The following is a 115343-nucleotide window of genomic DNA, read 5'->3' on the forward strand; positions in this document are numbered from 1 at the left end:
GCCGGGTCGATGTGTTACCCGATCGCAAGGCGTTTACGTGGATCGCGTGGCTGCGCGAGCATCCCGGTGTCCAGGTCGTGAGACGTGACCGGATCAGCCGCCTACGCCGAAGCCGTCCGCCAGGGCGCCGGATGCGGTGCAGGTCGCCGACCGGTGGCGTCTGTCGCACGGTCTGGCCGTTGCGGTGGAGAAGACCGTAGCCGCCCACAGCCGCTGATGGCACACCGGATCACCCCGCCGCAAGGTGCTCGCGGAACGGACCCGCCGCAAGCATGCGCAGGTCCACACCCTCCGCGACCAGGGGCTCGGGTTGTGAGTGCGCCCAGCGCCTGGGCTGGGTTCACTCACGGTCAAACGTTATGTCCGCGCCGCCTCGGCAGACGATCTTCTGCGTCCGCCCAAGTACGATGCCACCCTGGTCGATCCTTACCGTGAGCATCTGCGCCGCCGCCTCACCGAGGAGCCCAGTGTGCCGGTCACTCATCTGCTGGCCGAGATCCGCGAGTGTGATTACCCGGGCAGCAGCGAGTGGTGGGCCTTCTGCGGCATGGTTTGTATGGTGCCAGTCTGGTCCGAGAACCGAAGACAAGACGCAGGAGCCATGAGTGAGCCGGAGGGAATCGAACCGATCAGGTGTGCTGGAGTAGTTCACAGCGCAGCAATGAGTGGGCGTCGCTGAAGCCTGGGCCCCGAGCGCTAGCTTGAGACCCAGGCAGGTGACCTATTGGGCAGGTTCTTCACGGAGACAATCGATGAGATTAAGCTGCAGCAATCGAAATCAGGTCACTTATGCTTTTGAGGTTTCGGCGAGCGGCCAGGTGTCCAATCCCACGATGCAAGTGAATCGTGAGGGTTCGAGCGATAGCCTCGTCTGTGGGCTCTTCTCCGTCGGCCAGGCATCGCTGCTTTAGAAGAGCTAGATAGATAGGGCCATAGGTGCCTGCGAAAACTTTCCAGCTCATCTCGACGTTGGAATCCGTAACGATGTCTTTTACCAGAGGAGTGGATGCATCCTGCAGAGAAAGGGCGAGAGCCCAGCGGCAAAGAATGTTCCAGTTTTTGATGCCGGTGACTCGCTTCAGCTTGACCAGCTGGTCCTTGGCTGGCTGGGAGAGGCGGACGCTGTCAAGCGACATGGGGTGCTCCTGCAGTCCACCAGTAACCGGGCTCCACAGTGGTGGTGAACGTCGTGTCGTCGTGGACCAGGGTGTAGGTGTGAGCTATGGATGGGCGTAGCTTGCTGAAGAGGTATTCGTCGATCTCTTCGTCGGTGGACAGCAGCAGCACCTGGTGGCTTGCGTGGGGGAAGTAGCGCTGTACAAGGTGCTCGCGGTGTCGGCTGTCGAGCCGTCCCAGCGGTGTGTCGATGACGCTGGGCAGGTGGTTTCCCGCTACGCGCGCGAGACCCCATAGGAGGGACACGGCGAGAAGCTGGCGTTCACCCGCACTTAGCCGGGCTGGGTCAAGCTCGTTGTCGTCAGGACCTACCAGGGTGATCATGAACTTCTCGATGTCGATACGCAGATCACTTACCAGGCCGTTTTTGCGCATAAGGCGATTGAAGCTGTCGAGGACTGCGACTTCGAGGCGACTGATGTGCCTTTGCAGGAGCGCTTCGCCGAACTTTTCCAGAGTGCTGCGCATCCGATCTGCGTACGTAATGATCCGGGCTGCGTGCTCCGTCTCAGCGACTTTTTGAGCCCGCCCTTTGTAGGCGCGCTCGCGATCAGCGTTCAGCAGATCGATCCGACGCAGAACCGTGTCCCGCTCTTCGTCAAGGCGCTGAAGCGCTCCTACAAGGAGCGTGACATGGTCACGAGCGTTATCTCGAGCGACGATACGCTCAGCGATAGTCTGTTTATCAGGTACCCCGGCCAGTTTCCGTTCGACTAGGTTTAGACGCTCCCGGAGTCTCATTGCTTCAGCGACAAGCTCTCGGGCGCGCGCGGCTTCTCCCTGAAGGACTTCCTTGATCGAAGCTAGCTGGGTGAGGGCATCGGAGGGGAAGTTCAGGACACGAGGAATCTCCGCGTCTACAGCGCGCTCCCGCCGGTCCTCATTGAGAAAGCGTTCGATCGCAGCAAGCCCGTCGGCAGGGATAACGTTGGAGATACTGCTGAGAAGCTGGTGATCTCGCTGGCTCAACGTATCAAGCACCTGGGCGGCCTGCATGGCGGCATGCTCTTTGTCCACCTGCTGCTTTACAGACGTTATCTGCTCAGATAGCAGTAGTAGTGGCAGCGGGCCTGCAGCCGTGTTAGATGCAAGGCTGTCACTGACATTTTTGAGCTGTTCTCTAAGCTGGTTTTCTTCGGCTTCTAGCTCTGCTCGCTGTTCGTACAGGCTGCCGCCTGCACTGGCGAAGGACTCGTCAGCCTTGTCGAAAATATCTTGTGCCTGAAGAATCTGTTCGCTGAGCCCAGCCTGCTTTTGCTTGATGTCGGCGGAAACCTGGCGTGCTTCCTCAATCTGCTTCTCAAGGTCGTGGATCTTTTTGAGGATTTGCTTGTCCTCTTCTGAGATCTTTTGGCGACGCTGAAGGGCAAGCAGATCGGTCCGTAGTTGCTCAACCGTATTCACACCGAGCAGAGCATAAACAGCTGATTCGATGACTGGAGCTGCTCGATCTGGATCGGCGAGCGACTCGATCTTCTCGCCATCGAAGAAGAACAGGGAGGGCCGCCTCAAGGGGAAGCAGGTCTTCGATGTGATCGGCCCAGTTATCGCTGATGACGAGGTCGAGTTCCCCGTTGATCAAGACAGTGAGGAACTCCCGGACGGTCTTGCCGTTCACTTCCCAACTGCGACGTACCTTGTAGAGGCGCTCTTCGCCCTCAACGATTGTAGAAAACTCAAGAACGATATGGGCATGCTTAGGATCAGCTTGGCGATTGATGCTTTCACGCAGATAATTTTCGTAGGAGCGATTGCCCCTTCCGCTGGTCCGTGCCCGGGCTCCATAGAGCACTAGCTGGATGGCATCAAGCAGCGTAGTTTTCCCGCAGCCATTGAGTCCGCCAATCAAAATGATCGGACGGCCTGGTCTTGTCTTGAGATTTAGAAACTGCTCACCCTGGTAAGCGCCGAAGTCTGTGAGCGTGATTTTATGCAGGAGCATCAGTGGTGTCTTCGCTAAAGATGGGAAGCTGAGGAACTTCCTTGGCCTTACGCATCCGATGGGCGTACTCGGTTGCGTCATCGATGTCATCGTAGTAGCCGCGTCGGATGGTCTTCTCCAGCTCTTCGAACAAACCGGAGCGGCGAGTCATAGTGCGGAACTTGCGCTCCACAGCCAAGAGCTCACGCAGAGTGGAGAAGTGAAGCTCGTCATCTCCGCAAACCTCACGAAGCAGTGCAATCTCATCACCTGCGAGTGCTAGGTGCTCATCGAGTGGCTTGCCAGGGAACGGCTCGCCAGTTACCTCTTCATAGATGCGCGGCAGCGAGTCTTCAACCTCATGCTTCTCGAACACCCAAAGCCGCCGGATCTCGTGGAGCTCATCCATCGTGATCAGCTCGATGCCGCGGACGCTCTCGGGAGTGTTTTCGTTCTTGCGGATCCAGGTCTGTGCATCGAGAAGCCTACGCAGCCAGTGTTCCCGTGAAGCCTGGGTGTAGGGGCCGTGCACGATGCGGTCGTTGAACAGTTGGATGGCGCCGTTCATCTTGCGCCAGTCACGCAGGTGACGGTCATCAGCGACATCGAGCTCGTTGCGTAGTTCGAGGAGCGGGAGCATCCACTCCTTCTCCTCATCGTTTTGGATCATCGCGGACATGGACTTGTCTTGATCGACAAGTGTGCAGGTCCAACATCCAAAGCGGCTGTCACCACAGGATGGCGTGGTGTCGTCTACTACGAGCGGACACTCCCCATCGCTGGAAGCCCCTTGGTACATGGTGAGCAGGTCTTTGTTCTCGTGACCCCAGGCATTGGGGTACTGCATGAGGAACGTCCAGACCTCATCGTTAGACCAGTCCTCGATCGGGCTGTACACCAGCGAGTTTGGCAGGTTCCCGTTGGGGGACAGGCGGTCACGAACGCGTCGCTTCTCATGCTTGGCCATCACCTTGGCGCGTACCTGGCTTTCCGCCTTGCGGATCCCGAGCACCAAAATCGTCTCACCGTGCTCCCGCACAACGTTGCGGATGAAGGAGTTCGACGGCCGGATCTTCAAGCGTTCGGTACACCACCGAAACTTCGGGCGCGGAGCGGGGTAGCCCTTACCGATCAAGCCTACCCAGAAGGAGTCCTTGGTCGCTGGGGTGAGCCGGTGCGGCGTGATCGGCAATCCTTTGGCCTCCGCCGCCTTACGCATCGCCTCCAGCGACTGGGTCACCCAGCTGGCCACGATCGGATTTTCCACCAGAGTGTCAGTGGAGATCACGTGGACGGGCTTGGTGCGCTTGTCCTCCGGGAGGCCCTCAAGGGCGAACCACACCAGCTGAAGGATCGCGGTGGAGTCCTTGCCGCCGCTGTAGCCCACCACCCATGGAACTTCGTCCGCCTGGTAGAGCTCGCGGATCTCTTCGGTCAGTTCAGTAATCGTAGCTGCGAGGCCGCCGCGTTCCTTGAACGGGATGTTGCGACGCTGTGGGATGCCCAGTGGGATGCTCATCGCTCTCCTCGCAGGTAGTTCGCTTCCACGTTGTGTTCTTCCGGCCCCAACGCAAGACCGAGTTTCTGTCGTAGATAATTCACTGTCAGTACGACATTTTGGTGGTTCTTGGAGACGCGGCCTCCGACGATGGCGCGTCCCTCCCAGTCAGGGTTGGAGCGCGACCAGTCGACCTTGGCCAAGGGGTCCAACCTGGGCTGCCACGCTGTTTGTTCCATGGACTGGCGCAGGAGTGTGTTGCCGAGCCGTCCGAGTGCGTGCAAGGCGATGCCGTGACTGTGGAGGTACTGCCGACGTACGTCGGCCGCAGTCATCTTCCGTTGCCGGACAAGCTGCCACTCTGGGATCAACTCATCGATGGCTTCCCAGTAGGCACCTGCCAGGTCGGCGGCATGAGCGTCACTGTGGATCTCGATGCCTTGAAGGAGAGCCGTGGTCGCGTAGTACAGCGCACTGAGTGTGAAGAGCTTGCTGGATCGAGCTGAGAGCGTGCTGCGTTCCATCTCCACGAAGCCGCGGAGCGCTGGCGACTTCAGCGCCAGCAAGCGTGTGATCTTGGCTAGCTCATCACGGTGGTCGTAGAGCACACCGATGGATCGGGCGGGCCGTATTGCGTGCCGGTTGAGGTCAGCGAACATCTGCTGGCTGCGTGCGAGTCCGGCGTCGTGGAAGAAGACGACCGCGATGGTCTCATCGCCCAGGTCAGGGTTTTGCTCCAGCGCAGTTTCGATCGCTGCGCGGCGATGTTGTCCGTCGTTGATTAGAAAACGGGCTGACATCGGGATGTGTACCTGGCCGATCCTCAAGCCGGGGCCTTGCTCAGCGATAGGCGCAAAGCGCATGTGCCCATCGACTGAGGCGGTCAGAGCGCTGAAGACATAGTCATCGGGGTTGTCGACGATGTAGGAGGAGAGCGCTGGAATCCGTCCCTTATTGAGGACACGTTGAGCCCGCAGCTCCGGATCAAGATCATCCTCGTCAAACAAGAAGATCTTCGGGATGAGGCGGAGGGGACACATCGACACGTAGAACTCACGTCGCGCTTGGACGCCGCGGATCGCTGGGAAGACGTACTCAAAGCCCGACGCTGGGGTGGGTGAGGACAGCGATGAGGGATGTGACTCCACTAGCCTCACGGTAGCGTATGTGTACGTTAACTCTCTCACGTACGTACGTGAGAGGCATCGCTGGTAGAGGAGCGCGTGGGTAGATGGCGGTATACCTGGACTCAGCAGCGACCGCACGCGTCGATCCCCGCGTGGCTGAGGTTGTGCTGCACTGGATGACCGAAGATTTCGGTAACGCTGGCAGCCGCACCCACGACTGGGGTACCCGTGCCAAGCGAGCCGTGCAGCAGGCACGAGAGCAGCTTGCTAGCCAGCTGAACGCGAGCTCTTCGGAGCTGATCTTCACGTCAGGCGCTACGGAGAGCAACAACATTGCTCTCCTGGGACTAGCCCCCCAGGGTGAGCGTCAGAATCGCCGTCACATCATCACCTCCGCGATCGAGCACAAGGCGGTTCTTGAGCCTCTGGAGCATCTAGCATCGCGCGGGTTCGATGTTGACGTCATCGCCCCGGGTCCTTCCGGGCGCGTCAGCGTCGATGCTGTTCGAGAGCGCTTGCGTGACGACACCCTCCTGGTGTCCCTCATGCACGTCAATAATGAGACAGGTGTCATCCAGCCGGTCGCCGAACTGGCTAACTTCCTGCGTTCGACCGCAACGTACCTGCATGTCGATGCGGCGCAGGGCTTTGGCAAGCTCACTGAGGATCTCACCGCACCGATCGACATGATTAGCATTAGCGGCCACAAGATCGGTGCCCCTAAGGGGGTAGGAGGCTTGCTGATCCGTCGGCGTGGACGCGACACCGTTCCCTTGACTCCATTGATGTTTGGAGGCGGACAGGAGCGCAAGCTTCGCCCTGGCACGCTGCCGGTGCCGCTCATTGTCGGCCTCGCCAAAGCAGCTGAGATCTTCGACAAGGAGCACAAAAGCTGGTGGAGCGAGGCGGAGGCTGTCCGTTCACGCCTTGTCCAGGCACTTCGCAAGACAAACGTCCACTTCAATGGAGACCAGGAACATGTGATGCCCCACATCCTCAACGTCTCCTTCGAAGGTGTAGACGCAGAGGCCTTGATCGTCCAGTTGAAGGACCTCGCGGCAGTCTCCACTGGTTCTGCCTGCACCAGCGCTTCGTACACGCCCAGCCATGTCCTGCGTGGTATGGGGCTGCCCGACAGCATCGCCGCCAACGGCTTGCGACTGTCCTGGTTCCCCGACCAAGCTAAGGATCTCGACGTTGACGAGCTGGTTAACGAGATTGTGGAGTTTCAAGCCGGCGTTGCCCACACCCACTGATCAGGAGGTGCGTGCTGAGCTTGTTCCGCTTTGACGGACACCATCGTTGTGGTGCTCAGGCTGCTGCGGCGGCCTCGTAGTCCGCGGGGCTACGGTAGCCCAGACTGCTGTGCAGTCGGTGCAGGTTGTACCAGCTCTCGATGAACTCGAAGATCGCGCTGCAGGCGGCAGAGCGGGTAGGCGAGGGCTGCTCGTCAAGGAGTTCGCCCTTGAGCGTGGCGAAGAACGACTCGGCCAGCGCGTTGTCCCAGCACTGGCCGGTACGCCCAACCGACAGCCGCACCCCGAGCCGTCCGGCCAGGGTGCTGTAGGCGGCGCTGGTGTATTGACAGCCACGGTCCGAGTGAAAGATCACCGACCCGGTAGGGCGACGGCGTGCACACGCCTGGCGCAGGGCCTCAGCGACCAGGTCGGTGCGCAAGTGATCGGCGGTCGCCCAGCCGACGACCCGGCGAGAGGCGATATCGATGACGGTGGCCAGATATAGCCAGCCCTCCCCAGTGGCGATGTACGTAATGTCGCCGCACCAGCGTGTATCGAGCCCGGCCGCATCAGGGGCGAAGTCACGGACGATCAAGTCCGGCCGGGCGCCGGCGCTCGGATCGGGGATGGTGGTCTGCTGCCGACGGCCCTGGTACCGTCCTGCCAGGCCGAGCACGCGCATCAGCCGGGCCACCCGCCGCCGTCCGCACCGCTGGCCGTCTCGCTGCAGTTGCGCGTGCACCCGCGGCGCACCGTAGCTGCCCCGCGAGCGCGCGGGTACCTCGGTGATGCGTGCGGCCAGCTCCGCGTCGCGCACGGCACGCAGCCCAGGCACGCCGCTGCGGCGCGCGTAGAAGGCGGTACGGGAGACTCCCAGCAGCTCACACGCCCGCTTGACGTTGTGGCCGCTCTGCTTCTCCGCCTCGATGAACGGATCCACGCTCACCGGGTTTCCCTCACGAAGAAAGCCGTCGCCCGCTTGAGAACGTCGACGTCCTCACGCAGCCGCCGGTTCTCCCTCCGCAACGCTTCCAGCTCTTGGCGCTCACTGCTGGTCAGCCCCTCGCGCTGGCCGGCGTCCACTTCGGCCTGGCGAATCCATTGGCGCACCGCGGTCTCGGTCAGATCAAAGTCCTTGGCCACCTGACCGACCGAACGGTCACCGCGCCCGCACAGCTCGACGATCTCGGCCTTGAACTCCGGCGTGAACGAGCGGCGAGGACGCGGCTTCTTCTTCCCCATGCTCTCCATCATGGACATCCTTCCGGGGACAAACCCCTGATCTCGGATGTCCGTCAAAGCGGATCAAGCCCAGTGCGTCGTCGCACTAGACGATGTCCTTGTAGTTCACGATCACAGCGTTGTAGCTCCGATGTCCAGCCCTCCTCGTTTCCAATGACGTGGGGGTTCGCATACAAGCCCGCCCGTACCTCCGCTTGTGTTAGCCGACGGTACTTCGGAGCGTCGGGATCATCTGCGGCTAAGAACTCATGCTTGCGGTGGAGCAACGGCCGGTTCAGCGCGTCCTCATACGAGGTGAACGACTCCTTCAACGTTGTCAGATCTACTCCGTATGACGAGCGCAGCCGGGGATGGGGATCGGTATCGAAATGGGGGTAATCGAGCCAGCTTGCTGCTCGTCCCTCATGTCGCAGCTTGAGGATCGTCCACGATGTCGGTCGTCCAGCAGCGATCGATGCGCAGTGCTCGTACAGTCGAAGGATGATGGGCATCCGTTCGACTGCTCGTCTGTGCACGTACAGGGCGGTTGGAGTCAGCTTTCCCACTGAAGAGGCGCGCATCGCACCGTGTACGTAGGAGTCATCCCGTAGCTTCAATAGCAAGCGATCGGCGCGACGGCAGGCTTCCTTATAGGTGCTAAAGAACGCTCGTATGTTGAGCTGGATTGGTAGAGGCAAGCTGCTATACGGCCCGCGACCGTCGAACAGTTCAACTGCGAGGAACAGAAGTGTTGACAAGGTCGACCGCTTGGCTCCCTCGTGCACCTTTTCGGGATCAGCTGACATCTTCACAATGCGCTGTAGCTCTGTGGTTCGCAGATGCGCCAGCAGCCCCACAAATTCAGAAGGTATCTCTTCAAGTTTAGGCAGCCGGCCAGACCGCTCCGCGTAATCCACAACAGCGGCAACTGCCGTCCCGGGATCCTCTGGTGTCAGCCAGTTGGCGTGGGGAATGATTTTGCGCGCGAGGTAGGTAAGACGGGTTTCGTTGCTTCTAAATGCGTAAATGATGCCTGGCGCGGCAGAGACGCAACGTACTCCCGTCGCATCCTCAACGTATGAGCGCAGCTCAGCTGGGCTGAATAGCCGCTGAAACGTTCGACGGCGAGTCAGAACGCCGTCACTGAACTGCTCGCCCTGAACCTTAGCTCTTTCCCATGTGAGACGGCTAGATACCACAAGCACCGTACGAGTGAGAGCCCAGGCATCTTGAAGCGATTTTCGACGCTCTTCAGGATTCTCGATGACGTTTAAGACATATGTCAGAAGAACGACGTCAGCAGTACCCGGCGGATCTTCTGGATGGTAGAACGGGTCCCACGCTGCAACACTGTAATTCATTGAGCGTAGGTTCCGGGCGTCATCACCTCTGCCGCTTCCATAGTCTAGCACCGCTGTATCGCGAGTAATCTGCGCATCTAGCAGAGCCTGACGTGCGCCTATGGAAAGAGATGTGCGGCTTATGGCTGTCAACCTGCGGTCACTATTCCACTTTGACACTGTTCGCTACTTAGCTTCTGTCGCCTCTTAGTCGTTGGATTGGAAGAATTGTGACACTTAACCTTTTATTGGCCTCTGGTGGCCTGTTCCAGCAGTAGCGGAGCACTCTTCTAGCCCTGCATAAGTATAGCAAAGAGGGAGCTCATCAAATAACTAAGCTATGTATAAGCCAATAGAACTCAACTAGCGCCATTCGCGCAACTTGCGTTAAGCACATTTTCCAGCAATCCACAGGCAGACATCCTGCTGGATTTGCCCTTTCCGTTTAGCGAGGGGTGCAACCTTAGGACTAGTTAGGCTCTGGCGGTTACCGCCACCGACCCGGCCTGGGGCAGCCATATTGACCCCACCACATAGCGCCCTACACCCGATCTGCCTTGATCGCTCCGTGCTTGAGGACATATGGAGAAGGTCCATCGTCTTTTGCTGCCTCTGACAGAAGCATGAGAACCCCGGCCATCACGTTCTTATCGAGACCGAATCGGCGATGCTCCTCGATCAGGCCCTGATCGAGGTACCGCTCATAGAGACGTTCGGCACCATGCTGCCGATCCAGAGCGCTCCTTGCCTGCCGGAGCTAGGAAGAGCACCAAGGATGAAGACTGCTCCTCAGGGAGCAAGCTCACTCCTGAGTAGTGATAGTCCGACGATCAGGCTCCCTCTGTATCAACTACTCTGGACGTCCGGATAACTGTCCTAGTCATCCTCATCATAGTAGTTACTTCCAATTACCTCTGCCCAGTCTTCCACTGCCGCGAGCTCCTCCGCTTGCATTAGCTGCACAAGGAGACCGCGCATCGCCGTTACGGCGAGGGGACGATTACGGGCATTACCTGGAGCGGGAACCCAAATATGAGTTTGCCCTCGAAACTCTCTTAACTCAGGATTACCGTCTATGGGCGCCGAGGTCCAAGCTTCGCCGAGGACGGACTCGTCAAAGTCCCAACACACTAGCCAGTCGATTGAGTTCGGGTTCTTTCGCCAATCGGTGGCGGAAGCATCAAGTTCGCCAAGTATCGAATCGCCTTGGCTTTTGAACTCACCTATCGCTAGGCGGCGGTAGCCTCCGTCGACACGGGCGGCGAATCCCTGATTTATAAGTGTTTCACTGAAGGGGCCACTAGGCGCCAGATCCTCATTGATGCCCCATCGATAGCTGAACTGGAAATCGTACCTATCGCGAAGAGAACACCTCAGTACCCTCATTTCGCCGAAGTGGCGAGCCCCGAGTAGCTCGCCGAACGTAAGCATGACCCGGGCTTCGCCAGAGCCAGAGGCTGCCCAAACAAGCATATTCGTGAAAGGAGGATCCTGGCTCAGCTCCGCTATCACATTTCGCCATAGTTTGCGTTGCCACTTGTGGAGGGCGGGGCCGGTGAGGATTGGCTGACCGGCGGGAATGGTCTTTTTTCGGACCGCGTCGTATGTGCGCGCGAAATCCTTAGCTGCTTTGGGAATCGAAGTGCGTTGGTCCATGGTATGCCGACGCCCTAAAGTAGCGCGTGCTGTCTCGGCCAGCACAATGCCTCGGTATGCTGCATTAGTGCTCAAAGGCGGAAGGGCTACCGACTCGCTTTTCATGCCGCCAGACAGTGCGAGGTAGATTCCTCTCGGAATGAGAGGAGCTTCCTCTCCGCTTTCCGTTAGATGGTTGACCAGTCTGTTAGCACTCCTGTCTTCGATAGTGGCCATGGTTGGTTTGCTAGCCTGTATTTCGGCTGCTATAAGGTAGATATTGTTACCCGACTTCTCCCTTCCCACGCAGTAGACACTCTTGCCCGGCTGCATACCAGAGTCCACAAATTGCTTTAGATCTTGGCACAGCTCTGATCGCAGGTAACTAAGCCGCAGATAGTCGTACGGAACGCTTACGGTCGTTAGATCTGGGCCACGCTTCAACCTCAGAGTGATCTTGATATCAGTGCGCCGCAGACAATGATACGCGGGATGAAGTACGTAGTCATTGACCTGGCCGATAGGAGTGTAAAGGCGAAGAGAGTTTGACCACTGCTCAGCACTCCCCTCGCTTATTAGCTTCTGTAGGAGACCATCGGGCTGTACCGCCGGCAGCGCAACTCTTATCGCGGTTCCACTCTCTCCAGATAGTTCGGGAAGTCCAAGGCTACCGACGTCCGAAGCCTCGAATGACCTGATCACGGGAGTGACTGACGGATCAGCTCTGAACGATGCGAAATTTTCAAATTTGAGGCCCTTAGGCTCCGTCCCCGATACTTTCGTGACGACCTCAACTCGGTCGCACAGGCCTAGAATTGCAGAGAGCCCCCAGCCGTGAGATCCGCGAATCCCGCGGCGACGCCTTTCGTCCTGCCGCCGCTTCGTTGATCCCTTATGACGGAAAGCCATCAATGGATCGGATATACCAGTTCCGCTGTCAACGACTGTCAGCTGATAAGGATTACTCAGATCAAGATCTATGCTTAGCTGCGCCCAGCTTGTCGGCAGATTGACCACTTGCTCAATTGCATTAGGCTCCAATCCCAAGTTGGCGATTAGGACCTCAGCCCACCTCCGACGGCGAGGCTCGATCGAGGCCGCACTGGCCTGCCAGACAGCTTGAGGACTAACTCCAGAAGATCGATCGGGAAAGGCCTCATAGTCTGACTGGATCAGATCATCAACTGTCTTGTTCCAGCCAGCAATAGACGATGGATGGGACGAATCTATTGCCAATTTTGCACAAATCGAGCGGTATCGTCGTTCGTCCATCGCATCAAGAGCATTCTGGAGAAGCTCTACCAATAGGTCGATCTCTGAGTATTCCTTCAGGCTGTCTTCTAGGTCGCTTCTTATGTCTTCACGAAGGGCGCTATCATTGTCTTCATGTGGAATCTTTAGCTGTGTAAGCTCAATCTCGGCCAATTGACTCTCCTCTGGAAGCTGGCACCGATCACTTTATTTGCTCTGGAGGCCTTCACTATCGGTATGTCACCATAGTCCGCATTTTGTGCGGCAAGTCCCTGTGAAGGAGGCCGCCGCCCCCCGTGTCTGTCCTACAGACACGTACACCCTCTGATGACGTGAAGGCAAGATCTGCGGGCCTCGTTGGCATGCTGAGTCCCTTTTATCCTGGTAACGGCCTTCTTCGAAGAGCTGCAGTACGAGGATCGCCTGTGCGAGGGCGGTCGTGCGGTTCGGGTGCAGGGCTTGACTACTTCTGCTGGATCGAAGACGGAAAGATCCAGTTCGGGTTCATGCACGAGGAAGACTGCTCAGAGGAGGTGCTGGACGAACTCGTAGAGTCCATGGAGCGGATCGACTCCGTCTACCCACCGCCCGTCGACCTCCACGAAGGGCCGGCGTTCCTCTTGACCGAGCACCTCACCGGGACCACGCTGATGCCGCAGCGGCTGCAGGAGTCCACCTACCTGTGCGGAGTCGTTCCCGAACGGAGGTGAGCAGAACCCGCCGTGCGAGCCCCCGCGGGTTGGCATCGGCCAGTGGATCACTGAGCCTTTTTCATCCTGACGCCGCAGCTCATCGGGGGGTCTGGCGAGGAGCACTGCTAGGCAGGCCACCGGCGACCCGCTCAGTCTGAGCTGTCCCCATGTGACTGTGCTCGGGACGCCCGGCACGTGGGACGAAGTGGCTCAGTGAACGTCGCTGGTCCCGGTGTCAGGCCGCGCCCTCGATGCAATCTCCGTCACGTTCGCAGGAGAGGAGGCGGCGGCCAACACGGTACGGCGCAAGCGGGCGATCTTTCATCACTTGCTGGAACGAGCCGTGGAACAGAAGGTCTTCGCGTTCAACCCTCTGGGCACGATCAAGTGGAAGCCGCCGAAGGCGGTTACTGCTGTCGACCCTCGGACCGTCGTCAATCCCACGCAAGCGAAGGAGCTGTTGAACGCTGTTCCTCGGGTCGGTCGCACTCGTGGTGTCCGGCTCAAGGCAATGTTCGCCTGCATCTATTACGCGGGTCTTCGGCCTGAGGAGGCAGCGGATCTGCGGGTGAAGAACTGCACCCTGCCGGAGTCGGGGTGGGGGCTGATCGTGCTCGAGAAGGCGCGACCGCAGGGCACCAAGCGATGGACCAACTCGGGCGAGACGCACGAGTCCCGCAGCCTCAAGCACCGGGCGAAGAAGGAAACGCGGGAGATTCCGATCCCGCCGGCGTTGGTCGCCATCCTCCGCGACCACATCAAGGCGTACGGCACAGCGGAGGACGGCCGGCTGTTCCGCACATCCAGGGGAGGCTCCTACTCCAGTTCGGCGTACTCCTACGTCTGGCAGGAAGCTCGGGCCCTTGCGTTCACCGAAGCGCAGGTGAACTCTCCGTTGGCCGCTCGGCCGTACGACCTTCGGCACGCTGCCCTGTCCCTGTGGCTGAATGCAGGCGTGCCGGCCGCGGAGGTCGCCCTTCGGGCGGGCAACAGTGTTGAGATCCTCAACAGGGTCTACGCCAAGTGCCTGGACGGCCAGCGAGAGACCATCAACGGAAAGATCAACAACGCTCTCGAAGAGTGACTCACAGCAGTGTGCACAGGGCCTCGGTGTCTCACCGGGGCCCTTCCTGCGTGCGGAGAATGCCCATGGCCTCGACGACGTCGGAGACCACGTGATCCGCTCCGTGGTCTGGTTCCGACTGTTCGCCGCGGTTGACCCAGATGGTTCGCAAGCCTGCTGCACGTCCGCCCGCGATGTCCGCCCCAAGGCGGTCGCCGATCATCCATCCGCCGGCGGCGAGTGTCAGCCCGCAACGCCGCGCCGCGACATCGAACAGTGCCGACTCTGGCTTACGAACACCCTCGGCGCCGGACAGCGCATAGCCGTCCACCACGTCGGCCAAGCCGGTGTGCTCGATCTTCCCGAGCTGGTTGTCGGCCGTTCCGTTGGTGATGATGGCCACCCGCCAACCCGCCTCCCGTAGCTCCGACAGCCCGGTCAGTACTTCAGGGCGGCAGTGGACGAGGAGTGGCATGCGGGCGCGGTAGGCGGCCCATAGCTCCTCGACGGGATCGGGCAGCCCAAAGCGTTCCCGTGTCCGCGCGAAGAAGGCCTCTCGATGCGGCAAGCCATCCTGGTCCAGAGCCATCAGCCAGTCGACAGCTTCCGCGTCGAGGCCGCGTTCTGCGACGAACTCCGTAGCCCACCGCGCGAACGCCGCGTCGAGATCAATGAGCGTGTTGTCAAGATCGAAGAGGGCTAGGCGCTGCACAGGCGCCTCGTAATCAGGGGCGCGAGCTGCTGAAACACGTTCAAGATCATCCCGCATATATCCCGCGATCACTGTCCTACGGCTGCCTACGGTGGCATACGGCTGCCTAGCAAGCAAAAGACCTGCGACTGAGAAGTCGCAGGTCAGGTGCCGAAATGACTGATCAACTGTGTGCCCCCGGCATGATTCGAACATGCGACACCCGCTTTAGGAGAGCGGTGCTCTATCCCCTGAGCTACGGAGGCGGACACGCATAAGCCTAGCGAAGTTCTGGCAGTGCGTGTGCCGCTGGGCGGGTCTGAGTTTTGTGGTGTCGGTCATGGGTGCTCTGAGCTGCGGTAAAGGCATGACAAGCGATCGCCTCCTCACTCCAGCCCCCTGGCTAACGTCGCCCCCGTGAAGAGAAGTCCACGTAAACAGTTGCGTAGGCGAGGGGCAGGACGTCCGGTGGTGCTGTGCGGGGCGTTGCTGGCGCCCGCGATTCTGGCCGGGGGACTCCTGGCCGCGCAGCTCACCGGGTACGACGCCGCCACGCTGGCTGCTGGCGCCCCGGACGGGGCGGTCGACGGTGACTCCGTCCGCCGGGCGCGGGCTGGCCAATACGCGGGGGCGGGCCAGAACGCGCCGGTGGGCGAGAGTGCGAACCAGGGCCAGGGCGAAACTGCGAGCTGGGGTGAGAGTGCTAGCTCGGGTGGGAGCGCTGGCCAGGGCCTGGGTGCGCATCTGGGGGAAGGCGTGCACCAGGGTGGAAGCGCGGATCCGGGCCACGGTGCGTACCTGAGCCACGGCGCGACCCTGAGGCATCGCCTGTCCGAAGGGGACGGCGCGCGGGTGGGTCACCTGGCCGGGGCTGAGCGTGGGAGGTCGTTCGCGCCGGTGTTGGCGCCGGCGCCGCCTCATCCGGACGCCAGGTACGGAGGGTCGATTCCGGGCCCGCCTCAGGCGAAGGTGCCCGCGCGGGTGGCGGTGGCCGTGCCGCGGGAGGTGGAGCGGGTGAGCACGCCCGAGCCGGACGTCGAGGTGCGGCGGCCCGGGTCGGAGGCGCGGAAGCCCAGGCAGCCGGGGGAGTCGAGGTGGGAGCGGCCGCCGGAGCCGGAGGGATGTCCGGGGGAGTGGGAGGAGACCTGGCTCTGGGAGGTGTGTCAGGAGCATCAGCGGAGGCTCGCGTAGAAACCGGTCCCGCAAATCCCGCAAACGGCGCGTTGGGAACATAACGGCTCTCGGGAGTTCGGTCCGGGCACCGAGAGGGCTGTAGTAACGTGCGTGCCTGACCCAGGTAACGAGTTCGCAAACGGAGGAATCGAACGTGTCAGCCCCTCGATCAGCGGGTCTGATCGCGGTCGTCACGACGATCTCTTCGATGCTCGTGGGCCTGCCCGCATCGACCGTCCACGACCGTTCGTCAACGGCCGACGTCGCCGCGACGGTCCATGATCGCTCGCCGATGGCCGACACCGCGACGGCTCACGACCGTTTGTCAGCGGCTGAAGCCGTCGCGCCGGTCCGCGCGAGATCGTCCGCGCGTGCGGCTGCCGCAGCCTCTGCCGGGACGACTGAGTCCGGTTCCGCTGTGACGGCTCGCGATCGCTTTTCAACGGCTCAGGCCTCCGCGACTGCGCGAGTCCGGTCCTCCGTGCCCCAGATGGCCGCCGTTGATGCCGGTTCGAAGTCCGCTGCTACGGCCCGCGACCGCTCCTCCACGGCTCAGGTCACTGCGACGGCTCGCACAAGATCGTCCGTGTCCGAGGCTGCGGCCGGCGCTCCCGCCGGGTCGTCCCTGCCCAAGCACGCCATGCTGGCCGTGGACGCAGGCGGCCCTGCAAGCGGGTCTACGGTCAAGGTCGCCGCCGCCGTTCACGCTCGCCAGTTCGTGGCCCAAGTCGCCCGAACAGGGTCGCCTGTGGACGAGCTCACCGGTGCCGTCGACCCCGATGCCACCGTCGACGGGCTCGTCTCGACCGTGGAGCCTCCCGCCGAGGCCAACGGCGCCGCAGCGGCGGTCGTGCCTGATCCCGCTGGGCTCACGGCGTTGCGCAAGGAGGCCGAGAAGTCGGCCAGCGAGCTGGCCACCGCGCAGAAGGTGCTCGACAAGCGCACCAGCGACCTCAAGGCCTCCAACGACGCGCTCACCAGGAAGCTCAGGGACCTGGCCGCGGCCGAGACGGAGCTCACGCGTATGCGGCGGCCCATCTCGGACCTGGTCGAGCTGGTGTACCAGCAGCCCGTGGGCGACGGCGTGATCTCGTATCTGACGGGGGATGTGACCGCGGAGATGCTGCGCGCGCAGAGCGACGCGAGCGTGCTGGCCCAGGCCAATCAGATCCAGATGGACGCCGTCGCCAAGGTCTACGCCGACAAGCAGCGCCTGGCCGCCGAGGCGCAGGAGCTGAGAGCCACGAACCTGCTGGCGGCGGCCCAGGTCGAGGCCGAGGTCAGTACGCTGACCAAGCGCTCGGAGAAGGTCGTGCAGTCGCTGACCAAGGCGCTGGTGAAGCTCGGCATCAAGATCGACAAGGTGGGACGGGCCGCCTTCGCGTGCAACCCGCTGCGGATCGACGCGACCAAGGACTATCCCAACGGCCTCATCCCCAAGAACATCCTCTGCCCGATCCAGCAGCGCGGCCACCTGCTGAGGGCCGACGCGGCCATCGCGTTCGTCTCGCTCAACGAGGCGTACACGCGGCATTTCGGCAAGCCGATCTGCGTCACGGACGCCTACAGGACGCTGGGGGAGCAGCAGTCGGTCTACTACCGCAGGCCCGGCTTCGCGGCGGTGCCAGGACGCAGCAACCACGGGCTCGGGATGGCCGTGGACCTGTGTGGAGGGGTGCAGTCGGGAGGGACGCCGCAGTTCCGGTGGATGGAGGCCAACTCCAAGAGGTACGGCTGGTTCCATCCCGACTGGGCCTACAGCAACCCCTACGAGCCGTGGCACTGGGAGTACGACCCGGAGATCGACTCCCTGCGCTGAGCTAGACCGGCACGACCTCGACGCAGCAGTGGCTGCAGCGGGAGGCGGCCCTGGGGATCTCCGACAGGCACGCAGGGCACTCGCGGTGGGTGACCTCCTCCCTGCCCTCACGCGCCTCCTTGTAGCGGGTGTAGGGCCTGATGACCAGGAAGTACATCACCGCGGCGATCATCAGGAACGACACCAGTGTGTTGAGGAAGTTGCCGTACTTGAACCGCGCCTCGCCCACCGTGAGTGTCAGCGAGCTGAAGTCGGGCAGCCCGCCGAACGCGGAGATCAGCGGCGTCAGCAGGTCGGCGACGAAGGACGTGACGATGGCGCCGAACGCCGCGCCGATGACGACCGCGACGGCCAGGTCGATGACGTTTCCCTGGACGAGAAACTTCTTGAATCCGCTCATGACCACAAAGCGTAGCGAAGCGCATACGGTCAGTGCGGATGAAGGGTCACCGACAGGCGTCCGCCTGCCTGGGCGGCCGCGAGCATCCTGGCCTGGTCGAGGCTGGTGGCGAGCACGACGAGGGCGCCCGCCTCGCTGTGGCTCGAGGGGATGGCGATGACGGGCACGCGCTCGGCGACCGTCAGCGCGGGCTGGCCGCCGTCCCATGCGGCGAGCACGCCGATGGCGTCGCCGGGAGCGAGCAGGCGGGCGGCGTCGGGATCGGCGATGCGTACCGGGGTCGCGACCGTGCCCGGTGGAAGGGTGGCCAGCAGGCCGGGGCCGAGCAGCCGTACGTCGGTGACGGGCTCGCCTCTGCGCAGTGGAGAGGCGAGGACCTTTCCCGCCGCACCGGTGCGCAGCGCCCCGTCGGGTACGGCCTGCGAAGGAAGCCGGACGGCCCGCAGGTCACCGGGCCGGAGCGGCCCGGGCTTGAGATCCTTGGCGGCGACCAGAACGGTGGTCGTCGGGCCGGGACCCGGGCGCAGGACGGTGAGCCCGCACGCCAACGCCAGGGCGGCCAGCGCCGCGGCGAGGAGACGGCGTCGCCGCCTGAAGGCTCGGATCCAGGCACGCATTGAGAACTCCAGGGGGTGCGTGGTCGGCCGGGCCGTACGTCAGGGGAGGTCGAAGGGGAGCTTGATGCCGTCGAGCGCCGAGCCGCAGGCGCAGGTGCGCTCCTGGGGCAGGGCCTCGACCGCGTCGGCCACCAGGGAGCGCATCTTGGTCACGTTGGTCGCGAAGAAGCGCAGGACCTCTTCGTGGGTGACGCCCTCGCCCGCCTCGACCCCGGCGTCATGGTCGGTGACCAGGGAGAGCGAGGTGTAGCAGAGGGCCAGCTCCCTGGCCAGCACGGCCTCGGGGAAGCCGGTCATGCCGACGATCGTCCAGCCGTTGCGGGCGAACCACTGCGACTCGGCGCGGGTGGAGAAGCGCGGGCCTTCGATGACGACGAGGGTGCCGCCGTCGACGATGTCCCAGCCGCCCGAGCGGGCCGCGGAGACGGCCACCGCGCGCCCTGTGGGGCAGTAGGGGTCGGCGAAGGAGACGTGGACGGCGCCGCCCGCGTCGTAGTAGGTCTGCACGCGGCCGGAGGTGCGGTCGACGAGCTGGTCGGGGACGACGATGGCGCCGGGCCCGTGCTCGGCCTTCAGGGAGCCGACCGCGCTGGGTGCCAGGACCTGGCGCACCCCGAGCGAACGCAGCGCCCACAGGTTGGCGCGGTAGGGGATGCGGTGAGGGGGGTGGCGGTGGTCACGGCCGTGCCGGGGGAGGAAGGCCACGGATCGCGCGCCGATGCGCCCGACCGTGACCACGTCGCTGGGCGGCCCGTAGGGCGTCGTGAGCTCGACTTCCTGGGCGTCGTCGAGCAGGGAGTAGAGCCCTGACCCGCCGATGACGCCGATATCTGCGCGATTGACCATGGGCGAGAGATTAGCGCCAAGGGCCGGAGCGCAGCAGGAGTAGAACGCGGTTCTGTGGACGAAGGCGGCGGGGGCGTAGGTGCTTGTGGACCACGGTGGCGAGGGAGGGGCGCCAGTGGACAACGGTCGCGGGGAGGAAGCTTATGGGCGTTACTCCGAAGAGTAGTCAAATGATCGCGAAGGGTATGCTCAGAGCGGTGCGTCCGAGAAGGACCAGCGCCTCCGAGAAAGAACAGTGCATCCGAGAAAGACCGGCGCATCCGAGAAGGACCAGTACGTCTGAGAAGGAGCTGACCCGATGCAAGAGCGGCAGAAGGGCCTCGGCCTGATCCTCGTCGCGCTCATGCTCGGCATGCTCCTGGCCGCCCTCGACCAGACCATCGTCTCCACCGCCCTGCCCACCATCGTCAGCGACCTCGGCGGCCTCGAGCAGCTCTCCTGGGTCGTCACCGGCTACCTGCTGGCCTCCACGGTCTCCACCCCGCTGTGGGGCAAACTGGGCGACCAGTACGGCCGCAAGAGCCTCTTCATCGCCGCGATCGTCGTCTTCCTCATCGGCTCGGCCCTCTGCGGCCTCAGCCAGTCGATGGGCCAGCTCATCGCCTTCCGCTCCCTGCAGGGGCTCGGCGGCGGCGGCCTGATGGTCCTCGCGCAGGCCATCGTCGGCGACGTGGTCCCGCCCCGCGAACGCGGCAAGTACCAGGGCTTCTTCGGCGCCGTCTTCGCCGTCTCCAGCATCGTCGGCCCGCTCCTCGGCGGCTTCTTCGTCGACAACCTCTCCTGGCACTGGGTCTTCTACATCAACCTGCCCATCGCCGCCGTCGCGCTGATCGTGATCGTCGCGGTGCTGCCCGGCAGGTCCACCCGCACCCACCACACGATCGACTACGCGGGAATGGCGCTGCTCGGCAGCGCGACCTCCTGCCTGGTCCTGCTGGCGACCTGGGGCGGCACCGTCTACCCGTGGTCCGACCCGATGATCTGGGGGCTGGGCCTGGCGGCGCTGGCCATGCTGGTGGGCTGGTGGTTCGTGGCGAGGGCCGCGGACGAGCCCGTCATGCCGCTGCGGCTGTTCGCGCTGCGCAGCTTCACCATGTCGTCCCTGGTGGGCTTCGTCGTCGGCTTCGGCATGCTCGGCGCGCTGACGTATCTGCCGCTGTTCATCCAGGTCGTGTACGGCGTGAGCGCCACCCTGTCAGGGGTCCACCTGCTGCCCATGATGGCGGGAATGCTCACCATGTCCATCGTGAGCGGCCAGGTCGTCTCGCGCACGGGTCGCTACAGGTTCTTCCCGATCCTCGGCACGGCCGTGGCGACGCTGGGGATGTTCCTGCTGTCCCGCCTGACCGAACACAGCTCCACCCTCACGATGAGCATCGACCTGCTCGTGCTGGGGGCCGGGCTCGGGATGGTGATGCAGGTGCTCGTCATCGTCGTGCAGAACGCCGTGGGCTACGAGGACCTCGGCGTCGCCACCTCAGGCGCGATCTTCTTCCGCTCGATCGGCGGCTCGTTCGGCGTCGCCGTCCTCGGGGCGGTCTTCACCGGCCGGCTCAACGACGACCTGCGGGCGGTGGTCGCCACCGTACGGCTGCCCGCCGGGTTCGACCCCGCGCGGGTGCAGGAGGACCCGACCGTCATCAGGAAGCTTCCCCCCGCGCTCGGCGCCGAGTTCCTGCACGTCTACGCCGACGCGATCTCCAGGGTGTTCGCCGTGGCGGCCCCGATCATGTTCGTGGCGTTCGTGCTGTCATGGTTCATCCCCGAACAGCCGCTCAGGAAGACCGTGAAGGCCGTCGACCTTGGCGAGGGCCTGGGCGCCACGTCCGCCGAGCGCTCGTCGCTGGCCGAGGTCGAGCGAGGTCTGGTACGGCTGGCCGACAGCGACCTGCGTAAGGACTACTACGCCAGGCTCGGCGCGCTCGCGGGGCTCGACAACGTGCCCCCCGCCGGGGTCTGGATCATCGCCAGGCTCGGGGGTGAAGGCTGGGTCGGCGCCCAGGAGCTTGCCGACAGGGGCAGGGTCACCAGGGCGGAGGGCAGGCCGTACGCCGAGCAGCTGATCGAGGCCGGACTGCTCACGCGGTCGACGGACGGAGAGTCGCTGCGGCTGACGGCCTACGGCGAGCACATGGCTGAGACCCTGCTCGCGCACGCAAGGCAGGGACTCAAGGAACTCATCGACGACTGGGGCCCGCACCCCGAGCTCCAGCACCTGCTGGACCGCCTGTGCCCAGAACTGCTGGGCGCCGAGGTGGACAGGCCTAGCTAGAGGCGGCGCTGGAGGCGGCGGGAGCGGGGGTCGCGGCCGCGGCGGGGGTGGAGGTGCTCTCAGCGGGCTTGGCGGGGGTCGTCGTCGGCGTGCTGGTCGCGGACGAGGACCGGTTGTCGGTGCGGTAGAAGCCCGAGCCCTTGAAAACGATGCCGACGGCCGAGAAAACCTTGCGCAGCTGTCCCTCGCAGTTGGGGCAGATGGTCAAAGCGTCGTCCGAGAACTTCTGGACGACCTCGAGCGGTTGACCGCAGTCGTTGCAGACGTACTGGTACGTGGGCACGCGCTCCTCCTCAGGTTGGCACTCGACGCACGCGACTGCTAATCATAAACGCTCCTTGGGTGCGACTCATTCCATACCGCGCTCGCCGTACCATCCGGCCAGCTTGCCCCTGCGGCTGACCGCCCGCAGCCGCCGTTCGACCTGCTCCCGGCAGGAGGCGGTGGTGACGACCAGCAGCTGGTCCTCGGACCTCAGCCTGGTGGTGCCCGTCGGCACGAACGTACGGCCCTCGCGGACGATCAGCGTGACGGCCGCGTCGACGGGCAGCCGCAGCTCGAAGACCTCCACGCCGTGCAGGAGCGAGCCCTGAGGCACCTTGACCTGGAGCAGGTCGGCGTTCAGCTGCTCCAGGGGCGCGGACTCCACGTCGAGGTCGCGCGCCTCGCCTTCGGCGGCCACGCCGAGCACTCTGGCGACGTAGGGCAGCGTGGGGCCCTGCAGCAGCGTGAACACGATCACGATGACGAAGACCTGGTTGAACAGGTGCTCGGCATGGCCCACGCCCGCGGCCCACGGAATCGTGGCCAGCACGATCGGCACCGCGCCGCGCAGCCCCGCCCACGACAGGAACGCCTGTTCTCGCCAGTCGATGCCGTCGAGGCGGGCCAGCCTGACCAGGAAGGCGCAGGCGATCACCGACAGCGGTCTGGCCAGCAGGACCAGGACCGTTCCCGCGATGAGCCCCGGCACGACGTCCACCGGCATCTCGAGTGGACTGGCCAGCAGGCCCAGCATCACGAACAGGCCGATCTGCGCGAGCCACGCCGCGCCCTCGGCGAAACCGCGGGTGGCCGCCCTGTGCGGGAGCCTGGCGTTGCCGAGGATCAGCGCCGTCAGGTAGACGGCCAGGAAGCCCGAACCGTGCAGGAGCACGGCGCCGCCGTACGCCACGAAGGTGAGCGCCAGCACCGCGATCGGGTACAGGCCCGAGGCCGGCAGGGCCACGCGGCGCAGGGCGTAGGCGCCCGCCGGGCCCAGCAGCCCCGCCACCGCCGCGCCGATGGCCAGCTCCATCGCCGCGTGCATGACGAACTCGCCCACGCTCGGCACGGGCTTGCCCACCTGGCTGAGCAGCACCACCACGATGACCGTGGGCGCGTCGTTGAACCCGGACTCCGCCTCGAGGATCCCCGACAGCCTGGTGGGCAACGGGAGGCGACGCAGCACGGAGAAGACCGCGGCGGCGTCGGTGGAGGCGAGGACCGCGCCGAGTATCAGCGCGGTGCGCCAGTCGGCTCCGAGCAGCCCCTGGACGGCAAGCGCCACCACCACGATGCTGACGGCCACCCCGAGCGTGGCCAGAGCCATCGCGGTGGGCACGGATTTTCGGACGTGGCTCCATGTCGTGGTCAGGCCGCCTTCGGCCAGGATCAGCGCCAGCGCGCCGAGGCCGACCTGCTGAGCGATCATCGGATCGTCGAAGGGGATGCCGAAGCCGCTCTCGCCGAGCAGGAAACCGAAGCCGAGGAAGAGCAGGAGGCTGGGCAGGCCGCTGCGGTGCGCGACCCTGACCGAGGCGATGGCCGCGATGACGACGACCGCTCCGAGAAGAAGCCAGACGTCGAGCTTCATCCGGCCCCCTCTCTGTTTCCTGAGGGCTATTGTCGCGTACATAAGCCGCTAGTCCGGACTGCCGGCCAGCGCTATGCTCGCGCGATGTTACGCCGTTTTATGATCATCGGCGGTTTGCTGGTCGCGATGGTGCTCGCGGGTGGATTCGCCCTGCTGATGCAGCGACAGTACGTCTATGACGGGAACATCCGGCGGATCGCCGAGCCCTTTCCCGTCGAGTCCGAGCGCCCCGGCAAGACGGTGGGCGAGGCGCAGAACTGGCTGCTCATCGGCTCGGACCGGCGTCCGGGCGAGCAGGGCGCGCAACGCGCCGACACGATCATGATTCTTCATCTTCCCGCCGATCGACGGCGGATCTACGTCGTCGGCATCCCACGTGACGCCTACGTCCCCATCAAGGGCCACGGGAACGACAAGATCAACGCCAGTTACGCCTATGGCGGTCCCCGACTGCTGATCTCGACGGTGGAACGTTTCACGGGCGTGCGGATCGACCACTTCGCCGCCGTCGACTTCGCCGGGTTCGTCGCCATGACCAGAGCGCTCGGCGGCGTGGACGTGTACGTGGCCCGCACGACCTACGATCCGATGAACAAGGTGACCTGGAAGCAGGGCAAGGTCCACCTGGACGGCGAGCAGAGCCTCCTGTTCGTACGGCAGCGCTACAACCTGCCGGGCGGCGACTTCGACAGGATCAGGCGGCAGCAGGCCGTGATCAAGGCCATGGGGCGGAAGCTGCGTGACAGCAGCCTGTTCGCCATCGACGCGTTCCTGCAGGAGTCGACCAAGTCGCTCAGCGTGGACCCGGGCGTGACCATGAGCCTCCTTCGCGGCCTGGCGTTCGACCTTCGAGGGGTCGAGGACCTGACCGCCCTCACCACGCCGCACCTCGGCTCGGCGACCATCAGGGGCGCCAGCGTGGTGAAGATCGACGAGAAGAAGGCGGAGAAGCTGTTCGCGGCCGTCAGGCAGGACGCCCTCGCCGACTACGTGGAGGCGAACGGCGGGATCAACGATACGGAGTTGCTGTACTGAGGTTGACCAGGCCCCCGGGGTGGACCGCCCAGCGGACGGGCTGGTCGTGGGGCTCGGAGGGGACGCCGTCGATCAGTTCGTCGTCGTGCAGGAGGGCGACGGTCGGCACGTTGGGGCCCACTCTTGCCAGCGCGCGGTCGTAGGAGCCGCCGCCGCGGCCCAGCCGTACGCCCGAGGTTCTGTCGACGGCCAGGGCAGGGACGATCACCAGCGCGGCGGTGCGGATCGTCTCGACGCCCCTGCGCGTGTCGACCGGCTCCATGATCCCGAACCGCCCGGGCGCGAGCGTGTCCGGGCCGTCGTAGACCGCCCAGTCGAGATCGTCGTCGTCGCGCAGCACCGGCAGCATCACGGTCGCGCCGTGCTTCCACAGGGCGAACACCAGTCCGTGTGTCTCGGGTTCGTCGCCGATCGACCAGTAGCAGGCCACCAGCCCGGCCATCTGGACCCATGGCTGGTCGAGCAGCGTTTCGCGGATCCGCCGCGCGTTCTCCCGCCTCTTCTGCTCGGGAATGGCGGCGCGCTGCCTCGTCAGCTTGAGGCGCAGGTTCAGCTTGTCCACAGATACCTCCAGTAGGGTCGCCTGTATGGCTGACTTCGACCCTGTGACGAAAGCCGTCGTGCCCGCCGCGGGTCTGGGCACCCGGTTCCTCCCGGCGACCAAGGCAACTCCCAAGGAGATGCTGCCGATCGTCGACAAGCCCGCGATCCAGTATGTCGTCGAAGAGGCCGCCTCTGCCGGGCTCCTCGACCTGCTGATGGTGACCGGCAAGAACAAGCGCTCCATCGAAGACCACTTCGACCGCGCGTTCGAGCTCGAAGGCGCCCTTGAGGCCAAGGGCGACGAGGAACGGCTCTCCCAGGTCCTCGAGCCTGCCTCGCTGGCCACCCTGCACTACGTGCGGCAGGGCGAGCCCAAGGGCCTCGGGCACGCCGTGCTCTGCGCCAAGCAGCACGTCGGTGACCACCCCTTCGCCTGCCTGCTCGGCGACGACCTGATCGACTATCGCGACCACCTGCTCAAGCGCATGATCAAGGTGCGCGACACCTACGGCGGCAGCGTCGTGGCGCTGATGGAGGTGCCCAAGGAGCAGGTCTCCCTGTACGGCGTGGCCACCATCTCGCCGACCTCCGAGGACGACGTCGTGCGCGTCACCGACCTGGTGGAGAAGCCGGCTGTCGACGAGGCGCCGTCCAACTGGGCGGTCATCGGGCGCTACGTGATCGACCCGGCCGTCTTCGAGGTGCTGGAGAACACCCCGCCGGGCAGAGGCGGCGAGATCCAGCTCACCGACGCGCTGCGCACGCTGGCGACGCGCGGGAGCGACGAGGGCGGCCCGGTGCACGGCGTGCTGTTCCGCGGCCGCCGCTACGACACGGGCGACAAGCTCGACTACCTGCGCACGGTGGTGAAGTTCGCCGCCGATCGTGAGGATCTCGCCCCGGACTTTGTACCGTGGCTGCGTGAGTTCCTCGATGAAATCAGTTGACGCGCACCTGGCCGACATCCTCGCCACGGTTCGCACGCTGGCCCCGCTCGAGCTCGAGCTCGAGCGGGCGCTCGGCACGACGCTGGCCGAGGAGGTCTCCTCGCCGGTGCCGCTGCCGCCCTTCGACAATTCCGCGATGGACGGCTATGCCGTCAGGGCGGCCGACGTCGCCGCCGCGCCGGTGTCGCTTCCCGTCATCGACGACATCGCGGCGGGGTCGGGCGAGCTCAGGGCGATCGGCCAGGGGCATGCCGTACGCATCATGACCGGCGCGCCGCTGCCCGCGGGCGCCGACGCGGTCGTGCCGGTGGAGTGGACCGACGGCGGCACCGTCACCGTGCGCATCGACCGTCCCGTGCGGGAGGGCAACGCCGTACGGCGGGCGGGGGAGGACGTGCAGGCCGGTGAGGTCGTGCTCAAGCCCGGCACCACGATCGGCGCCGCCCAGCTCGGCATCATCGCGGGCACCGGACGCCGTCGCGTCTGGGTGCGCCCGCGTCCGCGCGTCGTCGTGCTCTCGACGGGCGCCGAGCTCGTCGAGCCCGGCACGCAGCTGGGCCCGGGCCAGATCTGGGACTCCAACAGCTTCACTCTCACCGCCGCCGTCCGCGAGGCCGGTGGCGACGGCTTCCGCGCGGGCACGGTGACCGACGACCCCGCCGCCTTCCTCGACCAGCTCGACGCCCAGCTCGTGCGCGCCGACGCCGTCATCACCAGCGGCGGGGTCTCCATGGGTGCCTACGAGCCGGTCAAGGAGGCGCTCGGCCCGCTCGGCACCGTCAGGTTCGAGAAGGTCGCCATGCAGCCGGGCATGCCGCAGGGCTTCGGCGTGGTCGGCGACGACCAGGTCCCGATCTTCACCCTGCCCGGCAACCCGGTCTCGTCCTACGTCTCCTTCCAGCTGTTCGTACGGCCGGCGCTGCGCAAGATGCGCGGCCTGCCCGCAGGACCTCCCGCCACACGCCCGGCGCACCTCCTCGCGCCCCTGCACTCGCCCGAGGGTAAGCGGTCGTTCCTGCGCGGGGTGCTGGCCGACGACGGCACGGTCACGCCGGTCCACGGGCAGGGCTCGCACCAGCTGGCCGCGCTCGCCCTGGCCAACTGCCTCATCATGGTGCCCGAGCAGGTCACCGAGGTGCCTTCAGGAGCTTCTGTACAGGTGATTCGGATATGAGTGGTTTCACGCATCTCGACGAGACAGGCGCGGCGCGCATGGTCGACGTCGCAGGAAAGGACGTCTCCGTCCGTACGGCCACCGCCACGGGGCGGGTCGTGCTCTCGCAGGAGGTCGTCGCGCTGCTGCGCTCGGGCGAGGTCCCCAAGGGCGACGCCCTAGGCGTAGCCCGCATCGCGGGCATCATGGGGGCCAAGCGCACGCCCGACCTCATCCCGCTGTGCCACCCGATCGCGCTGCACGGCGTGTCGGTGACGCTCGCCGTGGGCGACTCGGGGGTGGAGATCACCTGCGTGGTGAAGACCGCCGACAGGACCGGCGTCGAGATGGAGGCGCTGACCGCGGTCACCGTGGCGGGCCTCGCGCTCATCGACATGGTGAAGGCGGTGGACCCCGCGGCAGTGATCACCGACGTGCGCGTGGAGGAGAAGACCGGCGGCAAGACCGGACTCTGGAGACGTCCTTGATCCGCGCGCTGGTCATCACCGTCTCGAACCGCGCCTCGGCGGGCGTCTACGCCGACAAGTCGGGGCCGCTCCTCGCCTCGCTCCTGTCCGAAGCGGGCTGCGCGGTGACCGGGCCCGTCGTGGTGCCCGACGGGCCGCCGGTGGAGGAGGAGCTGCGGGCAGGGGTCGCCAGGGGCTACGAGGTGATCGTCACGACCGGCGGCACCGGGCTGACGCCCCAGGACCTCACCCCGGAGATGACGGCCAAGGTCATTTCCCGGGAAATTCCTGGCATCGCCGAGGCCATCAGACAGGCGAACAGGGCCCAAGTGCCGACCTCGGTCCTGTCTCGCGGACTGGCGGGACAGGCGGGCGGCACGCTCATCGTCAATCTGCCCGGCTCCTCGGGAGGCGTCAGGGACGGCGTCGCCGTCCTCGCGCCCATCCTGGCGCACGCCGTCGACCAGATCCGCGGCGGCGACCACCCACGCTGACCTCCTGCCGATCCATGGCGGCTTCCTGCGTCTTGGGGGGATGATGAGGATGTGGATCGACTTCGTGGCTGGCCGGTGACCCTGACAGAGGGGCCGGTGGGGTTGCGCCCGCTACGCCTTGGCGACGTGCGCGTCTGGCGCGACACCCGCCTGCGCAACGCCGACTGGCTACGTCCATGGGAGCCGAGCAACCCCGAGACGCCGCTGTTCAGGACCGGGCTCGGGCCGTACCTGTCGATGGTGACCACCCTGCGCAGAGAGGCCCGTCAGGGGCTGTCCATGCCGTGGGTCGTCACCCATGAAGGCCGCTTCGCCGGCCAGCTCACCGTCGGCGCCATCGTCTGGGGCTCGGCGCGCTCCGCGCAGGTCGGCTACTGGATCGACGGCGCGCTGGCCGGACGCGGCATCACACCCACCGCCCTGGCCATGGCGGTGGACCACTGTTTCTTCACCACGGGCCTGCACAGACTCGAGGCCAACATCCGTCCCGAGAACCACGCCAGCCGCAGAGTGGTTGAGAAGCTGGGGTTCAGGGAAGAAGGCATTCGTCGGCGTCAACTCCACATCGACGGGGCCTGGCGGGACCACATCTGCTACGCGTTGACCGTGGAGGACGTCCCTCGCGGGCTGCTCGTCCAGTGGCGTCGCGCCGGTTCATCACATGAAGAGGTTTGACGATCTCGCGACACACCGCACCGAATGCTCGTCAATTAGTGACACGCGGTCTTACGGTGCGTGACGTGAGCACATCGAAGACGCCAAGAGCACCTATGCGTCTTCGTGCTGCCCTCAGGGCGGCTCCCTCGATCTCCGGGGCGCTTGGTGCGGCTCTGCTCGGCGCTCGGAGGTGGCCGTGAGCAGCGTGTTGCTTTACCTCGCCATCGTGGTCATGTGGTTGTGCGTCCTGGTGCCGATGTGGTTGCGCAGGGACCGCAGCAACCTGGCCGAGCTAGAGGAGTTCTACGCCGCCGAGGTGACGGGGCCCGTCCCCGTGCTGTCGGTCGCCACTCCCGCCGAGCCGCACGAGGTCGCCGAGCCCGTCGAGACGGACTACGCGCCGCTCTCCGACGACACGATCAGCGAGCTCAACCGGCAGTCGATGGACCTGCGCAGGCTCAAGGGCCGGCGCCGGGCGATCATCGTAGCGCGCCGCAGGCGGATGTTGTTCTTCTCCATCCTGCTGGTGCTCGCCTCCGTGGTGACCGCCGCCGTCCAGGTCATCCCCTGGTGGGGCGTGGCCCCCGCGGGGGTGCTCATGACGGGCTACCTCACCGTGCTGCGCATGGCCGTACGGGTGGACAGGGAGCGCAGGCAGCGCGCCGTGGAGGCTCGCGCGGCCCGTCTGCGCAGGCTGAGGGAGCGGCAGCGGGCGGAGGCGCTGGCGGCCGAGCAGGCGGAGGCGGAGATCCTGGAGTTCAGGCAGCCGGACGTCCTGTTCGACCAGTACGCCGACCCACCTCGGCGCGCGGTGGGGGACTGAGCGAGACTCTGGCGCAAGGACTCCTGGAAGTTTGCTAATCTAATCGAGGTCGTTGGGGATGTAGCGCAGTCCGGTAGCGCACTTCGTTCGCATCGAAGGGGTCAGGGGTTCGAATCCCCTCATCTCCACCACGAAGTACCAGGTGACAAGGGGTTTCGGAGTTGATCCGAGGCCCCTTTTCGCTGTCTGAGGGCCGCTGGGAGCCAATCGGGGAGCCACCTCACGCGGACTTACGCTTCCTTCTCTTACCGTCGCCGAAGACGGCGTTCATGGTTTCGGCACCCTTGGTGATCACGGGCTTGAGCTGCTTGCGGTACACGGCTTCCGTGACCCGGGTACCTGTGTGCCCGACGAGCTCTGCACCAAGTTCGGCGGCCGGTCTGGCAGGAGGAGCCGCAGTGGCCGCTCTGCGTTCGGCACGAGCGTCCGATGGGGCTCGTCGGGCAGTTCAGGCTCCCCGGCAGGCCGATCCGGATGGCCTATCTCGCCGACCTACTTCGTCGATCCTCGCCACCCGATGAGCAGGCTGGTCGAGTGCGTCCCCAGGGGGATCGTCAGAACCCGGAAAACCAAGCGGAGGCGTCGGACGTTGGCTGATCATAGGACGGAGGAGGCCTCATGCGAAGAATGATCGCCTGCCTGTCTTTGGTGCTTCTCCTGTCCTCCTGCGGCGGGGACCATGAGGCCTCGCCCGGCGGGTCCCATGGCGCATCGCGTGACGAGTTCGAGACGCGTGCCCGGGAGGTGGCAGAGCGCTGGCAGGGCTCGGCCGACGACCACGCCTGGCGCAAAGGGTTCGTTGCGCTGGAAGTCCTGAACCCGCAGGGATGGAACCACGTGAGCCAAAGCCCGGCCTGGGTGAACAGAAGCTCGCACAACGGTGCCTGGAGGCTGGCCGCCAAGCTGCCTGCGAACTCCCCGCACCGCGCCGACGTGCGATGGCCGGACGGCGAGGTCTCGCAGGTGCCGCTCATCTCGGCGGCTAGCGCGTACGAGGAGTTCAGCAAACCGGCGGACCTCATCGAAGAGGAGTGCCCGGCCAAGAAATGCCGCCCGCTCCGGGTCACCGGCGCCAGACTGGGCAAGGTCTCGCTGGAGACCAGCCGCGGCGCAATCCAGGTGCCCGCCTGGATGTTCACCGTCGAGGGAGTCGAGCAGAAGAAGGTCCACGTGGCGGTAGACCCCTCGGCCGTCACCGCCCGTCCCGAACGGATACAGGGAGGGTTCGAAGAGGTGATGGCGTTCGACCTCGTCGCCGGCAAGCCTGACGAGCTGCTTATCCGCTACGGGTTCGGCGCCTGCGACACCGTTCACGGGCCGCGCGCTTACGAGACCGACCAACTGGTGGTGATCGACATGGACGAGGAGGACTCCAGCTCTGGCAAGCCTTGCCCGGCGATTCTCAAGACGGCGACGACTACCGTCACGCTGACCCGACCGCTCGGCGACCGCCTCGTACTTGACTCCGGCACTGGGCTGCCGGTGCTGCGGGGACTGAACAGGCGCTGACGGCCCGTGGTACACGTAGTATGCCTATCGTGCTTAGGTGATCATTTGGAAGCCGAGTATCCCCAGGTGGAAGCAGCTCTACGAAATGTCCTCGCGGAGCGCATCAGGACGGGTGAGTACGCCCCAGGTGATCGCATGCCCTCAGTCATGGCTCTCATGGACGAGTTCGGCCTTGCAGTGGCCACGACACAGAAGGCCGTCGCCAAGCTGCGCGATGATGGCTTGATCTACACCGAACCGGGACTGGGCTCGTTCGTGGCCAAGCAAGACGGGGAAGCTCTCGACCAGCAGTAGCTGAAAGGGAGCTCCATGCTTCGCTAGGGCCTGTCCTTTGGATCTTGCCCAACAGGAAACCTGTCGATCTCGGCCCGCGACAGACCTACCCTGATCGCATGGCCCATGCAAAGACATCCTATGTCTGTCTGCCTTGCCGCGCTTCGTACAAGCAGCCTTACCCCGGCCCTGGCCACTACGACCGGTCCTGCCCGCGCTGCGCCGAGCCGCTGATCCACGTCGGTTCAGCCTTTGCGGCCCCGCGTCAGCGGGACAATGCGGCCTGGCGGGTGCTCTCGCTGTTGCTGCACTCGGGTGTCCGCTTCCACAAGAGTTGTTGCGGTGGCCCAGGCTACCGCCCGCGCACGCTCAGCGAAGCACGCGCGCGGATGGCATACGCCCGCACGAACGGGGAGCCGTTCGCTAAGGCTCTGGTGCGCTACGAACTCCCTTGATAGGGCGTTGGCAGCGCGACTGCCGGTCGGAAGGCGAAACGTGCGTCGAATGGAGTCCAGTCATTTCGTAGCGTTCGTCTTCGATTTGCTGCCAGGCGGGGGCAGTCAGAACGAAGCCCAGCCGTCTTCGTGACGTTCGATTTCGATCTGCTCCCAGGCGATGGCGGTCACGGGACGACCATAACGGTGGGAGTGATGTGGGCCTGCTTTCAGCGTGGGACCTGGGGTGGGGATGCCGTGGCGAGGTACTTACGCCTGATCATCGCGATCGGGTGGGATCTCGTGGTGGCTGCGATCTCTGAGCCGTTTCTGGCGGCGGGCTGACCCCGGGACGTGTCCACCTGACGAAAGTCGGGGTGAGCGCCAGACGATCGTGCACTGTGCCGTACCTGGACGAATTCCTACGTTGGTTCTCGGCAGACAGAACCTCGGAAGGAAGCCTCATGAAGATGCGCAAGGTCGCGGCGATGACCGGCCTGGCTGGCGTGCTGCTGGCGATGGGGATGACGGCGGCGCAGGCTTCTGCGGTGACGCCGTCGGCCGGGGACCTGAGCGCGAGCGTGATCGACGACTACATGCGCGACTATGTCGAACGGACCGGGTTGCCTGGTGCCACGGTCGCCGTCACAAAAGGTGACCAGGTCGTCCACGTCGCGGGCTATGGCCACACGGCCGGGGGTGAGGCGATCACGAAGGGCACCCCGATGCCGCTCGCCTCACTCTCCAAGTCGTTCACGGCCTTGGCGGTGCTGCGTCTCGCCGATGAGCGCAAGATCAGCTTGGATGCTGCCGTACAGACGTATCTCCCCGAATTCACCATGGCTGACCCTCGCGCCGCGAAGATCACTGTGCGCCAGTTGCTTCAGCAGACCTCGGGGATGAGTGACCAGAGCTTCCCGGAGCTGACGCTCGCCGCACCGGACACGCTCAAGGACGCCGTCGGGATGCTGCGAACCGCTCCGCTCGCCAGCGAGCCCGGCACCAAGATGGCCTATCACAACCCCAACTACGCCGTCGCGGCGCGGCTGGTCGAGGTGGTGGCCGGGGTGCCGTTCGCCGACCATATGGCCGCGAACGTGTTCGGCCCGCTCGGCATGACATCGACCGCGACCGTGAACACCACCAGCGACCTGCCCGGCCGGGGCGCGGGTTACATCCGAGCCTATGGCCAGGTCGTCGAGCGCTCGCAGCCGAAGTGGTTCATCAATGGCGGCGCCGGCGTCGTCAGCACCGCCGACGATCTGGCGAGATGGCTGATCGCGCAGAACGGCGCCGGCGGTGTCCTGCCCGAAAAGATCCTGAAGACCGCTCAGAGCGCGTCGGGCGTAGCCGGCAGTACCTACGGGATGGGCTGGTCGGAGGGGAAGACCGATGGCGGAGCGCCCCGGCTTCAGCACACCGGCTGGCTGCTCACCCACAACTCCGTCCAGACGCTCCTACCTGAGAGCACGTACGGCATCGCGGTCGTCACCAACACTGGGATGATCTCCGGCGACGACGCGCTTCTCATCACCAACGGCCTGATCGACGTCGTTGAGGGCCGCCCTGTCGCCGGAGCGGTGCCCTTCACCATGTCCGCGGACCTCTGGCTGGCCGGCCTGAGTGTGCTCAACCTCGGACTCGGCATCCTGGGGGTCTACCGTGCCGGCAGTTGGGCCCGCCGCCGCGAGGGCCGGGCCGCCTGGCGTGTGATCGTGAGACTGATTCCGTACGCGGCGCCGATCGTGTTCTTCTTCGGTCTCGCGGACCTGATCGGCTTCGTGATGAACAGGGCGGGCACGCTGGAGCAGATCACATATGTGTGGCTCGCGCTGTATGTCTGGGCTGCCACCGCCGCACTCGCCGCTGCCGCCGTCGTCGTCTCTCGTTTCGTCCACCTCGTTCGTGCCCGGGGCGCTCGTGGACGTGCCGGCGAGACGTCCGGACCGCGGGAAACGATCACATCTCGTGCGTGAAGCAATCAAGGAAGCGCTTTTCCACTGCAGACCACACCTACTCGTGAGCCGTTCTTGAGACGGCTGGACTGAAGTTGACGGGATCCCGTCCGATCGATTGATCGGACGGGATCTCGGTCGTGGTGGTGGGTGGAGCTCAGTACCCGCTGCGGCGAGGGGCGGCGGTCGGGCGGCGGGAGAGATTGGTCCTGCCCGTGGGCTTGAGGTCGCGCGCCGGCTGGTCGTGCCGGTGCGGCGATCGGGCCTGGTGCTCGGTCTTGGCCTGGGTGATGGTGGCGGGGAGTTTGATATGCATGCTTCCTCTTTGGGGTACTAAGCCCTGGTGAGCCAGGTGACCTGGGTGCCGTTGTCGAAGGACTCGCGCCGGGTGGGGGTGAACTGGGTGGGGTTGAACTGTCCGGAGAACATGGGGATGCCCGCGCCCGCCACCACGGGGTAGCTCTTGAGGATGATCTCGTCGATCTCCGGGAGCAGGGAGGCGGCGAGCCTGCCGCCACCGCAGAGGTAGATGTCCATGCCGGTGTCCTCGGCCTTCAGCCGCCGGACGAGCTCGATCGGGTCGCCGGCCTCCACCTGCACCGTGGGGTCGTCGATCGTCAGCGTGCTGGAGACGACGTACTGGCGCAGGTGGGAGTACGGGCTGGTGGTGGGGACGTCCAGGGCCGGCTCGTAGGTGCCGCGGCCCATCACCAGCGTGTCGAAGACCTTGTTGGGCACGCCCTCGAGGCCGACAAGCTTGCGCACGTGGGTGGGGAGCGTCTCGGGGTAACGGGCGTTGATCCAGGCGGCCATCTGGTCCGACACGGGGTAGAAGTCGAACTCGGCGTTGGGGCCCGCGATGTAGCCGTCGAGCGAGCCGGCGATGTAGTAGACAAGCTTTCGCATATCGATCAACTCCCGATGTAGTACTCTGTTTGGAGTGGTCAAAACGTAGTACTACAGACGGAGTGGTGTCAAGTGCGGAGAAATCCCGAACGACGGCAGGCACTGATCGACGCGGCCATCGAGGTGCTGGCCAGGGAAGGAGCGCGGGGGCTGACCTTCAGGGCCGTCGATACGGAGGCGGCTGTGCCCCCGGGCACGGCCTCCAACTACTTCGCCAACCGCGACGACCTGTTCACCCAGGTCGGCGGACGCATCTATGAGCGGTTGCTGCCCGACGAGGCCACGATCGCCCGCAGTCAGGAGGGCGTGCAGGACGAAACCCGCTATGCCGAGCTCATGCACGAACTGGTGGATCGGGTCTCGGCCTTCAACTCCGGATACCTGGCCCTGCTCGAGCTGCGGCTGGAGTCCACCCGGCGCCCTGAGCTGCGCGCCGTGCTGACCAAGCGCATCCGCGAGGACATCGACGCCAACATCGGCTACCACGCCACTTCGGGCCTGCCCGGCGACTCGACCTCGGTGGTGCTCCTTTATCTCACCCTGAACTGGCTGATCGTGGAGCGGCTGACACTGCCCGACATCTTCACCGAGCAGGAGATCCACGAGCTGGTCGACGCCGCCGTGCAAAGATCTCTGAATGCCTGACGTGTAGGGCCACCCGACGGTCCTGGGAAACGAACCGCCAGACGTCACGGGCCGCTTTCGAGAGATCGGGAGCGGCCAGCCGAGTGACTGCGCCCCCATGGCGTGGCTGCGGCTCCGCAGTCGTCGTATGCGGAGTTGTATCGAGCGCTATGCCCTTTCCTGCTTGTAATCATGCGATTGATTGATAATATGCGTCCATGCCCGAAGATCAGCTCCAGGCGACGAGCAAAGCGGCGCGTACCAGGGAGCGCATCCTTGATGCGGCCCTCGACGAGTTCTCCGCCAAGGGGTACAGCGGCGCGCGCACCGCGGCCATCGCCAAGCGCGCCGGCGTCAACGTGCAGCTGATCTCGTACTACTTCGGCGGCAAGGAAGGGCTGCTGGAGGAGCTGCTGTCGAGCTGGCAGGAGCGGCGCTCGAAGTTGGTACCGGCCAGCAAGGCCGAGCTGTTCCTGGAGAGCTTCCGCATGGTGTTGAACGCCACCTTGCGTGATCCCCGGCGAGCCCGTCTCGTGGTGTGGCAGGCGCTGGGTGACTATCCCGGCGACACCGAAGCGCTGGCGCGAGAGTGGCGCACGGTGGCCGCCGCCGCCGTCGAGCAGACGCGCGCCCGGCAGGCGGCGGGAGAGATCAGCGAGGATCACCCGCCCGAGTTCGTGACGCTGCTTTCGTTCCTGCTCGCCTTCGCTCCGGTCGCGCTTCCGCAGGTGATCGAGGAGATCTACGACGTGGATCCGCTGTCTGAGGAGTACCGGCAACGCGTGAGCGAGGCCCTTGCCGCCTTTCTTGATGTACGGCACGCATGAGGCTCGTCCTCATGCGTGAAATCATTCAATCGATTGATTAGGGAGTACCCATGATCCGCGTCCTCGTCACAGGAGCCACCGGCCGGCAGGGTGGAGCCGTGGTCGCACGCCTGCTCAAGCACGGCCATGAGCCAGTCGCCTACGTTCGCGACCCCACGACACCGGCGGCGGACGCGCTCGCCGCACAGGGCGTCCGCCTCGTGACCGGCGATCTCGCCGACCGCGAGGCCCTCACCAAGGCGGCGAAGGGCCTGGATGCGATCTTCGGGCTGACCATCCCCTTCGGCGAGAACGGCGCCGCCGAGGAGATCGCCCAGGGCCGCGCCCTCGCCGACGCGGCGAGCGCGGTGGACGCCCACCTCGTGTACTCCTCGGTCAAGGGGGCGGCGAGCGAGGCCGACTTCACGGTCGAGCACGCCTCCGCCAAGCAGGTCGTGCACCGCTACCTCCTCGAGCAGGGCACCACGTTCACCGCCGTTCAGCCGGTCTACTTCATGGAGAACGCCCTCAACGTGGGCATGACTCGGCTGAACCAGGGCGTCTATGCCTTCCCGCTCTCTCCGGAGCGCAAGCTCGACCAGGTCACTGTGCTCGACATCGCCGGCATGGCCGTCCACGCGATCGAGAACGCCGCCGAGCTGTCCGGTAGAGCGATCGACGTCGTCTCCGACAGCGTGACCACCCTGGAGGCGGCGCGGTTGCTGTCCGAAGCCATCGGCTCGGACCTGCCGTACGAGAACATTCCCCTCCCGATGATTCGCCATTGGGCTGGGGATGAGATCGCCGACATGTTCCAGAGTTTTGAGGACAACCGGGTGCACGCCGACATCGCCGCGCTGCACGCGGAGTTCCCGGAGGTGGGCTGGCACTCCTACCTGGGATGGGCGCGGACGGTCGACTGGGACCAGGTGCTCGCTCAGCAGTCTGGCCGGGGCTGAATCTCCTCGATGAGTCGGCCGCGTACGGCGTCGTCGTCGGCGAGCTCGACTCGGTCACGGTGACACGACGACGCCTTGCCGTCCCGGCTGAGGTCGCTGGCGAGGCGACGGCCGCGTTGCCTTGCGCGCCCTCACCTGGGAAAACACGATGGAGCCGGGCCTTCTCGTTGGTTCAGGACCCGTGGGGGCGGTTCGTCCTCGAGGGAGAGTCGTACCGCCTCCACATGTGGATATCGGTGCTTTTCAGACCAGGTGGTCGGGCAGCCTGAGCCACATGTCGGCCTGGTCAGCGATCGATCGGGTGCCGGTCGGCCGCAGGCCCGCTCCGGCGTAGCAGTAGGCCACGGCGTCACCGTGGTAGAGGTAGGTGGTGAGGATCTCCTCGGCGGGATCCCCGGCGGAGACACTGCCCCCGCCGGGGTGCGTGTCCCACTCTTCGATGACGCCGTGGCGGGCGACGGCTCCCTGGTTGCCGCTCTTGGGATTGGCGAACAGCGCATAGCAGACAGTGCCGGCCGACAAGCGCTCTATGACGCCGGGGTTGGACGCGACGTATCCCCACGGTTGGACGACGACGCATCCGCCGGGCACATCGGTGACACCGACGACGGACAGGCCGTTATCCTCATCTGACCAGGGGTCATCCATGAGTTCTTCGACCTCTACCTCATCGGCCGGTACGGCCTCCAGCCGCCGTGCCGCCTCGGCCGCGGTGATGTCGGCCACGCAGGCGAGGCTGAAGCCGTCGTCGTCGAAGCGCTCCAGCGTGGCGATCAGGCGTCCGGCCTCAGCCACGGCGGCGCTCTCGGCGGCGGACAGGCCGGGCTCGCCGTCGGGAAGAGCGAACAGATCTGGGGTGGGGGTGGCAAGGCTGAGCCGTCCGGGGGACCAGCCGTCCATCATCGGCCGCCACGGGTCCGCTCCGGCGGTGACCAGGGCGCGGGCGTTGTCCGGGCGGTTGTGGAAGACGGCCTCCCAGAGGGCGGTACGACCTTCGTGCTCCGCATCGACGTCATCGACGCGCCGGGCCAGTTCAGCGACCACCTCGGGCGAACCGTACCCGGCCGCCGCATGAAGCGGCCGTTCGTCGAAGAACGCTCCTGCATTCGGGTCGGCGCCCGCGTCGAGCCGGGCGCGGATCAGGCTGAGGTTCGACCAGTCGTCCCAGCCGATGCCGGACCATCCGGATCCGTCGTTGACGGCCATGGCACTCCTTGAGGGGATGTACGGAAGATGTCAATGCCGATCATGGCGGTCGAGGCCGACAGATTCGGGGCCGCGGCCCGTCAGCGAGAGGGTGGCGTCCCCCGCCGTGCGAGAGGCTGGGCGAGTCTTCGCACTGCGGCCCGCGTGATGGGGTCCTGGCCGGATGTGATCTCCGGGTGGGGCGATTCCGGGTACTCTGCCGGACGTGCGGCGATTGATCATGTCCCGCGGGTTATGGCTCGCGTTGTCGGCGGCCATGGTGACAGCGACGATCGTGGTGATCGCGCGTTCTCGCCGACGCCCGCCAGGACCGCGTCCGGTCCGGCAGGACGAGGCGGTTTCCGGCACCTCGCTCCCGGCCCGGACGCAGAGCGAACCCGCGTCGCCATGGCCTCCCGTCCCGGTTCTTGGGACCCCCACCGCGGACGATCTCCAGCGCTACACCGCCAGGCCGTCCGTCCTTGACGGTCCCGTGTTCGCGAGGATGTTCGAGGAAGGAGAGCCGAGGGAGCCGCTGGACGAAGCCGTCCGACGCCGCCTGACCCGGTGGGGCATAGCCGGACTGGCCCTTCTCCTGCTGGCTGGCGGCGCTCACGTCCTGGAGTCTGCGGTCTTCTCCAAGGAATCGGGCGGAGCGGCCAGCGTCGCGTCCCCATGCGCCGAGGTTCCCCCGGAAATCCGTGGCGCTTGCTCGTTCGCCGAGATCGAGACGCTGGAGGGTCCGGACAGCGACAGTGGAGAGGCGTACGGGCAGAGCGCTATCTATCAATCGGGTCCCGACGCGGACTGCCGGCCCAAGAGCGCCACCCCGCGTGTGAGGAAGCTCAACGCGAAGGTGGCCAGGGCGGTGGACCGGCAGTGGCGAAGGATCGAGGCCTGGCTGAAGACCAACGCTCCGAGGAGCCATCGCACGCTCGGCAAGCCGGGAGAGCCTGAGGTCATCGCGGCGGCGGAGGCGGAGATGGGCTCCCTGTTCCCCGATGACCTGCGGGCCTCGCTGCTGCGCCACGATGGGGTCGTCCATCTGGACGACGTCGGGGCTTTCGGCTTCCTGGGCAACTCGAACGCGAGTGTCCGGGAGATCCGGGACACCTGGCGACAGCTGTGCCTGATTGACGATGAGGACGACGGCACCCAGGGGTTCACCGATCCGCGAACGGAATGGTGGGACGGGCGCATGCTGCCCTTCGGCTCCGACGGGCTGGGTAACCACCTCGTGGTCGACTCGGTGAAGCGCGACGTCGGCGACACCGATCACGAGGGCGTCATGAGCTTCACGCCCGGAGGGGTTCGGATCCGCTCGTACTACGCCCTGCTGAAGGCCACCGCCGACGCCATGGAGGACGGCGGCACCATCGGCTACTGGAAGCCCGAGGCAGTCGCCGGCGTGCTCCGCTGGAAGGCCCTCTGAGCTCCTCGACGTCAGGAGCGCACCGAGACCGCTGCGACCCGGCCTCAGATCACAATCAGGGACACATGATCCGTGTCCACGCCTACACCCCATGATCACGGGTAGCGCTGAGCAACCATCCCACACCCCCGATGGAAAGGAAGCTCAGTGATCACCCTCATTCTGCTCATCTTCGCGCTGGTCTGCTTCGTCCTCGCCGCCCTCAACGTCGGCGGAGGCCGCGTCAACCTGATCGCACTGGGGCTGGCCCTATGGGTCCTCACCGAGATCATCCCGAAGATCGGGGAGCTGTAACCGGTAGGAGCACGCGTTGCGGTGTCGAGCTCGACGCCACTGCTGCGCGAGCGCGCGCGGCAGATCTACCACGCCCGCTCCGGCGCGGGAGGCGACCGGCAGGAGCCGCGGGTCGCCGACGACGGGGCGGGCGGTGGGGACGCGCTGCCGCTGCCGCCCGACCTCTCGTGCGGACGGTGGCCGAGCCGACGCCCGAGCCCCACCCGCTCCGGCGTCCCGGCGGCCCGCGGACGGCGCCCGCGCAGCGAGGGCCCGAGCGGAGCGGCCATCCGCCACGGTGTCCGACGCCGGTACCCCGGGTGGTCACGCGCTGGAATCACTGTGCGGGAGGACAGGCCGGGTGTGTGGTGACCCGGAAGAATTCCAGACGGATCGAGGGGTCGTCAGGGAGGGCTATCGCCCTGGCCTGCGGGGTCGTGGCCCAGCAGGCGGGCAGGAGGAAGTAGCGCTGGTTGGAACGGATCAGCAGGCGCAGCCCTGCGTAGCGATAGTGGAACTTCGCGGCCGTGTCGGGGAGTGGGCTCTCCGTGATGCCGAGTCCCTCCAAGTACAGGCGTTGTGGCGCGTAGATGACCACGCCCGGTAGACGTGTCGGATCGCTTCGCAGCTGCTCGGCCGCTGCCGCTCCGCGAAGCTGGGCGTACACGGCGACCGACCACAGCAGCAGGAGGGCGAGAAGAGCCACGAAGACGGCCCGCCGGACGGCTCGGACGGTGGCGGACTCAGCGGTGTGTCCCGCCGGCCGGGGATCGATCATCGCGTGGAGGGAGGCGCTGTAGCCGAGCGCCAGCACACCGAGCGCGACGCAGATCGGAGCGACGGGGGCTCTCACCCTCAGCTCCACCCAGCCCACCGTTCCGAGGACACCGACCAGGACGGCGGCGAACCCGAACAAGCCCAGTTCGATCACGAACCACCGCATGACGGCCTGGTGAGCGGCCATATGGCGAACCAGCAGCGCGTGCGCCGGGAGTGCGATCAAAAGTGCCAGCAGGACCATGGCCAGCGGCTCGATGGTCGATCCCACGCTGCGCAGCGCGTAGTCCTGGATGGACAGGCCGAGCAGGCTCTGATCCACGCCGAGGCTGCTGAAGGTGGTGTTGGTGCGCACCGATCCGAAATAGACCAGGAGCCCGGCGATGATCGTGGTCGGCGTGACGACATGGGCGAGGAGGCTCCACAGGCCGGCCACGTCCTGGCCGACGTCGCCACTGTTGTCGCGAGGGTCAGACTTCTTCATGATCGGCGGCTCCGGGCGAGCGGCGTCTACGATTCGTCCGGCGCGGGCTGGTCAGTATCGTTCTCCTCGGGCTCGGGCTCGGGCTCCGGCTCCGGCTCGGGGTCGCCCGTATCGCCGGGATCCGGCCCCGTCTCGTCGTCAGTGGATGGGGTGTCGCTCGGGGCGGGTTCGAGGTTGGTGCTCGGAGGAGTCGTCGGCGTCTCCTCGTCGGATGGGGACACGGTCGAGCCGGGCGTCGCGCCTACACACTCCGGGATGGATTCGGGCGCCGGTGCCGTCGCGCATACCTCCTTGAGATAGCGATCCGTGTTCTTCCCGAGCTTCGAGAGCAGGGCGAGGGTCTCTCGAGCCTTGTCGTGCTCCCCGGTCGCCGTATAGCTGATCAACTTGGCGTGGTACATGAGCTCGAGCAGCTGGGGGCGCGTCTCCGCGGGCAGGTCTTCGCGGATTCGGTCGGCCGCGGCGAGGCTTTTGAGCGCTTGCTTGTACTGTCCGAGGCTGGCTTTGGCCGCTCCTGCGCACACCAGTGCGACGGCCGTCGCGCTGGAGTCGCCTTCGCCGTCCCCAGGGGTCGGTTGCTGGTGTGCGAACTGGTCCATCCTTTCCGCCGCCACCTGGTACTGACCGCTCGCGAGCAGCTTCTGGCATTCCCTGCACACGGCGAGGGTCGCGTCGGGAACGTCTCCGCCTCCCGTCGGCGGCACGATCTCACCCTCCGGCTTGATGGCCGGCTTGGCCGACGGCCGCGACGCCGGCGACGGGTCCGGACGGCCTGCGCACCCACTCACCAGCGCCATGCCGGCGGTGAGCATCACGACGGCCGCTGACAAGGCCCTCCCCATGAACTCCCCCTGATCCCTGCCCGCATCGCCCGCGCTCCCGGCCGCGGACGGGCCAGTGGTCATCGCCCGCCGGCCTTCGCCGTCGCGCCCACCACGCGCCCACCACGACCCGCCTGGCCGAGGCGGTGTCGTGCCGCCGCCTCGCGGACACATGCCCAGGTCATACCGCGTCGAGACCTGAGCCACTCTCGTGAGGGCCCAAAATCCTCTTGCCCCGTCCGTCCCCTCCTGGAGCCCTCAGCGATCCTGGATGTGGACGGGGCGGCAAGCTCGCGGTCATCCTGTCCAAGTCGTTCCCGCCGGCCGCCGACACCGCCGTCACCGACCCCTCCATAACCCGCCGGCTCCACAACCAGCCGGCCCCGCCGGGGCGGGGGTTAGCCTGGCAGGAGCACCACCTCGGGAGGTGTCATGCGCATGGGCCTGACGCGTGGGGTGCTCGCACCCGTCCTCTTCCGCCTGGTGCAGGTGGTCCTGCTGCCGCCCGCGGTCCTCGGCTACCTGCTCTGGGTGGTCAGGTTGCTGCACCACACCCGCAGGACCGGCGTGTCGGCCACGGTGCTCGCCTCCGTCTACACCCGGTGGATGCAGCACAGGCTGGGCACCAGGCGCGACGAGCCGTGCGACAGGCTGATGGCCGTGCTGCCCAACGTCTCTCCGTGGGGGCTCAAACTGGCGACCAATCCCACGCTGGTCGCGCACCGGCTGACGGGGTACGTCCCGAGGATCTATCGCTATCCCTACCCCGGCGTGCCGCCGATCCATCACCAGCCCGCCGCCAGGACGACCTTCTTCGACCAGGCGCTCGAACCGCGCCTCGGCGATCAGGTGGTCGTTCTCGGTGCGGGGCTCGACACTCGCGGGTACCTGCGGCCGATGCGGTGCTTCGAGATCGACACGCCGAGGTCCCAGTCGTTCAAGCGGGAGGCGCTGAGGAGGGCGGGGGTCGACACCGCGGGCGTCGTGTTCGTGCCCGCGGACTTCGAGAAGGACGACTGGCTCGAGCGGCTGGTCGAGGCGGGCTTCGATCCGGGCAGGCCGAGCTTCTTCCTGTGGGAGTCGGTGACGATGTACCTGGACGGGCAGGCGGTCGAGAAGACGTTGCGGGGGATCGCGGGGCTCGGCGGCACCGTCGCCTTCGACTACTTCTCCTCGGCGGCGCTGGAGGACGGCGCGCTCATCATGCGCTACGCCAGGACCGCGGTCAGGATCGTCGGCGAGCCGTTCACCTTCGGGATCGACACCACTCCGCCGGCGCGGACCAGGGCCGCGGCCTTCCTCGAGTCGTGCGGCCTGACGCTGGTGGAGCACCGCACCTTCGGGCGCGAGTCGGCCCGCAGGGCCGTGGCGGCCGCCTTCGTCATCGCTCGTAGCTCTTCAGGGAGATCGCGGTAGCGGCTCGGTGGATCGGCTCGACGACCTTGGCGGCCAAGCGGTCCTTGCCGGGCAGGCGCGCCATGAGCGACAGCATCGTCATCGCGAACCAGACCTGCGCCCTGCTTCGCATCACCATCTGCCTGATGTTCTTGGGGCCGAGCTTCTGGTTCTCCTCGGCGAAGTGCCGCAGCTCGCTCTCGTATCGGTCGAAGCCCTTCGCGTGGTCGCCGTCCGCGGAGGCGAGCTCGCCCGCCAGGACGTACGCGCCGACCAGCGCCAGGCTGGTGCCCTGACCCGATGCCGGTGAGGCGCAGTAGGCGGCGTCGCCGACCAGGGTGACCCTGCCGGTGGACCAGCGGTCCATGCGCACCTGGCTGAGGGTGTCGAAGTAGAAGTCCTCGGCGTCGGCCATGCCGCGCAGCAGCTCGGGGACCTCCCACCCTTCGTCCTTGTAGGCCTCGGCCAGCCGCCGCTGCTGCTGGGCGCGGTCACGGCGGTCGAAGGCGTCGCCGTCCGCGGCGAACAGGAACATCGCCTTCGCCCCCGTGTCCTTGGCGGTGCTGTAGGTCAGGGCCGTACGGCCGGCGCCGACGTAGGTGAGCTCCCACCGGTCGAGGCCGAGGTGGTTGGGGACGCTGAAGATCGAGACGTGGTACCCCATGTCGTGGACGAACCGCTCCTCGGGCCCGAAGGCCAGCGCGCGGGTGTGGGAGTGCAGCCCGTCCGCGCCGACCACCACGTCGTAGCGGGCCTTCCTGCCGCTGTCGAAGACGACGTCGACCCCGTCGGGGCCGTCGGTGAGCGAGGCGATGGCGTCGTCGAAGAGGTAGTCGACCTCGTCCCTGGTGAGGTCGTAGATGAGGCGGTTGAGGTCGCCCCGCAGGATCTCCGCGTCCTCGCCCGTCCTGCCGCCGAAGGTGTCGCCGTCCATGCTGGCCACCCGCCTGCCCGCCGCGTTGACGATCGAGCCGCCCCGCACGTCGGTGCGCTCGCGGCGGACCGCCTCGAGGAGGCCCATGCGCGTGATCACCTCCAGCGCCGCTCCTCGAATGTCGATCTTGTAGCCGCCTTCGCGGATCGCGGGCGCCCGCTCGACGACGGTCGGGGTGCAGCCGTGACGGCGCAGCCAGTAGGCCAGGGCGGTGCCTGCGATGCCGGCGCCGGAGATCAGGACGTTCATGTGCACTCCTTGGTGAGGTTTCCATGACCATACACGCGTCTCACACAGTTGTGCAATACATTTGTCTGAGACGGTGGTGCGGTGTGTCGGTGCTGGACACTAAGGTGGGCGGCATGGAAACGAAGGCTCTGGCGGCAGCCGGAATCACGGTGGTGCTCTGGGCTTCGGCCTTCGTGGCGATCCGCAGCGCGGGGGCCGAATACAGCCCTGGCGCGCTAGCGCTCGGGCGGCTCCTGGCCGGGTCGGCCGTCCTCGTGGTCATCTGGCTGGCGCGAGGCGGAGGTTTCCCGCCGAGAGCGGCCTGGCCGGGCATCCTCGGCTCCGGCGTGCTGTGGTTCGGGCTCTACATGGTGGCCCTCAACTGGGGCGAGCAGCTCGTCGACGCGGGCACCGCGGCCATGGTGGTCAACATCGGCCCCATCGTCATCGCCCTCCTCGGCGGCTGGCTGCTCAAGGAGGGCTTCCCTCGGGCCCTGTTCGCCGGCCTCGCGGTGTCGTTCGCGGGCGCGGCGGTCGTGGGGCTGTCGATGTCCGAGGGCGGGGGCTCGTCGGTGGCGGGGGTGCTGCTGTGCCTGCTGGCGGCCGTCTCGTACGGCGTCGGCGTCGTCTTCCAGAAGCCCGCTCTGCGCCACGCCAGTGCCTTGCAGGTGACGACGTTCGGCTGCGTGGTCGGCACGGTGGCGTGCCTTCCGTTCGCCGGCCAGCTGGTCGCGGAGGCCTCCACGGCCTCGCTGGGAGCCACGCTGAACGTGGTCTATCTGGGCGTCTTCCCGACCGCCCTGGCCTTCACGACCTGGGCCTATGCCCTGGCCAGGACGACGTCGGGGAAGATGGGCGCCACCACGTACGTGACTCCCGCACTGGTGGTGCTGATGTCATGGGTGGCGCTGGGGGAGGTGCCTGGGTGGCTGACCCTGCTGGGCGGCCTGCTCTGCCTGGTCGGGGTGGGCGTCTCACGGATGAGGCCCAGGCGGCTAAGCGGCCAGAGCGTGGGCTGACCTGCGGCCGGCCTTGCGGGCCAGCGGGTAGAAGGAGATCAGCAGGCAGATGGCGCCGAGCGGGATGAAGTCACGCTCGATGGTCGGCAGGGCGAAGTCGAGCACGACGAGCACGGGAGTCCAGGCCCTGACCTTGCGCTGCGCGGCCAGCTGAACGATCAGGGAGACCTGGGCGAGGTAGAACAGGAACGGCAGGCCGGTGTAGATCGCGATCTCGATGCCAGGGATCGACTGGATCCTGTCGAAGTGCTCGCCCATCGCCGCGTGGTCGGCGGAGATGAAGCCGACGACGATGTCGATGACGAACTGGATGGCCACGGCCGTGACGCCGACGAAGCCGAGCACGACGCCGGTGGTGGCGAGCGCTCCCTTGCCCGCCATGCGGCGCAGCTCCAGGAAGATCGGGACGAACAGCGCAAGGGCGGCGAGGAAGGCCAGGTGACCGGCGGTCCAGGCGAATCCCGGGCCACGCTCGCCGTCCAGGCCATCGAGGAAGCGGAGGATGCCGTAGGCGAGAACGAACAGGGGGGCGGCGATGAACGCGAACTTCTTCATGCCGAGAATCCTCGCGAAACGGCGCCCCTGTGTGATCGCCGGAGCGGGCGATCCTCCGACTCACTCTTGAGAGGGATCCGCCTCCCTCGCGCGGCCCCGGGGCAAGCAAGCATGGGCGAACGTTGGCGCTGCGCTGAAAGATCGCGGGGAACGTACCGGGCGTAATTGATCAAGGAGGCGGAAAGACGTGCGTTCGGTACTCGCGACGGCCGTGTGCGCCGGTGCCCTGCTCCTGGCCGCGCCCGCGACGGCCACACCCATCCTGCCCTTCGGCGGCGACATCACCGTCACGCCGCAGTGGGTGGAGCCGGGCGGCGAGGTCAGCATCACCCTCGACTGCGACGACCACGAGCACGCCTTCGTCGAGTCGGAGGCGTTCGGCGAGGTGGAGCTGGACGGTGAGGAGGGCGTCGACCTGCTGGTCGACGAGGAGCCTGGGAGGTACGCCGTCCACGGGCAGTGCGGCCCCGACGGGCCCCCGCTCAACGACACCTGGCTGGTCGTCGAGGACGACTACCCCTACGGCGGGGTGGAGACGGGAGCGGGAGGCACCGCGATGCGCGTGGTGAGCCCCGCGGTGAGCGCGGGCGTGGGCGTGCTGGCCGCCGCCGCCATCGGCGGGGGCGCGCTGTTCCTTCGTCGCCGCCGTGCCGGCCACTAGCCCGGCGAGGCCGGTCGCCTACGTGTTCCTGGCGGTCGCCGTGGCGCTGGCCTTCGACTCCTGCGCCAACAGGCGCCACGCGCCTCCGCCCATGCCCGACGGGAGCGCGGCCGAAGGCGTGGGGTCGCGGTCGAGGCAGTCGAACGTCATCATGCGGCGCAGCGTCCCCGAGCGCATCCAGATCCCTGCCATCGGCGTCGACGCCGAACTCACCAGGCTCGACCTGCAGAGCGACGGCAAGGTCGAGGTCCCGCCACTCGACCGCCCCGAGCTGGCCGGTTGGTACGCCGGCGGCGTCACCCCCGGCGAGCGCGGCCCTGCGACGATCTACGGCCACGTCGACACGAAGGAGGGCACCGCCGTCTTCTACCGTCTCGGTGAGCTGAAGCCCGGCGACGAGATCCGGTTGCACCGCAGCGACGGCTCGGCTGCCGTCTTCGCCGTCGACAGCGTCGAGGTCTTCGCCAAACGCTCCTTCCCCACCAGAAGGGTGTACGGCCCGACGGAGGCGCCCGAGCTCCGCCTGATCACCTGCGGAGGGGAGTTCGACCCCGACGCGGACGGCTACCTCGCCAACGTGGTGGCCTTCGCCGGCTTCGTCAGGCCAGTTCCTGCCGGGGATGCACCACCTCGCGGATGATGATCAGCAGCGCCGCGGCGAGCGGGATGGCCAGCAGCGCCCCGATCACGCCCAGCAGGGCGCCGCCGATGAGCGCGCCGACGATGGTGACGACAGGCGGCACGTCCACCGACGACAGCATGATGCGCGGCGCGATCACGTAGTTCTCGATCTGCTGGTAGACGATGAAGAAGATCACACACCCGATGCCCACGGGGACGGAGACGAAGAAGCCGACCGCCGAGGCGACCACCGCGCCGATGAACGCCCCGACCAGCGGGATCAGGTCCGTCACCGCCACGATCATGGCCAGCGCGAGCGCGTAGGGAACGCGCAGCATCATCAGGAAGAAGAACGTGGTGAGCCCCGCGATCAGTGAGATGATCAGGTTGCCCGCGACGTAGCCGCCGATCTTCTCGATGATCGCGTCGCCCAGCAGCCTGGTGCGCTCCCTGCGTGACCTGGGGACCAGCCGGTAGCCGGACTCCTTCATCGTCGCCATCGACCCGAGGAAGTACAGGGTCAGGACCAGGACGGTCAGCGCGTTGAAGATCGCCCCGATGACGACCTGACCGAAGCCGAGCAGCCCGCCGAACAGCTGGGAGCCGAACGCGCCGCTGCTCACGTACTCCACCACCCGCTGGAGGAGCTGGAAGCGTTCGTCCAGGTCGCGAATGGTCGGGTTGGACTGTAACTGGCGGACGTAGCCGGGGATGCGCTGCGCGAACTCGCCGCTCTGCTCGGTCAGTGGAGGCACCAGCGCGACCCCCGAGCCGATGAAGACCAGGATCACGCCCAGGAACACGACGGTGATCGCCAGGGGCTTGGAGAAGCTGTGCGCCCTCAGGAACTCCACCGCAGGGTTGAGCCCGATCGCCAGGAACAGCGACACGACGATCAGCAGCAGCATGGAGCCGGCCGTCGCGATCGCCTGGACCAGCAGCCACGCGGTGAGCACGCCCAGGGCTCCGACGAACCCGAAGACGAACGGGTTGGGCCATGGGGTTCGGGGATCCCGTCGCGGAGCACCCGCCGAAGCGGGAAGACGGGGCGCGCCGTCCGCCGGGTGGGGGGCGGCGGTGGTGGGCGGGTCCGGCAGGGACGCGGCGCCAGCGCCTGGGGGAGTGGGATCCGACACGGGACCCCACTGCCCACAGAAAGGACAATTAGACGCTGACGTACTTGCGTGGGCGCAGCGCGTGCGCCCTCAGAGCGGCCAGCGCCGCCGACTGCCCGACCGGCGTCAGCCGGATGGTTCCTTCGAGGTCGACGCCCAGCCCCAACGCGGTGATCTGGCGCAGGAGCGTCGCCAGCGTGCCCGCGACGTCGTCGGGCCGCCATCCTTCGCCGCCGATCACCTCGGAGACCCGCGCGCAGAGCGTGGGCCACGGCATCGGGTCGCCGGAGGCCAGCAGCAGCAGCGCCGCCTCGCCCGCCGACACCGACAGCTCGTGATCTCCCGGCGCCAGCAGCAACCCTGTCGCCGTCTCCCACAGCAGATCGGGCGAGCCGAGCAGCTTCCTGCCCTCCGCGGTGATCACCAGGCGGGTGCCGAACCCGCGGATCGCCCCCAGCGAGTGCTCGGCCAGCTCCCGCAGCGCGACCGCCTCGGGCGAGGGGGGCAGGCGCAGCGGCACGCCCTCCTCGGAGGCCGCCAGCGCGAGCAGGCCCTGCAACGCGGGCAGCGGCTCGGCGGGCACGGGGGCGTGCAGCCGTACCTCGAAGGGCTGGGCCAGCTCGCGCCTGGCCGGCCCTCTGCCCAGCACCCAGCGGTTGAGCCGCTCGCCCTGCACCCTGTGCAGCCAGCTGTCGCCGCCCAGCTCCGGCCTGGCCTCTGTCAGCCAGCGCCTGGTCAGGCCGACCTGGCCGTCGAACTCGGCGCCCGTCAGCATGGCCAGCTCCAGCGCCGCGGAGCAGGCCACGTGCGCGCCCAGCTCCTCCGGGCCCATGATCGTGCTCCACTGCAGCTCGGGCACGTCAGGAGGGAGTACGCCCGTGGCCTCGAGCGCCCGCTGGTAGGCGGCGGTGCCCGCCTCCTCGCCCTCGCGCTCGTAGGTGCGCAGGATCTCGTGCGTCGTCGAGGAGACGCACAAAGCGGCATATCGGTCGAGGCCCCCAAGGCGAAGCAGCCGCCCGAGCGCGTCGGCGATCCGTTCCCACGAACCGTCGACCTTGATCGGCAGGGTGTACCAGAGGAATTCGCACACGTCGAGTTGAGTGACCGTCTCCAGCGGCTCGCCGCCGGTCAGCCACTCCACCGCGGTTCTGGCCTCGTCGGCCACCTCGGGCTCGGAGCGCTCCAATTCCAGGAGGAGTGCGGCCACGTCCGGTGCAGGCATGCCTCGAAGTTTGCCGTATGGACCCCAGCCCTGACGATGACCGAAACCGGTGCGTATTGGGTCTTGCACAGCGCCTACCCTACGAAACCGTGGCTAAGCGGCCGGTAACCCGGCTCATATCCACCGTGACTTGAACAGCATGCGGGCGTTCCAATCGACATAGGGGATCACCTCGCCCGCCAGGACGGGGTACAGCCAGCCGAAGTTGATCAGTGCGAGCAGTGCGAAGGCGCCGGTGATGGCCGCCCCGACCATCCGCCGGGACGGCGAGGCGGTCGAGGGGCCGATGATCAGCCCCGCCGCCAGCGTAAGGGCCAGCACCATGAACGGCACCATCGGGGCGGCGTAGAACAGGAACATCGTCCTGTTGTCGGCGATCGCCCAGTAGAACCAGGGGAGCCAGCCCATCAGGTAGGCCAGCAGGACGGCGCCCGCCCGCCAGTCGCGGGTCGAGACGTACCAGGCCACCATCGCGATCAGGGCGGCCAGCGCGCCGTACCAGATGACGGGGGTGCCGACCCCGAGCACCGCCTCCGAGCAGTCCTTCACGCCGCAGACGTTCTGCCTGCCCTCGTAGAAGAAGGCGACGGGCCGCAGCAGCAGCGGCCAGGACCAGGGCTCGGACAGGTAGGGGTGGGTGGAGTCGAGCTGGTTGTGGAAGCCCAGCACCTGGAGGTGGTAGTCGATCCACGAGCCGATCGACTTGACCACGAAGTAGGCGGGCCCCTGTGAGGTCGCCTCGCTCCAGTTGCGGCCGTAGCCGGTGGCGTTGGCGAACCAGCCCGCCCACGAGGCCACGTAGGTGATCGCGGGCACCAGCGCCATCGCCAGCAGCCCGGTGGGCACGTCCTTCTCGAAGGCCCCCGCGTACGGCTTGCGCAGCCCGACCGCCTTGCGCGCCCCCATGTCCCAGACCATCGACATGATCGCGAAGGCGACGAGGAAGAAGATGCCCGACCACTTGACCGCGCAGGCCGCGCCCAGGCACAGGCCCGCCGCCAGCCGCCACGGCCTGGCGCCGAGATAGGGCCCCCTGGCCGACAGCGTCGAGGTCTCGTACCAGTCGACCAGTCGCGACCTGGCTCTGTCCCTGTCGACGATCAGGCAGGCGAACCCGGCCAGCACCCAGAACATCAGGAAGATGTCGAGCAGCGCCGTACGGGAGAGCACGAACGCCAGCCCGTCGAGCGCGAGCATCAGCCCGGCGAAGCAGCCCAGGAGCGTGGAGCGGGTCATCCTGCGCGCGACCCTGGCGATGATCAGGATGGACAGCGCGCCGACGAAGGCGGCGGCCGCCCGCCAGCCGAACGGGTTGAGCCCGAACATCCACTCGCCCGCCGCGATCATCCACTTGCCCAGCGGCGGATGGACGACGTAGGAGGCGCACTCGCCGATCTTGTCGGCCGCGCACTGCTTCCAGATGGCGCCGCTGTCGCCGGCCAGGATGAGCTTGTCGGCGTCCTTGACCGTGACGCGCTCGACCCCCCAGGTGAGCAGGGAGTAGGCGTCCTTCATGTAGTAGGTCTCGTCGAAGACGACGGCCTTGGGCCTGCCGAGGTCGACGAAGCGCAGCACCGCCCCGAAAAGGGCCACGAGCAGCGGTCCGACCCATCCCCACAAAGCGCTGCCGGGCATGGCGGGGATCAGCCTGTCGCGTAGGGAACGCTCGGGCTCGCCCTCCGGCTCGGAGAAGGCCTTGTGCGAGAAGTCGGTCACGGCCATTCGGACATCGTAGGGGCCCCAACGCGGTAGTTACGTAAGAAACACCGCCCATTTAGGGCCGCCTGACACAATGGTCAGGTGAGAGAACAGGGCAGGCTGGTGCTGGCGGGCGCGCCGATCGGGCAGGTCGGCGACGTGTCACCGAGACTACGCGAGGCGCTCGAGAGCGCCGACGTGGTGGCGGCCGAGGACACCAGGCGGCTGCGGAGGCTGGCCAACGATCTCGGCGCCGAGATCGGCGGCCGCGTCGTTTCCTACTACGACCAGAACGAGGCCGCCCGCGCCGTCGAGCTGCTCGAGTCGCTCAAGGACGGCAGGACGGTCCTGGTGATCACCGACGCGGGCATGCCCGGCGTCTCCGACCCCGGCTACCGGCTGACCAGCCTGGCCGTCGAGGCGGGCATCACGGTCACCGCGCTGCCTGGCCCCTCGGCTGTCACCACCGCGCTGGCCGTCTCGGGCCTGGCCAGTGACCGCTTCTGCTTCGAGGGTTTCCCCCCGCGCAAGGCGGGTGAGCGCTCCCGCAGGCTCGGCGCTCTGGCCGCCGAGGAGCGCACGATGGTCTTCTTCGAGGCCCCGCACCGCCTGGAGGCGGCGCTGCGCGCGATGGCCGAGGCCTTCGGCCCGGACCGGCAGGCCGCCGTCTGCCGCGAGCTGACCAAGACCTACGAGGAGGTGCGGCGCGGCGGGCTCGCCGAGCTGGCCGACTGGGCGGCAGGCGGCGTCAAGGGCGAGATCACCGTGGTCGTCTCCGGTCACGTGCCCGACGAGGGGCCCCCTGACATCGACGAACTCGTCGCCGAGGTCGACAGGAGAGTGGCCGGCGGAGTGCAGCGCAAGCAGGCCGTCGTCGACGTCGCCAAGGAGTCGGGCATGGCCAAACGAGAACTGTATGACGCGGTTCACAGGAGATCGCCAACGCCATAAAGTGCCGAAGGTGCTCAATAGGCGACTAGTTCCCCCCATGCCGGTTGACACGTTATGGGGATGGGTGGGGCCCTTGCTGGTCACCGCTTTCGGGGCGTTCCTTCGTTTCTTCCGGCTGGGCGAACCGCACGCCGTCGTCTTCGACGAGACGTTCTACATCAAGGACGCCTACGCGCTGCTCACGTTCGGCGTGGAGCGGGTGGCGCTCGGCGACGAGAAGAATCCCGTCGCCGACAAGATGATCATCGCGGGCGATCTCGACTTCTGGAAGAAGTGCCCGGCGGTGGAGGACTGCGCGGAGTACGTCGCGCACCCGCCGCTGGGCAAGTGGATGATCGCGGCGGGCGAGTGGCTGTTCGGCATGAACCCCTTCGGCTGGCGCTTCGCCGGCGCGCTGGTGGGCGCCCTGTCGATCCTGATCCTCGCCAGGGTCGCGCGCAGGATGACCCGCTCCACGATGCTGGGTTGCCTGGCGGGCATGCTGCTCGCGATGGACGGGCTGCACTTCGTGCTCTCCCGCAACGTGCTGCTCGACATCTTCCTGATGTTCTGGGTGCTGGCCGCCTTCGCCTGCCTGGTGGTCGACAGGGATCAGGCCAGGCAGCGGCTGTCCGACTGGTACGAGCGCTCCCTGCCCACGCCGGCGGGTCCGGGACTGGGCCTCAGGCCGTGGCGGCTGGCGGCGGGGGCGTGCCTGGGGGCGGCGTGCGCGGTCAAGTGGTCGGGCGTCTTCTTCCTGATCGCCTTCGCCGTCATGTCGCTGCTGTGGGACGCGGGGGCGCGAAGGGCGCTCGGGCTGCGGGAGCCGTACAGGGGGGTGGTCCTGCGGGACCTGACCGGCGCGCTCGGCGCGCTGGCGCTGGCCCCCGCGGTGGTCCACATGGCCAGCTGGACCGGCTGGTTCGTGAAGGCGGAGGGCTGGGGGCGCAACTGGGAGCAGGCCACGAGCGCGGGGCCCGCCTTCTTCGTCTTCGACTCGCTGCGGTCGTGGCTGAGCTACCAGATCCAGGTACTGAGCTTCCACACCGGCATGGAGAAGACACATCCCTACCAGTCGGAGCCGTGGCAGTGGCCGCTCCTGCAGCGGCCCGTGTCCTTCTACTACCCCTCGAACCCGCCGCCGACGGGCTGCGGGGTGGACAAGTGCTCCTCGGCGGTGCTCGGGGTCGGCACGCCCGCCCTGTGGTACCTGGCGGTGCTCGCGCTGCTGGCGATCATCGCGTGGTACGTCGCCGGCCGCGACTGGCGCGCGGGGGCGGTGCTGCTGGCCTACGGCGCGGGCTGGCTGCCGTGGTTCTACTACGCGATCGCCGACAACAGGACGATGTACCTGTTCTACATGGCCCCCATCGTGCCGTTCATGGTGCTGGCGATCGTGCTCACGGCCGGGCTCATCCTCGGCCCCGCCGACGCCCCTCCGGTCAGGCGGGCCGCGGGCGCGGCCGTGGTCGGGGCGTCCGCGCTGGTCGTGCTGATCAACTTCGGCTGGCTCTACCCGGTGCTGAGCGCCGAGACGATCACGTACTCACAGTGGTGGGCTCGGATGCTGATGCGCTCGTGGGTGTGACCGCCGCGCGGCGACGCAGCCTGACGCCGTGCCTGAGCGTGATCGCCGCCGCCATGCACGCCAGAGGTACGGCGGGCAGCAGATAGCGGTAGTCGAACTCGGCCGTGGCGGCCGGCGCCAGTATCAGCCCGAACGCCCCCAGCCACGGCAGCAGCACGGGGCCGCCCAGCCTGCGCCACCTGACGACCACCCCGGCCAGGCCGACGAGCAGGATGCCGCCGAGCATGACGCCCTGGAGGTAGAACACCTTCTGGTAGGCGCTCATGATGTCGGCCCACGGGTGGACGATCCTGGTCTCGGCGGGGCCCTGCTCGTACATGAACGCGTCGGTGTCGGCCCTGCCGCCCACGGTCGCCCACTTCGGCAGCCGCTTGGGCTTCCCCTCGGCGTCGAGGTCGTAATAGGGCTTGAACTGGTACTGCTGGAAGGTGGCCTCGTCGGGGAAACGCGGCCTGCCCCAGGTGAAGGCGCGCATGAAGTCGCGCGCGACGACCTGGAGGTAGTCGCCAGGCTGGGCCAGGATCGCCCGCTTGGCGAACTGGCCGGCCACGTCGTTCTTGAAGTCGTCGAACTTCACCTTGCCGGGCAGGCGGTGCAGCACCTCGCCACCGGCGTTGCCGTTGCCGCTGCCGGTGCCCCACAGGTACCACTGGGCGTAGCTGACCCGCTTGTTGACGGGCTCCTCGATGCACATGAACGCCAGCGGCAGCTCGCGGGGCAGGTCGAGGTCCATCTTGGCGCAGTCGGCGAAGATCGACACGCGCATGTAGAGGATGAGCCCGTCGCTGTTGGTCATGGCGAATTTGCCAAAAGTTACGTAGAACCAGCTCATGTAGGCGACGACCGGGAGCGCGCAGGCGGTGACCATCGCGACGATCGGCTTCCAGCCGGTGCGCTTGATCAGCATGTAGACGACCACGAGCCCGAGGATCGGCAGGCCGATCGAGCGGGTCAGCGCGGTGAGCGCCAGCAGGAACCCGACGACCGCGCCGACCTTCCATGACATGCGCCGGTGCCAGAGCACGAGCGTGATGACGCCCACCACCAGCAGCGTGAACATCGTGTCGGACATCACCAGCTGCTCGAGCTGGATCTGGTAGGCGTCGAACAGCACGGGGACGGCCGCCAGCGTCGCGCCCCACTTGGGCAGCGCGAACTTCCTGCGCAGCAGCGCGTAGATCAGCACACCGGTGGCCAGGCCCATGAGGTGCTGGGTGAAGACGACCAGGGTGAAGCTGTGGAAGGGCTGCAGAAGCATCAGCCAGAAGCTGTAGCCGTCGGGTCTGACAGCGCTCGGCCTGGGATGCAGCGCCACCGAGACGTACTCGTAGGAGTCGTTGAACCACATGGCGGGGCTGTAGCCGAGCATGGCGATCAACCGCAGCAACGCGCCCAGCGCGAAGGCGGTGACGAAAACGCGGTGCCTGCTCACATAGGACAGCAAACGAGCCTTTCGCCCGGGGACGGAAGGCTCGACACGCGTTCTCTCTGCAACGCTCACCATGCTTTGACCTCCACCGATCGCGCTGCAGAGGACCGGATCTTCCTGTGCGCCCCAGGCGTCACGTCCCGCCAGCCCGGCGGTAGGCCCAGCGTCGACAGTGCCGAGCAGCTCGATCATATCATCGAGCCTTTGGACGACTATTCCCCTCCAGAATGCCACTCGTTTCGAGGACTTGACCCGACCACGTCGGGGCACAGGGCATGATGGTTAGCTGGGAAGTGCCGTGACTGAAGGGTCGAGACGTGGAACTGACGGTGGTCATGCCCTGCCTCAACGAGGCGGAGACCGTGGAAGTCTGCGTGCGCAAAGCTGTTGCGTGCATGGAAGAGCACGGCATCGAGGGCGAGGTCCTGATCGCCGACAACGGCAGCACGGACGGCTCGCAGCAGCTGGCGCGCGACGCGGGCGCCCGCGTGGTGCACATCGAGGAGAAGGGCTACGGCAACGCCCTGATGGGCGGCATCCGCGCGGCCCGCGGCAAGTACGTCATCATGGGCGACGCCGACGACTCCTACGACTTCACCGCGCTGCTGCCCTTCGTCGAGCAGCTGCGTGAGGGCGCCGACCTGGTGATGGGCAACCGCTTCAAGGGCGGCATCGCCCCTGGCGCCATGCCCCCGCTGCACCGCTACCTCGGCAACCCGGTCCTGTCGTTCGTCGGCAGGCTCTTCTTCCCGAGCGCGATCGGCGACTTCCACTGCGGCCTGCGTGGCTTCCGCCGCGAGTCGATCCTGCGGCTCGGGCTGCAGACCGGCGGCATGGAGTTCGCCAGCGAGATGGTGGTGAAGTCCACCCTGCAGGGCCTCGACGTGCGCGAGGTGCCCACCACGCTCTCGCCCGACGGCCGCTCCCGTCCTCCGCACCTGCGCTCCTGGCGCGACGGCTGGCGCCACCTGCGCTTCCTGCTGCTCTACAGCCCCAAGTGGCTGTTCTTCATCCCCGGCCTGGTGCTCATGGCGCTCGGCCTGGTCGCGGGCGCGGCCCTGACGTTCGGGCCGGTGAAGATCGGCGAGCTGGCCTTCGACGTCGACACCCTGGTCGGCGCGTCCGCCGCGGTGGTGATCGGCTTCCAGGCGGCACTGTTCGCGCTCTTCACCAAGGTGTACGCGGCGGAAGAGGGCTTCCTGCCGGAGTCGCCACGCATCCGCAAGCTGATCAGCATCGTCACACTGGAGAAGGGCCTGGTCGTCGGCGGCCTGCTGGCCCTGGCCGGTCTGGTCGGCCTGGTGATGTCGCTGGTGCACTGGCAGGTCCGCAGCTTCGGCGCGCTCGACCCGCGCGAGTCGCTGCGCATCGTCGTCCCCTCGGCGACCGCGCTCATCATGAGCTTCCAGACGATCTTCGCCGCGCTGTTCATCAGCATCCTGGGCATCAGGCGCACCAGGGAGACGGCCATCGACGTGGCCGCCAAGGCGGCGGAGGAGGCGGCGGAGGCCGTCTCCAGAGAAGAGTCCTCCACAGCCTAGGGGTAATGGGGTTCCCGGCCCTCGGCGAGCCTTAGTCTTGATGTCATGTTCTACGTCTCCACGCCGATCTACTACGTCAACGACGCTCCGCACCTGGGCCACGCCTACACGACCGTCGCGGGCGACGTGCTGACGCGCTGGCACCGCCAGCGCGGCGAGCAGGTGTGGTACCTCACGGGCACCGACGAGCACGGCCAGAAGATCATGCGAACCGCCGAGGCCAACGGCGTCACCCCGCAGGAGTGGTCCGACAAGCTCGTCGAGGAGGCGTGGAAGCCGCTCTGGCAGCACCTCGAGATCGCCAACGACGACTTCATCCGCACCACGGAGAAGCGTCACACCGAGCGGGTCCAGGAGTTCGTCCAGGACCTCTACGACAAGGGCGAGATCTACAAGGGTGGCTACGAGGGCCCCTACTGCGTGGGCTGCGAGGAGTTCAAGACCCCCGGCGACCTGCTCGAGGGCGACCTCTGCCCGATCCACAAGCGGCCCGTCGAGTGGCTGCGCGAGGACAACTACTTCTTCAAGCTCTCCGAGTACGGCGAGCGTCTGCTGGAGTTCTACGAGGCCAACCCCGACTTCATCCAGCCCGCCTCCGCGCGCAACGAGGTCCTGCAGTTCGTCAGGACGGGCCTGCAGGACCTGTCGATCTCCCGTTCCACCTTCGACTGGGGCATCCCGATCCCGTGGGACGACAAGCACGTCATCTACGTGTGGGTCGACGCCCTGCTCAACTACGCCACGGCGGTCGGCTACGGCTCCGACCCCGAGCGCTTCGAGCGCATCTGGCCCGCCGACGTCCACCTGGTCGGCAAGGACATCCTGCGCTTCCACGCGGTCATCTGGCCAGCGATGCTGATGGCCAACGGTCTCCCGCTGCCCGGCAAGGTCTTCGCCAACGGCTGGCTGATGGTCGGCGGCGAGAAGATGAGCAAGTCCAACCTGACCGGCATCTCGCCCCGGCAGCTCACCGAGCACTTCGGCGTCGACGCCTACCGCTACTACTTCCTGCGGGCGATCCCGTTCGGCCAGGACGGCTCGTTCTCGTGGGAGGACTTCTCCGCCCGCTACACCTCCGAGCTGGCCAACGACTTCGGCAACCTGGCCTCCAGGGTCGCCGCGATGATCGGCAAGTACTTCGACGGCGAGTTGCCCGCCTCCGCCGAGCGGGAGGAGGCGGTGGCCGGCGCGCTGGCCGAGACCGTCGCCAAGGCCGACAGGGCGATCGGCGACGAGCTCGACTTCGCCGGCGGCCTCGGCGCGATCTTCGACTTCGTGAAGCTGGTCAACGGCTATCTCAGCGAGCAGGAGCCGTGGAAGGTGGCCAAGGACACCTCCGAGGAGGGCCGCGCCAGGCTGGCGACCATTCTCTACACCGCCGCCGAGTCGCTGCGCGCCGTCGCGGTGCTGCTCAACCCGGTCATGCCGGGCACGGCCGAGAAGCTGTGGGCCTCGCTGGGCGCAGAGGAGCACCTGGGCGCCCTGGCCGAGCAGCGCGTGGCCGAGGCGGGCCAGTGGGGCAGGCTGCCCGCGGGTGCCCGCGTCGTCAAGGGCGAGATCCTCTTCCCCCGCCTGGAGAGCTAGTAGTCCTTCAGGGAGACGGCTCCCGCCGTCTTCCTGACCGACTTGGCGATCAAGCCCTTCCACGGCAGGTAGGGGAGCAGCCGGTAGTTCTGGTTGAGGAACCACGCCATGAACCTGCTCTCGGGCACCATCCACCTGCCCGCGCTCTCGCCCGACTTCTGGCAGCCGCGCACGTAGTCGCGCATGGCCTGCTCGTACCGGTCGAGAGCGCCCTCGGTGCCCCGGGCGAGCTCGCCCGCCAGCACGTACGCGCCGACCACGGCCAGGCCCGTGCCCATGCCCGACAGCGGCGAGGGGCACCACGCGGCGTCGCCGAGCAGCACCACGTCGCCGCGTGACCAGCGCTCCATGCGGACCTGGCTGATGGCGTCGTAGTAGAGGTCGTCGGCCGATCTCATCCGCTTCAGCAGCTCGGGCGCCTCCCATCCGACGCCCTCGAAGGCCTCGGCGACCAGGTCCATCGGGTCGCCGTCGCGTGTGGGCGAGGGGAAGTAGAAGACGGCCTTCGCGTCACTGCCGCCCGTGCTGTAGATGCCGACGTTCCTGCCGGGGGTGTTGTAGAGCAGGCCGGTGCGGTTGAGCCCGAGGTAGTTGTCGACGGTGAAGATCGCGAAGTGCAGGCCGAGATTCGTGACGAAGTCCTCCTCGGGGCCGAAGACGAGCCGCCTGACGTTCGAGTGGACCCCGTCCGCGCCCACGACCAGGTCGAAGCTGCGGGGCGGGCCCTTGTCGAAGGTGACGAGGGAGCCGGACACGGCCGTGATCGAGTCACCGAAGACGTACTCGGTCCTGTCGCGCGTGGCCTCGTACAGGATCGTGGCCAGGTCGCCGCGCAGGATCTCCACGTCGCCCGCGAACAGGTCGGCGGGCATCGAGGCGATCCTCTCGCCGTCCTGCCTGACGTAGGACATCGCGCCCATGTGGGTCTGGCGCCGCTCGATCTCCTCCAGCAGCCCCATTTTGCGCAGCACGGACAGATGCGCGGGGCCGCGGAAGTCGACCGCGTAGCCGCCCGCGCGGGGGGCGGGGGCGCTCTCGACGACGGTGGTGGTGAAGCCGTGCCTGGTGAGCCAGTAGGCCAGGGCGGGTCCTGCGACGCCTGCCCCCGAGATCAGGATGTTCATGCGGCCGAGCCTGGCGGCCCTCGCTCACCGAACGCTCACCACGAGCTCACCCCCAGCGCGAGCGCGTGGCTGATCAGCTCCTCCCGCACCCCGGCCAGGCGAAGCACCTGCTCGGGCGAGGGGTGTCCGACGCCTGTCATGCCGCGCAGGCCCCTCGCTCCTTCCTTCAGCAGCGCCGCCCTGTCCGAGTCGGATGCGAGGCGGGCCAGCGCGTCGATCGCGATGGCGGCGTCGGGGAGCGCGCCGAGCCGTACCGAGGTCTCGGCGCCGCGCAGGTGCCAGGCGTGGGCGGCTTCGAGGTCGCCCTCGGCCTCGGCGATCGTGCCGAGCCCGACGAGCGTGCGGGTGAGGTTGCCCGAGCTCCTGACCCAGCGCTCGTCGAACCGTTCGAGCGCCTGCTCGTACAGCCGCCTGGCCGTGGGCAGATCGCCCTCGGCGAGCGCGACGTCCGCGCGGCCGCGCAGCGCCGCCGCCAGGCAGGTGGCCGAGCCCGTACGGCGTGCGGTCTCCTCGGCCCGCTCGTAGTCGGCCGTGGCCGCGGCCAGGTCGTCGTCGAAGCGGTAGTCGCCCCTGCTGCACAGCAGGTCGGCCAGGTCCTCCAGCGCGCCGAGCGTCCCCGTCAGCTCGATCGCCTCCTCGACCAGCGCCAGGGCGGTGGCCCTGTCGCCGCGGACGGCGGCCAGCCACGACAGCGAGTCGAGCGCGAACGCGGCGCCCCACCGGTCGCCGAGCGCCCTGAACTCGGTGACGGCGGCGATGAACTCCGCCGTGGCCGCGTCGAGGTCGCCGGCGGCCAGATGCGGATAACCCCAGATGACGTGGACGATCGCGCGCTCCCACGGGTCCTCGCTGCGCCTGCCGTGCTCCAGGACGGCCAGCACGACGGTCACGTCGGCCTTGCTGGCGGTGACCATCGGCCACAGGAACGTGACGAGCGGGTGGCGGCGCGCCCTGCTGACGTCCATGGCGATGGCCTCGGCCGCGGCCCTGTGGCGGGCCCATGCGTCCTGGTCGCCGGCCGCAGTGAGCGCGCACAGCACGTAGTCGTCGCCGAACGAGGGATCGGGCTCGGGGCCCGCCTGGTCGAGCAGGGCGGTGGCGTGAGGGATGGCGGAGAAGCGGACGCCGCGCATCCACAGGTAGGAGGAGAGCGCGGCCAGCAGTCTGATGCCCAGCTCGGTCCTGCGCGTGGTGACGGCCCATCGAAGCGCTGCCATGAGGTTGTCGTGCTCGGCCGCCAGGCGGTCGAGCCATCCGAGCTGGTCGGCGGCGCGCAGATGGGGATCGGCCTGCTCGGCCAGCGCGAGGAAGCGGTCGGCGTGCGCCCGCCGTACGGGATCGGGGTCGGTCAGGTGCTCGGCGCAGAAGGCCCGGACGGTCTCCAGCATGCGGTAGCGGCCGCGCGAGACCTCCACCAGCGACTTGTCGACCAGGGAGTCGAGGACGTCGCGCGGCAGGCCGCACACCGCCTCGGCGTCGGCGGCGGTGGCGCCGCCCGCGAAGACGGTCAGCCTGGCGGCCATCGCCCTCTCGTCGTCCGCGAGCAGATCCCAGCTCCAGGCGACCACCGCGCGCAGCGTGCGGTGACGGGGGCCTGCCGTACGGCTGCCGCGCAGCGCGAGGTGGTCGGCCAGCTCGGACACCTCGTGCGTGCGCATCCTGGCGGCGGCCAGTTCGATCGCGAGCGGAAGGCCGTCGAGGGCCGCGCACAGGCGGCGTACGTCGTCGGGGTCGGCGGTGAAGCCTGGGCGCACGGCCCTCGCCCTGGCGGCGAACAGTCTGGCGGCCGCGTCGGGTGCCAGCGGCCTGACCGGCCACAGGTGCTCGCCCGTGATGCCGAGCGGCTCCCTGCTGGTGGCCAGGATCCGCAGGTGGGGACAGCCTGCCAGGAGCAGGTCGGCGAGCGAGGCGACCGCGTCGACGAGGTGCTCGCAGTTGTCCATGACGAGCAGCGCCGGGCGTTCGGCCAGCGCGGCGAGCAGCCTGGAGGCGGGAGTCGTCGCGTCGGGCAGGCCCAGCAGCGCGCTCTCTCTCAGGCCGAGCGCGCCCAGCAGGGCCTGCGGCAGCTCGGCGCCGTCACCGACGGCCGAGAGGTCGGCGAAGGTGACGTCGTCGCCCCTCGCCACCTCGATCGCCAGCCGGGTCTTGCCCACCCCTCCGGTCCCGAGCAGGGTGATCAGGCGCGCCTCGCGCAGCAGGCCGCGCACACCCTCGAGGTCGGGCTCCCTGCCGACGAGGCCGGTCAGCGGCGCGGGCGGCGCCGAGGGCCTGGCCCCGCGCAGCAGGCTCAGGTGGATGGCGGTCAGCTCGTCCGAGGGGTCGGCGCCCAGCTGCTCCGCCAGCACCCGCCTGGTCTCCTCGTAGGCGACCAGGGCCTCGGCCTGCCTGCCCTCGGCGTGCAGGGCCCGCATGAGCTGGCCTCGCAGGCGTTCGCGCAGCGGGTGGCGCTCGATCTCCGCTCGCAGCGCGGCGGCCAGGTCGCGGGCGCCCGTGCGCAGCTCCGCCTCGAAGAGGTCTTCGAGCGCGGACAGCCTGCGCTCCTCCAGCCTGACGGCCTCGGCCGCCGCGGGGCCTCGCCACAGCGCCAGCGCCTCGCGCAGCAGCTCGGCGGCGCGAGCGGGCGCACCGGCCTCCAGCGCGGCGCGACCCTCGTCGGCCGTGCGGAGGAAGACGTGCGCGTCGACCGACGAGGGGTCGACGTCGAGGCGGTAGCCGCCGGGCAGCAGCTCGATCGTGAACGAGCGGCGCAGGCGGGAGATCTGCGACTGGAGGGCGTGCGTGGCGTCGGCGGGAGGCTGCTCGCCGTAGACGGAGTCGATCAGGAAGTCGGCGGAGACCACCTGGCCCGCGCGGGCCAGCAGCAGCGCGAGCAGGGCACGCGGAGTCGGGCCGCCGAGCGGCACTCGCGTGCCGTCGGCACGCCATGCCGTGGTGGCGCCCAGGATCCCGAACCGCATGACGCTGATTCTCCCCGGTACCTTGGGGTGCGTGAGCAAGCTTCCCGTCGCGCCAGAGCCGCTGAGCACGCCCGTCTTCGACAGCCACTGCCACCTCGACATCATGGTGGGCAACAGGCAGGCCTCCTCGGGCGACCCCGTGGCCCAGGCCGCGCAGGCCGCCTCGGCCAGCGTGGAGAGCATCCTGGCCGACTCACGCGCGGCAGGGGTGACCAGGCTCGTCACGATCGGCTACGACCTGCCGTCGTCGGTGTGGGGCGCGCGGGTGGCCGCGGACCACGGCGACGTCTACGCGGGCGTGGCGATCCACCCGAACGAGGCGCACGCGGCCACACCCGAGGTGCTGGCCGAGATCGAGGCGCTGGCCTGCGAGCCCGACGTGCGGGCGATCGGCGAGACGGGGCTCGACTACTACCGCGACTGGGCCTCGAAGGACGACCAGCACGCCAGCTTCCGCGCGCACATCGAGATCGCCAAGCGCACGGGCAAGGCGCTGGTCATCCACGACCGCGACGCGCACGACGACGTGCTCAGGGTGCTGGCCGCCGAAGGAGCGCCCGACCGCGTGGTCTTCCACAGCTACTCGGGCGACGCCGAGATGGCGAAGAAGTGCGTCGAGGCCGGATACTTCATGTCCTTCTCCGGGCCTGTGACCTACAAGAACGCCGCATACCTGCGCGAGGCGGCCAGGGTCGCGCCCAAGGAGCTGATCCTGGTCGAGACCGACGCGCCGTACCTGCCGCCGGTCCCGCACAGGGGCAAGCCCAACGCGCCCTCCCTCATGCCGCTCACCCTGCGGTGCCTGGCGGAGGTCAAGGGCGTGCCAGCCGACGAGCTGTGCGAGGCCGTCAACACCAACGGAGAGGCTGTCTTCGGCATCTCGCGATGAGCCCGCGCCCGCCTGGGCTAGCCTCGCGCGGGTGATGGCTAGAGGACGACGCCGCGCGCCCAGGTCCTTCTGGGGCTCGGGGTGGGCGATGGCTGCTTACGGCGCCGCCGCGTTCGCGCTGGTCGGCAGGATCGTCGTCGGCATGGGCGCCGACGTCGCGCTGGACGTGGACGGCAGGACCATGGCGCTGCGCAGCTCGGCGGACACGGTGGCGGAGGTGCTCCAGGAGGCGCGGGTCGCCGTGGGCGCCGACGACTACCTCCATCCGGACGCCCGCGCCCCGATCAGCGACGGCGCGCGGATCGTGGTCCGCCACGCCCGCCCGATCACCCTGACCGTCGACGGCCGCACCGCCAGGCACGTCGTGACCGCCATGAGTGTCGGCGGCGCGCTCGACGAGCTGGACATCGAGCACACGGGCAGCAGGCTGTCGGTCGCCAGGGAGGGCGCGGTGCCGCTGTCGGGGATGGCGGTGACGATGCTGACGCCGCGCAGGGTCCACGTGATCGCCGGAGGCCGCCGGCTGAGCACCACGACCACCAGCGCCACCGTGAGAGGCGTGCTCAAGGAGAAGCGGGTGCGGCACGGCGACGGCTACCGTGTCACGCCGCCGCTGGGCAGCTTCCCGCGCCACGGCACCGTCATCAAGGTCGAACCTCCAGGACCCGTCGCGCCGCCGCGCACGGTGCCGATCACGGCCGAGGTGGCGGCGCTCAACTGGGCGGGCCTGGCCGCGTGCGAGTCGGGAGGCGACCCGCGCGCCTTCAACCCTTCGGGGCCCTACTACGGGCTCTACCAGTTCAGCCTGCCGATGTGGCAGGCCGTCGGCGGGACGAGCACGCCGAACCTCTGGCCCGCCGAGGAGCAGACCTACCGGGCGCAGCTGCTCTACCAGCGGGTGGCGGGGCGCTGGCAGGGACAGTGGCCGCACTGCGGCGCCAGGCTGTTCAGCTAGCCATCGAGGCGCCGAACTCGGCGCCCTCCGGTGGCTTCACCGCCTCGATGGTGTCGGCGTTGCGTCCTGCGACGCCGGCCGTGCCGTACGGCTGGTCGTCGGGGGCGCCCGCGACCAGCTGGTTGCCCGCGAAGGCGACCGACCAGCCGAACCTCGCGCCCCGCCCCGGCACCAGGAGCCTGTCGACCGACTCGTCGGCCATCGAGAGGACGCGCACCGCTCCTGTGGACCCCGCGTAGGGCGCGCCGACGGCCAGCCTGCCGTCCTTGGCGGCGGCGAGGGAGAAGCCGAAGGCGCCCTCACCCGTCACCTTCCTCGTGGGGGCGACCGCCTCGTCGAACAGCTGCACGAACCCGGCCTGCGGAGCGCCCACCGCGATGCCGGAGCCCTCGACGTAGGCGACCGCGTAGCCGAACCTGTCGCCCGTCGCGCGGTCGGGCGGCTCCCACTTGATGCCCGACAACCGCTGCGCGGTGACGTCGGCCAGCACGGTCATCGAGCCCGAGTCGATCTTGCCCTCCTCGACCTGGACGCCCGTGCCGTCGTCGTTCTCGTACGGCACGCCCACGACCAGGCTGTTGCCGGCGCCGAAGGCCAGCGCCCAGCCGTACTGGTCGCCCACCTCGGGGTTGCCCGGCACGTCAGGGGAGTCCTGGCCGATCCTGCGCAGCGGCGCCTCGCCCCGCCGGACGTAGACCGAGCCCGCGTCCCTGACCTCCGCCAGGTCCTCGTACGGCGCGGCCACCGCCACCAGGTCGCCCTTCGCGGCCACCGTCCAGCCGAAGTGGGCGTCCTGCTGCGGCTCGGGGGCGGTGAGCCGCACCGTGGCCCCCTTGCTGGTCAGCAGGTAGGCGGCCCCCGCGTCCTTGCGGCCCTCGACATCGGCGTACGGCGCGCCGACGAGCAGGTCGCCGCAGCCGTCGCCGTCGACCTCGGCCATCGCCACCGACCAGCCGAAGGCGTCGCCCTCACCCAGCTCGGGCGCCTCGACAGGGACGAGCGCGCCGCCCGACAGGCGATGGACCGCGCCAGGCCCGTCGAAGGGGTCGCCCACCACGACGTCGCCCGTGCACGCCCCCGTGACCTCGTGCCCGGAGAGGCCACCCGTCAGGAGCGCCAGGACCAGCAGCGTGCGCGTCATGAAAGGCGTACCTCGATCCGCTGGCCGCCCTCCATCAGGGTGCCCTCCAGAACCGAGGGCAGCCGCTGGGGAGGAAGGTCGAAGACGAAGACCCCGTCGATGCGCTCGCCGGGGGCGATGGTGGCGGGCAGCTTGGTGGAGGCGGGCGCGCTCTCGTGCCTGCCGCCCCTGTCGTCCACGAGCGCGACGCCCGAGGCGGCGAGCGGGCGCGCCGTGCCGCCGGGGTTCAGCAGCGCCCACCCGAGCACGCAGTACCTGCCGTCGGAGGATTTCGCGCCCTTGTAGTCGGTCAGGCCGCAGCGGGGCCGTCCCGTGAGGAGGAACTGCGGATCGTCGAACGCGGGACCGAGGCCGACGCGCCTGCCCGCGTCGGGGGCGGTGAGGGCGCCGGCGCCGCCCGCCTGCTGCGCGGGGGGAGTGACCGAGGGGCCGCGCGCGAGCAGGACGGCGACCGTGACCAGCAGCGCGCCCGCCACGGCGGCCGCCGCGACCAGCCAGCGCCTGCCCTTGGACCTCGGCTCCTCCTGCGGCGCCTCACCCCGCCCTGCCACCGATGGCTCCTCGCCCCGCCGGACCTCCTCCTGCGGAGGGATCGTCGCCGACAGCACCGCGGTGTCGGCGACGTTGGGCGGTGGCTCCCAGTTCCTGTCGAGGAGGTCGGTGGCGATCACCGTGGGCGGATCGGGTGTCGGCAGGCGCCCGCCCACCAGCGCCAGGAGCAGATCCTGGGCGGTGGGACGGAGCAGCGGGTCCATCGTGGTCGCCCGCTGCACGAGGTCGTTGAGCGGGGCGGGCAGCGCGCCGAGGTCGGGGGTCTGGTGCAGCACCCTGGTCGCCATGGTGATCGCGTCGCCGCGCCCGAACGGGTGGCGCCCGTTGCCCGCGAACGCCACCAGGCAGCCCCACGCGAACACGTCCGCCGCGGGCGTGACCTGCTGACCCCGCACCTGCTCAGGCGCCCACCAGCCAGGACTGCCCAGCAGCTCCCCCGAGAGCGTGAAGTTGCTCTCGCGGTCGAGGGCGCGGGAGATGCCGAAATCGATCACGCGAGGACCCGACATCGACAGGATGACGTTGGCCGGCTTCAGGTCGCGGTGCACCAGCCCCGCCACGTGGATCGCCGCCAGCGCGGCGGCCACGCCGAGCGCCACCCCGTGCAGCGCGGCGGGCTCCAGCGCGCCGTACTCGCTGATCTGGTCCGACAGGGGGACGCCCGCGATGTACTCGGTGACCATGTACGGCCTGCCCACGCTGTCGTTGCCGTTGTCGAGCACCTGCGCGGTGCAGAACGACGCGACCCTGCGCGCGTTGTCCACCTCCGCGTGGAAGCGGGCGCTGAACCCCTCCTGGTTGGCGAACTCCGCCTTCACCACCTTGACCGCGACAGGCCGTCCCGTCGGCGCGATGGCCAGGAACACCGTGCCCATGCCCCCCTCTCCGATGCGCCCGAGCAGGCGGTAGGGCCCGATCTCGCGCGCGTCGGTCGGACGCAGGGGTGCGGCGCCCATCGGCTTCATCAGCCCATCCTCTCTCCTACTCCCCGGTTCTTCGATGCCTCGCCGATGCGCGAGACTGAATGGGTGATAGGGGGAGTGCCATTGTGAGCCTGTTGGGGCCAATTGAAATACGTAATTTGGCGGAAAAGCTCGATCTTCGCCCGACAAAGAAGTTCGGTCAGAACTTCGTGATCGACGGCGGCACCGTCCGCCGCATCGTGCGCACGGCCGGGCTGTCGCCGGACGACGTGGTGATCGAGGTGGGTCCAGGGCTGGGCTCGCTCACTCTGGCGTTGCTGCCCGAGGTCGCCCACGTGGTCGCGGTCGAGATCGACCCCGTGCTGGCCCGGCAGCTTCCCCTGACCGTCGAGTCGCGCGGGCTCGGCGACAGCCTGACGGTCGTGGGCGGTGACGCCATGAAGGTGGGCCCCGACGACTTCTCCGGATACCTCCCGACGGCCCTGGTCGCCAACCTGCCGTACAACGTCTCCGTGCCGGTCGTCCTGCACCTGCTGGAGGTTCTGCCCTCGCTGCGCAAGGGCCTGGTCATGGTGCAGGCCGAGGTCGCCGACCGGCTCGCCGCCCCTCCAGGCTCCAAGGTGTACGGCGTGCCGTCCGCCAAGGCCGCCTGGTACGCCGACGTCAGGCGGGCGGGTCCGGTGGGCAGGACGGTCTTCTGGCCCGTCCCCAACGTGGACTCGGGGCTGGTGTCACTGGAACGGCGCGATCCGCCGGTGACCAGCGCTTCGAGGAAGCAGGTGTTCTCGGTGGTCGACGCCGCGTTCGCGCAGCGGAGGAAGACGTTGAGGGCGGCGCTGGGTGTCCTGTTCGGATCTCCGGCGCGGGCGGAGGAGGCGCTGAGGGCGGCCGGGGTGGATCCGTCGACCCGGGGTGAGCAGCTGGACATCACCGCCTTCGCCAGGATCGCGGAGCACCTGGAGGACTAGGGGCGCTCGCCCGGGGCGGGCGCGCGTTCCTCCTGCCCGCCGATCAGCGCCACGCTGTCGGCGTACCTCTCCACCAGGCGGAGGTCGTGGGAGGCGAACACCACGGCCATCTCACGCGTCTCGCGCAGCCGGGTCAGCAGCTCCATCATCGCCTGGGCGGTGTCGCCGTCCAGGGCCGAGGTGATCTCGTCGCAGACCAGCACGTCGGGCTCGGCGGCCAGGGCGCGGGCGATGGAGACCCGCTGCCGCTGGCCGCCTGACAACTCGTGCGGATAGCGGGCGGCGTGCTCGGCGCCAAGCCCCACCTGTTCCAGCAGCTCGGCGACCCGCTCCGGTACGGCGGCGCGCGGGCGGCGGCGGTGCAGGCGCAGCGGGCGGGCCAGCGCCGCCGACACCGTGGTCGAGGGGTTCAGCGCGCCCATCGGGTTCTGCGGCACGAACTGCACCCTGCGACGCTGCTCGCGCCCGCGTCTGCGGACGTTCGGGTGGAGGGCGACGCCGTCCAGGGTGACCGAGCCGCCCGAGAACGGGTGCAGACCCACCAGCGCACGGAGCAGCGTGGTCTTGCCCGATCCCGACGGCCCCACGACGCCGACCGCCGCTCCCGAGGGCGCGTCGAGATCGACGCCGCGCAGGACGGGCAGCCGCCTGGCGCCCACGTGAGCGTCCAGTCCGCGCGCCCGCAGTCCGCCCGCCCCCTGCTGTGCCGCCTGCCGGACGGCCGGCGTGCGGCCGGCGCGCGGCGGGGTCCCTGCGCAGGACAGCTCCAGCACCTCGTCGGCCAGCTGGTCGACCAGCTCCCTGTCGTGGCACGACAGCACCACGGCGACGCCGCGCTCGACGGCCAGGTGACGGAGGAGCTCACCGATCTCGTCGCGCAGGGCGGGGTCGAGGCCGGCCGTGGGCTCGTCCAGCAGGAGCAGGTCCGGCCGGCGTGCGAGCGCTCTGGCCAGGGCCACGCGGCGCTGCTGCCCGCCGGACAACTCTCCCGCCCTGCGCCTGAGCAGCCCCGGTACGGCAGGCAGGCGCACCTCCTCCAGCAGCAGGGCCGCCTCCCCCCGAGAGCCCGTCTCGGTGACCAGCGCGCCCACGCGCATCCTCGGATTGAGCGCCGAGCCGGGATCCTGGCCGACGTAGGCCACGCGGGTACGGCGCAGCTCACGCAGGTCCGCCGCCGTGCAACCGAGCACGTCCAGGCCGAGCACCCGCACGCTTCCGCCGGTGCGCGCCGTACCCGGGGGCAGATCGCCGATCATCGCGCGCAGCAGGGTGGTCTTGCCCGAGCCCGAGGAGCCCACCAGTGCCAGGACCTGCCCGGCACGGGCGGTGAGGCAGGCGCCGGACAGCAGTTCGCGTCCGTCCGGCGTGGCGACGGTCAGCTCGTCGACGACGGTGTGGGTGCTCACGTGTTCCTGACCTTGGGGGTGAGGGCGCCGGCCGCCAGGTTGACGCTCATCGCCAACAGGCCGATCGCGATGCCGGGAGCCAGGACGGCCCAGGGGTTGAGGACGATGCCCGCGCTGTTCTCGCGAATCATCAGCGCCCAGTCCGCCGCAGGTGGTTGCGGGCCGACCTGGAGGAAGGCCGCTGTGGAGACCACGTAGACCGCGGCGACGAAGCGCAGGCCGAACAGCGCGAGCACGGTGGAGCGCAGGTTCGGCAGCACCTCCCGCACGATCAGATGCCAGGTGCGCTCCCCACCGGCCACGGCCGCCTCGACGTAGCCGGTGGCCACGACGGGCGCGGCCGCGGCGGTCATGAACCGCACCGCGTACGGCATGCCGAGCGCGACCGCCGCGACCACGAGAGCGAGCTGGCCGCCATGCGGCCACGACTGGGTGATCAGCAGGATGCCCAGCACGGCGGGCAGCAGCATGAAGACATCGGCCACCCGCTCGACGAACCGCCCGAAGGCGGGGTGCAGCGCTCCGGCCACGCCGAGGACGGCCGCGATCATGGTGACGAGTGACGCCACCACGAGCGAGGCGATGACCAGGTCACGCCCGCCGTACAGGAGTCTGCTGAGCACGTCGCGGCCGAGCTGGTCGCCGCCGAGGAGCGCGCCGTCCGTCCCTGCGGGGCCGTACGGGATCGTGACGGGCTGGTCCAGGGGCAGGGGCGCCAGCAGCGGCCCCGCCACGGCCAGCACGAGCATCGACAGGGCGGGCAGCAGACGCTTCACGGGCGGCCTCCCGCGGCCCAGGAGCGGATCAGGTCGGCGACGAGCAGCACGCAGGTGATGACCAGGCCGGTCAGCGCCACCACACCCGCGATGACCGGGGTGTCCCTGTCGGCCACGGCGCCCGCGAGCAACGCGCCGACGCCCGGGTAGCTGAAGATCGTCTCCACCGCGACGGCGCCGCCGAGCAGCATGCCGGTGGAGGTGGCCGCGCCCGTCACGATGGCGGGAAGCGCGCCGGGCAGCAGGTGGTGGGTGAGGACGCGGCTCGGACGCAGACCGTCGAGCACGGCCGCGCGCACGTGGGGCGCCCTCGCCTCGTCGGCGAGCGCGCCACGCACGATCCTGGCGTTCCACCCGATCTGCGGGATCGCCAGCGCCAGCACCGGCAGGACCAGCATGGTCCATGAGGACGGTGTGCCGTCGGGTCCTGCGAGCGTCGCGGCGGGCAGCAGGCCCGCCCACAGGGCGAACACCAGCACCAGCGCCACCGCGATGACGAACTCGGGCAGGGCCAGCACGGCGGTGGCCGAGGCGGAGATCACCCGGTCGGTCACCGATCCCGGACGCAGCGCGGCCCAGCTGCCGAGCGTCAACGAGACGGCGACGGTGATCGCCAGTGCCAGCCCGCCCAGGAGCAGCGTGTTGGGCAGCGGTCCTGCCAGCAGGCTCCAGACCCGCTCGCCGCGCGCGGACACGCCGAGGTCGCCCGTCGGCAGGCCGGCCATCCAGCGGAGGAACCGGACGGCCACCGGCTGGTCCAGGCCGAGCAGAACGCGTCGTCTGGCGACGTCCGCGGCGCTCTCTCCACGATCGGCTGTGGCGTCGGCGGCGTCGCCAGGAAGCGCCTCGACGACGGCGAAGACCAACGCCAGCAGCGCGGCGAGCAGGGCGATCCGGCGGGCGAGCAGCCCGCCGAGTCGCAACGCCGTCAGCGCGCCAGCCATACCCGCTCGAGCTGCACTCGCCCGTATCCGGGCAGCTTGGGCAGATCGCGAACGGTCGGTGCTGCCAGGTCGATGCCGTCGGCCATGCCCCACAGCAGGTAGCCGGAGCGCTGGTGCTGGATCTCCTGGAGTCTGCGCAGCGCCTGCTCCCTGGCGGCCGGGTCCAGGGTGCCCACCGCCTGCTTGTAGGCCTGGTCGAACTCGGCGTCGCTCCACGCCGACTCGTTCTGCCCTGCGCCGGTCAGCAGGAGCTTGCTGGCGAAGAAGATCACCGAGTCGTTGGTGCCCCAGTACGTGGTGTAGAGGTCGCCCTTGAGCCAGGTCTTGTCCCAGAACGCCCCTGAGTCCTCCTTGACGACCTTGATCTGCACGCCCACCTCGCGCACCTGGGTGGCGAACAGCGCCGCGGACTCGGCCAGGCCGGAGATGTCCTCCGTGGTGCGCAGCTCGTAGGTCTTCGACAGGTCGAAGCCGGCCTCCTGCAGCAGCTGCCTGGCCCTGGCCAGGTCGCGGGCCCGCTGCGGCAGGTCCTTGGCGAAGTCGGGGTCGCCGGTGCCCAGCACGTCGTTGGCCACCTTGCCGTAGCCGCTGAGCACCTGCTTGACCATGGCCTCGCGGTCGACTGCCAGCCTCAGCGCCTCGCGGACCCTGGGGTCGGCGTACGGGCTGCCCTCGGTGGTGCGCATGACGATCGGCATCGCCATGTCGTCGGGTCTGCGCAGCACCTGGACGTCCTGCCGGGAGGCGGCCACGCGCGCGGCGACGGCGCCGACGTTGGAGGCCACGTCGATCTGCCCGCCCAGCAGGGCGTTGGCCATGGCCTGCGGGCTTTCGAAGATCTTCACCTCGATCGCGTCGAGGTACGGCTTGCCGCCGTGCCAGGTGTCGTTGCGCACCAGCCGGGCGTTGCCGTCGCGATACCAGTCGAGCTTGAAGGGGCCGCTGCCCGGCGCGCCCGCCACCTCCTCGGTGCCCTTCTTCATCACGAACGTGGTCAGGCGCAGCATCAGCGGCAGATCGGCGTTCGGGTAGTCAGAGGTCAGCACCACGGAGTCGCCGTCGGCCTTGATGTTGTCCGCCTTGACCCCGGGCAGCCGGGCGGCGCCCGCGGGGGTCTCGCGCAGGCGGCGCAGCGACCAGACGACGTCCTCGGCGGTGACCGGCGAGCCGTCGTGGAAGGTGGCGCCCTTCGCCAGCGTGAAGCGCCAGGTGGTGACGTCCTGGTCGGCCTTCCAGCTCGCGGCCAGGCGGGGAGCGGTGTTCACGGTGGCGCCAGGCGCGGTCAGCGTGTCGTAGAGCAGGCTGATGATCAGGTAGTCGCTCTCGTTCGCCTGCGTGCCGTGGGGGTCGCGGGTGATCGCGCTCGCCCTGCCCAGCGCGCCGATCCGCAGCGTGCCGCCGCTGACGGGCTCGCCCTGGGCCAGTGACCGCGCCGACGCCTGTGCCGTCGGCTTGGCGCCGGAGTCGCCGCTGCCGCAGGCCGCGAGCAGAGCCGCCAGACCGACGCCTCCTGCTGTCATGAGAAGCTGACGTCGGCTCCAGTCCACTTTGTCCCCATCCGTACTGGTATCTTACTTAGGTTTGCCTATCCTAAAGGGAAGTAAAAAGCAGCGGTGACCTCGCCCCCCCTCCGCCACGACGTCCGTGAGCTCGCCACGCTGGCGGTGCCCCTGGCCCTCACCCAGCTCGCGCAGGTCGCCCTGACCACGACGGACACGGTCATGCTCGGGCTGCTCGGCGTCGAGGCCCTGGCGGCGGGCGGCCTGGCCATGGTCATCTTCAACCAGCTCCGCACGATGGGCGTCGGGCTGGTGACCGCGGTCGGCAACCAGGTGGCGGCGGCGCATGCCCGCGAGGAGGATCTCGGCGGCCTCGTCCGTGCCTCGCTGGCTCTGGCGACCGTCGCAGGGGTCGTCGGCGGCGTGCTCATGGTGGCGATCGGCGAGGGCGTCGCCCTGCTGGGCCAGGATCCCGCCGTGATCGAGCGGATGCGCCCCATGCTGTGGGCTCTCGCACCCGGCCTCCTCCCGTGCCTGTGGTTCCAGTCGATCAGGCAGTTCACGGTCGGCATGCGCCGTCCGCAGGCGCTGCTGCGCATCACGATCGCCTCCGTGGTGGTGAACCTGGCGCTCAACCTCGCCCTCATGGGCAGTCTCGGCCTGGCCGGCATCGGCATCGCCACCAGTACCGTCTACCTGCTGACCTTCCTGGCCCTGTACGGCTCCGCGCGACGTGACCCGGAACTGGCGCCGATGCTCGACCTGCGCGCCTGGAGAGCCCGTCCCGCCACCGTGCGCAGGCTCGCCGGCCTCGGCGTGCCGATCGCCGCCACCTACGGCTCGGAGGCGGGCTTCTTCTCCGTGGTCGCCCTGCTCGTCGGCACCTTCGGCACCGCGGCCCTGGCCGCGCACACCGCGGTCAACCAGCTCGTCTACATCGTCTTCCAGGTCTCCGTCGGCCTGTCGCACGCCGCCTCGATCGGGGTGAGCAGGGAGGTCGCGCTCGGAAGGCCCGAGTCCGCGCGCCGCGTCGCCCGCGCCGCGCTGGCCTGCGGCGCGGGCGTGATGGCCGCTGTGGCGGTGGTCTATCTCGCGTTGCCGGAGCTGATCCTGCGCCCGTTCCTGGACGGCGGCGACGGCGCGGCCCTGCGCGTCGCGACGGGGCTGGTCATGGTCGCGGCCGTCATGCAGTTCGTCGACTGCGCCCAGAACATCGCGGTGGGCCTGTTGCGCGGGCTGGACGACACCAGGAGCGGCTTCCGGTTGACCCTGTTCGGCTACTGGATCGTGGGCCTGCCCGCGGCGTGGCTGCTGTCGGGGGCCGGCCGGGCTGAGCACGGTGGGGACGTGGCTGGGCCTGTTCGCCGGACTCACCGCCACCGCCGCTCTCCTGCTGCGCCGCTTCTTCCACACCCTGAGATCGGCTCCCGGCGGCTGACCCGGCCGTTGGCGTCTCGCTGCGTGGGCCTTGGGCGTCTCCGTCCACAGTCGGCCCGTCGCCCCTCGCCCTTCGTCCACAGAACTGCGCTCGGTCCCGCCCTCCACACCCCCTCCACACGATCCTGGGCCTCCCTTCCACGGCTCAGGAGGCCCAGATGTGGCTCACCATCGGTTTTCTGGCAACGCTGAGCGCCGCCTCTCCCGGCCCGGCGACCGACCCCAGCCAGGCGGCATGCCTGCGCACCATCACCCTGCCCGCCGCCTACGCGCCCCTGCTGGAGGCCTGGCAGCACGAGGACGACACCCCGGCGTCCGACGCCGTACGGCCCGCCGTCAAGGGCACGGGTTCTTCCGTCCGGCTGACGGTCGCCCTCTCCTCGGCGGCCTGCTCACCCGGACGAAAATCACCAGCCGGATCCCGGCCCTGGCACCCCCTCACGCCCGGCACGACATCTCCATCACCGGGCCCCGACCAGCCTTCGGCCCACCCGCCCGTGCGGTGGTCGGTGATGCGCATGAGCGACGTGGACCCCGGTTCACGCTCCGCCGTCCGCGACACCGTTTCGACCTGGCTCACCACCTGGCACGACCGCTTCCGCCACCGCCCGTCATGGCTGAACACATTCCCCTGGCCGACCGGGAGACCTCCCATGGCCCTGCCTCACCCGGCCACCGACTCCGACCCCGGCAACCTTTCGTCGGATCACTCTCACCGGCCTATCCCTCCGCCAGAGCTCTCCCGCCTGATCGAGCTGCCTCCAAGGGAGTGGTCCCACCCGAGCGAGCCGGCTCCGGCGAATCGGTCTCATCTGGGTGAATGGGCTCCAGCGGATCGGCCGGGCGTGGGTGAGTGGGCTCCAGCGGATCGGTGGCGCTTGGGTGAGCTGGCTTTTGCGGATCGGTCTCATCGCGGTGAGCTGGCTCCCGCGGATCGGTCCCATGCGGCGGAGTGGCTGGCGCCGACCCTGTCTCGCCTGGTGGAGGCGCAGCCGGGGGGACTGCCCCGCGTGGTGAGGCCGTCGATGGTGCGCCCCGACTCCGGGAAGCCGTCGACAGTGGGCCCTGGCTCAGGGAGGCCTTCGAAGGATCGGACCCGGCCCGGCCCGCCCCCGTCGGACGGCGCACGGCCGGGGACACCTCCCTCGCCCAGCAAGGCGACGCCGAAGAAGAGATCCAGCGACCACAGCCCTGGCAGGAAGCGGACCACCCGCACCAGAGGAGACCTGGCCGCCACCGCCGCCATCGCCCGCCTGGGCACCCCCTTCTCCTGGGGTGGAGGCAACCCCGCAGGACCCAGCAGGGGCATAGGACGAGGGGCCGGCACCGTCGGCTTCGACTGCTCGGGGCTCACCCTGTACGCGTGGTCCAGAGCAGGGGTAAAGCTCGGCCACTACACCGGCACCCAGTTCCGTCAGGGTAAGCGCGTCAGGCTGTCCGACCTGCGCCGGGGCGACCTCGTCTTCTTCGGTGGAGGCACGGGCGATCCCACCCACGTCGGCCTCTACCTGGGCAACGGCATCATGATCCATGCTCCCAAGACCGGCGACGTGGTCAAGAAGACCGACTTCCTCGACTCCACGTACTACCGCCCGCGCTATCGCGGCGCCGTCCGGCCGGGATGACACACCCCGGAGGTGTCGGCTTGCGGGGTCGGCTTCGGGAGTGCCCTCGGGGGTTGCCCTCTGAGGGCACAACCGGGGGTCGCCTTCCGAGGTGGCTTTCTTGCGAGTCGCCTTCCCGGGGTCGCCTTCCCTCGGGTCGCCTTCCCTCGGGTCGGCTTCCCTGGGGTCGGCTTCCCTGGGGTCGGCTTCCCTGGGGTCGGCTTCCCAGGTCGGCTTGGGGGCGCCTTGCGAGGTCACTTCCGGGGTCGGCTTCCGGGCGGTTCCCTGGGCTGCCTTCGGTGCCCTGTGAGGTCGGCTTCTCGCATCGGCTTTCGAGTCGGACCCCTTGCGAGTTGGCTTGCGGGTCTCGTTTCGGATCGGCTTGCGAGGTCAGCTTTCGGGGTCGCCCTCCGAGGTCAGCTTCCGGGGGCGTCCTTCGAGGTTGGCATTCGGTGGCGCCCTCCGAGGTTGGCTTGCGGGTTCGGCTCCGAGGGGCGCCCTAAAGGTCGGCTTGTGGGTGGCCTCTGAGCGTCTTGGGGCGCACGGGGTTGGTCCTGGGGCGATCGTGCCCAGCGCTCACCTCTGGCAAGGGCCGGTTGAGCTGTCGACTGAGAGCGCGGGGCCCTTGTCGTGTGGTGAGGGGTAGGTCTCTGGATCATGTTGTGGTGGCGGTGCGCCGGTCTCGTGTCAGGCGCCGGGTCGGACCATCGTCTGCTGGTGGAGACGGGTGCCGTGGTGTCTGAGGCCGGGGACCAGCGGAGTGGGGCCGTGCTTGGTGAAGCCCATGCGTTCGAAGAACCGTACGGCGCGGCTGTTCTCGACGAGGGTCTGCAGGTGGCATCCCGGTGATCCGGCTGCTTCGAGCCGATCCAGCCACCCCTTCATCAACCCGTCGGCGACGCCCGTTCCTCTGGCCGAGGGCGCCACGTTGATGTGCAGGTGGGATGGCCACCGGTGATCGTCGAAGTCTCCCGCCGTGGGCTCCCGGCGGATGGCGGACCAGGCCAGGTCGGCCATGCTGCGAGCGAAGAAGGCCGCGGGCTTGCGGCGGAAGATCAGCCGGTACTTCCTCATGGCCTTCTCCAAGCGCTCGCTCTCGCTCGGGAACGTCGCGCTGTCAAGGCATCCCGCCAGGTAGCCGGCCAGGGCTCCATCGACCACGGCCAGGAACAGCGAGTCGGGTTCCAGGTCCATGTAAGGGTCCAGGTAGATGGCGGCTTCGGATTCCTCGTGTCCCCACAGCGGAGCGGTGGGAGCACCTTCGCCTGCGCGGTGGAACAGCCTGCGCAGCTCGGCGCGGTCGGTTTCGGTAAACGTCCGAATCTCCATCACGTCGACACACTCCTCAGTCCCTCGAATCGGTGCGGCGGCCGCTGACGTGGACACCGCTTCAATAGAGCGTATGCCGTACTGTGTATCAGGTATAGAGTTTTATGACGAGGGAGGTGGAGCCCCGAGTCCGTTACGAGCTCGCCCTTGGGAAGGGTGTCGCTGTTTGCGCCGCCACCGCCGCCACCGCTGGGGCCGCTGCCGCCAAACGGCGCCCACCGATGGCGCCGCTGCCGCTGCCGCTGCCGCTGCCGCTGCTGTTGCCGTCGCCGCGGCTCCGGCTGCGGTGGGCTGCGTCGAGGTACCGCTGATCGCGCTCGTGGATGCCGGCGGTGGGCTCCGATGCCCGTGATCGTGTCTATCTGGCCAGTAGGCGGGCGATCAGATCGGCGGCCAAGTGGAGATCCTTCCGGTGGGCCTGGTGGCCGCCTTCCTCCCAGGCGTTATCGGCGCGGTCCCTGGAAGTTCGGGGTGGGTGACCGTCCTGTCCGTCATCCTCCTGGCCACTGCCTTCCTGTTCGTTGGCTCCGCCCGCAGAGTGCGTCTGCTCCAGCGGTGGAGTACCGGCCTTCTCGGCGTGATGGCCGCTCGCGATGTCGTCGTCCCCCATCCAGCCGCCCGAACGGGGAGCTGAAGCCACCCGGCCTGGCCGCTGTCTTCCTGTTCGTTGGCTCCGCCCGCAGAGTGCGTCTGCTCCAGCGGTGGAGTACCGGCCTTCTCGGCGTGATGGCCGCTCGCGATGTCGTCGTCCCCCATCCAGCCGCCCGAACGGGGAGCTGAAGCCACCCGGCCTGGCCGCTGTCTTCCTGTTCGTTGGCTCCGCACGCAGAGTGCGTCTGCTCCAGCGGTGGAGTACCGGCCTTCTCGGCGTGATGTCGCCGTCCTCCACCCAGCCGGCTGCACGGAGAGCTGAAGGTAGTCGGCCTGGCCACTGGCCGAGCGCCTCAACAGAGAGGACTTGAGGAGAACTGCCGCCATGACGGGAACGCGGGGTGGAGGCCGTCGGCGCGTTCGTCGGCTGGATCTCCGGCCGGAGGCGACGCGTCGGGGCTTCCTCGGGCGCTCCGATACGGGCCGGGCGCGCTGTTGCTCGATGCGAGTCGAGTCTGAGCGCTTGGCGGCGAAGCCGGCCTCAATGCCCGGGGCGTGGCTGGCCTCGGTGTCTGGGGGTGAGTCGGCCTGGTGTTTGGGTGAGCTGGTCTCGGTGCTCGGTGCTCGGTGCTCGGTGCTCGGTGCTCGGTGCTCGGTGCTCGGTGCTCGGTGCTCGGAGCTGCGGGTTGGTGTTGGTGTCTGGGGGGTGGGTTGGCGTGGTGTTTGGGGGGAGGCTGTCTGAGTGCTCGGGGGGTGAGTCGGGCCTGGTGTTTGGTGGCGATTCGGGGGTGCCAGGGTCGAGGGTGGTCGGGTCGCCGCCGCGAAGGGGGTCGTGCTGCCGTTGAGGGGCGGCTGCGAGGTTCGCTTGTGGTTGCCGTACCTGGTCTCCGAGGCCCGCTTGTGGTTGCCGTACCTGGCCTCAGGGGGTGGTGAGGTTGGCGATCAGGGGAGTGAGGAGGAGTTGGTCCTCGGGGCGGGACGGTTCGTACTCGGTGATGCCGATTCCCGCCAGCTCGAAGTGCTCCGTCAGCGTCCTGACGAGCTTGAGGAGGTCGTCGGGCAGGAGGCCGCCGGGGGCGGGGACACCGACCGAGGCGAAGGTGGCGGGGTCCAGGACGTCCAGGTCGATGTGGATGTAGACCACGTCGGCGCCCGTGTCGGTGACGGCCTGGACCAGGGTGGCGGGGTCGGACAGGTCGGTCACGCCGAGATGGGTGAGGCCACTGGAGGTGGCGAAGTCGCGCTCGGCGGGGTCGAGGTCGCGGGCACCTGCCAGGACGATCCGCTCAGGGTGGATGGGGTGCTCGGGCAGCAGGGCGTCGTGTCCTTCGCCGGTCAGCGTGCGCAGCACCATCCCGTGGAAGGCGCCCGAGGGGGAGGAGCCGGGGGTGTTGAGGTCGCCGTGGGCGTCGAACCAGACGAGGGCGAGGCGGTCGCCGTACCGGTCGAGGGCGGCGGAGACGGGAGCGAGGTCGACGCCGCAGTCTCCGCCGACGGTCACCACGAGCCCGTCGGGGGCTTGGGCCAGGGCGGCGCGGGTGCGGCCGGCGGTGGTGGCGAGGGCGGCGGGGGCGTCGCCGTCGGCGATGTCCACGCGCAGGTGTACCGCGTTGGGGACCATCTCGGCGAGCAGCTTGGCGCCGTCGCGCAGTCGGTGGGCGGTAGGGGAGGACGAGCCCTGCCACTGCGGTACTTCGATGACCGTTACCTGGGACATCAGTTCACTTCACCTTGTCTACGAGGTCGACCTTTCTGCGAGGCCGAGGTTTTGGTGAGGTCGACGTGTGCGGGAGGTCTACGTTTCTGGGAGGCCGAGGTTCTGTGTGAGTGACGGTTCTGCGAGGTGGCCCTTTTATGTGGCCGAGGTTCTGCGCGGCGGATCGCGGTTCTGCGGAGGCTTGTGGACGGCTTCCGCAGATCCCCGGTCCGGTGTTCGCAGGATATGACGGCCGGGTGCGGGCGGAAGAGCAGGGCGTGGGGCGCAGGTGGGTCCCGATAGCATCGAGAGCCTTGACCCCGCAGGCCGATGAGAGTGGCAGAAGCAGATGAGTTCCGTGACCGTCCGGGTGCCCGCAAAGGTCAACGTCCAGCTGTCCGTGGGCCCCTTGCGGGATGACGGCTTCCACGACCTGGTGAACGTCTTCCACGCCGTCTCGGTCTTCGACGAGGTCGTGGCCAAGGAGTCGGAGACGGTCTCGGTGCGGGTGGAGGGCGAGTCCGCCGACCAGGTGCCCGTCGACGACGGCAACCTTGCCATCCAGGCCGCCAGGGCGCTGGCCAAGCACGCGGGCAGGACGTACGGCGTCGAGCTGGTCATCCGCAAGGCGATCCCCGTGGCGGGCGGCATGGCCGGAGGCAGCGCCGACGCGGCGGGCACCCTGGTGGCCTGCAACGAGCTGTGGGGGCTCGGGCTGCCGCTGGAGGACCTGATGGAGATCGCCGCGGACCTGGGGAGCGACGTGCCGTTCTCCCTGCTCGGCGGTACGGCGGTGGGCACGGGCAGGGGCGAGCAGCTGACCGCGCTGCCGGTCAAGGGCGACTTCCACTGGGTGTTCGCCGTCGCGGACGGCGGGCTGTCCACGGCGAAGGTCTACGCCGAGTGCGACAGGCTGAGGGCGGCGGCGGGCACGCCGGTGGCGTGGCCGCAGGTGAGCGAGGCGCTGCTGAGGGCGCTGAAGGACGGCGACGCGCGGGCGCTGGGCGCCGAGCTGACCAACGACCTCCAGGAGCCCGCGCTGACGCTGCGCGGATCCCTGGCCAGGACGCTGGAGGCGGGGCGCGAGCACGGGGCGCTGGGCGCGATCGTGTCGGGGTCGGGGCCGACGTGCGCGTTCCTGGCCGCCGACGAGGAGCACGCCCGCGAGCTGGCCGAGGCGCTGAAGGGCGCGGGAGTGTGCCGTACGGCGGTGCCCGCGCACGGCCCCGTGGCGGGGGCGTCGATCGTTTGAGGGCCGGTCGGCGATGGGCCGTCGTGGACGGGGGAGGGGATAGCCTTGGTGAGCGATGAATCTGGTCAATCTTGAGTCTGTTTCCCATGCCTACGGGCCCAAGCCACTGCTGAGTGACGTCTCCCTCGGCATCGAGGCCGGTGAGCGCATCGGCGTGGTCGGGCGCAACGGCGGTGGCAAGACGACGCTGCTGTCGGTGGTCGCGGGGACGGTGAAGCCCGACACCGGCCGTGTGACGCACAACAGGGGTCTGCGGGTCGGCCTGCTGTCCCAGCGCGACGACCTCGACCCCGGCAGGACCATCCACGAGACCGTGCTCGGCGGCCGTGCCGAGCACGAGTGGGCGGGCGACCAGGCGATCAGGGAGATCCTCGCCAACCTCATCGGCGACCTCGACCTGGAGAGCAAGGTCGGAGACCTGTCCGGTGGGGAGCGGCGGCGTACGGCGCTGGCGAAGCTGCTCATCGACGAGCATGAGCTGATCATGCTCGACGAGCCCACCAACCACCTCGACATCGAGGCGATCGCGTGGCTGGCGGGGCACCTGTCGCAGCGCAAGAGCGCGCTGCTGGTCGTGACGCACGACCGGTGGTTCCTCGACGCCGTCTCCACCAGGACGTGGGAGGTCGTCGACGGCAGGGTCGAGCGCTACGAGGGCGGTTACGCCGCGTACGTGCTGGCCAAGGCCGAGCGGGCGCGCATCGCGCAGGCCGCGGAGGAGCGCCGCCAGAACCTCATGCGCAAGGAGATCGCCTGGCTGCGCAGGGGTCCGCCCGCGCGGACGTCGAAGCCGAAGTTCAGGATCGAGGCGGCGCAGGCGCTGATCGCCGACGAGCCTCCCGTGAGGGAGACCGTCGAGCTGATGAAGTTCGCGGCGGCGCGGCTCGGCAGGACCGTCTACGACCTCGAGGACGTCACGCTGCACGCGGGCGGGCCCGACGCGGGTCCGCTGGTGCTCGACCACTCCACCTTCCAGTTCGGTCCCGGCGACAGGATCGGGCTGATCGGGGTCAACGGCTCGGGCAAGTCGACCGTGCTGCGCCTGCTCGCCGACCAGGTCAAGCCCGACTCCGGACGCATCGTGCGCGGCAGGACGGTGCGCCTGGCCTACCTGTCGCAGGAGCTGACCGACGTCGATCCGGGGCAGCGCGTGCTCGAGTCGGTGGAGCAGATCCGCAAGTACATCCAGCTGGGCAAGAAGGAGTGGACCGCCTCCCAGCTGCTCGAACGGCTCGGTTTCAAGGGCGAGGCGCAGTGGAAGGTCGTCGGCGACCTGTCGGGCGGTGAGCGGCGGCGGCTCCAGCTGCTGCGCCTGCTCATGGACGACCCGAACGTCCTGCTGCTCGACGAGCCGACCAACGACCTCGACATCGAGACGCTGAACGAGCTGGAGGACCTGCTCGACGGCTGGCCAGGCACGCTCGTGCTGGTCAGCCACGACCGTTACTTCCTGGAGCGCGTCGCCGACCGGTGCGTGGCGCTGCTGGGCGACGGTCGGCTGTCGATGCTGCCGGGCGGGGTGGACGAGTACCTGCAGCGCAGGGCGGCGGGCACGGCGGTGACGGCCAGGGTCGCCGGTGGCGCGCCCGTGGCGGCCGCTCCCGTGAAGGCCGAGCCCACGGGGATGTCGGCCAAGGAGGAGCGTGAGCTGCGCAAGGAGCTGAGCCGCCTCGAGCGCCAGCTCGACAAGCTCGCAGGGCAGGAGGACAAGCTCCACGCGGCGATGGCCGACGCGGCCAGCGACTACGCCAAGCTGGGCGAGCTCGACGCGAAGCTGCGCGACATCCTGAGCGAGAAGGACGCGGTCGAGGCGGAGTGGCTGGAGGTCGCCGAGCGTCTCGGCGAGTAGCGCTCGGCGCGTGGTCAGGCGTCGAAGGGTGTGAGGAGGGTGCGCAGGAGGTCGGCGAGGGCCCTCTGCTCCTCGGCTCCCAGCCCCGCCAGCAGCTCCCGTTCGCGGCGCAGCAGGTCGGCGAAGGCCGCGTCGACCCGCGCCCGCCCGTCGTCGGTCAGCGACACGAGCACGCCGCGCCGGTCCTCGGGATCGGGCCGCCGCCGCACCAGCCCGGCCTGGGCCAGCCTGTCGATGCGGTTGGTCATGGTTCCCGAGGTCACCAGTGTGGCGCGCAGCAGCGCCCCAGGCGACAGCTCGTACGGCTTGCCCGCCCTGCGCAGCGCGGTGAGCACGTCGAACTCCCACGGCTCGAGGTCGTGCTCGGCGAAGGAGGCTCGCCGCGCCCTGTCGAGATGACGGGCAAGGCGGGAGACGCGGCTCAGCACCTGCAGCGGCGTCACATCGAGATCGGGACGCTCCTGCTGCCAGGACGCCACCAGCCTGTCGACCTCGTCCATCGTCATGACACGAGTGTACTGTCTTGACATCGAGATATATATCTCGATATCAATTATCTTTATGTCAAGAGATATCTGGGACCCCGCGACCTATGCCGCGTACGCCGACGAGCGCTCCAGGCCCTTCTTCGAGCTGGTCGGGCGGGTGCGGGCCGATCAACCCGATTATGTCGTCGACGCGGGCTGCGGATCGGGTGAACTCACCGCGACACTCGCCGAGCGCTGGCCGCGCGCCACCGTCTACGGCTTCGACTCCTCTCCCGCGATGATCACCAAGGCGCGCCGCCTCGAGACCAGGGCCCGCTTCGACGTCGCCGACGTCGCGCTCTGGCACCCCGACCGCCCCATCGACGTGATGGTCTCCAACGCGCTGCTGCAGTGGGTGCCCCAGCACCGCGACCTGTTCGAGCGCTGGATCGACGACCTCAGCTCGGGCGGCTGGCTCGCCTTCCAGGTGCCGGGCAACTTCGACGCCCCCAGCCACGTGCTGATCCGCAGGCTGTGCGCCAGCGACAACTGGAGGGACAAGCTGGGCGAGTTCGAGCGCCCGTGGCCGGTCGCCGAGCCGGTGGCCTACCTGGACCAGCTCGCCGCCCTCGGCCTGCGGGTGGACGCGTGGGAGACCACCTACGTCCACGTCCTGCAGGGTGAGAACGCCGTGCTCAACTGGATCTCGGGCACCGCGCTGCGCCCGATCTTCGATCGGCTCGAACCCGACGAGCGCGCCCGCTTCACCGACGAGCTGGCCGTCCTGCTCGACGAGGCCTACCCCACCCGGTCGTACGGCACGCCGTTCCCGTTCCGCCGGATCTTCGTGGTCGGGCAGAAGTGAGAAAACTTCTCCCGTTCATCGCCTAGTGGCATGATTGTCCGCAATCGAACGGTTGCGAGGTGCAGTGGGCATCGAGATCGAGGACAAGTTCGACGTACCGGGTGACTACGAGGTGCCCGATCTGAGCAAGCTGGGCCAGATCACCGGCCCCAAGAGCTACCAGCTGGTGGCGCTCTACTACGACACCGCCGATCTGCGCCTGGCCGCCAGGGGTGTCACGCTGCGGCGGCGGCGCGGGGGGTCCGATCCGGGCTGGCACCTCAAGCTGCCCAAGGCCAAGGGGGCGCGCCAGGAGATCCAGCTGCCGCTCACCCGCAGCACCAAGGTCGTCCCCGCCGAGCTGGCCGACCTCGTCCAGGGCTACACGCGGGGAGCCGAGCTGCGCGTGGTGGCCGAGCTCGACACCCGCAGAACCGTGACCCTGGTGGGCGGAGCCGTCGAGGTGGCCGACGACCGCGTCAAGGGCACCGTCTTCGGCGACGAGCCGCGCGTCCAGCGATGGCGAGAGGTCGAGGCCGAACTGGTCGACGGCGACCAGGACCTGCTGGCGAAGGTCGGCAAGCGGCTGCGCAAGGCCGGAGCCGTCCCCGCGAGCTCGGCCAGCAAGCTCGCCAGGCTGCTCGAGCCCGCGCCGCCGATCCGCGCGGATGTCCAGCACGGCAGCGCCGGCGAGGTCGTCGTGAACTACCTCGCGGACCAGGTCGCCGCCCTCCTCTCGCAGGACCCCCGCGCCCGCAGGGCGGAGGACGACGCCGTGCACCAGATGCGCGTCGCCTCGCGCAGGCTGCGCAGCGCCCTGAAGGCGTTCACGAGCGTGGTCAAGGACACCGAACCTGTCCAGGAGGAGCTGAAGTGGCTCGCCGCCGTGCTCGGCGAGGCCCGTGACCTCGAGGTCATCAGAGCCAGGTTCGCGGAGCGCCTCAGGAGGCTCGCCCCCGAGCTCGTGGCGGGCCCCATCCAGGTACGCCTCGGCGACGACCTGGGCAAGCGCGAGCAGGAGGCCCACGGCAGGATCAGGGAGACGCTGAGCGGCCCGCGTTACTTCGCGCTGCTCGACGCCCTCGACCGCCTGGTCGCCGAGCCGTCCCTGGGCAAGACGGCGGGCAAGCCGGCAGGGGCCGCGCTGTCCGCGATCGCGGACAAGAACTGGCAGCGCGTGTCGAAGGCCTACGATCACGCTCGGACCGTGACGGATCCCGGCGAGCGCGAGACGGCCATGCACGAGGTACGCAAGGCGGCCAAACGGGCCCGGTACACCGCTGAGGCGATCGGCGTGGACAAGCTGGCCAAACGCGCCGAAGCCGTCCAGGAAGCGCTCGGGGCCCACCAGGACGGGGTCGTCGCGCAGGAGACGCTCGCCCGAGAGGCCGAGAGCGCGCGGCAGGCGGGCGAGGACACCTTCACCTACGGCGTGCTGGTGGGCATCGAGCGAGCGGCCGCCGAGCGCGCGCACGCCGACTTCCCCCAGGTGTGGGCGAAGGTTCAGACCGCGTAGCGCTCGATGTGGACGACCCGGCCGTCCAGGCGGTGGAGGACGGCGAAGGCGCCCTTGCGCAGGTGCACGCGCAGGCCGCTGAGCTCGTCGATCAGCGGAGGCAGCACCTTGCCGTGGCTGCACACGGCCGAGGGCCCCTCGAGTCCGCGGACGAGCTCGGCGCTCTGCTCCCTGTCGTAGCCGTGCTCGCTGAGCAGCGGGTCGAGCCGCAGGTCGGCTCCGGGAAGCGTCTGCACGCACCGCATGCTCGGCGAGCTGACCAGCGAGGAGGGCCGGTAGGCGGGCAGCACCGTGGCAAGGGTGCGCGCCTGGGCCAGGCCGTCGTCGTCGAGGGGACGCAGGTCGTCGTCGCCCTCCCACGCGTCGCGCGAGCCCGCGCTGCCGTGCCGTACGAGGAGCAGCGGGGTGGTCTGCGGCGGAGGGGCGGTCAGCAGGCTCGCGTCCCACTCGTAGCTGAGGCGGGCGCGCGCCGCGTCGCGGGTGAGCCAGACCAGCTCGTCCACCTCGGGACCAGGGACGAACTCGCCCGAGACGGCGCGGGCCGTCCAGTAGTCGACCCGCTTCAGGCGGCCCTTCCTCAGGTAGTGGACGGCGGGCAGCGCCCTGCCGAGGAGCACGGTGAGCCCAGTCTCCTCCCGCACCTCGCGCAGCGCGGCGGCGATCACGTGCTCGCCCGGCTTCACCTTGCCCTTGGGGAAGGTCCAGTCGTCGTACTTGGGCCTGTGGACGAGGGCGACCTCGTCGCCCCGCCAGACGACCGCGCCCGCGGCCCTGATGAGCTCAGTCGTCAATGGTCCTCCACCGGCGCGTCCCGATCAGGTGGCTCTGCAGGTCGTCGCCGTCGTGGCGACTCCATGTGCCGTCGGAGTTCAGCCACCAGCAGTTGGTGGTGTCGGCCATCGCCAGGTCCATGACCTCGATCAGGTAGGCCCTGTGCGACTGGCCTGTCACCTTCACCAGTGCCTCCACCCTCCTGTCGAGGTTGCGGCGCATCAGGTCGGCGCTGCCGATCCAGATCTCGGGGCGCCTGCCGAGCCCGAACTCGTAGACCCTGGAGTGCTCCAGGAACCGCCCCAGGACCGAGCGGACCCTGATGTTCTCCGACAGGCCGGGAATCCCAGGACGGAGCGCGCAGATGCCCCGCACCCACAGGTCCACCCGCACGCCCGCGCGGGAGGCCCGGTAGAGCGCGTCGATCATCTGCTCGTCCACCAGGGAGTTGGTCTTGATCCTGATGCGGGCGGGCCTGCCCGCCTGCTGGTGGGCGATCTCCCGCTCGATCCTGGCCAGCAGGCCGCCTCTCAGCGAGTGCGGGGCCACCAGCAGCCTGCGGTAGGCCGAGTGGTTGGAGTAGCCGGTCAGGTGGATGAACAGGTCGGTGACGTCCTCGCCGACCAGCGGGTCGGCGGTGAGCAGGCCGAAGTCCTCGTACACGCGGGCGGTCTTCGGGTTGTAGTTGCCCGTCCCGATGTGGCAGTAGCGGCGCAGCTCGCCCGAGGGCTCCTGCCGTACGACCAGGGCGAGCTTGCAGTGCGTCTTCAGCCCGACCACGCCGTAGACCACGTGGCAGCCGGCCTTCTCCAGCTTGCGCGCCCACGAGATGTTCGCGTGCTCGTCGAAGCGGGCCTTGATCTCCACGACGACCACGACCTGCTTGCCGGCCTCGGCCGCGTCGATCAGCGCGTTCACGATGGGGGAGTCGCCGCTGGTGCGGTAGAGCGTCTGCTTGATCGCCAGTACCTGCGGGTCCTCGGCCGCCTCCTCGATGAAGCGCTGCACGCTGGTGGCGAAGGAGTCGTAGGGATGGTGCAGCAGCACGTCGCGCTCGCGCAGCACGGTGAAGATGTCGTCCTCGGCGTGGATGGCCTCGGCGGGGACGAACGGGCGGAAGCTCAGCTCGCCCCTGTCCAGGTCGGCGATGGCGTCGAGGCCCGTCAGGTCGAGCGGGCCGTCGACCCTGTAGATCTCGTGCGGCGCCACGTCGAGCTCGTCGACCAGCAGCTCCAGAACCTCAGGGGTGATCGTCTGCTCGACCTCGAGCCGCACCGCGGGGCCGAATCGGCGCTTGAGCAGCTCCTTCTCCAGCGCCTTCATGAGGTTCTCCGTCACGTCCTCGTCGACGTCGAGATCCTCGTTGCGGGTGACTCTGAAGGCGTGGTGCTGCAGGATCTCCATGCCCTTGAACAGCTGGCCGAGATGGGCCGCGATCACGTCCTCCAGCGGGACGAACCTGTTCTTCGAGGCGGCCACGAAGCGAGGCAGCTGGGAGGGCACCTTCACCCTGGCGAAGACGGTGTGGTCGGTGGAGGGGTTGCGCACGACGACGGCCAGGTTGAGGCTCAGGCCGGAGATGTAGGGGAAGGGGTGCGCGGGGTCGACGGCCAGCGGCGTCAGGACGGGACGGATCCGCTCCCTGAACAGCTTGCGCAGCTCGGTGCGCTCATCGCGGCCGAGGTCGTCCCACCGGACGATCTCGATGCCCTCGGCGGCCAGCTGCGGGCAGATGCGCTCGTGGAAGAGGGCCGCGTGCCGTTTGGCGAGGTCGTCGGCTATCGTCGCGATCCGCGCCAGCTCCTCGCGCGGCTTGAGCCCGCTCTTGGTCCGCAGCAGCAGGCCCGTCGCCATGCGGCGTTTGAGGCCCGCCACCCTCACCCTGAAGAACTCGTCGAGGTTGCTCGCGAAGATCGCCAGGAACCGCACCCGCTCGAGAAGGGGAAGGGAGGGGTCCTCGGCCAGCTCGAGTACGCGTTCGTTGAACTGGAGCCAGCTCTCCTCGCGGTTGAGGAACCGCTCCTGAGGCAGGGGCAGGTCGTTTCCAGAGGACAGGAGCTCGGCGGACATATCCCGTAATATGCCCAATTAGATTGAACAAAGCGTTAACGCTGGCTCAACGACTCACTCTTGTTCGAGCTTCGCCGCCCGCTCGGCCAGTCTGGCCTCCCGCTGACGGAGCTTCTCCTCGCGCTCCCTGGCCCTCTCGGCCTCGCGCAGCAGCCGCTCGCGCTCCTTCAGCTCGCGCTCCCTGGCCTTCTCGGCCTCCTTGAGCTCCTTGGCGCGCGCCTTCTGCGCCTCCTTGAGCTCCTTCTCGGTCGGCCTCGGGGGCAGCGGCGCCGTGGCCGACAGCTCCAGGCCCTTGCTCGTCGCGGTGATCTGGGGCATCGGGTTGAGGCCCGTCAGGCCGTTCCACGCCAGGTTCACCAGGTGCGAGGCGACCTCCTCGCGCCCGGGCTTGCGCACGTCGAGCCACCACTGGCCGGTCAGGGCCACCATGCCCACCAGCATCTGGGCGTACATCGGCGCCAGCTTGGGGTCGTAGCCCCTGCTCTTGAACTCGTCGGCCAGGACGTCCTCGACCTGGCTGGCGATCTCACTGATCAGGCTGGCGAACGTGCCGGTGCCCGAGGCCGCGTGCGAGTCGCGCACCAGGATCCGGAAGCCCTCGCTGCTCTCCTCGATGTACTGCAGCAGCGCCAGCGCCGCGCGCTCCAGCTTGATCAGCGAGTGCGACGCCGACAGCGCCGCCGTGATCATGCCGAGCAGTTTCTGCATCTCGCGATCGACCACCACCGCGTAGACGCCCTCCTTGCCGCCGAAGTGTTCGTACACCACAGGCTTGGACACCTGCGCCGTGGCGGCGATCTCCTCGATGGAGGTCCCGTCGAACCCCTTCTCGGCGAACAGCGTGCGGCTGATCGTGATCAGCTGCTCTCTTCGCTCTCTACCGGTCATACGCCTGCGAGATCGGGATTCGGTGGTCACAGGTTCCATCATGGCGGTGCCCGGCCCGTGACCGGGCACCGTGGCAGCGGCACTAGCCAATGCGCTTCGCCGCCAGGCGCTCAGGGGTCGGCCACCTGACGTCGTGGACCCAGCCGAATCGCTCGAAGATGCGGATCAGCCCGGCGCTGAGGTCGATCTGCCCCTTCAGCGCCCCGTGACGGGCGCACGTCGGGTCGGAGTGGTGCAGGTTGTGCCACGACTCGCCGAAGGAGGGGATCGCCAGCCACCACACGTTGCGCGACTTGTCGCGGCTCTGGAAGGCCTCCTCGCCGAACACGTGACAGATCGAGTTGATCGACCACGTCACGTGGTGCAGCAGGCCGATGCGCACCAGCGAGCCCCAGAAGAAGGCGGTCAGCGCGCCCTGCCACGACCAGGTCAGCACCCCGCCGAGGACGGCGGGCAGGAAGATGGAGGTGACGGCCAGTGCGGGGAACCACTTGTGCAGCTTGATGATGTCGGGGTCCTTGCACAGGTCAGGGGCGTACTTCTCCCTGTTGGTCCGCTCGCTCTCGAACAGCCAGCCCATGTGCGCGTAGAGCAGACCCTTGGTCATCGACCTGAACCCGGGCCCGAAGCGCCACGGCGAGTGCGGGTCGCCCTCCTTGTCGGAGAACTTGTGGTGCTTGCGGTGGGTGGCGACCCAGTCGAGCACCGACATCTCCAGCGACAGGCTGCCCGCGATGCCCAGCGCGATCTTCATCGGCCGCTTGGCCTTGAACGACCCGTGCGTGAAGTAGCGGTGCAGGCCGACGGTGACGCCCAGCCCCGTGACGATGTAGAAGACGAAGGCGATCGCGATGTCGGTCCAGCTCAGCATGCCCCAACCCCATGCCAACGGCACGGCGGCTGCGATCGCGGCCAGAGGGAGCCCCACGACGAGGCCGAAGATGATCAGCTCGGCCCTGGTCTTGGGCTCGGGGTCTACGTCTGGCTTGGGACCGGGCGCCGGTCGGTCGGCAAGAACGGTCATGGGCTACCTCTCACGACGTGTATGAGGATGATTGTCCGGCTACGCAACCGTAACCTACGTCAGCGTAAGTTAGGAATCCCTAAGATGCGAATGTGTGGAAGATGAAGGTCTTCGGGGTGTGCTGAGTGGATTCCATGGCTTGTCCCTGCCCCGGGAATCTGCTACCACGCGCGCCCCTCGGCGAACTTGTGATCCCGATCGGCACGCGGGGCCCAATCGCCGGTACCCTAGACGCGGGGTAGCCGTCAGGCTCCCTTCTTCCGGCGTTGAGTAATTGGCAGCTCGCGGTCTTTTGGTGTCCGTTGTTCAGGTTCGAGTCCTGGCGCCGGAGCTGTGGTGAATGTCGCCATGGGTGTGAAGAGGTGACGAAGGCGGGCAGGTATCCTCACGGTGTCGGGAGGGTAGCGGTGCGGTAGCCGTACCTAGCCCTGATCCGCCTCGTCACAGGGAGCCTCAGTCCGTGAGTGTGCCGCGCCCGGCCGCCGTCATCGTCCTCGCCGCCGGCGAGGGCACCCGGATGAAGAGCCAGACCCCCAAAGTCCTCCATGAGCTGTGCGGCCTGTCCTTGGTCGACCACATGCTCGCCGCCGCAAGGGAGCTCGATCCCGAGCGGCTCATCGTCGTCATCGGTCACGCGAAGGAACGGGTCGGCGGCCACCTGGTCCAGACCAGCCCCGACGCCAAGGCCATCGTCCAGAGCGAGCAGCGCGGCACCGGCCACGCCGTCCGCACCGTGCTCGAGGAGACGGGCACGATCGCCGGCACGGTGCTGGTCACCTACGGCGACACGCCGCTGCTGACCTCAGAGACACTGGGGCGGCTGCTCGAAACCCACGCCGGCGAGGGGAACGCGGTCACCGTGCTGACCGCGGAGGTCCCCGACCCGACGGGCTACGGAAGGATCCTGCGCGACGCGGCGGGAGCCGTCCTCGAGATCGTCGAGGAGAAGGACGCCACGCCCGCGCAGCGGGCGATCAGGGAGATGAACTCCGGCGTCTACGCCTTCGACGGGCTCCTGCTCGCCGACGCGGTCAAGCGGGTCTCCACCGACAACGCGCAGGGCGAGGAGTACCTCACCGACGTGCTGTCGATCCTGCGCGAGGAGGGCCACAGGGTCGGGGCGCACGTCGCCGACGACTACGTGGAGGTCGAGGGGGTCAACGACCGGGTGCAGCTGGCGTTCGCGCGCGGCGTGCTCAACCGGCGCGTCCTCGAGCGGCACATGCGAGCGGGCGTCACGGTCATCGACCCCTCCAGCACGTTCGTCGACGTGTCGGTGGAGATCGAGCAGGACGCGGTGATCCATCCCGCCACGCAGCTGCACGGCCGCACCCGCATCGAGGCGGGCGCCGAGGTCGGCCCCGCGACCACGCTGACCGACACCTTCGTCGGAGCGGGCGCGGTGGTGCGCAACGCGGTCGCCGACAGCGCGGTGATCGGGGCGGAGGCCTCGGTCGGACCCTACGCCTACCTGCGGCCGGGCACCGAGCTCGGCCACAAGGCCAAGGCGGGCACCTACGTCGAGATGAAGAACGCCAAGGTAGGAGCGCGGTCGAAGGTGCCGCACCTGTCCTACGTGGGCGACGCGACGATCGGCGAGGACGCCAACATCGGCGCCTCCACGGTCTTCGTCAACTACGACGGGGTCAACAAGCACCACACCACCATCGGAGACGGCGTCTTCGCGGGGTGTGACACCATGCTGGTCGCTCCGGTGACCGTCGGCGACGGCGCCTACACGGCGGCCGGATCGGTCATCGTCGACGACGTGCCTCCGGGGGCGATGGGCGTGGCCAGAGCGCGGCAGCGCAACATCGAGAAATGGGTCTTGCGCAGGCGCGCGGGCACGAAGTCGGCAGCGGCGGCCGAAAGGGCGCTGGCCGAGCAAGAGCAGGAGAGTGGCACGTGACGAGCATCAAACAGCCGGGATCCAAGGAGCTGATGCTCTTTTCTGGACGGGCCTATCCTGAACTGGCCGAAGAGGTGGCCAACCACGTGGGTGTCTCGCTCACCCCGACGAAGCTGATCGACTTCGCCAACGGCGAGATCTACGCCCGTTACCTCGAGTCGGTACGCGGGTGCGACGCCTTCGTGATCCAGAGCCACACCGGCCCGATCAACAAGTGGATCATGGAGCAGCTCATCATGGTCGACGCGCTGAAGCGGGCCTCCGCCAAGCGCATCACCGTGGTCATGCCGTTCTTCGGCTACGCCCGCCAGGACAAGAAGGGCCGCGGACGCGAGCCCATCACCGCCAGGCTCATGGCCGACATCTTCAAGACCGCGGGCGCCGACCGGCTGATGTCGATCGACCTGCACACCTCGCAGATCCAGGGCTTCTTCGACGGACCCGTCGACCACCTGTTCGCGATGCCGGTGCTCGAGAGCTACCTCAAGGACAAGCTCGACCTGGCCAACACCACGATCGTCTCGCCCGACACCGGCCGCGTGCGGCTGTCGGAGCGGTGGGCCGACACGCTCGGCACCCCCATGGCCTTCATCCACAAGCGACGCGACCTCGACGTGGCCAACTCCGTGAAGGTCAACGAGGTCGTCGGCAAGGTGCGGGGCCGCACCTGCGTGCTGATCGACGACATGATCGACACCGCGGGCACGATCTGCAAGGCGGCCGACGCGCTGTACGAGCAGGGGGCCACGAACGTGATCGTGGCGGCCACCCACGCGGTCTTCTCCGACCCCGCGGTCGACAGGCTGAAGAACTCCCGCATCTCCGAGGTCATCGTGACCAACACGCTGCCGCTGTCGGAGGAGAAGAGGTTCGACAAGCTGACGGTGCTGTCCATCGCGCCGCTCATCGGCAGGGCGATCACCGAGGTGTTCAGCGACGGCTCGGTGACCAGTCTGTTCGAGGGCAACACCTGAGTGCCGTAGACTGCAAAGGTTGCGTTCGTAACGCCTTCCGCTAGGGCGGGTGAGGGGGAACGCAGTATCCGATCTCATGCATCCCTAGGAGATGTCGTGTCCGAAGTACGTATCGCCGCCGAAACCCGTACCGAGTTCGGCAAGGGCGCCGCCCGCAAGATCCGTCGCGCCGACAAGGTGCCCGCCGTTCTCTACGGGCACGGCATCGACCCCAAGCACCTCACGCTGCCCGGCCACGAGGTCCTTCTCGCGCTGCGCACCGCCAACGTCCTGATCCGCCTGCAGGGCGACGGCGTGGACGAGCTGGCCCTGCCCAAGGGCGTCCAGCGCGACCCGATCAAGGGCTTCGTCGAGCACGTCGACCTGCTCCTGGTCAAGCGCGGCGAGAAGGTCACCGTCGAGATCCCCGTCACCACCACCGGTGACGTCAACTCCGAGGGCCTGCTCGACCAGCAGCTCGTCTCGATCGCCGTCGAGGCCGAGGCCACCCACATCCCGACCGGCGTCGAGGTCGACGTCGAGGGTCTGACGGTCGGCTCGGTCATCACCGCCGGCGACCTCAAGCTGCCGAAGGGCGCGACCCTGACCGCGGACCCCGAGACCGTGATCATCCAGGTCAACGCCAAGCCGACCGAGGAGCCCACCGCCGAGGCCGAGGCCGCTGAGGGCGAGGCCGCCGAGGTGGGCGCGGGCGAGAGCGCCGAGGCCGCCGAGTAACACGGGCCGCAGAGCCACTGACGGGGCGGCCGGGCCATGTGCCCGGCTCGCCCCGTTGCCGTATGGAGGAGCGCGATGGATCGCTGGCTGATCGTCGGTCTCGGCAACCCTGGGGCCGAGTACGAGGGCAACAGGCACAACGCCGGTTTCATGGTCCTTGACGAGCTGGCCGCCAGGGCGGGCGGCAGGTTCAAGGCGCACAAGAGTCGCGCGCACGTGCTGGAGACCAGGGGCGCCGTGCTGGCCAAGCCGCAGACGTACATGAACCTGTCGGGCGGCCCGACGAAGCTGCTCGCCGACTTCTACAAGATCGGCCCCGAGCGCCTGATCGTGATCCACGACGAGCTCGACATCCCCTACGGCGCGCTCCGCGCCAAGCTGGGCGGCGGAGACAACGGCCACAACGGCCTGAAGTCCATCACCAAGTCGCTGGCGACGCGCGACTACCTGCGGGTGCGGTTCGGCATCGGCCGTCCCCCCGGCCGCATGGACGCCGCCGCCTTCGTGCTGAAGGACTTCGGCACCGCCGAGCGCAAGGATCTGGCGTTCCTGGTCGACAGGGCGGCCGATGTGGTCGAGTCGCTCGTCGAGAAGGGTCTCGAGGCGACGCAGAACGCGTTCCACAGCCTCGATCTGAACATCTCGGCTCCTCCTCGCTGAATCGGCGCCACGCGCGGCTACCCACCGCTACCATTCCATGACTGTCTGTTGAACAACGGTCACGGGGGGCCGCGTGGAGGGGCTGATGACGGTCGCGAAGGTCGAGCCGCCGCTCGTCTGGCGAGCCGGCCCCCGCATGCCCGGATGGGTGCGGTCCTACCGTCTCCAGGCGCTCGGGGCCGATCTCGGCTGCGCGGTGGCGGGGGCGATGCTGGCCTTCGTCGCCAGGTTCGGCGAGCTCACGCCCTACGCCACGCCGTACATCCTGCTCAGCCTCGCGCTGCCGCCCGTGTGGGTCTGCGCCATGGCGCTCAACAGGGCCTACGAGCCTCGCCTGATCGGCATCGGCTCGGAGGAGTTCCGCAGGGTCGTCAGGTGCGGGATGGCGCTGACCGCCGCCATGGCGATCTGCGCCTACGCCACCAAGACCGAGGTCGCGCGCGGCTACGTCGTGCTGGCACTGCCGTTGACGACGCTGCTCACCGTGCTCTTCAGGTACGGCCTGCGCCGCGCGCTGCACCGGCGCAGGGCCGAGGGGCAGTGCATGCACAGGGTCGTGGCGGTGGGCCACGAGGCGGGCGTCGCCGAGCTCGTGAGCAGGTTCCGCAGGGAGCGCTACCACGGCATGGAGATCGTGGCCGCCTGCCTTCCTGACGACACCTCTCGAAGCAGGGTGGGCGACGTGCCGGTGGCGGGCGGCTTCGCCGACGTGCCGCTGGTGGTGGCCCAGGTCGACGCCGACACGGTGGCGGTCCTCGCCTGCCAGGAGATGGACGGCCTGGCGCTGCGCCGCCTGGCGTGGCGGCTGGAGAAGACCCACACCGAGCTGGTCGTGGCGCCCGCCCTGATGGAGGTGGCGGGGCCGCGCACGACCATCCGCCCCGCCGCCGGGCTGCCGTTGCTCCACGTGGAGCACCCTGAGCTGGCAGGGGCCAGGCAACTGGTGAAGAACGTCTTCGACAGGGTGGTGGCGGGGGTGCTTCTCGTGCTGATCGCACCGTTACTGCTGGGGCTGGCGCTCGCCGTCCGCGTGAGCAGTCCTGGGCCCGCGCTGTTCAGGCAGACCAGGGTGGGCAGGGACGGCAGGCTCTTCACCATCGTGAAGTTCCGCACGATGCGGCAAGACGCGGAGCGGATGAAGGTGGAACTGGTCAGCGACGCCGACGGCGTGCTGTTCAAGGTGCGCGACGATCCGCGGGTGACGGCTCTGGGGGCGTTGATGCGACGCCACTCCCTCGACGAGCTGCCCCAGCTGATCAACGTGCTGTTCGGTCACATGTCTCTGGTCGGCCCCAGGCCCCCGCTTCCCGAGGAGGTCGCGCAGTACGGCGACGACGTCCGCAGGCGGCTGCTGGTGCGCCCGGGGCTGACGGGGCTGTGGCAGGTTTCGGGCAGGTCAGATCTGTCGTGGGAGGAATCCGTACGCCTCGACCTGCGTTACGTCGAGAACTGGTCCCTCATGCTGGATCTGCAGATCCTGTGGAAGACTTGGTCGGCCGTCGCCCGCGGGCAAGGAGCTTACTGATGACGATTCGCGACGACCACGCCCTCGCCTCCGACCTGGCCACGGAGGCGGGAGAGCGGCTGCTCTCGCTGCGCGGGCGCGAGGGCTTCGAGCATCCTCCCGCCCTGAGAGCCGAGGGCGACAGGCAGGCCCACGTCTTCCTGACGGAGGCGCTGGCGCGGCTGCGGCCCAGCGACAGCGTGCTGTCCGAGGAGGCCACCCGCGAGGAGCGGGAGGATCCGGCCAGACGTACGGCCGAGCGGGTGTGGATCGTCGATCCGCTCGACGGCACAAGAGAGTTCGCCGAGGAGGGCCGCGAAGACTGGGCGGTCCACGTCGCGCTGTGGGAGCGCGGCGAGCTGGTGGCAGGAGCGGTGGCGCTGCCCGCTCAGGGCCGCACGCTGTCCACGGCCGAGCCGCCCAAGCTCGCGCCCTACGAAGGCGGCAGGTTCCGCATCGCGGTCAGTCGCACCAGGCCGCCCCAGTTCGTGCAGAAACTCGCCTACCTCGCCGGGGCCGACCTCGTGCCGATCGGTTCGGCGGGGGCGAAGATCTCCGCCGTCCTGACGGGTGAGGTCGAGGCGTACGTGCACGCGGGCGGGCAGTACGAGTGGGATTCCGCCGCGCCGGTGGCGGTCGCGCTCGCCTCAGGGGCCCACGCGAGCCGAATCGACGGCTCCGAGCTGGCCTATAACCAGGAGGACCCCACTCTTCCGGATATCCTTGTTTCCCTACCGGAGCTGGCGCCAACGTTGCTCGCCGGGATCCGCGACCTGCACCGCTAATGCCGGAGGAAGCCCCCATGCTTCAGCGCGACTACACCACGTCGCAACTCGACGTTCTCGAGGCCGAGGCCATCCACATCATGCGTGAGGTGGCGGCGGAGTTCGAGCGCCCGTGTCTGCTCTTCTCCGGTGGCAAGGACTCCATCGTGATGCTGCGCATCGCGGAGAAGGCCTTCTGGCCGGCGCCGATCCCCTTCCCGCTCATGCACGTCGACACCGGGCACAACTTCCCCGAGGTCATCGAGTTCCGTGACCGGCGCTCCGCCGAGCTCGGCGCCCGGCTGGTGGTGGCCAGCGTCCAGGACTCCATCGACGCCGGCCGCGTCACCGAGGAGACAGGGCGGCGCGCCTCGCGCAACCGCCTGCAGACCACCACGCTGCTCGACGCGATCGAGGACCACGAGTTCGACGCGGTCTTCGGTGGTGCCAGGCGCGACGAGGAGAAGGCCCGCGCCAAGGAGCGGGTGTTCTCCTTCCGCGACGAGTTCGGCCAGTGGGACCCGAAGAATCAGCGTCCCGAACTGTGGAACCTCTACAACGCGCGCATCCGCAAGGGCGAGCACATCAGGGTCTTCCCGCTGTCGAACTGGACCGAGCTCGACATCTGGGACTACATCCGCCGTGAGGGCATCGAGATCCCCTCGATCTACTTCGCCCACACCCGCAAGGTCTTCGAGCGCGACGGCATGCTGCTGCCCGACGACCTCGTGGTGAGCAGGGGCGACGACGAGCCGCTGTTCGAGGCGGTGGTCCGCTACCGCACGGTCGGCGACATGACCTGCACGGGCGCGGTGCAGTCGGCCGCCGCGACGGTCGAGGAGATCATCGAGGAGATCGCGGCGACGAGGATCACCGAGCGTGGCGCGACCCGCGCCGACGACCGGGCCTCCGAGGCCGCGATGGAAGACCGCAAGCGCGAAGGCTACTTCTAAAAAATGGACATTCTTCGTTTCGCCACCGCCGGGTCCGTCGACGACGGCAAGTCCACGCTGATCGGCCGCCTGCTGTTCGACTCCAAGGCGATCTTCGAGGACCAGCTCGAGGCGGTCGAGCGCACCTCGCGCGATCGCGGCACCGAGTACACCGACCTGTCGCTGCTGACCGACGGCCTGCGGGCCGAGCGGGAGCAGGGCATCACGATCGACGTGGCCTACCGCTACTTCGCCACGCCCAAGCGCAAGTTCATCATCGCCGACACCCCCGGGCACATCCAGTACACCCGCAACATGGTGACCGGCGCCTCCACCGCCGATCTGGCCATCATCCTGATCGACGCGCGCAAGGGCGTGCTGGAGCAGTCGCGCAGGCACGCCTTCCTCACCTCGCTGCTGCGGGTGCCCCACCTGGTGCTCGCGGTGAACAAGATGGACCTCGTCGACTACTCCCAGGAGCGGTTCGAGGAGATCCGCGAGGAGTTCACCGCCTTCGCCTCCAAGCTCAACGTGGCCGACCTGACCTTCATCCCGATCTCCGCGCTCAACGGCGACAACGTGGTCTCCCGGTCGGAGAACATGCCCTGGTACCAGGGCACCTCGCTGCTGCACCACCTGGAGAACGTGCACATCGCCTCCGACCGCAACCTGGTCGACGTGCGCTTCCCCGTGCAGTACGTCATCAGGCCGCACAAGACCGAGTTCCACGACTACCGTGGCTACGCGGGCCAGGTCGCGGGCGGCGTGCTGAAGCCCGGTGACGAGGTGCTGCACCTGCCGTCCGGGCTGGCCACCAGGATCGCCTCGATCGACACCTTCGACGGCCCCGTCGAGGAGGCCTTCCCGCCCATGTCGGTCACCCTCCGCCTGGAGGACCACATCGACATCTCCCGCGGCGACATGATCTGCAGGCCGAACAACAAGCCGCAGGTCGCTCAGGAGCTTGAGGCGATGGTCTGCTGGATGGCCGACGGGGTGAAGCTGGCGCCGCGGTCCAAGCTGAGCATCAAGCACACCACCAGGACGGCCAGGGCGCTGGTGCGTGAGCTGCACTACCGGCTCGACGTCAACACCCTGCACCGCGACGAGGGCGCGACCTCGCTCGGTCTGAACGAGATCGGCAGGGTGTCGCTGCGGGTCACCCAGCCGCTGTTCGTCGACGACTACGCGCGCAACCGGATGACCGGTGGATTCATCCTCGTGGACGAGTCCACGAACACCACGGTCGGCGCCGGCATGATCGTCGACGCCAGAGCGTAGTCAGGAGCGTTCCCCAGGGCCGTGGTCGGTGACCACGGCCCTGTCGCGTTCCTTAGGTAGATCCTTTGTCGTTCACTGACACTTTGATTACTCTCCGCGCTAACGTCTCCACGGTCCGTATTCACCGCGCACCGCCGGAGGCATACTGTGACCGACCGGGTGATCTTTCTGGGTGGGCTTGGCCGCAGCGGCACCACGCTGCTCGAGCGCCTCCTCGGCGAGCTGCCAGGGGTCGTGCCGCTCGGCGAGGTGGTCCACCTGTGGGCCCGCGGCGTGGTCGCCGGCGAGCTGTGCGGGTGCGGCGAGGCGTTCCCCCGGTGCCCGTTCTGGCGCGAGGTCGGCGAGCGGGCCTTCGGCGGCTGGTCGCGCGAGCTGGCCGAGCGGGTGCTCCGGCTGCGCCGCAGGGTCGATCGCACCAGGCGCATCCCCGCCGTCGGCCACCCCGACCTGGCCGAGTACGTCGCCGCCTACCGCAGCGTCTACAACGCGGCGCTCCAGGTCGCGGGCGGCGCGGCCGTCGTCGACTCCAGCAAGCACGCCTCGCTGGCCTTCTGCCTGGCGGCAGGGGGCGTGCAGCCGCACGTGGTGCACGTCGTGCGCGACCCGCGCGCGGTGGCCCACTCCTGGCGCAGGACGGTCCCGAGGCCCGAGGACGGCAGCCACATGACCCGATGGGGCGCCATGCGCACCTCCCTGCACTGGAGCGCGCAGAACCTCGCTCTCGACCTGCTCGCCGCGCGGGGGGTCGAGGTGACCAGGGTCCGCTACGAGGACCTGCTCGCCGACCCCCGCGCCACGCTGACCGACCTCGCCGAGCGCCTCGGCCTCGACACGAGCCTCGGCTTCCTCGACGGCACCACCGTCAGCCTCGGCCGCGCGCACACCGTCTCGGGCAACCCCATGCGGTTCGCGGTCGGCCAGGTCGAGCTCTCCCACGACGACGCCTGGCGCGGCGGCCTGCCCGCCGTCCAGCGCGCCGTGGTCTCGGGCCTCACGGCCCCTCTCATGACCAGGTACGGCTATCGCGGAGCGGCGGCATGACTCCTTCGGTCGGCGTGGTGATCCCCACGACGGGCAAGCGTCCGGAGCAGCTCAGGGCGGCCACCCGCGCGGTGCTCACCCAGGACTATCCGGGCAGGATCGACCTGGTCGTCGTGGTCGACGGCGGCGATCCGATCGCGGTGGCCGAGCAGATCGCCGACGTGGTCGCGCCCAGGTCGAAGGGTGACGAGCCGCACTGCGTGCGCGTGCTGCCCAACCGGCTCAGCCCCGGCCTGCCAGGCGCCCGCAACACCGGCATCGCCGCCTCCGACACCGACCTGGTCGCCTTCTGCGACGACGACGACGTCTGGCTGCCAGGCAAGCTCGCCGCGCAGTCGGAGGCGCTCGGTCCTGGCGCCGACTTCTCCAGCTGCGCCATCGAGGTCGAGTACGGCACGCGCCGCGTGCCGAGGCTCGCGGGCCTCACCCAGGTCACCAAGGCCGACCTGGTGCGCTCGCGGATGGTGATGGTGCACTCCTCGACTTTCGTGTTCAGACGCGGCGCCTACTGGGTCGACGAGAGCGCGCCCATGGGCCAGAACGAGGACTGGGATCTCGCGCTGCGCGCCGCCAAGCGGCAGCCGATCGCGCACGTCGACAGTCCGCTCGTCCGGGTTCGTTGGGGCGCGTCACAGTACGTCACCAAGTGGGCCGACCGCATCGCCGGGCTGGAGTGGATGCTCGCCCGGCACCCAGAACTGGCCGTGGATCCGCGCGGCGCGGCGCGGATCTACGGTCAACTCGCCTTCCACCACGCCGCGATGGGGCGGCGCAGGGAAGCGGGCAGGTGGGCGCTGCGCACCTTCGCCGCCAGGGCGGGCGAGCCCCGCGCCCCGATCGCGCTCGCCGTCGCCGCGGGGTTCGTCTCCGCTCCAGCGGTGCTCTCGCTGCTGCACGACAGGGGGCACGGCATTTGACCGCCGGCCTGCCCTCCCGCCCCGCGAGGGTGACGGTCGCGGGGGTCCCGCTCGATCCGTTCACCGAACAGCAGACGGTCGAGTGGGTGGCCGCCGCTCTGGAGGCGGGTGAGGGCGGACACCTCGTCACCCCCAACGTCGACATCTGCCGCGCCGTCGCAGGCAACCCGGCGCTCAGAGAGCTCGTCAGCGCCGCCGACGTGGTGGTGGCCGACGGCATGCCCCTGGTGTGGGCCTCCAGGCTGCTGCGCCAGGCGCTGCCCGAGAGGGTGACGGGAGCCGACCTGATCTGGTCGCTCAGCGCGATGGCGGCACGCGGAGGCTGGCCGGTCTACCTGCTCGGCGCTCCTCCCGGAGTGGCCGCGAGAGCGGCGTGGGAGCTGGCCGACGGCTGTCGCGGGCTGCGGGTCTGCGGGGTGGACGCTCCGCCGTACGGGTTCGACAGGAGCGAGGAGGGCGTCGCGCGCGTGAGGGAGAAGCTGGTGGAGGCGCAGCCCAGGATCGTCTTCGTGGGTCTCGGCTTCCCCCTGCAGGACAGGCTGATCGCCGGCCTGCGACCTCACCTGCCCCGCACCTGGTTCGTCGGGTGCGGGTCGGCGATCGCGTTCGCGGCGGGGTCGGTCGCGAGGGCGCCGCTGTGGATGCGGCGCACCGGCACCGAGTGGCTGTTCCGCCTGGCCAGCGAGCCGGGACGGCTGGCCAGGCGCTACCTCGTCGACGACGTGCCGTTCGCGACCAGATTGCTGACCAGATCGCTGCTGCTCAGGCGGTGAGCGCCCGCACCCTGTCGATCTCGTCGGTGGTCAGGCGCTCGCGGTAGGAGCTCAGCGCCTGGCTGGAGTCCATGGGGCGGTAGGCCGTGCGTGAGAGGCCCGACCAGGCGAAACCGCGGTCAGCCTCGCCGCGGGCCGTGCACGCGCGCGTGATGCGGCGCTCGGCCGCCGCCGTCCAGCGCAGGCCCGCCACGTCGTACAGGCGGCGGAAGCCCTGGAGGGGTGAGCGCGCGAGCTCCTCGTAGGAGACCACGGTGATGCCCTCGGTGCGCGCCAGGAGGGAGCGCGTGACCCGCCACAGCGCGCACACCTTGGCGATGCGGTCCTGGGAGCCGGCCAGCGCGCGCAGCTCCTCCATCTCCGGATGGTCGCGGACCAGGAGCGGCTGCTCGAGCAGCTCCTCGAGATGGATGGTCCAGCCGAGCCGGGTCCACGAGCCGACAAGGGCGACGGGGTCGCGGACCAGGGCGATCACCGTGCAGCCGAGCCGCCCGGCGAACCAGCCGGAGGAGAGCACGGCGAAGGGGTCGTCGAGCAGCGCCCGCCGTCCGGTGAGCCTGCCCCAGGTGAAGGCCGAGCCGTAGCGGGCCAGCCTGGCCAGGTCGTACGGCGCGCGGTTGGCGCGCAGCTCGGCGAGGAAGCCGTAACGCAGGGCCGTGGTGTCGCGGAAGGCCGGCAGCCAGCCGGCGGAGTTGTCGTCGCAGATGTACTGGAAGCGGTGCGTCACCGAGGCCCGCAGCACGCCGGGGCAGCGGCCGGGCGGGTGCTGGGGGTTGAGCGGCTCGTTGACGTAGACCAGCTCGCCCGAGGCGGCCAGCATCTTGCCCGCCCAGCTCGTGCCGCTGCGGGGCAGCCCCGTCACCAGGATCGGCGTCATGCGGTCGCCCACGACCTGAAGCGGAGCGCGGTCAGGCTGTGGCGGCCGAAGGGGCGCAGACCGTAACGCTGGTGGATCTGCCAGAGCGGCAGCAGGTTCTTCACCAGCACCCCGCCGGACCAGCCCATGGCCGCACCGAGCGCGCCGTGCGCGGGGATCAGCGCCAGGTCGAGCAGCACGGTGACGGCGACCGCCGCCACGAGGTTGGCGAGGCTGGCGGAGGTGTGGCCCGCCGAGATGAGGACCACGTCGACCATGCCGCACGCCGTGGCGACCATCATCGTCCCTGCCAGGACCAGCGCGACGGGCAGGGCCTCGTCATAGCCCGTGCCGAAGATCCGCAGCAGCCACGGCGCGAGCAGGGCGTAGCCGAGCCAGACCGGCCAGGTCAGCAGCACCAGCCACATGGTCGTCACCTGGTAGAGCTCACGGGCCCTCGGCAGATCGCCTTCGGCCAGCGCGCGCACCAGGCGGGGCTGGGCGGCCTGGGCGAGCCCCTGGCTGGCCAGCTGACCGACGACCTTGAACCTGGTGGCGGCGGTGTAGATGGCCGCCTGGGCCGGGCCCGCCAGGAGGGCCACGATCACGATGTCAAGGCGCTGGAAGAGCGCCTGGATCGCGCTCGCCGCCGACCTCGGCGCGGTGTGCCGCCACAGGTCGCGCGCCGTTCCCGGCAGGTACGGCGTGCGCGGCACCCGTCGGCGCAGGCTCAGCGCCGCCAGCGCCGCCACCACCAGGTACGGCGCCGCCCACGCCCCCGCCAGCGCCTCCTGCGGGTACGGCAGCGCCGCGGCGGCCACGACGGCGACCAGGACGAGCTGGGCCACGGGCAGCAGCATGCCGTCCAGCAGCACGGTCGTCCGCATGGAGCCGAAGCCCCTGGTCGCCGCGAGCAGGATGTCGGCCACCACCATCAACGGCAGCGCCAGCGCCAGCGGACCGAGCAGGGGATACAGCACCACGCCCGCGGCCGTGGAGAGCAGCGCCCCAGGGGTCACCGCCGCCCTGACATAGCCGGAGATGCCGCGATAGTCGTAGGTCTTGGCGCGGGCGACGAAGAAGATCAGGCCGTTGCCCGCGTCGAGCTTGGCGATGCCCGCGACCATCAGCGCCAGCGCGACGGCGGTGAAGAACGTGCCCGCCTGTTCGGCGCTGAAGGTGCGGGTCACGATCACGACCAGGAGGAACTGCGCCAGCGCGCTCACCCCTGCTCCGGTGACCCCCGCCAGACCCGCCCTGGCCACCCGCCCGAGCCTGCCGCCGCTCCCCGTGGCGCGTCGCGCGGGCGTCACCGGCGCCACGAGGGGTCACCGCCCAGCCACGGCACGAGTTGCGTGTCGTACACCTCGAAGTGCTCCATCAGGGTCTGGCGCACCGACTCCGGAAGCGGCTTGGGACGGGAACGCCCGTTGTGCCGCTCGAAGGCGGGGTTGCCCATGTGGGGCATCTTCAGGAACTCCAGCACGCGCGCGTAGGTCCGCTCGGGCTCGGCGAAGAAGCGGTGGCTGTCGATCACGAGGATGCGCTCGCGCCCGAACAGCGGCTCGAGCCTGTCGAGCTGCTCGGCGTAGCGTCCGCGGGCCAGGTAGGCGTGGTGGCGGTGGGAGTGGTGGACGGAGTGCGGCTCGGCGCGCAGGCGTTCCTCGGCCCCGGCCAGCCGCCTGACCTCCAGCTCCACCGCGTACTCGAAGTGCGACTCGGTCTCATAGCCCCTGGCCAGCTCGTGGGAGTGGGCCGAGAAGGCCCGCTCGACGGGGTCGCGCACCAGGACGATCAGCTTCACGCCCGGCAGGTCTCTGGCGATCCTTTCGCCGGCCAGGGGGTGGTACAGGTAGTAGGGGGCCGACTCGAAGGCGAGGGGCTGCCTGCCGTACCTCTTTCTCAGCAGCGCCGCGCCCACCTTCAGCGGGAAGTGCCCCTGGTACCAGGAGATGCCCTTGCCGTAGCCGACGTCGAAGTAGTGCACGCCCTTGTGCAGCACGGGCTTCAGCAGCAGCGGGTGCTGGGCGAGTGCGCGGTAGAGGGAGGTGGTGCCGCAGCGCTGTGCGCCCATGATCAGGAAGGACGGCAGCATCCGGCCGCCCGAGGTCAGCCGTCCCGTGGTGCGCGAGACGGACAGGACCGAATGCTTCATGGCGTTCACGTGAGCAGCTCCTGATGATCGACAAGCGGGTTCAGCCAGTTCTCAGGGGGACCTAGGGGCTCGTAACCGTCGGCGGCGTGCCGGTCGGCGAGCGCGATGAGGTAGCGGATCACGGTCAGCCTGGCCTGCGCCGACGACAGGCCGAGTGGCGCGAGCACCCGCACCGACTGGGCGAGGCAGGCCCTGGCGGCCTGGTCGGGCGGCATGCGGCGCAGCGCGCGCTGGAAGAGGTGGTGGGCGGCGTCGAAACCTGGAGGGACGCCCACCTCGTAGCGCTCCCAGTCCCACACGTGCAGCCGCCCGTCGCCGGTCGGAGCGATGTTCCACGGGGACAGGTCGCCGTGCCAGGCGGGCCCCGCGTGCCCGCCGGTCGCGGCGATCTCCTTGACGGCCGAGATGAGCAGGGACGGCGCGACCCTGCCCCTGCGCACGGGCAGCGCGGACATCGCCAGGACGGCCAGGCCGTTCCACATCCCGTGGTGCAGCACGATCGGCGGCACCACGGTCTTCAGCGGCAGGTCGGCCAGCCTCTTCAGCGTGGCGGCCTCGTTGGTGATGAGGTCGCGGGACTGGGGCGTGTCGCCGATCTTCACGAAGGCGACACGCTCGCCGTCCGCGTGGAGCTCCAGGATCGGCTTACGGTTGGCTCGGCGGGCGGGCCGTACGTGGAGGGTGGCGCGCACGGGCGTGCCGAACACCTCGCCCAGATGGGTCTCGATCGACCCTTCGACAGGCAGCATGACCTTCGGCCCGAACGCACCGTGCCACCAGCGGCGCGGCGTCAGACGCCGGGGGAGTACGGCATGCGGCAGCAGGCTGTAGGGGTGTGGCGCGCCGGGCCCCGGATAGAGCAGGCGGACGGTCTGGCCGAGATAGCGCAGCCTGATGCGGGCATCACGCATGAGCGTTCCTCCACAGGAGGGCGAAGGAGATGAGGTAGAGGCTGAGCGGCGTGACCAGGCCGTCGTAGACGAACATGTAGAGCAGCACGAGGAGCATCACGAGCACCCCCGCCAGGCCGATCGGGCTGCGATCGGGCCAGTGACGGCGGATGGCGCCGACGAAGAAGGCGACGTAGAGCGCCGCGCCGACGAATCCCTGCGTGATGACCAGGTGCCACAGCTGGCCGTCGCTGCCCAGCGGAGGGTGTCCGCACTCGGTGCACCAGTCGGTCTTGCCGGTGGTGATCGTGCGGTGGTTGCCCATGGCGTTGCGGGTGTTGCCGTAGCCGATGAACGGTGAGCCGCCCGCCGCCTCGACGGTGGCCGAGACGGTGAAGGCTCTGATGTCGTTGCTGTGCGGGTTGTCGATCCGCTGGGTGACCAGGGCGGCCAGGGGGCTGGCGGCGAACACCGCCGCGCCCACCAGCCCCGCCGCGCAGATGGCCAGGCGGGTGCGCCCGCCGACCCGCACGACCAGGTAGAGCGCCGCCAGGCCGAGGCCGATCCACAGGCCGCGGTTGAGCGAGTAGACGACGGGGACGGCGGCGGCCGCGATGAGCAGCACCGCCACGGCCTTCCTGCGCGGCCCGCCGTACACCCACCAGCCCACGACGAACCAGACGAGCAGCACCGACAGGTTGCTGCCCCAGGCGTTGGCCCACTCGAAGGGCGCCTCGGGGCGGGGTGCGGCGTGCCCGAGCACCTTCTGGATCTGGGCGGCGGTGGGGTGGATGAGGTTCTGGACGAAGGGGTTGCCGCCGATCCAGCCAGGCAGGACGCGTTCGAGCGGCGAGGTGAAGGCGAAGCTCGGGAAGAGCACGCCGAGCAGCCCGCCCGCCACGGTGGTGAGGAAGAGCACGCCGAGCATCCGCACCAGGCGCAGCTGCGGCAGCTCGCGCTCGGTGAGGTTGCTGAGGTAGAGCACCATGACCATGAGCGAGAGGTAGAGCGCGAGGCGCATGACGTAGCCGATGATCCTGCCCGCGCCGAACTCGCCGTAGGTGTCGGGCGGCATCTCGGTCAGCATCAGCGCGCTGACCACGTACCCGGCGAGCAGGAGCGCCCACAGCCCGAGGCCGCGCGGCACCCTGATCGGACGCCTGCGCCACAGGACGTACGCCATGGGGAAGGCGAGGACGATCACCGCGAGGCCGCCGAAGCCCAGCGCCCACCACACGGGATAGCCGACCAGCAGGGCCGCGATCGGCCATGCCGCCCGGCTCCGTGTGGTGGGGGCGTCGGGCAGCGTCACGTGTCGGACACCTGTGGAATCGGCGAGGTGTCGCCCGCCTCGGCCCTCCTGACCTGCTCCGTCGCGTTCCCGCGGGAGACGGCGACACCTGGCTCCTTTCCCGCGGAGCGGCCCGGCGCCTTCTGCTGGGAGATCCCTGACGACTTCCCGGAAGAGAGGATGTCGCCCGTGACCGGGCTCATCCCGTTGACCGGCCTGCCCGTCACCCCCTGCCGCGGCGGGGGAGGACCGGCGGCCGCGCCGTCGGGAAGGGCGGGAAGCGGCCCCACGAACGCGGGACCCGCAGGCGCGGACCCGCCGGAAGCGCCCCCCACCGGCGCGTCTTCCACCGGCGTGTGGCGCGTTGACGTGTGGTTCACCGCCGCACGCGCGGTCTCTGTCGCCTCGCGAGCGGCTGCCCTGGGCCGTCCACGGGCCGGGCGCGGGGTCATCGGGGAAGCGGCGGTCGCGCTCCCTGCGGTGGCCCCGCCGCCGACCGTCACCGCGCCGATGATCGGCACCCCGTGCCGTTCCAGACGCCGCGCGGCCAGCGAAACGTCCCCCGCCCGAGCCGCCGCCAGCCCGACGACCAGCAACGCGCCCGCCGCCCTGGCCAGATCCCCCACGTCGGACCCGTAGAGCAGCTCGATCCGCGCGCGGCCACCCAGCGGCTCGACCGCCGCGGTGCCCAGCGCAGGGGGCACCGCGCGCACCAGCAGCGAGGGGCCGGGGCAGGCCGCCACGACCGACGAGGCCAGGTCGTGCATCACCGAGGGGTCGGCGGGACCCGACAGGTCCGCGAGCACCGGCAGCCCCGTCAACCGCTCGACGTCGCAGGGAGCGCGCAGACTCGTATCGAGCCGGTCGCGGCCGTAGGCGGCCGCCGCGCCGGCGAGCAGTCCGAGCATGAGCCCGCTGCCCAGGTAGAGCGGCAGGCTGGGCGAGCTGGGCGAGGTCGGCTCGGCCGCCTGGCTGATGACGTAGCCGGGCGTCACCGCGACCGTCTTGAGCGCGTCGTACTTCATGGTCAGGCTGTAGACCTGCCTGCTGAGCACGTTCTGGCGCTGGCCCGCGATGGTGTGCTCCGCCGTGCCCTTGCGTAGCTCGGCCACCTCCTCGACCGCCTTGGCCATGCTCTTGTTGACCTGCTTCAACTTGGTGAGCAGAGCCTTGAGCTGGGTGGTGAGCGCGGCCTGCGCGGTCTCGGCGCGGTGGGCCAGATAGGCCTGGGCGTAGGCGCGCGACTGGGCCGCGGCCCTGGCCGGGGTGGTCTCCGTGACGGCGATGGACAGCACGGCCGAGTTCGGGGGGACCGTCACCTCGGCGGGCGAGGGCGTGGCCTTGAGCAGTGCGGCGGCCTTGGCCGCGACCACCGCGGACTGGGCGATCTGGGCCTCGGTGTCGAGGTTGAGCGCCTCGCGCTGCCTTCCCGTCACCTGGTTGGGCTGCTCCTGCACGCCGGTGGCGGCCACGAGGACCTGCGTCGTGGCGGTGTAGGAGGGCGGGGTGAGGCGCAGCAGCGTGGCGCCGCCGAGCACGCCGGTGGCAAGGCAGAGCAGGAAGACGACCTTGCGCCTGCGGAGCAGGGAGACGTGCTCGGCCAGGTCCACGCCAGAGCGGTGCGGGTGAAGGTCCGGCGACATGAAGAGCGTTCTCCCTGTAGTCGCGACGCGACTGTGAGTGACTGGGGTCTGGTCACTATAGGGGCGACGAACATTTCCCGGCTGAATAACGAAGATTTTCGCCGCTCACCCGGATCAAATTTCGCGAATTAATGAGAAATGTCGGTGTTGTGACCTGAGAAGTTCGCGACACCGCAGGTCGCGGGCATGGCAGGGTATTCCGCATCACGGCGAGGGCGGGAAAGACTTATGGAGGGGAGTGGAGGCGACTTGCGTCTCAGAAAAGCGACGGCCCTGATTCTGCTCGCCGCGTTGCCGGCCTGTTCCCAGGCGTCGGGCACGGCGAGAAAGGCACAGACCGACACGCACACCGAAGCGAGGGTCAACGGCCTGCTCGGCATCACCGAGTCACCGGCGTGCGCGGTGACGGCCAAGCTCATCCCGTCCTGCGGGGCGTGGTGGGGCATCGCGCCGGAGATCTTCACCGGGCTCCCGCCCGACCGCGCGCTGGCGGGGGCGGAGGAGCGGATGGGTCGCGCCGCCGACATCCTGCACGTCTACCACAGGTCGAACGAGCTGTTCCCCAACGACAGGGAGGTCGCGCTGGCCCGCGACCCGTCCCACCGGCGGCTGCTGCTGATCAACTGGAAGCCGTCGTTCGACGTCACCTGGGCCGAGATCGCCAAGGGGGCGCTCGACAGGCGCATCGACAGGCTGGCCGACCACATCAGGCAGACCTTCCCCGAGCAGTTCTTCCTCACCGTCCACCACGAGCCTGAGGACGACGTCAGGGCGAACCCCGGCTCGGGCATGACGGCCACCGACTACGCCGCGATGTTCCGCCACGTGGTGCAGCGCCTGCGGGAGAAGGGGGTGAAGAACGCGGTCACGGTCATGACCTACATGGGCGCGCCCAACTGGGCCTCGCAGCCGTGGTTCGAGCAGCTCTACCCCGGCGACGACGTGGTCGACTGGGTGGCGATGGACCCCTACGCCGACGCCAGGGTCCGCGACTTCGACGGCCTGGTCAACAAGACCAGGAAGGACCACGCCCGCTGGCCTGGCTTCTACCGGTGGATGCAGTGGCGCTTTCCCGGCAAGCCCATCATGGTCGCGGAGTGGGGGGTGTTCGGCGACGAGCGCAAGGCCGCCTTCTACGATTCGGTGCGCCGGCAGGTCAAGCGCTATCCGCAGATCAAGGCGCTGGTCTACTTCGACTCCCCTCGCGCGCCGAGAGGCGACACGAGGTTCGACACCGACCCGGGCGCCGGGCGGGCCTTCACGGCACTCGCAACCGATCCTCACTTCTCCGCGACGAGCGTGCCGCGACCATGAGCCCGGCGCCGCCGAGGAGCACGGCCCCGCCCACGATCCAGAGCGTGGCGGTGTTCCCCACGCCGAGGAGCTTGAGGGCCGAGGCGAGCAGCACCACGGCGAGCAGGGCCCTGATCGGGCCGTTCGGGGCCCATGCCGAGACCCTGGCGCCGAGATAGACGCCGGGGATCGAGCCGAGCAGCAGCGAGACGGTGAGGTCGAGCTTGAAGTCGCCGAAGAACAGGTGACCGATCGCCGCGGCTGAGACCAGGGGCACCGCCTGCACCAGGTCGGTGCCCACGAGCTGGTTGGCCTTGAGCGCGGGGTAGAGCGCGAGCAGCGCCACGATGATGAGGGAGCCCGACCCCACGGAGGAGACGCCGACGACCAGCCCGCCAACTGTACCGACCAGTACGGTCGGAATTGGGCGCACGACAATGTCGCGGGCGCTCGACGAGCCTCCCTTGTCGCCGAGCCACGCCTTCAGCACCAGCCCGGCCACGGCGAGCAGCAGCGCGATGCCGAGCGCCGTCTTCACCGCCTGCTGGACGGCGGCGCCTTCACCGAAGGCGCGCACCAGGAAGACCCCGCTGAAGGCGGCCGGCACCGAGCCCAGGCACAGCCAGCCGACCAGGCGCAGGTTGACCGTGCCCCTGCGCAGGTGGACGACCCCGCCGACCGGCTTCATGATCGCGGAGGCGACCAGGTCGCTCGAGACGGCGGCCAGAGGGGGGACGTTGAAGAAGAGCATCATCATCGGCGTCATGAGGGCGCCGCCGCCCATGCCGGTCAGTCCGACGATGATCGCGACCAGAAAGGACCCGACCACCAGGGGAAAGTCGATCAACGTACCCATCCTCCGCTCCGGAGCGTGTCGAGGACGCGGGAGACCGCGGCCTCGATCGAGATGTGCGTCGTGTCGATGGCCAGGTCGGCGTCGTCGGGCTCCTCGTAGGGGTCCGACACGCCGGTGAACTCGGGGATCTCGCCCGCGCGGGCCTTGGCGTACAGGCCCTTGCGGTCGCGCCGCTCGCACTCCTCCAGCGGCGTGGAGACGTGCACCAGCAGGAAGTCGGCGCCCACCGACTCGACCGACTCCCTGACCTCGGCGCGGGTGGCCGCGTAGGGCGCGATGGGGGCGCAGATGGCCAGGCCGCCGTGCCTGGCGGCCTCGGTGGCGACGAAGCCGATGCGGCGGATGTTGAGGTCGCGGTCGGACTTGGAGAAGGTCAGGCCCTTGGACAGCAGGTGGCGCACCACGTCGCCGTCGAGGTAGGTGACCGTGCGGCCGCCGAGTTCGAGCAGCGCGTCGCGCAGGCCCCTGGCGATCGTGGACTTGCCCGAGCCCGACAGGCCGGTGAAGAAGACCACGAGGCCGCGCCGGTGCGGAGGGCCGGGCAGCGTGACGGGTTCGGGACCGGCCAGGTGCTCGGCGGCGCCGTAGGCGGTCGCGACGTGCTCGCGCAGCTCGAGATCGATCTCCTTGTCCTCGCGCGGCGCGAGGGGGACCGAGACCACGAGCGTGCCCTCGGGCAGCTTCTCGCGCGCCTTGAGCGCCGCTCGCACGAGCGCGGGGCCGCCCTCGCCGTACGCCAGGGGAAGCAACAGGACGGTCGCGTCGAGCTCCTCGGCGACGGCGATGATCTCCTGCGTGCTGAGGTCGTCGAGCGGGCCTCGCATGGTGACGGCGAGCGTGGGACGGCCCGCGAGCTCCTTGCGCACCGCGTCGGGGGAGCGGCGCAGCCTGGCGAAGGGGCCGTGCTCGGCGGCGCCGAGCGCCTCGAGCGGCCCGGCGACCAGCCCGTCGTGGCCACTCTCCGTGACCGTGAGGACGGCAAGCGCCGCGCCCTCGGGATCGAGCAGCGTGATCCGGTCGCCCGCCTGCGCTCCTGGCACCCGCAGGGTGACGGGCGCAGGCCACGGGGTGCCGTCGGCGAGCGCGCCGTGCGCCTCGACCTCGTGCAGGTCGTCGTGTCCGAGGAAGCCGGTCAGTGGATGGAAGGCCCCGGAAAGGAGCAGCTCCAAGTCGGCGAGCTCGCTCTGGTCGGGGGTCCACTGGAGGTTCGCCGTCATCGCTCCACAATTCCGATCGACTTAGTCGGATTACCTTACCCCGTCATATCAACCGGGCGAAATGATTGTGGGGCTTCCTGATGACCATCGTCACCTCGTCGTAGGAAGAGGTGAACCTGCCGCGCGAGAGCTTGTCGACCACCCGCACGACCGCCGAGCCGATGCGTCCCCGCGCGGGACCGCTGACGGTCGTGACGTCATCGGTGATCATCAGCCCGCGCATCAGGCAGAAGGCGTGCATGCCCTCGCGGGAGGCCACCGGCTCGTAGACGGCGGGCAGCGGCCCCGCGATCTGCTCCCTGACCTCGGCCCGCACGAGGCGCCGCCACAGCAGGCGGCGCAGCCACGAAGGGGTGAGGCGGTCGCACAGGCCGTAGGCGGTCGACCTGTCGCGCATGCGCAGCAGCAGCAGCCCGCCAGGGCGCAGGCCGTTGAGCATGCGGTCGAGGACGAGCTCGGCGTGCTGGATGCGCTCGATGACGAACGTCACCTGGACCACGTCGAACGAGCGCGGCGGGATCGGTACCGAGCGCAGGTCGCCGAGTGTCCACGCGTGGAGGTCGGTGCGGCCGGGCATCAGCGCCCTGACCGCGGGCAGGTCCTCGTCGACACCGGTGACCTTGGCGCCGAACCTTTCGAGGTAGGGCGGCGGGTCGTGGGCGCACCCTGCGACGAGCAGGTCGATCCTGCGTCCCAGTTCCTCGCTCCCCTGCTCACGGATTCGCTGCTCGAAAAGGTCGCCTCTGTGGGCGACCGACCGCACGTCAGCCATGTCACCCAGGGTAATCACATCAACCCGATCCGTTAGGTATTTCCATCGGAGCGGCCCCTCCCCAGGTGGGGCAGGGGGATGCGGGGCGGAGGGCGTGCGGCTGCAGCGGTGGAAGTACTCTGGACGGGCAGACCCCCGCGACCTCACCCGGCCGGGGGTAGTCGTGTTGCCGCCGTGGGGCTGAGGGCGTATCTGATGAGTCTTTCCGGACTGCTTGACCTTGTTGCCGCCGACCCGAAGCTGGCCGCCGTCCTGAAGCAGGGCGGCGATGTCTCCTTGGTCGCGCCGGCCGCGTTGCGCCCTTTCGGTGTCGCGGCGCTGGCCGAGCGCGAGCGGCGCACCGTGCTCGCCGTCACCGCGACGGGCCGTGAGGCCGAGGATCTGGCCTCGGCGCTCACGAGCCTCATCGAGCCCGCCACCGTGGCGATCTTTCCCGCGTGGGAGACCCTGCCGCACGAGCGGCTGTCGCCGCGCAGCGACACCGTGGGACAGCGGCTGGCCGTCCTGCGCAGGCTGGCCCACCCGGTGTCGGGCGACCCCACCGCTGGCCCGCTGTCAGTGATCGTCGCGCCGATTCGCGCGGTGCTGCAGCCGATCGTCAAGGGTCTCGGCGACCTCGAGCCGATCAGGCTGCGCGCGGGCGACGACGCCGACCTGGACGACGTGGTCGACCGGCTGGTCCAGAACGGCTACGCCAGGGTCGACATGGTGGAGAAGCGCGGCGAGGTCGCCGTGCGCGGCGGCCTGCTCGACGTGTTCCCCCCGACGGAGGAGCACCCGCTGCGCCTGGAGTTCTGGGGCGACACGGTCGAGGAGATCCGCTGGTTCAAGGTGGCCGACCAGCGCTCGCTCGAGGTGGCCGACGACGGCCTGTTCGCGCCGCCGTGCCGCGAGCTGCTGCTGACCGCCGACGTGCGGGAGAAGGCGGCCGCGCTGGCGCACGAGCACCCCGCGCTGGCCGAGGTGCTCGACCAGCTGGCCGAGGGCATGCCGGTCGAGGGCATGGAGGCGTTCGCGCCCGTGCTGGCGGGCGAGATGGACCTGCTGATCGACCACCTGCCGGGGAACGCGGCGGTGTTCGTCTGCGACCCCGAGCGCATCAGGGGCAGGGCGGAGGAGCTGGTCAGGACCAGCCAGGAGTTCCTCGAGGCGTCGTGGATCAACGCGGCGGCGGGGGGCGAGGCGCCGATCGACCTCGACGCGGCCGCCTTCCGCACGCTTGAGGAGGTCCGCGACCAGGCCGACTCGCTCGGCCTGCCGTGGTGGACGATGGCGCCCTTCGGTGAGGGCGTCGAGCTCGACGCGCACGACAGCGAGGCCTACAGGGGCGACACGCAGAAGGCCCTGGCCGACATCAAGGGCTGGCTGGGCGAGGAGAAGTCCGTGGTGCTGCTCAGCGAGGGCATGGGCCCCGCCGAGCGGATGGTCGAGCTGCTCAAGGGCGTGGACGTGCCCGCCCGCCTGTCGAGATACCTGGACACGGCGCCCGAGCCCAAGGTCGTGCACGTCAGCACCGGGCTGATCGAGCACGGCTTCGTCACGCCCGAGCTCGCCGTCCTCACCCATCTCGACCTGGTGGGGCAGAAGGCCAGCACCAAGGACATGCGCAGGCTGCCGAGCAGGCGGCGCAACATGGTCGACCCGCTCCAGCTCAGGGTCGGCGACCACGTCGTGCACGAGCAGCACGGAGTCGGCCGCTACGTCGAGATGGTCCAGCGCACCGTGCAGGGCGCCACCCGCGAGTACCTCGTCATCGAGTACGCCAAGGGCGACCGCCTCTACGTGCCGACCGACCAGCTCGACGAGGTCACCCGCTACGTCGGCGGCGAGGCGCCCACCCTCAACAGGATGGGCGGCACCGACTGGGCCAAGGCCAAGTCGAAGGCGAAGAAGGCGGTCAAGGAGATCGCGGGAGAGCTGATCCGCCTCTACAGCGCGCGGATGGCCAGCCCCGGGCACGCGTTCGCGCCCGACTCCCCCTGGCAGAGGGAGATGGAGGACGCCTTCCCCTACGCCGAGACGGGCGACCAGCTCGAGGCCATCGACGAGGTCAAGCGCGACATGGAGCGCGGCGTGCCGATGGACAGGCTCGTCTGCGGCGACGTCGGCTACGGCAAGACCGAGATCGCGGTGCGCGCGGCGTTCAAGGCCGTGCAGGACGGCAAGCAGGTCGCGGTGCTGGTGCCGACGACGCTGCTGGTGCAGCAGCACCTGTCGACCTTCAGCGAGCGCTTCTCCAGCTTCCCCGTCAAGGTGCGCCCCGTCTCCCGCTTCCAGACCGACGGCGAGGTGAAGGCGACGCTGGAGGGGCTCAGGTCGGGCGAGGTCGACCTGGTGATCGGCACGCACAGGCTGCTCAGCCCCGAGATCAGGTTCAAGGACCTCGGCCTGATCATCATCGACGAGGAGCAGCGCTTCGGTGTCGAGCACAAGGAGGCCATGAAGCACCTGCGCACCCAGGTCGACGTGCTGGCGATGTCGGCCACGCCGATCCCGCGCACGCTGGAGATGGGT

102 protein-coding genes and 3 tRNA genes (2 of these 105 only partly in view) are annotated in these 115343 nt (G+C 68.7%); 53 read left to right on the forward strand and 52 right to left on the reverse strand.

Annotated features, from left to right (window positions below):
- Positions 1-88, forward strand: the final stretch of a protein-coding gene (locus tag FHR33_RS30385; protein WP_183654904.1) for a hypothetical protein. It extends 338 nt beyond the left edge of the window; the window shows 88 of its 426 coding nt (coding positions 339-426); its start codon lies beyond the left edge, outside the window; the stop codon is at positions 86-88.
- A 670-nt stretch (positions 89-758) separates the two neighbouring features.
- On the opposite strand, the gene dndE is transcribed toward FHR33_RS30385, so the two are convergent.
- Genes dndE through dndB form a run of 5 tightly spaced genes read right to left on the reverse strand, consistent with a single transcriptional unit; the run spans position 759 to position 5743 of the window.
- Positions 759-1136 carry a DNA sulfur modification protein DndE gene (dndE, locus tag FHR33_RS30390; RefSeq protein WP_183654907.1) on the reverse strand — a complete coding sequence of 126 codons (378 nt, stop codon included), beginning with the start codon at positions 1134-1136 and terminating at the stop codon, positions 759-761.
- The gene (gene dndD / locus FHR33_RS30395) at positions 1126-2673 is read right to left on the reverse strand and encodes a DNA sulfur modification protein DndD (RefSeq protein WP_246453206.1); all 1548 of its coding nucleotides are present in this window, start codon (positions 2671-2673) and stop codon (positions 1126-1128) included. Before dndD ends, dndE begins: the two co-directional genes overlap by 11 nt.
- A complete protein-coding gene (locus tag FHR33_RS50710) occupies positions 2567-3118 on the reverse strand; it encodes an AAA family ATPase (RefSeq protein ID WP_246452214.1) in 552 nt (183 codons plus the stop codon). The genes dndD and FHR33_RS50710 overlap by 107 nt, the downstream gene beginning before the upstream one ends.
- Positions 3105-4616 carry a DNA phosphorothioation system sulfurtransferase DndC gene (gene dndC / locus FHR33_RS30400; protein WP_183654910.1) on the reverse strand — a complete coding sequence of 504 codons (1512 nt, stop codon included), beginning with the start codon at positions 4614-4616 and terminating at the stop codon, positions 3105-3107. Before dndC ends, FHR33_RS50710 begins: the two co-directional genes overlap by 14 nt.
- Positions 4613-5743: a DNA sulfur modification protein DndB gene (gene dndB / locus FHR33_RS30405; protein WP_312895784.1), complete on the reverse strand. Its 1131-nt coding sequence runs from the start codon at positions 5741-5743 to the stop codon at positions 4613-4615. The genes dndC and dndB overlap by 4 nt, the downstream gene beginning before the upstream one ends.
- A gap of 83 nt (positions 5744-5826) precedes the next feature.
- Between dndB and dndA the strand changes: the two genes are divergently transcribed.
- Positions 5827-6978 carry a cysteine desulfurase DndA gene (gene dndA / locus FHR33_RS30410; protein ID WP_183654913.1) on the forward strand — a complete coding sequence of 384 codons (1152 nt, stop codon included), beginning with the start codon at positions 5827-5829 and terminating at the stop codon, positions 6976-6978.
- A gap of 55 nt (positions 6979-7033) precedes the next feature.
- On the opposite strand, the gene FHR33_RS30415 is transcribed toward dndA, so the two are convergent.
- The 4 genes from FHR33_RS30415 to FHR33_RS30430 all read right to left on the reverse strand — a co-directional run bounded on the left by FHR33_RS30415 (position 7034) and on the right by FHR33_RS30430 (position 12581).
- On the reverse strand, positions 7034-7900 hold the full coding sequence (locus FHR33_RS30415; protein ID WP_183654916.1) for an IS3 family transposase: 867 nt from the start codon (positions 7898-7900) through the stop codon (positions 7034-7036).
- Positions 7901-7902: 2 nt separating this feature from the next.
- Complete coding sequence (locus FHR33_RS30420; protein WP_183654920.1) at positions 7903-8202, reverse strand: transposase; 300 nt, start codon at positions 8200-8202, stop codon at positions 7903-7905.
- Between the two features lie 53 nt (positions 8203-8255).
- The gene (locus tag FHR33_RS30425) at positions 8256-9701 is read right to left on the reverse strand and encodes a DNA phosphorothioation-associated putative methyltransferase (RefSeq protein WP_183654923.1); all 1446 of its coding nucleotides are present in this window, start codon (positions 9699-9701) and stop codon (positions 8256-8258) included.
- A 696-nt stretch (positions 9702-10397) separates the two neighbouring features.
- Positions 10398-12581 (reverse strand): hypothetical protein, encoded by a 2184-nt coding sequence (locus tag FHR33_RS30430; RefSeq protein WP_183654926.1) that lies wholly within the window; start codon positions 12579-12581, stop codon positions 10398-10400.
- Between the two features lie 188 nt (positions 12582-12769).
- On the opposite strand from FHR33_RS30430, the gene FHR33_RS51975 reads away from it, so the two are divergent.
- Both FHR33_RS51975 and FHR33_RS30440 read left to right on the forward strand, forming a co-directional pair.
- Positions 12770-13117 carry a DUF6461 domain-containing protein gene (locus tag FHR33_RS51975; protein WP_221242171.1) on the forward strand — a complete coding sequence of 116 codons (348 nt, stop codon included), beginning with the start codon at positions 12770-12772 and terminating at the stop codon, positions 13115-13117.
- Between the two features lie 214 nt (positions 13118-13331).
- Complete coding sequence (locus FHR33_RS30440) at positions 13332-14183, forward strand: tyrosine-type recombinase/integrase (protein ID WP_312895785.1); 852 nt, start codon at positions 13332-13334, stop codon at positions 14181-14183.
- Between the two features lie 31 nt (positions 14184-14214).
- On the opposite strand, the gene FHR33_RS30445 is transcribed toward FHR33_RS30440, so the two are convergent.
- On the reverse strand, positions 14215-14931 hold the full coding sequence (locus FHR33_RS30445) for an HAD family hydrolase (RefSeq protein ID WP_221241309.1): 717 nt from the start codon (positions 14929-14931) through the stop codon (positions 14215-14217).
- A 115-nt stretch (positions 14932-15046) separates the two neighbouring features.
- Positions 15047-15119: transfer RNA gene (locus FHR33_RS30450), tRNA-Arg, on the reverse strand.
- A gap of 1493 nt (positions 15120-16612) precedes the next feature.
- On the opposite strand from FHR33_RS30450, the gene FHR33_RS30455 reads away from it, so the two are divergent.
- Complete coding sequence (locus FHR33_RS30455; protein WP_312895786.1) at positions 16613-17845, forward strand: D-alanyl-D-alanine carboxypeptidase family protein; 1233 nt, start codon at positions 16613-16615, stop codon at positions 17843-17845.
- Between the two features lies 1 nt (position 17846).
- On the opposite strand, the gene mscL is transcribed toward FHR33_RS30455, so the two are convergent.
- From mscL to FHR33_RS30470, 3 genes are read right to left on the reverse strand one after another with little or no spacing between them, the layout of a single operon-like run.
- Positions 17847-18245, reverse strand: a complete 399-nt coding sequence (gene mscL, locus FHR33_RS30460; RefSeq protein WP_183654932.1) for a large conductance mechanosensitive channel protein MscL — start codon at positions 18243-18245, stop codon at positions 17847-17849.
- 29 nt (positions 18246-18274) lie between these two features.
- Positions 18275-18862, reverse strand: a complete 588-nt coding sequence (gene cpaB, locus FHR33_RS30465; RefSeq protein WP_183654935.1) for a Flp pilus assembly protein CpaB — start codon at positions 18860-18862, stop codon at positions 18275-18277.
- 39 nt (positions 18863-18901) lie between these two features.
- Positions 18902-19708: an S-methyl-5'-thioadenosine phosphorylase gene (locus tag FHR33_RS30470; RefSeq protein WP_183654939.1), complete on the reverse strand. Its 807-nt coding sequence runs from the start codon at positions 19706-19708 to the stop codon at positions 18902-18904.
- Between the two features lie 298 nt (positions 19709-20006).
- Here FHR33_RS30470 and FHR33_RS30475 point away from each other — a divergent pair, with 298 nt between their 5' ends.
- Entirely contained in the window at positions 20007-21980 is a 1974-nt protein-coding gene (locus tag FHR33_RS30475) for an MDR family MFS transporter (protein WP_183654942.1), read from the forward strand.
- Here FHR33_RS30475 and FHR33_RS30480 read toward each other — a convergent pair.
- On the reverse strand, positions 21973-22263 hold the full coding sequence (locus FHR33_RS30480) for an FmdB family zinc ribbon protein (protein ID WP_183654945.1): 291 nt from the start codon (positions 22261-22263) through the stop codon (positions 21973-21975). The two genes, FHR33_RS30475 and FHR33_RS30480, sit on opposite strands and share 8 nt — an antisense overlap.
- Before the next feature lie 66 nt (positions 22264-22329).
- The gene (locus tag FHR33_RS30485; protein ID WP_183654948.1) at positions 22330-23835 is read right to left on the reverse strand and encodes a potassium/proton antiporter; all 1506 of its coding nucleotides are present in this window, start codon (positions 23833-23835) and stop codon (positions 22330-22332) included.
- Between the two features lie 84 nt (positions 23836-23919).
- On the opposite strand from FHR33_RS30485, the gene FHR33_RS30490 reads away from it, so the two are divergent.
- Positions 23920-24870 (forward strand): LCP family protein, encoded by a 951-nt coding sequence (locus FHR33_RS30490; protein ID WP_183654951.1) that lies wholly within the window; start codon positions 23920-23922, stop codon positions 24868-24870.
- Here the strand turns inward: FHR33_RS30490 and FHR33_RS30495 are convergent.
- Positions 24845-25432, reverse strand: a complete 588-nt coding sequence (locus FHR33_RS30495) for a 5-formyltetrahydrofolate cyclo-ligase (RefSeq protein WP_183654954.1) — start codon at positions 25430-25432, stop codon at positions 24845-24847. The two genes, FHR33_RS30490 and FHR33_RS30495, sit on opposite strands and share 26 nt — an antisense overlap.
- Before the next feature lie 25 nt (positions 25433-25457).
- Between FHR33_RS30495 and galU the strand changes: the two genes are divergently transcribed.
- The 10 genes from galU (at position 25458) to FHR33_RS30545 (ending at position 34146) form a co-directional block, all read left to right on the forward strand.
- Entirely contained in the window at positions 25458-26360 is a 903-nt protein-coding gene (gene galU / locus FHR33_RS30500) for a UTP--glucose-1-phosphate uridylyltransferase GalU (protein WP_183654956.1), read from the forward strand.
- On the forward strand, positions 26347-27534 hold the full coding sequence (gene glp, locus FHR33_RS30505; RefSeq protein ID WP_183660384.1) for a molybdotransferase-like divisome protein Glp: 1188 nt from the start codon (positions 26347-26349) through the stop codon (positions 27532-27534). The genes galU and glp overlap by 14 nt, the downstream gene beginning before the upstream one ends.
- The gene (gene moaC, locus FHR33_RS30510) at positions 27531-28001 is read left to right on the forward strand and encodes a cyclic pyranopterin monophosphate synthase MoaC (protein ID WP_183654959.1); all 471 of its coding nucleotides are present in this window, start codon (positions 27531-27533) and stop codon (positions 27999-28001) included. The genes glp and moaC overlap by 4 nt, the downstream gene beginning before the upstream one ends.
- Positions 27998-28474: a MogA/MoaB family molybdenum cofactor biosynthesis protein gene (locus FHR33_RS30515; protein ID WP_221241310.1), complete on the forward strand. Its 477-nt coding sequence runs from the start codon at positions 27998-28000 to the stop codon at positions 28472-28474. Before moaC ends, FHR33_RS30515 begins: the two co-directional genes overlap by 4 nt.
- A gap of 51 nt (positions 28475-28525) precedes the next feature.
- On the forward strand, positions 28526-29149 hold the full coding sequence (locus tag FHR33_RS30520) for a GNAT family N-acetyltransferase (RefSeq protein WP_183654962.1): 624 nt from the start codon (positions 28526-28528) through the stop codon (positions 29147-29149).
- Positions 29150-29327: 178 nt separating this feature from the next.
- Positions 29328-29954 (forward strand): divisome protein SepX/GlpR, encoded by a 627-nt coding sequence (gene sepX, locus FHR33_RS30525; RefSeq protein ID WP_183654964.1) that lies wholly within the window; start codon positions 29328-29330, stop codon positions 29952-29954.
- A 54-nt stretch (positions 29955-30008) separates the two neighbouring features.
- Positions 30009-30085 (forward strand) — tRNA-Ala (locus FHR33_RS30530).
- A gap of 487 nt (positions 30086-30572) precedes the next feature.
- Positions 30573-31463, forward strand: coding sequence for a hypothetical protein (locus FHR33_RS30535; RefSeq protein ID WP_183654967.1), 891 nt, complete (start codon positions 30573-30575; stop codon positions 31461-31463).
- Between the two features lie 66 nt (positions 31464-31529).
- Positions 31530-31757 carry a GntR family transcriptional regulator gene (locus tag FHR33_RS51980; RefSeq protein WP_312896022.1) on the forward strand — a complete coding sequence of 76 codons (228 nt, stop codon included), beginning with the start codon at positions 31530-31532 and terminating at the stop codon, positions 31755-31757.
- A gap of 877 nt (positions 31758-32634) precedes the next feature.
- Complete coding sequence (locus FHR33_RS30545; RefSeq protein WP_183654972.1) at positions 32635-34146, forward strand: serine hydrolase domain-containing protein; 1512 nt, start codon at positions 32635-32637, stop codon at positions 34144-34146.
- Between the two features lie 136 nt (positions 34147-34282).
- Here the strand turns inward: FHR33_RS30545 and FHR33_RS30550 are convergent, their stop codons facing one another.
- On the reverse strand, positions 34283-34441 hold the full coding sequence (locus FHR33_RS30550) for a hypothetical protein (protein ID WP_183654975.1): 159 nt from the start codon (positions 34439-34441) through the stop codon (positions 34283-34285).
- 17 nt (positions 34442-34458) lie between these two features.
- A complete protein-coding gene (locus tag FHR33_RS30555) occupies positions 34459-35031 on the reverse strand; it encodes a dihydrofolate reductase family protein (protein ID WP_183654977.1) in 573 nt (190 codons plus the stop codon).
- A 72-nt stretch (positions 35032-35103) separates the two neighbouring features.
- On the opposite strand from FHR33_RS30555, the gene FHR33_RS30560 reads away from it, so the two are divergent.
- The 3 genes from FHR33_RS30560 to FHR33_RS30570 all read left to right on the forward strand — a co-directional run bounded on the left by FHR33_RS30560 (position 35104) and on the right by FHR33_RS30570 (position 37420).
- Positions 35104-35676: a TetR family transcriptional regulator gene (locus FHR33_RS30560; protein WP_183654980.1), complete on the forward strand. Its 573-nt coding sequence runs from the start codon at positions 35104-35106 to the stop codon at positions 35674-35676.
- A 197-nt stretch (positions 35677-35873) separates the two neighbouring features.
- Complete coding sequence (locus FHR33_RS30565; RefSeq protein WP_183654982.1) at positions 35874-36482, forward strand: TetR/AcrR family transcriptional regulator; 609 nt, start codon at positions 35874-35876, stop codon at positions 36480-36482.
- A 50-nt stretch (positions 36483-36532) separates the two neighbouring features.
- Positions 36533-37420: an NmrA family NAD(P)-binding protein gene (locus FHR33_RS30570; protein WP_183654984.1), complete on the forward strand. Its 888-nt coding sequence runs from the start codon at positions 36533-36535 to the stop codon at positions 37418-37420.
- Between the two features lie 243 nt (positions 37421-37663).
- On the opposite strand, the gene FHR33_RS30575 is transcribed toward FHR33_RS30570, so the two are convergent.
- Entirely contained in the window at positions 37664-38626 is a 963-nt protein-coding gene (locus FHR33_RS30575) for an ankyrin repeat domain-containing protein (protein WP_183654986.1), read from the reverse strand.
- An 814-nt stretch (positions 38627-39440) separates the two neighbouring features.
- Between FHR33_RS30575 and FHR33_RS52845 the strand changes: the two genes are divergently transcribed.
- Together FHR33_RS52845 and FHR33_RS30585 are read left to right on the forward strand one after the other, a co-directional pair.
- Positions 39441-40037: an SMI1/KNR4 family protein gene (locus FHR33_RS52845; RefSeq protein ID WP_183654988.1), complete on the forward strand. Its 597-nt coding sequence runs from the start codon at positions 39441-39443 to the stop codon at positions 40035-40037.
- 147 nt (positions 40038-40184) lie between these two features.
- Positions 40185-40331: a hypothetical protein gene (locus FHR33_RS30585; protein ID WP_183654990.1), complete on the forward strand. Its 147-nt coding sequence runs from the start codon at positions 40185-40187 to the stop codon at positions 40329-40331.
- A gap of 316 nt (positions 40332-40647) precedes the next feature.
- Here the strand turns inward: FHR33_RS30585 and FHR33_RS30590 are convergent, their stop codons facing one another.
- On the reverse strand, positions 40648-41571 hold the full coding sequence (locus FHR33_RS30590; protein WP_183654992.1) for a hypothetical protein: 924 nt from the start codon (positions 41569-41571) through the stop codon (positions 40648-40650).
- A gap of 26 nt (positions 41572-41597) precedes the next feature.
- Positions 41598-42476 (reverse strand): tetratricopeptide repeat protein, encoded by an 879-nt coding sequence (locus FHR33_RS30595; RefSeq protein ID WP_183654993.1) that lies wholly within the window; start codon positions 42474-42476, stop codon positions 41598-41600.
- Positions 42477-42830: 354 nt separating this feature from the next.
- Here FHR33_RS30595 and FHR33_RS30600 point away from each other — a divergent pair, with 354 nt between their 5' ends.
- Positions 42831-43808: a class I SAM-dependent methyltransferase gene (locus FHR33_RS30600; RefSeq protein WP_183654996.1), complete on the forward strand. Its 978-nt coding sequence runs from the start codon at positions 42831-42833 to the stop codon at positions 43806-43808.
- On the opposite strand, the gene FHR33_RS30605 is transcribed toward FHR33_RS30600, so the two are convergent.
- Positions 43774-44970 (reverse strand): FAD-dependent monooxygenase, encoded by a 1197-nt coding sequence (locus FHR33_RS30605; protein WP_183654999.1) that lies wholly within the window; start codon positions 44968-44970, stop codon positions 43774-43776. The genes FHR33_RS30600 and FHR33_RS30605 overlap by 35 nt on opposite strands.
- 113 nt (positions 44971-45083) lie before the next feature.
- Here FHR33_RS30605 and FHR33_RS30610 point away from each other — a divergent pair, with 113 nt between their 5' ends.
- Positions 45084-45968 (forward strand): DMT family transporter, encoded by an 885-nt coding sequence (locus FHR33_RS30610; RefSeq protein ID WP_183655002.1) that lies wholly within the window; start codon positions 45084-45086, stop codon positions 45966-45968.
- Here FHR33_RS30610 and FHR33_RS30615 read toward each other — a convergent pair.
- A complete protein-coding gene (locus FHR33_RS30615; RefSeq protein ID WP_183655005.1) occupies positions 45945-46523 on the reverse strand; it encodes a hypothetical protein in 579 nt (192 codons plus the stop codon). The two genes, FHR33_RS30610 and FHR33_RS30615, sit on opposite strands and share 24 nt — an antisense overlap.
- Before the next feature lie 187 nt (positions 46524-46710).
- Between FHR33_RS30615 and FHR33_RS30620 the strand changes: the two genes are divergently transcribed.
- Positions 46711-47184, forward strand: coding sequence for a GVDTG sorting domain-containing protein (locus FHR33_RS30620; RefSeq protein ID WP_183655008.1), 474 nt, complete (start codon positions 46711-46713; stop codon positions 47182-47184).
- Positions 47171-47824, forward strand: a complete 654-nt coding sequence (locus FHR33_RS30625; RefSeq protein ID WP_183655011.1) for a class F sortase — start codon at positions 47171-47173, stop codon at positions 47822-47824. The genes FHR33_RS30620 and FHR33_RS30625 overlap by 14 nt, the downstream gene beginning before the upstream one ends.
- Here FHR33_RS30625 and FHR33_RS30630 read toward each other — a convergent pair.
- The 3 genes from FHR33_RS30630 to FHR33_RS30640 form a co-directional block, all read right to left on the reverse strand.
- Positions 47784-48761 carry an AI-2E family transporter gene (locus FHR33_RS30630; protein WP_312895787.1) on the reverse strand — a complete coding sequence of 326 codons (978 nt, stop codon included), beginning with the start codon at positions 48759-48761 and terminating at the stop codon, positions 47784-47786. The two genes, FHR33_RS30625 and FHR33_RS30630, sit on opposite strands and share 41 nt — an antisense overlap.
- Positions 48762-48969: 208 nt before the next feature.
- Complete coding sequence (locus FHR33_RS30635; protein ID WP_183655017.1) at positions 48970-50142, reverse strand: hypothetical protein; 1173 nt, start codon at positions 50140-50142, stop codon at positions 48970-48972.
- A 114-nt stretch (positions 50143-50256) separates the two neighbouring features.
- The gene (locus FHR33_RS30640) at positions 50257-51864 is read right to left on the reverse strand and encodes a dolichyl-phosphate-mannose--protein mannosyltransferase (RefSeq protein WP_183655036.1); all 1608 of its coding nucleotides are present in this window, start codon (positions 51862-51864) and stop codon (positions 50257-50259) included.
- Between the two features lie 78 nt (positions 51865-51942).
- Here FHR33_RS30640 and rsmI point away from each other — a divergent pair, with 78 nt between their 5' ends.
- Together rsmI and FHR33_RS30650 are read left to right on the forward strand one after the other, a co-directional pair.
- Positions 51943-52791 carry a 16S rRNA (cytidine(1402)-2'-O)-methyltransferase gene (gene rsmI, locus FHR33_RS30645; protein ID WP_183655039.1) on the forward strand — a complete coding sequence of 283 codons (849 nt, stop codon included), beginning with the start codon at positions 51943-51945 and terminating at the stop codon, positions 52789-52791.
- A gap of 64 nt (positions 52792-52855) precedes the next feature.
- On the forward strand, positions 52856-54358 hold the full coding sequence (locus FHR33_RS30650) for a dolichyl-phosphate-mannose--protein mannosyltransferase (protein WP_312895788.1): 1503 nt from the start codon (positions 52856-52858) through the stop codon (positions 54356-54358).
- On the opposite strand, the gene FHR33_RS30655 is transcribed toward FHR33_RS30650, so the two are convergent.
- Positions 54309-55790, reverse strand: coding sequence for a hypothetical protein (locus FHR33_RS30655; protein WP_312895789.1), 1482 nt, complete (start codon positions 55788-55790; stop codon positions 54309-54311). The genes FHR33_RS30650 and FHR33_RS30655 overlap by 50 nt on opposite strands.
- 314 nt (positions 55791-56104) lie before the next feature.
- Between FHR33_RS30655 and FHR33_RS30660 the strand changes: the two genes are divergently transcribed.
- On the forward strand, positions 56105-57328 hold the full coding sequence (locus FHR33_RS30660; protein WP_183655049.1) for a glycosyltransferase: 1224 nt from the start codon (positions 56105-56107) through the stop codon (positions 57326-57328).
- Positions 57329-57373: 45 nt separating this feature from the next.
- A complete protein-coding gene (metG, locus tag FHR33_RS30665; protein WP_183655051.1) occupies positions 57374-58912 on the forward strand; it encodes a methionine--tRNA ligase in 1539 nt (512 codons plus the stop codon).
- Here metG and FHR33_RS30670 read toward each other — a convergent pair.
- Together FHR33_RS30670 and FHR33_RS30675 are read right to left on the reverse strand one after the other, a co-directional pair.
- Positions 58909-60036: an FAD-dependent monooxygenase gene (locus FHR33_RS30670; RefSeq protein ID WP_183655053.1), complete on the reverse strand. Its 1128-nt coding sequence runs from the start codon at positions 60034-60036 to the stop codon at positions 58909-58911. The genes metG and FHR33_RS30670 overlap by 4 nt on opposite strands.
- 35 nt (positions 60037-60071) lie before the next feature.
- Positions 60072-62993 carry an AfsR/SARP family transcriptional regulator gene (locus FHR33_RS30675; protein WP_183655055.1) on the reverse strand — a complete coding sequence of 974 codons (2922 nt, stop codon included), beginning with the start codon at positions 62991-62993 and terminating at the stop codon, positions 60072-60074.
- A gap of 31 nt (positions 62994-63024) precedes the next feature.
- On the opposite strand from FHR33_RS30675, the gene FHR33_RS30680 reads away from it, so the two are divergent.
- Positions 63025-63882: a TatD family hydrolase gene (locus FHR33_RS30680; protein ID WP_312895790.1), complete on the forward strand. Its 858-nt coding sequence runs from the start codon at positions 63025-63027 to the stop codon at positions 63880-63882.
- A gap of 34 nt (positions 63883-63916) precedes the next feature.
- Positions 63917-64837 carry a resuscitation-promoting factor gene (locus FHR33_RS30685; protein WP_183655061.1) on the forward strand — a complete coding sequence of 307 codons (921 nt, stop codon included), beginning with the start codon at positions 63917-63919 and terminating at the stop codon, positions 64835-64837.
- Here the strand turns inward: FHR33_RS30685 and FHR33_RS30690 are convergent.
- Positions 64830-65978 carry an FG-GAP repeat protein gene (locus FHR33_RS30690; protein WP_183655064.1) on the reverse strand — a complete coding sequence of 383 codons (1149 nt, stop codon included), beginning with the start codon at positions 65976-65978 and terminating at the stop codon, positions 64830-64832. The genes FHR33_RS30685 and FHR33_RS30690 overlap by 8 nt on opposite strands.
- Positions 65975-67495, reverse strand: coding sequence for a serine/threonine-protein kinase (locus tag FHR33_RS49270; RefSeq protein WP_221241312.1), 1521 nt, complete (start codon positions 67493-67495; stop codon positions 65975-65977). The genes FHR33_RS30690 and FHR33_RS49270 overlap by 4 nt, the downstream gene beginning before the upstream one ends.
- A 59-nt stretch (positions 67496-67554) precedes the next feature.
- On the opposite strand from FHR33_RS49270, the gene rsmA reads away from it, so the two are divergent.
- Positions 67555-68421: a 16S rRNA (adenine(1518)-N(6)/adenine(1519)-N(6))-dimethyltransferase RsmA gene (gene rsmA / locus FHR33_RS30700; RefSeq protein WP_183655067.1), complete on the forward strand. Its 867-nt coding sequence runs from the start codon at positions 67555-67557 to the stop codon at positions 68419-68421.
- Here the strand turns inward: rsmA and FHR33_RS30705 are convergent.
- From FHR33_RS30705 to FHR33_RS30720, 4 genes are read right to left on the reverse strand one after another with little or no spacing between them, the layout of a single operon-like run.
- Positions 68418-69827, reverse strand: coding sequence for an ABC transporter ATP-binding protein (locus tag FHR33_RS30705; protein WP_221241313.1), 1410 nt, complete (start codon positions 69825-69827; stop codon positions 68418-68420). The two genes, rsmA and FHR33_RS30705, sit on opposite strands and share 4 nt — an antisense overlap.
- Positions 69824-70603 carry an ABC transporter permease gene (locus FHR33_RS30710; RefSeq protein WP_312895791.1) on the reverse strand — a complete coding sequence of 260 codons (780 nt, stop codon included), beginning with the start codon at positions 70601-70603 and terminating at the stop codon, positions 69824-69826. The genes FHR33_RS30705 and FHR33_RS30710 overlap by 4 nt, the downstream gene beginning before the upstream one ends.
- The gene (locus tag FHR33_RS30715) at positions 70600-71547 is read right to left on the reverse strand and encodes an ABC transporter permease (protein ID WP_183655070.1); all 948 of its coding nucleotides are present in this window, start codon (positions 71545-71547) and stop codon (positions 70600-70602) included. Before FHR33_RS30715 ends, FHR33_RS30710 begins: the two co-directional genes overlap by 4 nt.
- Complete coding sequence (locus FHR33_RS30720) at positions 71532-73067, reverse strand: ABC transporter substrate-binding protein (protein WP_221241314.1); 1536 nt, start codon at positions 73065-73067, stop codon at positions 71532-71534. The genes FHR33_RS30715 and FHR33_RS30720 overlap by 16 nt, the downstream gene beginning before the upstream one ends.
- Before the next feature lie 93 nt (positions 73068-73160).
- Between FHR33_RS30720 and FHR33_RS30725 the strand changes: the two genes are divergently transcribed.
- Both FHR33_RS30725 and FHR33_RS50725 read left to right on the forward strand, forming a co-directional pair.
- On the forward strand, positions 73161-74675 hold the full coding sequence (locus FHR33_RS30725) for an MATE family efflux transporter (RefSeq protein ID WP_221241315.1): 1515 nt from the start codon (positions 73161-73163) through the stop codon (positions 74673-74675).
- Between the two features lie 833 nt (positions 74676-75508).
- Positions 75509-76108, forward strand: coding sequence for an NlpC/P60 family protein (locus FHR33_RS50725; protein ID WP_246452230.1), 600 nt, complete (start codon positions 75509-75511; stop codon positions 76106-76108).
- A 666-nt stretch (positions 76109-76774) separates the two neighbouring features.
- Here FHR33_RS50725 and FHR33_RS30735 read toward each other — a convergent pair.
- Together FHR33_RS30735 and FHR33_RS30740 are read right to left on the reverse strand one after the other, a co-directional pair.
- Positions 76775-77416 carry a GNAT family N-acetyltransferase gene (locus FHR33_RS30735; RefSeq protein ID WP_183660388.1) on the reverse strand — a complete coding sequence of 214 codons (642 nt, stop codon included), beginning with the start codon at positions 77414-77416 and terminating at the stop codon, positions 76775-76777.
- Between the two features lie 1510 nt (positions 77417-78926).
- A complete protein-coding gene (locus tag FHR33_RS30740) occupies positions 78927-79724 on the reverse strand; it encodes an arginase family protein (protein WP_183655076.1) in 798 nt (265 codons plus the stop codon).
- A 328-nt stretch (positions 79725-80052) separates the two neighbouring features.
- On the opposite strand from FHR33_RS30740, the gene FHR33_RS30745 reads away from it, so the two are divergent.
- Together FHR33_RS30745 and FHR33_RS30750 are read left to right on the forward strand one after the other, a co-directional pair.
- Complete coding sequence (locus tag FHR33_RS30745; protein WP_183655078.1) at positions 80053-80955, forward strand: 4-(cytidine 5'-diphospho)-2-C-methyl-D-erythritol kinase; 903 nt, start codon at positions 80053-80055, stop codon at positions 80953-80955.
- 55 nt (positions 80956-81010) lie between these two features.
- Complete coding sequence (locus FHR33_RS30750; protein ID WP_183655081.1) at positions 81011-82804, forward strand: ABC-F family ATP-binding cassette domain-containing protein; 1794 nt, start codon at positions 81011-81013, stop codon at positions 82802-82804.
- A 14-nt stretch (positions 82805-82818) separates the two neighbouring features.
- Here the strand turns inward: FHR33_RS30750 and FHR33_RS30755 are convergent, their stop codons facing one another.
- Positions 82819-83310, reverse strand: coding sequence for a MarR family winged helix-turn-helix transcriptional regulator (locus FHR33_RS30755; protein WP_281388190.1), 492 nt, complete (start codon positions 83308-83310; stop codon positions 82819-82821).
- 55 nt (positions 83311-83365) lie between these two features.
- Here FHR33_RS30755 and FHR33_RS30760 point away from each other — a divergent pair, with 55 nt between their 5' ends.
- On the forward strand, positions 83366-84136 hold the full coding sequence (locus tag FHR33_RS30760; protein ID WP_221241316.1) for a trans-aconitate 2-methyltransferase: 771 nt from the start codon (positions 83366-83368) through the stop codon (positions 84134-84136).
- Between the two features lie 64 nt (positions 84137-84200).
- A complete protein-coding gene (locus FHR33_RS30765) occupies positions 84201-85631 on the forward strand; it encodes a CYTH and CHAD domain-containing protein (protein ID WP_183655084.1) in 1431 nt (476 codons plus the stop codon).
- On the opposite strand, the gene FHR33_RS30770 is transcribed toward FHR33_RS30765, so the two are convergent.
- The 4 genes from FHR33_RS30770 to FHR33_RS30785 are packed head-to-tail and all read right to left on the reverse strand — an operon-like array spanning position 85619 to position 90384.
- Positions 85619-86422 carry an NUDIX hydrolase gene (locus FHR33_RS30770; RefSeq protein ID WP_183655087.1) on the reverse strand — a complete coding sequence of 268 codons (804 nt, stop codon included), beginning with the start codon at positions 86420-86422 and terminating at the stop codon, positions 85619-85621. The genes FHR33_RS30765 and FHR33_RS30770 overlap by 13 nt on opposite strands.
- On the reverse strand, positions 86412-88472 hold the full coding sequence (locus tag FHR33_RS30775; protein WP_183655088.1) for an RNA degradosome polyphosphate kinase: 2061 nt from the start codon (positions 88470-88472) through the stop codon (positions 86412-86414). Before FHR33_RS30775 ends, FHR33_RS30770 begins: the two co-directional genes overlap by 11 nt.
- Before the next feature lie 54 nt (positions 88473-88526).
- Positions 88527-89399 (reverse strand): TetR/AcrR family transcriptional regulator, encoded by an 873-nt coding sequence (locus tag FHR33_RS30780; RefSeq protein ID WP_246453217.1) that lies wholly within the window; start codon positions 89397-89399, stop codon positions 88527-88529.
- A gap of 43 nt (positions 89400-89442) precedes the next feature.
- Positions 89443-90384, reverse strand: coding sequence for an acyl-CoA desaturase (locus FHR33_RS30785; RefSeq protein WP_183655090.1), 942 nt, complete (start codon positions 90382-90384; stop codon positions 89443-89445).
- A gap of 259 nt (positions 90385-90643) precedes the next feature.
- Here FHR33_RS30785 and FHR33_RS30790 point away from each other — a divergent pair.
- The 12 genes from FHR33_RS30790 (at position 90644) to FHR33_RS30845 (ending at position 101856) form a co-directional block, all read left to right on the forward strand.
- Positions 90644-90715 (forward strand) — tRNA-Gln (locus FHR33_RS30790).
- A gap of 129 nt (positions 90716-90844) precedes the next feature.
- A complete protein-coding gene (gene glmU, locus FHR33_RS30795) occupies positions 90845-92293 on the forward strand; it encodes a bifunctional UDP-N-acetylglucosamine diphosphorylase/glucosamine-1-phosphate N-acetyltransferase GlmU (protein WP_183655092.1) in 1449 nt (482 codons plus the stop codon).
- Complete coding sequence (locus FHR33_RS30800; RefSeq protein ID WP_183655094.1) at positions 92290-93267, forward strand: ribose-phosphate diphosphokinase; 978 nt, start codon at positions 92290-92292, stop codon at positions 93265-93267. Before glmU ends, FHR33_RS30800 begins: the two co-directional genes overlap by 4 nt.
- A 96-nt stretch (positions 93268-93363) precedes the next feature.
- The gene (locus FHR33_RS30805; protein ID WP_183655095.1) at positions 93364-93984 is read left to right on the forward strand and encodes a 50S ribosomal protein L25/general stress protein Ctc; all 621 of its coding nucleotides are present in this window, start codon (positions 93364-93366) and stop codon (positions 93982-93984) included.
- 75 nt (positions 93985-94059) lie between these two features.
- Positions 94060-94644 (forward strand): aminoacyl-tRNA hydrolase, encoded by a 585-nt coding sequence (pth, locus tag FHR33_RS30810; RefSeq protein WP_183655097.1) that lies wholly within the window; start codon positions 94060-94062, stop codon positions 94642-94644.
- Between the two features lie 85 nt (positions 94645-94729).
- Positions 94730-96169, forward strand: a complete 1440-nt coding sequence (locus FHR33_RS30815; protein WP_246452232.1) for a sugar transferase — start codon at positions 94730-94732, stop codon at positions 96167-96169.
- Positions 96169-96933 (forward strand): 3'(2'),5'-bisphosphate nucleotidase CysQ, encoded by a 765-nt coding sequence (locus tag FHR33_RS30820; protein WP_183655099.1) that lies wholly within the window; start codon positions 96169-96171, stop codon positions 96931-96933. The genes FHR33_RS30815 and FHR33_RS30820 overlap by 1 nt, the downstream gene beginning before the upstream one ends.
- A 17-nt stretch (positions 96934-96950) precedes the next feature.
- A complete protein-coding gene (cysD, locus tag FHR33_RS30825; protein ID WP_183655102.1) occupies positions 96951-97865 on the forward strand; it encodes a sulfate adenylyltransferase subunit CysD in 915 nt (304 codons plus the stop codon).
- A gap of 3 nt (positions 97866-97868) precedes the next feature.
- A complete protein-coding gene (gene cysN, locus FHR33_RS30830) occupies positions 97869-99125 on the forward strand; it encodes a sulfate adenylyltransferase subunit CysN (RefSeq protein WP_183655105.1) in 1257 nt (418 codons plus the stop codon).
- Positions 99126-99287: 162 nt separating this feature from the next.
- Positions 99288-100166 carry a sulfotransferase family protein gene (locus FHR33_RS30835; protein WP_183660393.1) on the forward strand — a complete coding sequence of 293 codons (879 nt, stop codon included), beginning with the start codon at positions 99288-99290 and terminating at the stop codon, positions 100164-100166.
- On the forward strand, positions 100163-101083 hold the full coding sequence (locus FHR33_RS30840) for a glycosyltransferase family 2 protein (RefSeq protein ID WP_183655108.1): 921 nt from the start codon (positions 100163-100165) through the stop codon (positions 101081-101083). The genes FHR33_RS30835 and FHR33_RS30840 overlap by 4 nt, the downstream gene beginning before the upstream one ends.
- Positions 101080-101856, forward strand: a complete 777-nt coding sequence (locus FHR33_RS30845; protein ID WP_246452234.1) for a WecB/TagA/CpsF family glycosyltransferase — start codon at positions 101080-101082, stop codon at positions 101854-101856. Before FHR33_RS30840 ends, FHR33_RS30845 begins: the two co-directional genes overlap by 4 nt.
- Here FHR33_RS30845 and FHR33_RS30850 read toward each other — a convergent pair.
- Genes FHR33_RS30850 through FHR33_RS30875 form a run of 6 tightly spaced genes read right to left on the reverse strand, consistent with a single transcriptional unit; the run spans position 101846 to position 108691 of the window.
- Positions 101846-102745: a sulfotransferase domain-containing protein gene (locus tag FHR33_RS30850; protein WP_312895792.1), complete on the reverse strand. Its 900-nt coding sequence runs from the start codon at positions 102743-102745 to the stop codon at positions 101846-101848. The genes FHR33_RS30845 and FHR33_RS30850 overlap by 11 nt on opposite strands.
- Complete coding sequence (locus FHR33_RS30855) at positions 102730-104025, reverse strand: lipopolysaccharide biosynthesis protein (protein WP_312895793.1); 1296 nt, start codon at positions 104023-104025, stop codon at positions 102730-102732. The genes FHR33_RS30850 and FHR33_RS30855 overlap by 16 nt, the downstream gene beginning before the upstream one ends.
- Positions 104022-104867, reverse strand: coding sequence for a sulfotransferase domain-containing protein (locus FHR33_RS30860; protein WP_183655114.1), 846 nt, complete (start codon positions 104865-104867; stop codon positions 104022-104024). Before FHR33_RS30860 ends, FHR33_RS30855 begins: the two co-directional genes overlap by 4 nt.
- A 5-nt stretch (positions 104868-104872) precedes the next feature.
- A complete protein-coding gene (locus tag FHR33_RS30865; protein ID WP_183655118.1) occupies positions 104873-105778 on the reverse strand; it encodes an RIO2 family protein in 906 nt (301 codons plus the stop codon).
- A complete protein-coding gene (locus FHR33_RS30870; RefSeq protein WP_312895794.1) occupies positions 105771-107069 on the reverse strand; it encodes a hypothetical protein in 1299 nt (432 codons plus the stop codon). The genes FHR33_RS30865 and FHR33_RS30870 overlap by 8 nt, the downstream gene beginning before the upstream one ends.
- Complete coding sequence (locus tag FHR33_RS30875; protein ID WP_183655121.1) at positions 107066-108691, reverse strand: Wzz/FepE/Etk N-terminal domain-containing protein; 1626 nt, start codon at positions 108689-108691, stop codon at positions 107066-107068. The genes FHR33_RS30870 and FHR33_RS30875 overlap by 4 nt, the downstream gene beginning before the upstream one ends.
- Before the next feature lie 249 nt (positions 108692-108940).
- Between FHR33_RS30875 and FHR33_RS30880 the strand changes: the two genes are divergently transcribed.
- On the forward strand, positions 108941-110005 hold the full coding sequence (locus tag FHR33_RS30880; protein ID WP_246452236.1) for a glycoside hydrolase family 26 protein: 1065 nt from the start codon (positions 108941-108943) through the stop codon (positions 110003-110005).
- Here the strand turns inward: FHR33_RS30880 and FHR33_RS30885 are convergent.
- From FHR33_RS30885 to FHR33_RS30895, 3 genes are read right to left on the reverse strand one after another with little or no spacing between them, the layout of a single operon-like run.
- Positions 109950-110831 carry a sulfite exporter TauE/SafE family protein gene (locus tag FHR33_RS30885; protein ID WP_246452237.1) on the reverse strand — a complete coding sequence of 294 codons (882 nt, stop codon included), beginning with the start codon at positions 110829-110831 and terminating at the stop codon, positions 109950-109952. The two genes, FHR33_RS30880 and FHR33_RS30885, sit on opposite strands and share 56 nt — an antisense overlap.
- Positions 110828-112057 (reverse strand): adenylyl-sulfate kinase, encoded by a 1230-nt coding sequence (gene cysC, locus FHR33_RS30890; RefSeq protein ID WP_183655127.1) that lies wholly within the window; start codon positions 112055-112057, stop codon positions 110828-110830. Before cysC ends, FHR33_RS30885 begins: the two co-directional genes overlap by 4 nt.
- A gap of 43 nt (positions 112058-112100) precedes the next feature.
- On the reverse strand, positions 112101-112829 hold the full coding sequence (locus tag FHR33_RS30895) for a methyltransferase domain-containing protein (protein WP_183655130.1): 729 nt from the start codon (positions 112827-112829) through the stop codon (positions 112101-112103).
- A 195-nt stretch (positions 112830-113024) separates the two neighbouring features.
- Here FHR33_RS30895 and mfd point away from each other — a divergent pair, with 195 nt between their 5' ends.
- A protein-coding gene (mfd, locus tag FHR33_RS30900; RefSeq protein ID WP_183655133.1) for a transcription-repair coupling factor crosses the window boundary here: on the forward strand, positions 113025-115343 show its 5' portion. The gene runs 1170 nt beyond the window's last position; the window shows 2319 of its 3489 coding nt (coding positions 1-2319); the start codon lies at positions 113025-113027; its stop codon lies off the right edge, out of view.

This window comes from Nonomuraea dietziae (assembly GCF_014195505.1).
Lineage (GTDB): Bacteria > Actinomycetota > Actinomycetes > Streptosporangiales > Streptosporangiaceae > Nonomuraea > Nonomuraea roseola.

Coding starts and splice junctions, on each gene's coding strand:
- dndE (WP_183654907.1), bottom strand. CDS start 1,136: ATGTCGCTTGACAGCGTCCGCCTCTCCCAGCCAGCCAAGGACCAGCTG.
- FHR33_RS50710 (WP_246452214.1), bottom strand. CDS start 3,118: ATGCTCCTGCATAAAATCACGCTCACAGACTTCGGCGCTTACCAGGGT.
- dndC (WP_183654910.1), bottom strand. CDS start 4,616: ATGAGCATCCCACTGGGCATCCCACAGCGTCGCAACATCCCGTTCAAG.
- dndA (WP_183654913.1), top strand. CDS start 5,827: ATGGCGGTATACCTGGACTCAGCAGCGACCGCACGCGTCGATCCCCGC.
- FHR33_RS30420 (WP_183654920.1), bottom strand. CDS start 8,202: ATGGGGAAGAAGAAGCCGCGTCCTCGCCGCTCGTTCACGCCGGAGTTC.
- FHR33_RS51975 (WP_221242171.1), top strand. CDS start 12,770: ATGCTGAGTCCCTTTTATCCTGGTAACGGCCTTCTTCGAAGAGCTGCA.
- FHR33_RS30445 (WP_221241309.1), bottom strand. CDS start 14,931: ATGCGGGATGATCTTGAACGTGTTTCAGCAGCTCGCGCCCCTGATTAC.
- mscL (WP_183654932.1), bottom strand. CDS start 18,245: ATGAGCGGATTCAAGAAGTTTCTCGTCCAGGGAAACGTCATCGACCTG.
- cpaB (WP_183654935.1), bottom strand. CDS start 18,862: ATGCGTGCCTGGATCCGAGCCTTCAGGCGGCGACGCCGTCTCCTCGCC.
- FHR33_RS30470 (WP_183654939.1), bottom strand. CDS start 19,708: ATGGTCAATCGCGCAGATATCGGCGTCATCGGCGGGTCAGGGCTCTAC.
- FHR33_RS30475 (WP_183654942.1), top strand. CDS start 20,007: ATGCAAGAGCGGCAGAAGGGCCTCGGCCTGATCCTCGTCGCGCTCATG.
- FHR33_RS30485 (WP_183654948.1), bottom strand. CDS start 23,835: ATGAAGCTCGACGTCTGGCTTCTTCTCGGAGCGGTCGTCGTCATCGCG.
- FHR33_RS30490 (WP_183654951.1), top strand. CDS start 23,920: ATGTTACGCCGTTTTATGATCATCGGCGGTTTGCTGGTCGCGATGGTG.
- galU (WP_183654956.1), top strand. CDS start 25,458: ATGGCTGACTTCGACCCTGTGACGAAAGCCGTCGTGCCCGCCGCGGGT.
- glp (WP_183660384.1), top strand. CDS start 26,347: ATGAAATCAGTTGACGCGCACCTGGCCGACATCCTCGCCACGGTTCGC.
- moaC (WP_183654959.1), top strand. CDS start 27,531: ATGAGTGGTTTCACGCATCTCGACGAGACAGGCGCGGCGCGCATGGTC.
- FHR33_RS30535 (WP_183654967.1), top strand. CDS start 30,573: ATGCGAAGAATGATCGCCTGCCTGTCTTTGGTGCTTCTCCTGTCCTCC.
- FHR33_RS30545 (WP_183654972.1), top strand. CDS start 32,635: ATGAAGATGCGCAAGGTCGCGGCGATGACCGGCCTGGCTGGCGTGCTG.
- FHR33_RS30550 (WP_183654975.1), bottom strand. CDS start 34,441: ATGCATATCAAACTCCCCGCCACCATCACCCAGGCCAAGACCGAGCAC.
- FHR33_RS30555 (WP_183654977.1), bottom strand. CDS start 35,031: ATGCGAAAGCTTGTCTACTACATCGCCGGCTCGCTCGACGGCTACATC.
- FHR33_RS30565 (WP_183654982.1), top strand. CDS start 35,874: ATGCCCGAAGATCAGCTCCAGGCGACGAGCAAAGCGGCGCGTACCAGG.
- FHR33_RS30570 (WP_183654984.1), top strand. CDS start 36,533: ATGATCCGCGTCCTCGTCACAGGAGCCACCGGCCGGCAGGGTGGAGCC.
- FHR33_RS30575 (WP_183654986.1), bottom strand. CDS start 38,626: ATGGCCGTCAACGACGGATCCGGATGGTCCGGCATCGGCTGGGACGAC.
- FHR33_RS30590 (WP_183654992.1), bottom strand. CDS start 41,571: ATGAAGAAGTCTGACCCTCGCGACAACAGTGGCGACGTCGGCCAGGAC.
- FHR33_RS30595 (WP_183654993.1), bottom strand. CDS start 42,476: ATGACCACTGGCCCGTCCGCGGCCGGGAGCGCGGGCGATGCGGGCAGG.
- FHR33_RS30600 (WP_183654996.1), top strand. CDS start 42,831: ATGGGCCTGACGCGTGGGGTGCTCGCACCCGTCCTCTTCCGCCTGGTG.
- FHR33_RS30605 (WP_183654999.1), bottom strand. CDS start 44,970: ATGAACGTCCTGATCTCCGGCGCCGGCATCGCAGGCACCGCCCTGGCC.
- FHR33_RS30610 (WP_183655002.1), top strand. CDS start 45,084: ATGGAAACGAAGGCTCTGGCGGCAGCCGGAATCACGGTGGTGCTCTGG.
- FHR33_RS30615 (WP_183655005.1), bottom strand. CDS start 46,523: ATGAAGAAGTTCGCGTTCATCGCCGCCCCCCTGTTCGTTCTCGCCTAC.
- FHR33_RS30635 (WP_183655017.1), bottom strand. CDS start 50,142: ATGCCTGCACCGGACGTGGCCGCACTCCTCCTGGAATTGGAGCGCTCC.
- FHR33_RS30640 (WP_183655036.1), bottom strand. CDS start 51,864: ATGGCCGTGACCGACTTCTCGCACAAGGCCTTCTCCGAGCCGGAGGGC.
- metG (WP_183655051.1), top strand. CDS start 57,374: ATGTTCTACGTCTCCACGCCGATCTACTACGTCAACGACGCTCCGCAC.
- FHR33_RS30670 (WP_183655053.1), bottom strand. CDS start 60,036: ATGAACATCCTGATCTCGGGGGCAGGCGTCGCAGGACCCGCCCTGGCC.
- FHR33_RS30675 (WP_183655055.1), bottom strand. CDS start 62,993: ATGCGGTTCGGGATCCTGGGCGCCACCACGGCATGGCGTGCCGACGGC.
- FHR33_RS30685 (WP_183655061.1), top strand. CDS start 63,917: ATGGCTAGAGGACGACGCCGCGCGCCCAGGTCCTTCTGGGGCTCGGGG.
- FHR33_RS30690 (WP_183655064.1), bottom strand. CDS start 65,978: ATGACGCGCACGCTGCTGGTCCTGGCGCTCCTGACGGGTGGCCTCTCC.
- FHR33_RS49270 (WP_221241312.1), bottom strand. CDS start 67,495: ATGAAGCCGATGGGCGCCGCACCCCTGCGTCCGACCGACGCGCGCGAG.
- rsmA (WP_183655067.1), top strand. CDS start 67,555: ATGGGTGATAGGGGGAGTGCCATTGTGAGCCTGTTGGGGCCAATTGAA.
- FHR33_RS30715 (WP_183655070.1), bottom strand. CDS start 71,547: ATGGCTGGCGCGCTGACGGCGTTGCGACTCGGCGGGCTGCTCGCCCGC.
- FHR33_RS30720 (WP_221241314.1), bottom strand. CDS start 73,067: ATGACAGCAGGAGGCGTCGGTCTGGCGGCTCTGCTCGCGGCCTGCGGC.
- FHR33_RS50725 (WP_246452230.1), top strand. CDS start 75,509: ATGGTGCGCCCCGACTCCGGGAAGCCGTCGACAGTGGGCCCTGGCTCA.
- FHR33_RS30735 (WP_183660388.1), bottom strand. CDS start 77,416: ATGGAGATTCGGACGTTTACCGAAACCGACCGCGCCGAGCTGCGCAGG.
- FHR33_RS30740 (WP_183655076.1), bottom strand. CDS start 79,724: ATGTCCCAGGTAACGGTCATCGAAGTACCGCAGTGGCAGGGCTCGTCC.
- FHR33_RS30745 (WP_183655078.1), top strand. CDS start 80,053: ATGAGTTCCGTGACCGTCCGGGTGCCCGCAAAGGTCAACGTCCAGCTG.
- FHR33_RS30750 (WP_183655081.1), top strand. CDS start 81,011: ATGAATCTGGTCAATCTTGAGTCTGTTTCCCATGCCTACGGGCCCAAG.
- FHR33_RS30755 (WP_281388190.1), bottom strand. CDS start 83,310: ATGACGATGGACGAGGTCGACAGGCTGGTGGCGTCCTGGCAGCAGGAG.
- FHR33_RS30760 (WP_221241316.1), top strand. CDS start 83,366: ATGTCAAGAGATATCTGGGACCCCGCGACCTATGCCGCGTACGCCGAC.
- FHR33_RS30775 (WP_183655088.1), bottom strand. CDS start 88,472: ATGTCCGCCGAGCTCCTGTCCTCTGGAAACGACCTGCCCCTGCCTCAG.
- FHR33_RS30780 (WP_246453217.1), bottom strand. CDS start 89,399: ATGGAACCTGTGACCACCGAATCCCGATCTCGCAGGCGTATGACCGGT.
- FHR33_RS30785 (WP_183655090.1), bottom strand. CDS start 90,384: ATGACCGTTCTTGCCGACCGACCGGCGCCCGGTCCCAAGCCAGACGTA.
- pth (WP_183655097.1), top strand. CDS start 94,060: ATGGATCGCTGGCTGATCGTCGGTCTCGGCAACCCTGGGGCCGAGTAC.
- FHR33_RS30815 (WP_246452232.1), top strand. CDS start 94,730: ATGACGGTCGCGAAGGTCGAGCCGCCGCTCGTCTGGCGAGCCGGCCCC.
- FHR33_RS30820 (WP_183655099.1), top strand. CDS start 96,169: ATGACGATTCGCGACGACCACGCCCTCGCCTCCGACCTGGCCACGGAG.
- cysD (WP_183655102.1), top strand. CDS start 96,951: ATGCTTCAGCGCGACTACACCACGTCGCAACTCGACGTTCTCGAGGCC.
- cysN (WP_183655105.1), top strand. CDS start 97,869: ATGGACATTCTTCGTTTCGCCACCGCCGGGTCCGTCGACGACGGCAAG.
- FHR33_RS30840 (WP_183655108.1), top strand. CDS start 100,163: ATGACTCCTTCGGTCGGCGTGGTGATCCCCACGACGGGCAAGCGTCCG.
- FHR33_RS30860 (WP_183655114.1), bottom strand. CDS start 104,867: ATGAAGCATTCGGTCCTGTCCGTCTCGCGCACCACGGGACGGCTGACC.
- FHR33_RS30865 (WP_183655118.1), bottom strand. CDS start 105,778: ATGCGTGATGCCCGCATCAGGCTGCGCTATCTCGGCCAGACCGTCCGC.
- FHR33_RS30875 (WP_183655121.1), bottom strand. CDS start 108,691: ATGTCGCCGGACCTTCACCCGCACCGCTCTGGCGTGGACCTGGCCGAG.
- cysC (WP_183655127.1), bottom strand. CDS start 112,057: ATGACGGCGAACCTCCAGTGGACCCCCGACCAGAGCGAGCTCGCCGAC.
- FHR33_RS30895 (WP_183655130.1), bottom strand. CDS start 112,829: ATGGCTGACGTGCGGTCGGTCGCCCACAGAGGCGACCTTTTCGAGCAG.